Annotated in this window: 106 protein-coding genes and 6 pseudogenes (2 of these 112 cut by a window edge); 34 read left to right on the top strand and 78 right to left on the bottom strand. The window is 40.3% G+C overall.

Features of this window, described 5'->3' with window-relative positions; translation table 11 throughout:
• The 3 genes and pseudogenes from NST85_RS12995 to NST85_RS12985 form a co-directional block, all read left to right on the top strand.
• A protein-coding gene (locus tag NST85_RS12995; protein ID WP_341189492.1) for a DMT family transporter crosses the window boundary here: on the top strand, positions 1 to 672 show its 3' portion. Its footprint begins 282 nt before the window's first position; the window shows 672 of its 954 coding nt (coding positions 283-954); its start codon lies off the left edge, out of view; the stop codon is at positions 670 to 672.
• A 112-nt stretch (positions 673 to 784) separates the two neighbouring features.
• A pseudogene (locus tag NST85_RS12990) lies at positions 785 to 1,204 on the top strand (IS1595 family transposase); the annotation flags it as partial.
• Positions 1,205 to 1,321: 117 nt separating this feature from the next.
• Complete coding sequence (locus tag NST85_RS12985; RefSeq protein ID WP_341189491.1) at positions 1,322 to 1,966, top strand: hypothetical protein; 645 nt, start codon at positions 1,322 to 1,324, stop codon at positions 1,964 to 1,966.
• A 166-nt stretch (positions 1,967 to 2,132) separates the two neighbouring features.
• Here the strand turns inward: NST85_RS12985 and NST85_RS12980 are convergent, their stop codons facing one another.
• Positions 2,133 to 2,351 (bottom strand): XRE family transcriptional regulator, encoded by a 219-nt coding sequence (locus NST85_RS12980; protein ID WP_211350058.1) that lies wholly within the window; start codon positions 2,349 to 2,351, stop codon positions 2,133 to 2,135.
• 383 nt (positions 2,352 to 2,734) lie between these two features.
• Between NST85_RS12980 and NST85_RS12975 the strand changes: the two genes are divergently transcribed.
• Positions 2,735 to 3,061, top strand: a complete 327-nt coding sequence (locus tag NST85_RS12975; RefSeq protein ID WP_127194528.1) for a hypothetical protein — start codon at positions 2,735 to 2,737, stop codon at positions 3,059 to 3,061.
• A gap of 182 nt (positions 3,062 to 3,243) precedes the next feature.
• Here NST85_RS12975 and NST85_RS12970 read toward each other — a convergent pair whose 3' ends face one another.
• From NST85_RS12970 to NST85_RS12930, 9 genes are all read right to left on the bottom strand, one after another.
• On the bottom strand, positions 3,244 to 4,107 hold the full coding sequence (locus tag NST85_RS12970; protein WP_341189490.1) for a carbohydrate ABC transporter permease: 864 nt from the start codon (positions 4,105 to 4,107) through the stop codon (positions 3,244 to 3,246).
• Between the two features lie 14 nt (positions 4,108 to 4,121).
• Positions 4,122 to 5,006, bottom strand: a complete 885-nt coding sequence (locus NST85_RS12965; protein ID WP_127193304.1) for a carbohydrate ABC transporter permease — start codon at positions 5,004 to 5,006, stop codon at positions 4,122 to 4,124.
• A gap of 33 nt (positions 5,007 to 5,039) precedes the next feature.
• Positions 5,040 to 6,362 (bottom strand): ABC transporter substrate-binding protein, encoded by a 1,323-nt coding sequence (locus tag NST85_RS12960; RefSeq protein WP_127193303.1) that lies wholly within the window; start codon positions 6,360 to 6,362, stop codon positions 5,040 to 5,042.
• Between the two features lie 169 nt (positions 6,363 to 6,531).
• The gene (locus tag NST85_RS12955) at positions 6,532 to 7,734 is read right to left on the bottom strand and encodes a response regulator transcription factor (protein WP_341189489.1); all 1,203 of its coding nucleotides are present in this window, start codon (positions 7,732 to 7,734) and stop codon (positions 6,532 to 6,534) included.
• Positions 7,692 to 9,401, bottom strand: coding sequence for a sensor histidine kinase (locus NST85_RS12950; RefSeq protein ID WP_341189488.1), 1,710 nt, complete (start codon positions 9,399 to 9,401; stop codon positions 7,692 to 7,694). The genes NST85_RS12955 and NST85_RS12950 overlap by 43 nt, the downstream gene beginning before the upstream one ends.
• A gap of 131 nt (positions 9,402 to 9,532) precedes the next feature.
• Positions 9,533 to 12,568: a glycoside hydrolase family 2 TIM barrel-domain containing protein gene (locus tag NST85_RS12945; protein WP_341189487.1), complete on the bottom strand. Its 3,036-nt coding sequence runs from the start codon at positions 12,566 to 12,568 to the stop codon at positions 9,533 to 9,535.
• 99 nt (positions 12,569 to 12,667) lie between these two features.
• Positions 12,668 to 13,819: a galactonate dehydratase gene (gene dgoD / locus NST85_RS12940; RefSeq protein WP_307399509.1), complete on the bottom strand. Its 1,152-nt coding sequence runs from the start codon at positions 13,817 to 13,819 to the stop codon at positions 12,668 to 12,670.
• A 13-nt stretch (positions 13,820 to 13,832) separates the two neighbouring features.
• Positions 13,833 to 14,477, bottom strand: coding sequence for a bifunctional 4-hydroxy-2-oxoglutarate aldolase/2-dehydro-3-deoxy-phosphogluconate aldolase (locus tag NST85_RS12935; RefSeq protein WP_341189486.1), 645 nt, complete (start codon positions 14,475 to 14,477; stop codon positions 13,833 to 13,835).
• Positions 14,478 to 14,489: 12 nt separating this feature from the next.
• Entirely contained in the window at positions 14,490 to 15,443 is a 954-nt protein-coding gene (locus NST85_RS12930) for a sugar kinase (protein WP_341189485.1), read from the bottom strand.
• Positions 15,444 to 15,731: 288 nt separating this feature from the next.
• On the opposite strand from NST85_RS12930, the gene NST85_RS12925 reads away from it, so the two are divergent.
• Positions 15,732 to 16,397, top strand: coding sequence for a FadR/GntR family transcriptional regulator (locus NST85_RS12925; RefSeq protein WP_170220218.1), 666 nt, complete (start codon positions 15,732 to 15,734; stop codon positions 16,395 to 16,397).
• Between the two features lie 141 nt (positions 16,398 to 16,538).
• Here NST85_RS12925 and NST85_RS12920 read toward each other — a convergent pair whose 3' ends face one another.
• The 6 genes from NST85_RS12920 to NST85_RS12895 form a co-directional block, all read right to left on the bottom strand.
• Positions 16,539 to 17,096, bottom strand: a complete 558-nt coding sequence (locus tag NST85_RS12920; protein ID WP_341189484.1) for a peroxiredoxin family protein — start codon at positions 17,094 to 17,096, stop codon at positions 16,539 to 16,541.
• 17 nt (positions 17,097 to 17,113) lie between these two features.
• Entirely contained in the window at positions 17,114 to 17,836 is a 723-nt protein-coding gene (locus NST85_RS12915; RefSeq protein WP_341189483.1) for a cytochrome c biogenesis CcdA family protein, read from the bottom strand.
• A gap of 4 nt (positions 17,837 to 17,840) precedes the next feature.
• Positions 17,841 to 18,509, bottom strand: a complete 669-nt coding sequence (locus tag NST85_RS12910) for a hypothetical protein (protein ID WP_341189482.1) — start codon at positions 18,507 to 18,509, stop codon at positions 17,841 to 17,843.
• A 91-nt stretch (positions 18,510 to 18,600) separates the two neighbouring features.
• Positions 18,601 to 19,692: a sensor histidine kinase gene (locus NST85_RS12905; RefSeq protein WP_341189481.1), complete on the bottom strand. Its 1,092-nt coding sequence runs from the start codon at positions 19,690 to 19,692 to the stop codon at positions 18,601 to 18,603.
• The gene (locus NST85_RS12900; RefSeq protein ID WP_341189480.1) at positions 19,682 to 20,365 is read right to left on the bottom strand and encodes a response regulator transcription factor; all 684 of its coding nucleotides are present in this window, start codon (positions 20,363 to 20,365) and stop codon (positions 19,682 to 19,684) included. The genes NST85_RS12905 and NST85_RS12900 overlap by 11 nt, the downstream gene beginning before the upstream one ends.
• Positions 20,366 to 20,550: 185 nt before the next feature.
• Positions 20,551 to 22,353 carry a flavocytochrome c gene (locus NST85_RS12895; protein ID WP_341189479.1) on the bottom strand — a complete coding sequence of 601 codons (1,803 nt, stop codon included), beginning with the start codon at positions 22,351 to 22,353 and terminating at the stop codon, positions 20,551 to 20,553.
• 164 nt (positions 22,354 to 22,517) lie between these two features.
• Here NST85_RS12895 and NST85_RS12890 point away from each other — a divergent pair, with 164 nt between their 5' ends.
• Positions 22,518 to 23,276 (top strand): Crp/Fnr family transcriptional regulator, encoded by a 759-nt coding sequence (locus NST85_RS12890; RefSeq protein WP_341189478.1) that lies wholly within the window; start codon positions 22,518 to 22,520, stop codon positions 23,274 to 23,276.
• 632 nt (positions 23,277 to 23,908) lie between these two features.
• On the opposite strand, the gene NST85_RS29310 is transcribed toward NST85_RS12890, so the two are convergent.
• From NST85_RS29310 to NST85_RS12820, 15 genes and pseudogenes are all read right to left on the bottom strand, one after another.
• Entirely contained in the window at positions 23,909 to 24,088 is a 180-nt protein-coding gene (locus NST85_RS29310) for an AAA family ATPase (protein ID WP_445671181.1), read from the bottom strand.
• Positions 24,089 to 24,375: 287 nt separating this feature from the next.
• Complete coding sequence (locus NST85_RS12885; RefSeq protein WP_341189477.1) at positions 24,376 to 25,563, bottom strand: abortive infection system toxin AbiGii family protein; 1,188 nt, start codon at positions 25,561 to 25,563, stop codon at positions 24,376 to 24,378.
• A 1-nt stretch (position 25,564) separates the two neighbouring features.
• Positions 25,565 to 26,404, bottom strand: a complete 840-nt coding sequence (locus tag NST85_RS12880; RefSeq protein WP_341189476.1) for an abortive infection system antitoxin AbiGi family protein — start codon at positions 26,402 to 26,404, stop codon at positions 25,565 to 25,567.
• Positions 26,405 to 26,680: 276 nt separating this feature from the next.
• Complete coding sequence (locus NST85_RS12875) at positions 26,681 to 26,836, bottom strand: hypothetical protein (protein ID WP_341189475.1); 156 nt, start codon at positions 26,834 to 26,836, stop codon at positions 26,681 to 26,683.
• A gap of 92 nt (positions 26,837 to 26,928) precedes the next feature.
• Entirely contained in the window at positions 26,929 to 27,087 is a 159-nt protein-coding gene (locus NST85_RS12870) for a hypothetical protein (protein ID WP_341189474.1), read from the bottom strand.
• A gap of 1,496 nt (positions 27,088 to 28,583) precedes the next feature.
• Positions 28,584 to 28,691, bottom strand: a pseudogene (locus NST85_RS12865) (DUF255 domain-containing protein); the annotation flags it as partial.
• A gap of 145 nt (positions 28,692 to 28,836) precedes the next feature.
• A complete protein-coding gene (locus NST85_RS12860) occupies positions 28,837 to 30,618 on the bottom strand; it encodes a hypothetical protein (RefSeq protein WP_341189473.1) in 1,782 nt (593 codons plus the stop codon).
• Between the two features lie 447 nt (positions 30,619 to 31,065).
• Complete coding sequence (locus NST85_RS12855; RefSeq protein WP_341189472.1) at positions 31,066 to 32,448, bottom strand: hypothetical protein; 1,383 nt, start codon at positions 32,446 to 32,448, stop codon at positions 31,066 to 31,068.
• Between the two features lie 273 nt (positions 32,449 to 32,721).
• Positions 32,722 to 34,062 (bottom strand): AAA family ATPase, encoded by a 1,341-nt coding sequence (locus NST85_RS12850; RefSeq protein ID WP_341189471.1) that lies wholly within the window; start codon positions 34,060 to 34,062, stop codon positions 32,722 to 32,724.
• A 434-nt stretch (positions 34,063 to 34,496) separates the two neighbouring features.
• Positions 34,497 to 34,629, bottom strand: a pseudogene (locus NST85_RS12845) (DUF255 domain-containing protein); the annotation flags it as partial.
• Between the two features lie 355 nt (positions 34,630 to 34,984).
• Complete coding sequence (locus NST85_RS12840; RefSeq protein WP_341189470.1) at positions 34,985 to 35,260, bottom strand: hypothetical protein; 276 nt, start codon at positions 35,258 to 35,260, stop codon at positions 34,985 to 34,987.
• Between the two features lie 249 nt (positions 35,261 to 35,509).
• Positions 35,510 to 36,121 carry a DUF6273 domain-containing protein gene (locus NST85_RS12835; protein ID WP_341189469.1) on the bottom strand — a complete coding sequence of 204 codons (612 nt, stop codon included), beginning with the start codon at positions 36,119 to 36,121 and terminating at the stop codon, positions 35,510 to 35,512.
• Positions 36,122 to 37,093 carry a MerR family transcriptional regulator gene (locus NST85_RS12830; protein WP_341189468.1) on the bottom strand — a complete coding sequence of 324 codons (972 nt, stop codon included), beginning with the start codon at positions 37,091 to 37,093 and terminating at the stop codon, positions 36,122 to 36,124.
• A 175-nt stretch (positions 37,094 to 37,268) separates the two neighbouring features.
• Positions 37,269 to 37,619: a DUF2178 domain-containing protein gene (locus NST85_RS12825; RefSeq protein WP_341189467.1), complete on the bottom strand. Its 351-nt coding sequence runs from the start codon at positions 37,617 to 37,619 to the stop codon at positions 37,269 to 37,271.
• Positions 37,609 to 37,848, bottom strand: a complete 240-nt coding sequence (locus tag NST85_RS12820; RefSeq protein WP_341189466.1) for a helix-turn-helix transcriptional regulator — start codon at positions 37,846 to 37,848, stop codon at positions 37,609 to 37,611. Before NST85_RS12820 ends, NST85_RS12825 begins: the two co-directional genes overlap by 11 nt.
• A gap of 368 nt (positions 37,849 to 38,216) precedes the next feature.
• Between NST85_RS12820 and NST85_RS12815 the strand changes: the two genes are divergently transcribed.
• Positions 38,217 to 39,056 carry a YitT family protein gene (locus tag NST85_RS12815; RefSeq protein ID WP_127193286.1) on the top strand — a complete coding sequence of 280 codons (840 nt, stop codon included), beginning with the start codon at positions 38,217 to 38,219 and terminating at the stop codon, positions 39,054 to 39,056.
• Positions 39,057 to 39,244: 188 nt separating this feature from the next.
• On the opposite strand, the gene NST85_RS12810 is transcribed toward NST85_RS12815, so the two are convergent.
• Both NST85_RS12810 and NST85_RS12805 read right to left on the bottom strand, forming a co-directional pair.
• Positions 39,245 to 39,688, bottom strand: a complete 444-nt coding sequence (locus NST85_RS12810; RefSeq protein ID WP_341191105.1) for an OsmC family protein — start codon at positions 39,686 to 39,688, stop codon at positions 39,245 to 39,247.
• 85 nt (positions 39,689 to 39,773) lie between these two features.
• Positions 39,774 to 40,088, bottom strand: coding sequence for a MazG-like family protein (locus tag NST85_RS12805; RefSeq protein WP_341189465.1), 315 nt, complete (start codon positions 40,086 to 40,088; stop codon positions 39,774 to 39,776).
• A gap of 669 nt (positions 40,089 to 40,757) precedes the next feature.
• On the opposite strand from NST85_RS12805, the gene NST85_RS12800 reads away from it, so the two are divergent.
• The 3 genes from NST85_RS12800 (at position 40,758) to NST85_RS12790 (ending at position 44,620) form a co-directional block, all read left to right on the top strand.
• Positions 40,758 to 41,501: a hypothetical protein gene (locus NST85_RS12800; RefSeq protein ID WP_341189464.1), complete on the top strand. Its 744-nt coding sequence runs from the start codon at positions 40,758 to 40,760 to the stop codon at positions 41,499 to 41,501.
• Positions 41,502 to 41,514: 13 nt separating this feature from the next.
• Positions 41,515 to 43,203, top strand: coding sequence for a vWA domain-containing protein (locus NST85_RS12795; protein WP_341189463.1), 1,689 nt, complete (start codon positions 41,515 to 41,517; stop codon positions 43,201 to 43,203).
• 277 nt (positions 43,204 to 43,480) lie between these two features.
• Positions 43,481 to 44,620, top strand: coding sequence for a toxic anion resistance protein (locus NST85_RS12790; RefSeq protein ID WP_127193276.1), 1,140 nt, complete (start codon positions 43,481 to 43,483; stop codon positions 44,618 to 44,620).
• A gap of 86 nt (positions 44,621 to 44,706) precedes the next feature.
• Here the strand turns inward: NST85_RS12790 and NST85_RS12785 are convergent, their stop codons facing one another.
• The 7 genes and pseudogenes from NST85_RS12785 to NST85_RS12755 form a co-directional block, all read right to left on the bottom strand.
• On the bottom strand, positions 44,707 to 45,423 hold the full coding sequence (locus tag NST85_RS12785) for a DUF3994 domain-containing protein (RefSeq protein WP_127193275.1): 717 nt from the start codon (positions 45,421 to 45,423) through the stop codon (positions 44,707 to 44,709).
• Complete coding sequence (locus NST85_RS12780) at positions 45,423 to 45,689, bottom strand: hypothetical protein (RefSeq protein ID WP_341189462.1); 267 nt, start codon at positions 45,687 to 45,689, stop codon at positions 45,423 to 45,425. Before NST85_RS12780 ends, NST85_RS12785 begins: the two co-directional genes overlap by 1 nt.
• Positions 45,690 to 45,974: 285 nt before the next feature.
• Entirely contained in the window at positions 45,975 to 47,861 is a 1,887-nt protein-coding gene (locus tag NST85_RS12775) for a M56 family metallopeptidase (protein ID WP_341189461.1), read from the bottom strand.
• Positions 47,858 to 48,232: a BlaI/MecI/CopY family transcriptional regulator gene (locus NST85_RS12770; RefSeq protein WP_127193271.1), complete on the bottom strand. Its 375-nt coding sequence runs from the start codon at positions 48,230 to 48,232 to the stop codon at positions 47,858 to 47,860. Before NST85_RS12770 ends, NST85_RS12775 begins: the two co-directional genes overlap by 4 nt.
• A 369-nt stretch (positions 48,233 to 48,601) precedes the next feature.
• Positions 48,602 to 49,042, bottom strand: a complete 441-nt coding sequence (locus tag NST85_RS12765; RefSeq protein WP_341189460.1) for a hypothetical protein — start codon at positions 49,040 to 49,042, stop codon at positions 48,602 to 48,604.
• On the bottom strand, positions 49,026 to 49,499 hold the full coding sequence (locus tag NST85_RS12760) for a MerR family transcriptional regulator (RefSeq protein WP_341189459.1): 474 nt from the start codon (positions 49,497 to 49,499) through the stop codon (positions 49,026 to 49,028). The genes NST85_RS12765 and NST85_RS12760 overlap by 17 nt, the downstream gene beginning before the upstream one ends.
• A gap of 191 nt (positions 49,500 to 49,690) precedes the next feature.
• A pseudogene (locus NST85_RS12755) lies at positions 49,691 to 49,873 on the bottom strand (hypothetical protein); the annotation flags it as partial.
• A gap of 163 nt (positions 49,874 to 50,036) precedes the next feature.
• On the opposite strand from NST85_RS12755, the gene NST85_RS12750 reads away from it, so the two are divergent.
• From NST85_RS12750 to NST85_RS12725, 6 genes are all read left to right on the top strand, one after another.
• Positions 50,037 to 50,717: a response regulator transcription factor gene (locus NST85_RS12750; RefSeq protein WP_341191104.1), complete on the top strand. Its 681-nt coding sequence runs from the start codon at positions 50,037 to 50,039 to the stop codon at positions 50,715 to 50,717.
• On the top strand, positions 50,714 to 52,123 hold the full coding sequence (locus NST85_RS12745; protein ID WP_341189458.1) for a sensor histidine kinase: 1,410 nt from the start codon (positions 50,714 to 50,716) through the stop codon (positions 52,121 to 52,123). The genes NST85_RS12750 and NST85_RS12745 overlap by 4 nt, the downstream gene beginning before the upstream one ends.
• Positions 52,124 to 52,297: 174 nt before the next feature.
• Positions 52,298 to 53,029 (top strand): AzlC family ABC transporter permease, encoded by a 732-nt coding sequence (locus tag NST85_RS12740; protein ID WP_341189457.1) that lies wholly within the window; start codon positions 52,298 to 52,300, stop codon positions 53,027 to 53,029.
• On the top strand, positions 53,020 to 53,346 hold the full coding sequence (locus tag NST85_RS12735) for an AzlD domain-containing protein (protein WP_127193267.1): 327 nt from the start codon (positions 53,020 to 53,022) through the stop codon (positions 53,344 to 53,346). Before NST85_RS12740 ends, NST85_RS12735 begins: the two co-directional genes overlap by 10 nt.
• A 265-nt stretch (positions 53,347 to 53,611) precedes the next feature.
• Entirely contained in the window at positions 53,612 to 54,145 is a 534-nt protein-coding gene (locus NST85_RS12730; RefSeq protein ID WP_341189456.1) for an RNA polymerase sigma factor, read from the top strand.
• On the top strand, positions 54,132 to 55,307 hold the full coding sequence (locus NST85_RS12725) for a DUF4179 domain-containing protein (RefSeq protein WP_341189455.1): 1,176 nt from the start codon (positions 54,132 to 54,134) through the stop codon (positions 55,305 to 55,307). The genes NST85_RS12730 and NST85_RS12725 overlap by 14 nt, the downstream gene beginning before the upstream one ends.
• Positions 55,308 to 55,729: 422 nt before the next feature.
• Here the strand turns inward: NST85_RS12725 and NST85_RS12720 are convergent, their stop codons facing one another.
• On the bottom strand, positions 55,730 to 56,080 hold the full coding sequence (locus NST85_RS12720) for a winged helix-turn-helix transcriptional regulator (protein ID WP_341189454.1): 351 nt from the start codon (positions 56,078 to 56,080) through the stop codon (positions 55,730 to 55,732).
• 226 nt (positions 56,081 to 56,306) lie between these two features.
• Between NST85_RS12720 and NST85_RS12715 the strand changes: the two genes are divergently transcribed.
• Positions 56,307 to 56,873, top strand: a complete 567-nt coding sequence (locus tag NST85_RS12715) for an NAD(P)H-dependent oxidoreductase (RefSeq protein WP_341189453.1) — start codon at positions 56,307 to 56,309, stop codon at positions 56,871 to 56,873.
• A gap of 239 nt (positions 56,874 to 57,112) precedes the next feature.
• Here the strand turns inward: NST85_RS12715 and NST85_RS12710 are convergent, their stop codons facing one another.
• Positions 57,113 to 57,997, bottom strand: coding sequence for an SDR family NAD(P)-dependent oxidoreductase (locus NST85_RS12710; RefSeq protein WP_341191103.1), 885 nt, complete (start codon positions 57,995 to 57,997; stop codon positions 57,113 to 57,115).
• Positions 57,998 to 58,190: 193 nt separating this feature from the next.
• Between NST85_RS12710 and NST85_RS12705 the strand changes: the two genes are divergently transcribed.
• Positions 58,191 to 58,655: a MarR family winged helix-turn-helix transcriptional regulator gene (locus NST85_RS12705; protein WP_341189452.1), complete on the top strand. Its 465-nt coding sequence runs from the start codon at positions 58,191 to 58,193 to the stop codon at positions 58,653 to 58,655.
• Between the two features lie 471 nt (positions 58,656 to 59,126).
• Here the strand turns inward: NST85_RS12705 and NST85_RS12700 are convergent, their stop codons facing one another.
• The 3 genes from NST85_RS12700 to NST85_RS12690 all read right to left on the bottom strand — a co-directional run bounded on the left by NST85_RS12700 (position 59,127) and on the right by NST85_RS12690 (position 61,646).
• Entirely contained in the window at positions 59,127 to 60,311 is a 1,185-nt protein-coding gene (locus tag NST85_RS12700; protein WP_341189008.1) for an IS256 family transposase, read from the bottom strand.
• Positions 60,312 to 60,402: 91 nt separating this feature from the next.
• Positions 60,403 to 60,768: a hypothetical protein gene (locus NST85_RS12695; protein WP_341189451.1), complete on the bottom strand. Its 366-nt coding sequence runs from the start codon at positions 60,766 to 60,768 to the stop codon at positions 60,403 to 60,405.
• Positions 60,765 to 61,646 (bottom strand): LysR family transcriptional regulator, encoded by an 882-nt coding sequence (locus NST85_RS12690; protein WP_341189450.1) that lies wholly within the window; start codon positions 61,644 to 61,646, stop codon positions 60,765 to 60,767. Before NST85_RS12690 ends, NST85_RS12695 begins: the two co-directional genes overlap by 4 nt.
• Positions 61,647 to 61,758: 112 nt before the next feature.
• On the opposite strand from NST85_RS12690, the gene NST85_RS12685 reads away from it, so the two are divergent.
• The gene (locus NST85_RS12685; protein ID WP_127193261.1) at positions 61,759 to 63,144 is read left to right on the top strand and encodes an MFS transporter; all 1,386 of its coding nucleotides are present in this window, start codon (positions 61,759 to 61,761) and stop codon (positions 63,142 to 63,144) included.
• A gap of 205 nt (positions 63,145 to 63,349) precedes the next feature.
• Here the strand turns inward: NST85_RS12685 and NST85_RS12680 are convergent, their stop codons facing one another.
• Together NST85_RS12680 and NST85_RS12675 are read right to left on the bottom strand one after the other, a co-directional pair.
• The gene (locus tag NST85_RS12680) at positions 63,350 to 67,081 is read right to left on the bottom strand and encodes an Ig-like domain-containing protein (protein ID WP_341189449.1); all 3,732 of its coding nucleotides are present in this window, start codon (positions 67,079 to 67,081) and stop codon (positions 63,350 to 63,352) included.
• A gap of 673 nt (positions 67,082 to 67,754) precedes the next feature.
• Positions 67,755 to 68,956, bottom strand: a pseudogene (locus tag NST85_RS12675) (macrolide family glycosyltransferase).
• Between the two features lie 243 nt (positions 68,957 to 69,199).
• On the opposite strand from NST85_RS12675, the gene NST85_RS12670 reads away from it, so the two are divergent.
• Positions 69,200 to 70,393, top strand: coding sequence for a hypothetical protein (locus NST85_RS12670; RefSeq protein WP_341189448.1), 1,194 nt, complete (start codon positions 69,200 to 69,202; stop codon positions 70,391 to 70,393).
• Between the two features lie 108 nt (positions 70,394 to 70,501).
• On the opposite strand, the gene NST85_RS12665 is transcribed toward NST85_RS12670, so the two are convergent.
• From NST85_RS12665 to NST85_RS12655, 3 genes are all read right to left on the bottom strand, one after another.
• The gene (locus NST85_RS12665; protein ID WP_341189447.1) at positions 70,502 to 70,930 is read right to left on the bottom strand and encodes a hypothetical protein; all 429 of its coding nucleotides are present in this window, start codon (positions 70,928 to 70,930) and stop codon (positions 70,502 to 70,504) included.
• Positions 70,927 to 71,130, bottom strand: coding sequence for a helix-turn-helix transcriptional regulator (locus NST85_RS12660; RefSeq protein WP_127193258.1), 204 nt, complete (start codon positions 71,128 to 71,130; stop codon positions 70,927 to 70,929). Before NST85_RS12660 ends, NST85_RS12665 begins: the two co-directional genes overlap by 4 nt.
• Before the next feature lie 166 nt (positions 71,131 to 71,296).
• On the bottom strand, positions 71,297 to 72,226 hold the full coding sequence (locus NST85_RS12655) for an alpha/beta hydrolase (protein WP_341189446.1): 930 nt from the start codon (positions 72,224 to 72,226) through the stop codon (positions 71,297 to 71,299).
• A gap of 260 nt (positions 72,227 to 72,486) precedes the next feature.
• Here NST85_RS12655 and NST85_RS12650 point away from each other — a divergent pair, with 260 nt between their 5' ends.
• A complete protein-coding gene (locus tag NST85_RS12650; RefSeq protein WP_127193256.1) occupies positions 72,487 to 73,281 on the top strand; it encodes a helix-turn-helix domain-containing protein in 795 nt (264 codons plus the stop codon).
• Positions 73,282 to 73,547: 266 nt separating this feature from the next.
• Here the strand turns inward: NST85_RS12650 and NST85_RS12645 are convergent, their stop codons facing one another.
• Positions 73,548 to 77,510 (bottom strand): carbohydrate-binding domain-containing protein, encoded by a 3,963-nt coding sequence (locus tag NST85_RS12645; RefSeq protein ID WP_127193255.1) that lies wholly within the window; start codon positions 77,508 to 77,510, stop codon positions 73,548 to 73,550.
• 409 nt (positions 77,511 to 77,919) lie between these two features.
• Between NST85_RS12645 and NST85_RS12640 the strand changes: the two genes are divergently transcribed.
• Entirely contained in the window at positions 77,920 to 78,693 is a 774-nt protein-coding gene (locus tag NST85_RS12640; protein WP_246054222.1) for a spermidine synthase, read from the top strand.
• Positions 78,694 to 79,012: 319 nt separating this feature from the next.
• On the opposite strand, the gene NST85_RS12635 is transcribed toward NST85_RS12640, so the two are convergent.
• Both NST85_RS12635 and NST85_RS12630 read right to left on the bottom strand, forming a co-directional pair.
• A complete protein-coding gene (locus tag NST85_RS12635) occupies positions 79,013 to 81,400 on the bottom strand; it encodes an ABC transporter ATP-binding protein/permease (RefSeq protein ID WP_127193254.1) in 2,388 nt (795 codons plus the stop codon).
• A gap of 302 nt (positions 81,401 to 81,702) precedes the next feature.
• Complete coding sequence (locus NST85_RS12630; RefSeq protein ID WP_341189445.1) at positions 81,703 to 81,861, bottom strand: hypothetical protein; 159 nt, start codon at positions 81,859 to 81,861, stop codon at positions 81,703 to 81,705.
• A gap of 38 nt (positions 81,862 to 81,899) precedes the next feature.
• Between NST85_RS12630 and NST85_RS12625 the strand changes: the two genes are divergently transcribed.
• Both NST85_RS12625 and NST85_RS12620 read left to right on the top strand, forming a co-directional pair.
• A complete protein-coding gene (locus NST85_RS12625; RefSeq protein ID WP_127193253.1) occupies positions 81,900 to 82,574 on the top strand; it encodes a response regulator transcription factor in 675 nt (224 codons plus the stop codon).
• A 35-nt stretch (positions 82,575 to 82,609) separates the two neighbouring features.
• Positions 82,610 to 83,608: a sensor histidine kinase gene (locus NST85_RS12620; RefSeq protein WP_341189444.1), complete on the top strand. Its 999-nt coding sequence runs from the start codon at positions 82,610 to 82,612 to the stop codon at positions 83,606 to 83,608.
• A 72-nt stretch (positions 83,609 to 83,680) separates the two neighbouring features.
• On the opposite strand, the pseudogene NST85_RS12615 reads toward NST85_RS12620, so the two are convergent.
• Positions 83,681 to 86,005 (bottom strand): annotated as a pseudogene (locus NST85_RS12615) (glycoside hydrolase).
• A gap of 146 nt (positions 86,006 to 86,151) precedes the next feature.
• Between NST85_RS12615 and tlp the strand changes: the two are divergent.
• Positions 86,152 to 86,373, top strand: a complete 222-nt coding sequence (gene tlp / locus NST85_RS12610) for a small acid-soluble spore protein Tlp (protein WP_127193251.1) — start codon at positions 86,152 to 86,154, stop codon at positions 86,371 to 86,373.
• Between the two features lie 82 nt (positions 86,374 to 86,455).
• Here tlp and NST85_RS12605 read toward each other — a convergent pair whose 3' ends face one another.
• From NST85_RS12605 to NST85_RS12580, 6 genes are all read right to left on the bottom strand, one after another.
• Entirely contained in the window at positions 86,456 to 87,109 is a 654-nt protein-coding gene (locus NST85_RS12605; RefSeq protein ID WP_127193250.1) for a Vat family streptogramin A O-acetyltransferase, read from the bottom strand.
• Between the two features lie 90 nt (positions 87,110 to 87,199).
• Entirely contained in the window at positions 87,200 to 88,141 is a 942-nt protein-coding gene (locus NST85_RS12600; protein WP_246054206.1) for a DegV family protein, read from the bottom strand.
• Positions 88,142 to 88,434: 293 nt separating this feature from the next.
• A complete protein-coding gene (locus tag NST85_RS12595) occupies positions 88,435 to 89,160 on the bottom strand; it encodes a DsbA family oxidoreductase (RefSeq protein WP_127193248.1) in 726 nt (241 codons plus the stop codon).
• A gap of 110 nt (positions 89,161 to 89,270) precedes the next feature.
• The gene (locus NST85_RS12590; protein ID WP_127193247.1) at positions 89,271 to 90,617 is read right to left on the bottom strand and encodes a hypothetical protein; all 1,347 of its coding nucleotides are present in this window, start codon (positions 90,615 to 90,617) and stop codon (positions 89,271 to 89,273) included.
• Positions 90,607 to 91,140: a sigma-70 family RNA polymerase sigma factor gene (locus tag NST85_RS12585; RefSeq protein ID WP_127193246.1), complete on the bottom strand. Its 534-nt coding sequence runs from the start codon at positions 91,138 to 91,140 to the stop codon at positions 90,607 to 90,609. The genes NST85_RS12590 and NST85_RS12585 overlap by 11 nt, the downstream gene beginning before the upstream one ends.
• Before the next feature lie 98 nt (positions 91,141 to 91,238).
• On the bottom strand, positions 91,239 to 91,709 hold the full coding sequence (locus NST85_RS12580) for a DUF523 domain-containing protein (protein WP_127193245.1): 471 nt from the start codon (positions 91,707 to 91,709) through the stop codon (positions 91,239 to 91,241).
• Between the two features lie 174 nt (positions 91,710 to 91,883).
• On the opposite strand from NST85_RS12580, the gene NST85_RS12575 reads away from it, so the two are divergent.
• Together NST85_RS12575 and NST85_RS12570 are read left to right on the top strand one after the other, a co-directional pair.
• Positions 91,884 to 92,558: an SOS response-associated peptidase gene (locus NST85_RS12575; protein WP_127193244.1), complete on the top strand. Its 675-nt coding sequence runs from the start codon at positions 91,884 to 91,886 to the stop codon at positions 92,556 to 92,558.
• The gene (locus NST85_RS12570; RefSeq protein ID WP_127193243.1) at positions 92,555 to 92,923 is read left to right on the top strand and encodes a hypothetical protein; all 369 of its coding nucleotides are present in this window, start codon (positions 92,555 to 92,557) and stop codon (positions 92,921 to 92,923) included. The genes NST85_RS12575 and NST85_RS12570 overlap by 4 nt, the downstream gene beginning before the upstream one ends.
• A 139-nt stretch (positions 92,924 to 93,062) precedes the next feature.
• On the opposite strand, the gene NST85_RS12565 is transcribed toward NST85_RS12570, so the two are convergent.
• The 9 genes from NST85_RS12565 to NST85_RS12525 form a co-directional block, all read right to left on the bottom strand.
• The gene (locus NST85_RS12565; protein WP_246054219.1) at positions 93,063 to 93,635 is read right to left on the bottom strand and encodes a DUF4825 domain-containing protein; all 573 of its coding nucleotides are present in this window, start codon (positions 93,633 to 93,635) and stop codon (positions 93,063 to 93,065) included.
• Positions 93,625 to 94,311: a permease prefix domain 1-containing protein gene (locus tag NST85_RS12560; RefSeq protein WP_127193241.1), complete on the bottom strand. Its 687-nt coding sequence runs from the start codon at positions 94,309 to 94,311 to the stop codon at positions 93,625 to 93,627. The genes NST85_RS12565 and NST85_RS12560 overlap by 11 nt, the downstream gene beginning before the upstream one ends.
• Positions 94,312 to 94,382: 71 nt before the next feature.
• Positions 94,383 to 94,718, bottom strand: a complete 336-nt coding sequence (locus NST85_RS12555; protein ID WP_127193240.1) for a PadR family transcriptional regulator — start codon at positions 94,716 to 94,718, stop codon at positions 94,383 to 94,385.
• Between the two features lie 159 nt (positions 94,719 to 94,877).
• Positions 94,878 to 95,684 (bottom strand): SDR family oxidoreductase, encoded by an 807-nt coding sequence (locus NST85_RS12550; RefSeq protein WP_127193239.1) that lies wholly within the window; start codon positions 95,682 to 95,684, stop codon positions 94,878 to 94,880.
• Between the two features lie 112 nt (positions 95,685 to 95,796).
• Positions 95,797 to 96,432, bottom strand: coding sequence for an ABC-2 transporter permease (locus NST85_RS12545; RefSeq protein ID WP_341189443.1), 636 nt, complete (start codon positions 96,430 to 96,432; stop codon positions 95,797 to 95,799).
• Positions 96,425 to 97,294: an ABC transporter ATP-binding protein gene (locus tag NST85_RS12540; RefSeq protein ID WP_341189442.1), complete on the bottom strand. Its 870-nt coding sequence runs from the start codon at positions 97,292 to 97,294 to the stop codon at positions 96,425 to 96,427. Before NST85_RS12540 ends, NST85_RS12545 begins: the two co-directional genes overlap by 8 nt.
• On the bottom strand, positions 97,291 to 97,674 hold the full coding sequence (locus tag NST85_RS12535) for a GntR family transcriptional regulator (protein WP_127193236.1): 384 nt from the start codon (positions 97,672 to 97,674) through the stop codon (positions 97,291 to 97,293). Before NST85_RS12535 ends, NST85_RS12540 begins: the two co-directional genes overlap by 4 nt.
• A gap of 155 nt (positions 97,675 to 97,829) precedes the next feature.
• On the bottom strand, positions 97,830 to 98,498 hold the full coding sequence (locus tag NST85_RS12530; protein WP_127194872.1) for a hypothetical protein: 669 nt from the start codon (positions 98,496 to 98,498) through the stop codon (positions 97,830 to 97,832).
• Between the two features lie 192 nt (positions 98,499 to 98,690).
• Entirely contained in the window at positions 98,691 to 99,497 is an 807-nt protein-coding gene (locus tag NST85_RS12525) for a class I SAM-dependent methyltransferase (protein WP_341189441.1), read from the bottom strand.
• A 276-nt stretch (positions 99,498 to 99,773) separates the two neighbouring features.
• Between NST85_RS12525 and NST85_RS12520 the strand changes: the two genes are divergently transcribed.
• Positions 99,774 to 100,013: a hypothetical protein gene (locus tag NST85_RS12520; RefSeq protein WP_127194874.1), complete on the top strand. Its 240-nt coding sequence runs from the start codon at positions 99,774 to 99,776 to the stop codon at positions 100,011 to 100,013.
• A 124-nt stretch (positions 100,014 to 100,137) separates the two neighbouring features.
• On the opposite strand, the gene NST85_RS12515 is transcribed toward NST85_RS12520, so the two are convergent.
• On the bottom strand, positions 100,138 to 101,361 hold the full coding sequence (locus NST85_RS12515; protein ID WP_341189440.1) for an MFS transporter: 1,224 nt from the start codon (positions 101,359 to 101,361) through the stop codon (positions 100,138 to 100,140).
• Between the two features lie 198 nt (positions 101,362 to 101,559).
• On the opposite strand from NST85_RS12515, the gene NST85_RS12510 reads away from it, so the two are divergent.
• Entirely contained in the window at positions 101,560 to 102,354 is a 795-nt protein-coding gene (locus NST85_RS12510; RefSeq protein ID WP_341189439.1) for an alpha/beta hydrolase, read from the top strand.
• A gap of 19 nt (positions 102,355 to 102,373) precedes the next feature.
• On the opposite strand, the gene rsgA is transcribed toward NST85_RS12510, so the two are convergent.
• Together rsgA and NST85_RS12500 are read right to left on the bottom strand one after the other, a co-directional pair.
• A complete protein-coding gene (gene rsgA, locus NST85_RS12505) occupies positions 102,374 to 103,471 on the bottom strand; it encodes a ribosome small subunit-dependent GTPase A (protein ID WP_341189438.1) in 1,098 nt (365 codons plus the stop codon).
• Between the two features lie 459 nt (positions 103,472 to 103,930).
• Positions 103,931 to 104,401 carry a DUF3939 domain-containing protein gene (locus NST85_RS12500; protein ID WP_307399643.1) on the bottom strand — a complete coding sequence of 157 codons (471 nt, stop codon included), beginning with the start codon at positions 104,399 to 104,401 and terminating at the stop codon, positions 103,931 to 103,933.
• A 224-nt stretch (positions 104,402 to 104,625) separates the two neighbouring features.
• On the opposite strand from NST85_RS12500, the gene NST85_RS12495 reads away from it, so the two are divergent.
• Together NST85_RS12495 and NST85_RS12490 are read left to right on the top strand one after the other, a co-directional pair.
• On the top strand, positions 104,626 to 105,615 hold the full coding sequence (locus NST85_RS12495; protein WP_127194879.1) for a YpdA family putative bacillithiol disulfide reductase: 990 nt from the start codon (positions 104,626 to 104,628) through the stop codon (positions 105,613 to 105,615).
• Between the two features lie 39 nt (positions 105,616 to 105,654).
• The gene (locus tag NST85_RS12490; protein ID WP_127194880.1) at positions 105,655 to 106,107 is read left to right on the top strand and encodes a DUF441 domain-containing protein; all 453 of its coding nucleotides are present in this window, start codon (positions 105,655 to 105,657) and stop codon (positions 106,105 to 106,107) included.
• 78 nt (positions 106,108 to 106,185) lie between these two features.
• On the opposite strand, the gene NST85_RS12485 is transcribed toward NST85_RS12490, so the two are convergent.
• Positions 106,186 to 107,934, bottom strand: coding sequence for an ABC transporter ATP-binding protein (locus tag NST85_RS12485; protein ID WP_127194881.1), 1,749 nt, complete (start codon positions 107,932 to 107,934; stop codon positions 106,186 to 106,188).
• Positions 107,935 to 108,098: 164 nt separating this feature from the next.
• On the opposite strand from NST85_RS12485, the gene NST85_RS12480 reads away from it, so the two are divergent.
• On the top strand, positions 108,099 to 108,605 hold the full coding sequence (locus NST85_RS12480; RefSeq protein ID WP_127194882.1) for an ADP-heptose synthase: 507 nt from the start codon (positions 108,099 to 108,101) through the stop codon (positions 108,603 to 108,605).
• Positions 108,606 to 108,679: 74 nt separating this feature from the next.
• On the opposite strand, the gene NST85_RS12475 is transcribed toward NST85_RS12480, so the two are convergent.
• A complete protein-coding gene (locus NST85_RS12475) occupies positions 108,680 to 108,973 on the bottom strand; it encodes a HesB/YadR/YfhF family protein (RefSeq protein ID WP_127194883.1) in 294 nt (97 codons plus the stop codon).
• A 471-nt stretch (positions 108,974 to 109,444) separates the two neighbouring features.
• Here NST85_RS12475 and NST85_RS12470 point away from each other — a divergent pair, with 471 nt between their 5' ends.
• Both NST85_RS12470 and NST85_RS12465 read left to right on the top strand, forming a co-directional pair.
• On the top strand, positions 109,445 to 111,202 hold the full coding sequence (locus tag NST85_RS12470; RefSeq protein WP_127194884.1) for an ABC transporter ATP-binding protein: 1,758 nt from the start codon (positions 109,445 to 109,447) through the stop codon (positions 111,200 to 111,202).
• Between the two features lies 1 nt (position 111,203).
• Positions 111,204 to 113,252: an ABC transporter ATP-binding protein gene (locus tag NST85_RS12465; RefSeq protein ID WP_127194885.1), complete on the top strand. Its 2,049-nt coding sequence runs from the start codon at positions 111,204 to 111,206 to the stop codon at positions 113,250 to 113,252.
• Positions 113,253 to 113,371: 119 nt separating this feature from the next.
• Here the strand turns inward: NST85_RS12465 and NST85_RS12460 are convergent, their stop codons facing one another.
• The 4 genes from NST85_RS12460 to NST85_RS12445 form a co-directional block, all read right to left on the bottom strand.
• Positions 113,372 to 114,259: an S-layer homology domain-containing protein gene (locus tag NST85_RS12460; protein WP_246054436.1), complete on the bottom strand. Its 888-nt coding sequence runs from the start codon at positions 114,257 to 114,259 to the stop codon at positions 113,372 to 113,374.
• A gap of 60 nt (positions 114,260 to 114,319) precedes the next feature.
• The gene (locus NST85_RS12455; protein WP_127194886.1) at positions 114,320 to 114,769 is read right to left on the bottom strand and encodes a hypothetical protein; all 450 of its coding nucleotides are present in this window, start codon (positions 114,767 to 114,769) and stop codon (positions 114,320 to 114,322) included.
• Between the two features lie 82 nt (positions 114,770 to 114,851).
• Positions 114,852 to 115,184 (bottom strand): four-helix bundle copper-binding protein, encoded by a 333-nt coding sequence (locus NST85_RS12450; RefSeq protein WP_341191102.1) that lies wholly within the window; start codon positions 115,182 to 115,184, stop codon positions 114,852 to 114,854.
• Between the two features lie 105 nt (positions 115,185 to 115,289).
• Positions 115,290 to 115,343 carry the 3' end of a CobW family GTP-binding protein gene (locus NST85_RS12445; RefSeq protein WP_341189437.1) on the bottom strand. The gene runs 1,011 nt beyond the window's last position, so 54 of the gene's 1,065 nt are visible here — the last part of the coding sequence; the start codon falls outside the window, past its right edge; the stop codon is at positions 115,290 to 115,292.

Genomic DNA, 115,343 nt, shown 5'->3' with positions numbered 1-115,343 from the left:
CTATCAGCTACAGCTCCCATCATCATTTTACTTCTACAAACGACTGTACTTCGTTTAAAAGCATCCGTACACTCGATACTCGGTTGTATTATCGGTTTCATTGGAGTGTTACTTCTCGTTCTGCCTAATTTGTCGATGACAGTCTCTCCACTTTGGTTGATCGGTTGCATCGCTATAATCATCGGGCAATTCTTCTATGCAACAGGAACACTCTATTCTAAAAAAGCAATCAACAGTATGTCCGAAGTGTCACCTATCGCAATGAATGCATCACAAATGATGTATGGTGGAGCGTTGATGTTCATTCTATCCATGGTCACTGAGGATGTGCATCCCGAATTCCTTCTATCCTTCAAGACCGCTGGTTCGCTACTCTACCTGATCGTGATCGGTTCCATGGTCGGACATACTTTGTTCTACTGGCTCGTAGCCAAGACGAACCCGGTCTTTCCTGCCACTTGGCTCTATGTATCACCTCCGATTGCGGTCGGGGTAGGCGTACTCTTTTATCAGGAGACCGTCTCTTGGATCACACTTCTTGGTGTATTCACGATCATTGTTGGGACCGTCCTAGTGAACTTCGGCGCATTGAAACAAATGGTATTAAAGAGAAGAACTAAACCTGATTCATTCTTAAAAGAGAATATCCCAAATGCCATTGAAAATGGCTAGATATCTCCTTTAAATTAGGCTTTGTTAAACCTTAATGTTGATATTTGATAATTACGAACGAATGTTCTATGATAAAGGTAACAATTCGGTTCGGAGATGATTTGTCTATGATGGTCGCATTCGGACAACGAAATTAGATGAGGCGATTGGCGGTCATCTATCGGATTCAAACGTGTTTTGCACGGATTCCTGGAGGTATTCAGCTCCTATGCGAATGCAAAGGGCGGCTTGGCTCATTACTGATTCAAGTCCGACGGAAAACAACGTGTCAAAGGCGTGTACCATATCCAAAACGTAAACAGCTATCACAGCCGCTTGAAGAAATGGATGGACCGCTTCAATGGTGTTGTAACCAAATATTCGCAAAATTATTTGGCTTGGTTCCGTTATATAGACAACAAGGAATATGAGAATACCTCATCGAATAAGAAAAATATGTTGGTCAAATCGTGCCTGTTTACTGTCACCGACACGAACACAAAGCTTCGGCTTTCTGCTTATTCTTGTTAAGCTAACGGGCAGTTTACGATAATAAGAACGTGCAGCCTATACTTTACAGGAGAACGAACATTCGGTAGTCTATGTATAAGTAAATACCATATAGTGGTCGCAATGATTCGTGCTACCGACTGAGAAGGAGTGCGTCACATTGGAGTTTAATAATCCAATTCTTTGGATTGGTGGTTCCCCCGACTCGGGGAAAAGCACGATAGCAAGGTACATCGTTCAAAAATACAACTTATCATACTATGATTATGATGGTAATGAAGATAGGCATCATGAAGAGATCTCCGCTCATTCAGTTGGTGTAGAAGAAATCCTTTCTTCGACCATGGAAGACAATTGGGTGTATATCACGCCAGACGAATTACTTCATAGGGCAAATGCGTCATTTCGTGGTCGATTTCCTATGGTGGTCCGTGATTTATCTGCAATGAATGCCGATAATCCAATTTTAGCAGAAGGCTTCGGACTTACGCCGCAACTGGTAGCCCCCTTTTTAGGCAATTCAAACCAAGCGATTTGGCTTGTGTCGGATGGACACTTTAAGATGACCTCTGCAAAGAAACGCAGGAAATTGTCAGGAGAATTTAAGACAAGTGATATGGAAAACGCAGCACTGGAGAACCTGCATAAACGCGATATGCTAATTGACGCCCAAATAAGAGAAGAAGCAAACCAGCTCGGTCTAGAAGTTATCGAAGTAAAATCCTCAGTACCTTTTGAAGTTGCTGTTAAATTGGTTGAGAAGCATTTTGATGAATATCTAACATGTTGGAGACGTCATTCTTGACCTGTAATTGTAACGGTGATATTGAACTAACGGGTAACGATAGCTCCATAATACACAATGTAGGCGACCGGAAAAGATTCGGTCGCCTTCGTTATGTTAACGGGCAGGACTTAGGTTTTGTTATCCTTGATTGTTCGTTATTGGCCAAAAGAAAAACCGCCAATAATTAGACATCTGAAGGCGTTAATTCGTACAGGCTGCGCACCTCGCACTGAAGCGTATCGGCGATCGAAATCGCGAGCTTAAGAGACATCACTCTTTTATTGTCGATAAAGTCATCCAGCCGCTCCCGTCTCACCCGCAGTTCAAGCGCCAGCCGTTCCAGCGGCATTCCTGCTTCCTGAAGCCTTTCCTCTAGCAGGCAACGGCCAAGTTCGTACTTCAATATGCATATGCCCCTCTCAGAAAAAATCGTCCAACGAATCTTATGATTTCCTTTCCGCTTTAGCTTCATCCCCGGGTTGGATCTCGGGAATCGTGAGCGTAAACAGCGAGCCCGTCCCGGGCACTCTTGATGGAACCTCTCCGTCCAGCGCCCGGAATTACTAAACTTTAATGATAATCGGCCTCGGCAGCCCATTAAGCTAACATGCAATATAACGCAACTATCCAGCTACTGGAATCGTAATAATAATTGGATAGTTTTAGAGTGTATGACAATACATTTACAATTAGTGATTTTTGGGAGTGAAGAAAATGCGGGTGTATTCGATAGGTATAAGAATAGTAATTGGTGTTGTTTTATTAATTTGTGTAGTGGGAGGTGCGATGGCGTTCCAAAGCACAGATGTTGAAACCACGATGAATCAAAACCCTACGAAAGCCCCTAACTATCCTAAAAACGAAAACGGACAGACATATGGTTCTGCGGCAGATGCCACCTCCCCTGAAACGGAACCTGATTTAATTCGTGCAGTAGGTGTGGATGGCACTGTCGGATATGTGCTGAAAAAAGATTTAGACGGTGAGCAACCAAAGACGCCCGAAGAAGCTATAGCTATACAGAACAGTAGACCCCCAGATGGCTATGACAGCCCACTATATGATGTTGATGGTAAAACCGTTATTGGTGTCTTTCATATTGGAGGAAATTAACAACACATAACATATTTCAATTGTTAAGCTAACGGGAGACGATAGCTCAATTAACCGCCTTTTCACAAAGGCGGTTTTCTTATGGTCACAAATCAACATTAGAATTTAACATAGCCTAAAATTAAAAAGCCCCCATCTTGTAATCAAGATGAGGGCTAGTCTGGTTTGTATGCTTAGGATCATCAGCCTTTTACAGCGCCTTCAATCATCCCTGCAATTAACTGCTTTTGAAAGACCAACACAATGATTAGAAGCGGAACAACACTGATAACAGAACCTGCCATGATAAGGTGATACGGCGTATTATTGCTATCCTCAAGCGCTTTGAGCGCAACGGATAACGTCATGTTCTCCTGAGATCTCAAGATCACTGAAGGCCATAGGAAGTTATTCCACTGTTTAACGAATAGAATAATTCCAAGTCCAGCAAATCCTGATCTTAGATTAGGGAGTACAATGCGACGGAATAGCTTAAATTCCGTACAACCATCAATACGCGCAGCCTCCATCATCTCATCAGGGAGTGACATACAATATTGTCGCATAAAAAATATACCAAAAGCGTTGGCCAAATCCGGCAAAATAACGCCCCAAATGTTATCGATCAAATTCAAGTTTTTATAGATAGAGAACAGGGGAACCATTGTAGCTTCATGTGGGATCATAAGTGAGGCAAGCACTAATACAAATAAAAAGTTTTTCCCTTTAAATTGGTATTTGGCAAATGCAAATCCAGCCAAGCCACAGAATATTAAAGCAATAAGCGTGGAGGTAGAAGCTAACAAGAAACTGTTCCACGTAATGATACCAAATTTTCGTTCAACAAATAATTCTCTAAAGTTCTCCCAATGCAAGGTTGATGGAACCCAGATTGGCGGATTTACAAAAATCTCACTAATATCCTTTAATGAAGAACTGAACAACCAGAATAAAGGAAACATTGTAAGTAGTGAAGCCAAAGCCATCAATATAAAGGCTAAAGATGAGGACCATATGCTCTTGCTGCTAGAAGTGTCAATAGCTTGTATTTTAAGTGTTTTTTCCATAATATCCTCCCGCCCTACTCTTTATCGTCAAATATACGCATTTGCAACAATGAGATTGCCATCATCAAAATAAAGAAGCAGACGGCGATGGAAGATGCGTAACCGAAATTAAAGTTTTGGAAGCTTTCAATATACAACATCAATACAGGGGTCATCGTAGAATTTAACGGTCCACCCTGTGTAAGAATAAAGGGCTCTGTAAAGAGCGAGAATGTTCCAATTGTCGAGAGCACTGTACAGAACAACAACATTTTTTTGACCAACGGAATTGTAATGTAGAAGAAGCTTTTTAATTTTGTTGCTCCATCCACATAAGCGGCTTCGTACAAATCCTTCGAAATGTTCTGCAAGCCTGTCAACAACAGAAGCATATTGTACCCAAGCCAGCGATACAACACCATCATGGCTACGGAAATACGAGCCCACCATGGCGATTCGAGCCAAGGTATCGGACTATCAATCAGACCAATATTTCTGAGGATGCTGTTAACCAGACCATCCTGCGTGTTCAAGAGTAAAATGAACACGAAGGATACGGCCACAACAGATACGAAGTTGGGCACAAATAGTGCCATTCGAAAAAATCCTTTACCTACCATCCAATTGGAATTGAGTATGGAAGCAAATATAAGACCCAAAAACAACATAAGCGGCACATACATCAGGAAGATCAATGAACTGTTCCATAAGGATAACCAGAAGGTTTTATCTCCGAACAACTGAATATAGTTATCAAAACCAATTATTACTTTCTCCCCAGATCCATTCCAATCCGTAAGGCTGATATAAAATGAATACAAAATGGGATATAACGAGAAGACAAAGAACAAAATGAAATAGGGTGATATGTAAAGATAGGGAGCAAACAACATTTGCTTGTTCCATTTGGGTGTTTTCATATCGTTCCCTCCATTCCTATCAGAATAAATTTATTAGTTTCTCTTTGTTTTGCTGCGTAGTTCGTCAGCCATTTCTTGTAATGCTTTCTCTGAACTCACATGATTCAAGAATACCTTTGCCCATACATCCGTCATGAGTTTGTTTGCCATAGGAAAATCGGAAGTATACGCCAACGGATAAGTGTTCGCCAGTGACTGTGAGTATACTTTGCGGATAGCCTGATCATTGAAATAGGCTGACTTTTCATCCAACGAGGCATCATTATTAACTAGCATTGCAGGAAATAGTCCGGCTTCCGCCATCATTTTCACTTGAGAATCCTCACTGCCGAGCATAAATTCGATAAAATTCCATGCCTCTTCAGGATGTTTGGATTTTTTGTTAATCGCTAGATTTGCTCCACCTTGATTCGCACCAGTATATTTATCATCTTTGGACCATTTTGGCATCATCGCTACTGACCATTTGCCTTTATCTGCTGGAGAATACTGATTTTCGATGATCGCATCATGCCATGAACCGCCGACAACGGTGGCAATTTTCCCATCCCGAATGCCGTTCCCCCATTGATCAGAATTAGCTCGTGCATCGAATACAAGTCCTTCATTTTGCATTTTAATCAGGAAATCTGCACTTTCCTTAATCTCCGGTGAATCTATAGCAACATTTCCTTCATCATCGAAGTACCATAAACCACGTTGCCACATCATCGATTCAAACATTCGGTTGCTAGAGTTCGTTTTGGAATCCCCGTACATCATAGCTCCCGTTTTTTCTTTAATTAGTTTGGCCGCCTCGTAATAGTCGTCCCAGGTCTGAATCTTTTGAGCAACTTCATCTGGATCTGTTGGTAGGCCTGCTTGTGCGAATAGGTCGTTGCGGTAGAACATGACTACCGGACCACTATCCCAAGGCATTGCATAGACTTTGTCATCCTTGGTTGCATCTTCCCATTTATAAGCACTCATCTTGTCCTTGTATGGTTCTACACGAGAGGTAATATCAAGTAAAGAATCGATTTTTACGATCTGTGATAGATTTGTAGATTCTACAGTAATAATATCCGGTACCGTATCCCCCGTATTTGAAGTAATTAGATATTTCGAATACAGATCTGTGGACTTCATAGTCTGAAATTCTACTTCGATGTTTGGATATTTAGCATTGAAAGCTTCCATATTCAAATCGAGTCCGTCTTTTGCGGTTTCCCAAATCCAGACTACTAATTTAACCTTCTCGTCACCATTAGCTGGTGCAGTGGATGCATTCTGCTTGTTATCTGAAGAGCAAGCAGTAGCCAGCAAAGAAACCATCAGACAAGTAATGAGTACATATAACAAGCTTTTTCTTTTCACGAACTTCAACCCCCTGTAATTAATAAATTGTAGCTTACATTCATTATGATAAAACTTTTGAAAGGGCTTTCAAACGGACTGTTGTTTGATTAAAGTGTGATCTTTTCCAATAAATAAAAAAAATGCCCAGGCTACCTAGGCACAGTTGTACATTTGTTCAGAGAAAGGGTCATTTTGTTTGAAGACGATATTGACCGGGTGTAATCTCCACATGTTTCTTGAACCATTTCGAGAAATATTTCACATCTTGAATGCCTATCTTCTCGGCAACTTCCTCTATACGAATTGTAGTAACACTTAGTAACTCCTTAGCCCTCTGTAGCTTGCGGTCAGATATAAAGGAAATGATGCTATATCCCGTCGCCTCCTTGAAGATCGTGCTAAAGTAACTTCGACTTACTCCAATGTTTGCAGCCACATCTGCTGCCCTGATATCAGTATCGAGATGTTCATCAATGAAATCAATGGCTAGTATAATATCCTCTTTATGCGTCAGGCTTAACAAGTTGGTATTACATTCTACAAGCCTCATGCGATATAACCTGCTTAAGGAATCCATCCAGTCTTCAGCACTGACAATAGGTTTGCTTTGACGCCACTCTAATATAGTGTTCATTAATTTCATATCTACAAGCTTGGATCTTACAAGATCTTGAAGCGCTGGTGTACATGCAATAAATGCGGAATATTCGTCTAGTTCAAGTAACATTAATTGTTTAGGGTTAGTTATTGACATATCCTTCCATTGATTAAGGTTGATACCCATGCTGTTAGTATTGTCACGAGGAATATACATGTGAATTAAACAAGAATAGGATTGCATCCAGTTCCACTTTGTCCGAACACGTTCCAATAAATACTCTCTAGCTTCATAACTATGCTTACTAAGCCAAGCTTCCACTGCCTCTCTAGTCTGATCCCGATGCTCTTTCACCAAGTCCACCGCAATTTGTTGCTTCGTATGTTGTTCCTCGAATTGTAAGTAAACACGATTTAATGAGTCATTTATATGATCGTCATCCATATCTGTCTTGACGATATAATCATGTACACCCAATTGGATTCCATGCTGGGCATAGTCAAAGTCCCTGTGGCAGCTCAGGAATAGTATCGCCGTCTCCGGGGCTTCTTTTCTTATTTTTTGTGCGAGTTCAATACCCGTCATTTCTGGCATGACAATGTCTGTAATAACTAATTGGGGCTGATGCTCCAAAAATTTTTGCCACCCTATACTTCCGTTGGCTGCATCATCCACTACAACCATCTGATGTTCTTCCCAATTAATGGTCATCCGAAGCCCTTTTCTTACCAGCTGCTCATCATCAACAATTAGAACTTTGATTGGGAATGGATCTCTACTGTCTTTGGCCATGTTAAAGTCACCTTCGTTCCTTTATTTCTGTCTGATTCTATTGATAATCCGTAGACATCACCATAATGCAGTTTAAATCGCTCATCCACATTCCGCAAACCTAATCCACCTTGCTTGTTCGGTACCTTCTGTCCTGAGCCAATAAACTTCATATCCTCTGTTTTGACACCCATTCCATCGTCTTCAAGTACCATATATAATTTATTTTTTTCCTCGAATATTTTCATATCGATGTTCCCATGACCATCTCGAAATCCATGAAAAAAAATGTTTTCGAGCAAAGGCTGAAACACCATTCTCGGAATCAGGCAATGTTCAAGGCCAGGTTGTACCTCAAGGTTAAAGGTAAACACATCGTCATAACGAAAACGCTGAATCTCAATAAAATGGCGTGCTATTTCAATTTCCTTCGTCAAAGGGAGCAGTGTTTGTTTGAAATTAAAGCTTCCATCCAGAACGACAATGAGATGCTGGAGCATCTTTTGAATTTCGGGTTGATGAGCCAGCTTCGCTTTCCATTGAATTGAATTTAACGTATTAAATAAGAGGTGTGGATTAATTTGATAATGTAATATCTTCAACTCAGCATCGCTTTTGAGCTTCTCGGTTTGGCTAATTTCGTTAACAAGCTCCACGATTTGTTCTGTCATCTTGTTGAAGGCTTCACTTAGAAACCCAAGCTCATCCGATGACATGACAGGGGTACGTATAAGCAGATCGCCTTCACCAAACCTGCGCATGGAATGCGCTAATTTCTTAATTGGCATCGTAAAACGTATTGAAAAAAAGCTTGCCATAATCACGCCTAGAAACACTGCTAAACCGGAAATAAAAACAGAATACTTCAATATAACGGTAGACGATTCATAGAACGTTGCATAGGGAACTCTTGCTTCCACGACCCAATCCTCCGTATCCAGAGAACGTGACCATACAATATCATTGTGTTGACTCGTATAATCCGAAGATGGCAACAAAGAGTGTCCAGCTGCATCTTTAATTTGTAAGTGGGATTTGGTATCTCTTTCGAATGATTTAATTAAGCTAAGAATTGTATCCGCTTTCATATCAATCAGTAATTTACTACCCATTGGTAATCCAAACGAATTCTTTAAAGGAACCAGTAAACTAATCATGTAGTCGTTACTAGGCACTGAATAATAATCAGGAATATGAATCATCACATGCCTGTCATTATTAAGAGATTCAATAGACCAGAACTGGGAGTTAGTAAGGCTCTCCTCATTAATTAGATTCTTCCCGATTACCCTTTCTGAAGGAGTAATCACTGCAATATTAAATATATTTGTATTTTCCAGTGAGGAAATAAAGTTTTGAAAATCCCGTTCCTCAACAAATTGTTCAAAGGTAGAAGGAGCTTTATCTTCAACTAATATGGATGAAGCAATAAGATAGGATAGGATATTACCCGTAATTTGATCCATCTGCCTTAGATTGCTATCAACATGCAGCTTAAGTTGATCAACGGCATACATACCATAACTACCAAACTGTTCATTTACAACCTTGGAAGATCGATGATATGAAAAATATCCAAGTGTACATACTGGCAAAATAGCAACTATAAAAATAATTAGTGTTAGCTTTGTTCTGACACTTCCTGCTTTTCTGATACGGGATCTGATTCTATCTAAGTTGCTCATCATAATACCTCTTCTAGTTATTCTTCTAGCAAATGAACTATTGAATCTACACAGTATATCAAAAAAACTATTAAATTTGAATAAATGGTGTCCCCGAATTGCTCACTTTAGGGACACCATTTAAGAGGTACTTACTAGTCTTCTTTAAATAATGGTAATATATTCAATTCGAATGTGAACTGTTTCTCAGCCAAACGGTAAGCCTCCAACAATTCAGGACCGCAGGAGTTGGAACCCACTCCACTCATCTTGTAATCTAGATGTACAATCGTTTCATTCCTGCGAACTAGCTCATATGCATGTTGAGCCACTGTTAAGTCTTCTGGAGTATAGTGTGAAGCATTGAATGAGAATGGCTTGACACCTGTGAACTTCAGCCCCATCCCCTGCTCATTAGATACAATGACCCAATCCGTATGATCATGAGAGCCATTTTCCTGCGGCATGATATAAGGTATAAATAGCTCGTCTACTGTAGTTAAGTATTTATTCTTCAGTGTGCTTTGACTTTTATCAATATAGCTCTCATGAGGTCCATTTCCGAAATACTCTACTTCCTCTGTGCCGGATGGCATCGTAAGCTGTAGACCAAATCTAGGTAGGAACAACAAATCCTCACGGACCGTTATTTCAACTTTCAACTTGATTTCACCATCACTTGTTACTCGCCAATACGCTACTCCGTGTAACAATGGCGGCTTGATATACCCGCCCAAAGAAAATTTGACACGTAGTTCCACAGACGATTCTTTTTGCTGCGTTACGATTGCTTCATATACATGCATATGTGCCCGGTCATAACCTTCTTCAATCCACTGCAATTTGACCTTGCGATCATTATCAATTGGAGCTCGCCATATATTGAAGCTGAGTGGCTTTTGAATCATTTCTACTCCGTGCTTGGATACAGAGATAAATGTTCCGTTATACATATCAAACACATGCCGGAAATCAAAACCTTCAATTATTAATTGTTCATTATGTTCCGTAACCTGCATAGTATGGTTGGCTGTCTTAGCGTTAGACACTTCCAGAACCTCAACCGGCAGTCTGAACTGCTCGAAATTCACTTCATGTCCTGAATCCGCCCAAACCGTATTCTTCTGCAATCGGCAAGACATGGTTAGGAAATAAGTGTCTGCTGAGGGTTCCGGGAAGAGATAATCCAGCTTCACGCTGCTTGAAGTATGTGGTGCAACCTCAGTTAACAAGGTCTGTCCTTGCTGGACAAGTTCTCCATTCTTTTCAACCTTCCAATATAACGTCAAGTGAGAAAGATCAATGAAATCATAGAGATTTGTAATTAGGACAATCCCTTCTAACAAATTATCTACTTCGATCCTGACTGGAGCAATAACCTTCTTTAATTCAAGTAGTCCTGTATGCGGAATTCTATCAGGCGAGACAAGTCCATCGATACAGAAATTTCCATCATTCGGTTTATCCCCGAAATCTCCTCCGTAAGCGTAATATGGTGTACCTTCATGATTCGTCGCCAAGATGCCATGATCCGACCATTCCCATACACACCCACCCATCAGCTTCGGATATTTATAGATAACATCCCAATAATCCTTTAGATCACCAGGTCCATTGCCCATGGCGTGACTGTATTCACACATAAACATAGGTTTGGTGCTATTCTCATCCTTAGCATAGGCTTCGATATAGGCAGGTGAGGAATACATCCGGCTCTCCATATCTAGCACTTCTACATCAGGACTTCCAAAATGCCTAGGGTCAGAGCCTTCGTAATGAATAGGTCTCGAGTTGTCTCTTGATTTTGTCCATCTCGCCATCGCCATATGGTTCGTATCGTACCCTGATTCATTCCCCATTGACCATATAATTACAGAAGGATGATTCTTATCACGCTCCACCATACGAACAGCACGTTCTACAAAAACATGCTCCCATTCCGGGATACGTGTTAACATATTAAAATCACCTATGGCATGAAATACCCCGTGACATTCGAGATCAGCCTCGTCAATTACATAGAAGCCATACTCATTACAGAGTTGCAGGAAACGTGAATCATTGGGATAATGGGAAGCTCGAATCGTATTGATATTGTGCAATTTCATCAGCTTTAAATCCTGAATCATATGATTAATAGGTACCGTCTGTCCTAATACAGGATGTGAATCATGTCGATTCACTCCTTTTAGCTTGACCGCCATACCATTAATTTGGAATATACCGTCAATAATCTCTACCTTTCTGAAACCGATCGCAAAGTGCAATACCTCATCGCCAGCCGTAATAAACATTTGATATAAATTAGGTGTTTCGGCATTCCATAGACTTGGATTGTCGATGTGTAGAGTAACGCTTCCCTTCCCATTGACGCTGACAACTTCATCCGCCTTACTCTGACCGTCTGCATCAACAAGCTGGACCCGGGCTTCTATTTCTCCATTAGTATCCAACTCACAGGTTATGATTCCATCTTGGTAATCATTCTCCAACTCCACCCGATTAAATACATCCACGATATGAACAGGGTTGCGAGCCATTAAATACACATCCCGAAATATACCCGAGAATCTCCACACGTCCTGATCTTCTATATAGGAACCATCACACCATTTCAGCACCATAACGGCAATCTTATTATTACCAGAATGAACATACGGTGAAATATCAAATTCAGCAGGCATCCGACTACCTTGGCTGTACCCGACCCATGTTCCATTTATCCATAAATAAAAGCATGAGTTCACACCTTCAAATACAATATACTTCTGTTTCGCTTCCCAATCGCTAGAGATATTGAAATCTCTTACGTATAAACCAGCGGGATTTGCATTTGGAACATACGGTGGGTCACAAGGAAATGGATAATTTACGTTTGTGTAATGAAGCTGATCATATCCATTGACTTGCCAGCATGATGGTACAAGCAGGTCATCCCAATCACTGACATCGGCATCGGTCTGATAAAAGTCATCCTGTACTTGCTGAACCGACTCCTTATATTTAAACTTCCAATTCCCATTAAGTGTGCGATAGAACAGGGATTTTCCCCGCTTTTGCTTGAGAGCTGATTCCGCATCTCCATAGGGTATATAATAAGCTCGTGGAGCTTCTCTGTTTTTTTGAAGTACGTTCAGATCTTCCCAATATTTCGGTATATTGATCATATCTATTCCCCTCACATCATTCATATTTAGTCAGCTCTATTGTATCGGATATGAAAAGGCTTTCAAACCGACTCTTGTTTGATTACAGGGTCATTTTGTTTGATTTGGCCTGATCAATTCTTCTTACCATTCGGCTACAGATCCGTCCTTATGTCTCCAAAGTGGGTTCCTCCAGCGATGTGGCGCTTCTAATGACATTTTAATCACATATTCCTCATTGACCGTAATTCCTAGTCCCGGACCTTGCGGAATTTTTACATATCCGTCGTCATAAGCGAACACACCGGGATCGGTGATATAATCCAACAAATCATTACCCTGATTATAATGAATCCCCAAGCTTTGCTCCTGTATAACCGCATTGTGTGCTGTTGCATCAACCTGTAAACAAGCTGCCAACGCAATCGGTCCCAATGGACAGTGAGGTGCTACGGCTACGTCATAAGCCTCAGCCATCGCAAAGATTTTCTTACATTCAGTAATGCCACCTGCATGTGATAAATCCGGTTGAATGATATCAACATATCCATCTTCCAAGAGAGATTTAAAGTCCCATCGCGAGAACATTCTCTCCCCAGTTGCGATGGGGGTGCTTGTGTGATTGGCGATATCTCGCAATGCTTCGTTATTCTCCGGGAGCACAGGCTCTTCAATAAACATGAGTCTATAAGGCTCCAGTGCTTTTGCTAGCACTTTGGCCATCGGCTTATGAACACGGCCATGAAAATCTACCCCAATGCCAAAATCCGGACCTGTAGCAGTGCGAATCGCCGCTACACGTTCTACAACTTCGTCCACCTTGTGATAGCTATCAATATACTGCATTTCCTCGGTAGCATTCATTTTGATTGCAGTAAAACCGGCCTGCTGTTTCTCAAGTGCAGCTTGTCCAACATCACTCGGCCGATCTCCACCAATCCAAGAATACACACGCATGGAATCCCGGCATGCCCCACCCAGCAATTGATAGATTGGCGCATTGAAGTACTTCCCTTTTATATCCCACAAAGCCTGATCAATTCCAGCAATAGCACTCATTAAAATGGAACCCCCACGGTAAAATCCACTGCGGTACATGACCTGCCAATGATCTTCAATACAAAGAGGATCTTTACCAATCAACGAATCCATCAGTTCATCTACCGCGGCTCTCACCGTGTGAGCCTTGCCTTCAATTACCGGTTCTCCCCAACCTACAATTCCTTCATCCGTCTCAATTTTTAGAAATAACCAGCGCGGTGGTACGATATAAGTGCTAAACTTTGTAATTTTCACGAATGATCTCTCCCTATTCTCTTGCTTTTTGAATTTCTTTAATAAATTGTTGTGCCCGGGATGTTATTACATCGTACTGCTCTTCCTCTACCGCTTTCTTATCGATCAGCGATCCTCCAAGACCAACAGCTACTGATCCGGCTTTAATGAATTGCCCTACATTTTCCAATGTAACACCACCTGTTGGCATCATTGGAATATGTCCCAAAGGTGCTGACAGTTCCTTAATATAGTTAACGCCCAGAGAAGATCCAGGGAAAATCTTGAGCATATCTGCGCCATATTGATAACCCGTTACAATCTCTGTAGGAGTCATAACTCCTGGAATCGATATACAGTTAGATCTAATGGTCACTTTTACTGTTTCCTCATCCAAAATGGGTGAAAAAATAAAATCAGCCCCGGCTTCTATCGCCGTCATCGCAACCTCCGCATTCAGAACTGTGCCCGCTCCAACCAGTACACGATCTTTGTACCTATCTTTTAGCAAAGTAATAAGCTCAAAAGCCCGGTCTGTATCAACCGTAATCTCCAATGCTTGGACCCCACCGGCAACCAGTGCATCGGTAATGAGTACTGCTTGGTCAAATGGAGGTCTACGTACGACAGCAATGACACCAGAATCCTTTAGCAGTTGTAACTTTTCATATTTCTTCATATCCAACACTCCTTAGCGTTTTACATTCTGATAATTCACTTGCCCGGACATCATCAAAGTGAGCTCCTCATCGCTTGGAAGTCCCTCTGTATCGCCATTAACCCCTACAACAATAGCACCGACCGCATTTGCTCTGGACACAGCCATCGCCAGATCTTCTTGCCGCAATAGTCCGCTAATAAACCCGGCGGCAAATCCATCACCAGCCCCGACAGGATCAATCTCTTGAACGGGATAAGAAGGAATACACCCTTTCTCAGTCAAAGACTGATAGTACGCGCCTTCCTTGCCAAGCTTTACAATTACTGCTTCTGGCCCCAGCTTGAGCAGTTCTTCAGCAATTTTCTCTGGCTCTTTCTGACCTGTGAGGAAATCACCTTCATCCAAACCAGGTAAGATATAATTGGCCCTACTAGCTAGTTCGAGCAATATCTGTTTGGTATCCGGACGATTCCAAAGCTTCCATCTTATATTAGGGTCAAACACAACGCTCAAATGATTCCGTTTGGCCAAATCCATTGCATGTAATACCAGTTCCAGACAGCTCGGGCTTAGTGCAGGAGTAATGCCTGTTACATGTAAAATTTTGGCTTGAGCCAAATAGGACTCATCTAAATCTTCGGGCTTCAGTAAGCTTGCTGCGGATTGATTGCGATAATAATAGACCTGTGTTCTCCCACCTGATTGACGTTCTTTAAAAAATACAGCTGTGGGAGCCTTATCAGTAAATAAACAACGGGAAGTATCCACTCCCTGACCTCTTACACTTTGCAGTATGTAACGTCCAAAGGCATCCTGTCCCAACTTACTGAACCAACCTACAGAATGACCCAATTTGGCCAGTCCAATCGCTACATTAGACTCGGCCCCAGCCATCTGTTTATTGAATTGATGCACATATTCAAGCGGCAAATTTTGATCTCCACTAAACAGGACCATAGATTCACCAAAAGTTACAACCTCCATCCTAATTCCTCCCTTGACTCAGCAACCAGTGTGACGTCTAATTTTTTCATACGAAAGATCATATCTATTTATGTTTTAATCCTAATAAAACAACATACAAACGATCAATGTTCAATTATTAAGCATATTTCAACTGATTTATAGCCATAATGAGTAAATAGATATGATCTTTATGGAGGTATCATAGTATCTTTTTTTAGAGATGTCAATATCCTAATACAATTAGCGACGAACTGAATGACTATGTTAAAATAACTTTATTATGAGAAATTTCAGGAGACTATGATCATGAAAAAGACCGCATTCTTAACTACCGTAGAGCAGCTTAACAAAAAAATTATCGACGGAGAGTGGCCTCCAGGTTCACGCATACCTACTCTTCAACAAATATCCAAAGAATTAGAAGTCAGTGTCACTACAATAAGAGAAGCGTTGAGAACGCTGGAGAGTCAGGGAAACGTAAGTATTGAACATGGGCGTGGTATGTATGTGCGTAATGATCCATTGTTACTTGAGGATCCTACTGCAAATCTTAAAGAGCTCGGGGATATTTCGCTCGTCAAATTGCTCGAGGCAAGATTGTTGATTGAGCCTGTACTTGCTGGATTAAGTGCGGAGCGGGCTACACTCGCCCAAGTCAAGCAACTTCGGGTGCTGGCGGATGCGATGGTCAATCAGATGGAAGAAGGCGGCCCTTTCCTTGATACGGATCTCTCCTTTCATCGGCTCATTGCCGAATCAGCACAGCATCCTGTCCTGTTGCGTATGCTGGAATCGATCTATCCGCTACTGGCAGAAGGACGTAAGCAGACGAATACCTTACCTCATATGCGTACCAAAGCCTCCAATTTCCACATTCTAATTGCGATTGCTATCGAGGAAAGACATAGTGAACAAGCCAAACAACTGATGCATTTTCATATCAATGACATGCTTGAAGCTTTGAAAAAGTAGCATAGTCATACAAATAACCCGTAAAGATGTCACCTTGTTCAAAGTGTCCATCTTTACGGGTCATTGAGTGTTGAAGAATATATCTACTGCTTCAAAAGGGAGCTCGGACATTTCCGAACTCCCTTTTGAATAATTTCTCCCCTATTTCACTTTTGAAAGCAGGTCTTCCATCATCTCATAATTCATGGCGCCTCGTACCTTCTCCCGAATGACTCCATCGGCATCCAATACATAGGTGGTCGGGTAGGCAACGACCTGATAGGTTTGCATAAGGTCCCCTTCCTCATCCAATACAATCGGGAAAGTAAGTTCTTGCTCTTGAACAAATGTGGGGACATCCTCTATCGAATCTTCAGTTATTGTCATATTCACTCCGAGAATGACCACATCTTCCGATTGATAATGATCATAAATGTTCTGCATATGCGGCATCTCTACACGGCAGGGAGGACACCATGTAGCCCAAAAGTTTAGTAATACTCTTTGCCCCTTATAGTCCGATAGCCGTACCTGATTACCATTCAGATCTTGAAGTGAGAAATCAGGAGCTAATTGTCCTTTCTCAATTCCAATATCACGACTTTCCTCTTCCGAGCTTGCACTTTGCAGGGGCTGCTGGGAAGTCTTGCTAAAGTATTCATATCCGCCATATAGTACTAATCCAATTATAAAGATGATTGCGATGATGTTTTTTTTCATTTAATTACCCCTGTCTATCAAAAATTAATATCCCAGAAACTATATTTAGCCAGCCAAGCACTCAGTTTTTGCAGTTGCCCTGTGAACAGGAGAAGTCCCATCCCTATCAGCAGTATCCCATTCACCTTCGATAACAGGGGCATCCATTTATTCATTTTTTGCAGCACGTTCATAGAGTACGTTAACATCCAGGAAATCAGGAGGAATGGAATGCCGAGGCCAAGGGAATAGACTGCTAACATTCCTACACCGCTCCATAACGTTTCTGCTGAACCCGCCATGAGTAGAATCGAGGATAATGCCAGTCCAACACACGGACTCCAACCTGCTCCAAACGCAAATCCCGTAAGCAAAGAACGAACCGCTCCACTACTCCTACCCCCTTTAGTACCCCAGCTTTTTCCTGACATTAGAAAAGACAGATTGAGCCATCCGATCATTTGCAAGCCAAAGATAATAATGAAGAGGCCGCTTATTCTCTGTACCAACTCTCGTTGCTGAGCAAAAAATTGGCCAACGAAACTTGCCGAAGCACCCATGGCGATAAAAATCAAGCTAAATCCTAAAATAAAAAATAGGGATTGGGTGATTAATTTCCCCCTATGTACCACAAGTTTGCCATCTTGCAGTGATGACCCTGTTAAATGTGACAAATAAGCAGGAATCAGCGGAAATATGCAGGGGGATAGAAAGGACAACATCCCTGCAGTAAAAGCTACTATAATCGTAATTTGATTCATATAATTACCCTTTCTCGTTCTTCTCGCGGAATAATGACCATCCCGCTAAACCTGTGGCTATTGCAATACAAATTATTTGCAGCCTGCTAAATGACAGCAGCCACAACGTACGGTCCGGATGCAGAAACTGAAGAAGTACATGTCCAATCAGAAACCAGATGGCATAACCAGTCCGGTCACCAAACCGTGAGGTTCTCCGTGTCAGAAACAGGATCAACAGAAACAGACCCGACCATAATATGCTTAAGCTATCATATAAAGCAGGTTCATTCCCTGTTATAAATTGCAAGATTGGATAGATTAACCAACATCCAGAAGTGAACCACAGCCCGATATCCATCCATACATTCATAGACAAGTGCAATTTTCTCGAACGATACCAAAGGTAACAAATCGCAATTATACTCGCCAGCCACTCTCCACGCTTACCGCCATCAAAATACAGTAAACTAACGGGAGTCTCTATAAATTCAACAGGATATAAAAATATAAAGCTCCCTTTCCATACTAGCATCCATATCAAGAATGCATTGCTAGCATAGGACATGAAGCGGTTTTGTTCTGGATTATGTCGTAGCCGATAATGCAACACAAGCCATCCTATTTCCCCAAAGATCAGGTACATTACGAGTCGTCCATTTAGTAATAGTGATCCCAGTTGGATATTCCCCATATCCTCTGACCTCCTTTCTCTCCTATCAGCTTGTCAGACTTTTATAAAGATATGATAAAGTAACCTTGATTACTTCAATTTAAATGATCCTTTATGTCTTGTTTGGTTTGAGAGGTATCGTTATTGAAAAAGAATACTTGTTCATGTCAGAGCTGAGCTCTACCTGACCTCCAAGCTTCGCCATAATTTCCTTTACTATAGCTAGACCAAGTCCGCTACCCTTTATCCCTTCTGTACGCTGTCTGGACCCATCCGCTTGGAAGAAACGTTCAAAGACCAAATCCTGTAGCTCTTCTGGCAAAGACTCTCCCAAATTGCTTACTGTAAGTCGATAATCATCCCCGTCAGCTACTCCTGAAATCCAAATCATATGTCCAGAATTATAAGTAATTGCGTTCTGCATCAGATTGGTTAAGACCTGCCGCAAGCCGTCCTCAGAGCTAATTATGTCAAGTTGTTCAAGCGAAATATCTAATGTTATCTCTTTGTGCTGGAGTTCTAGTTGAAAAGATTGCAAACTACGTGTAATGAACTCATCAATGGGTATCCGGTTGAAAATCATACTGTCAGCCCCCTTGTCCTCCCAAAGGGATAGTTGATGGAGCTGTTCAACAAGTCGTGTAATATGCTGTGACTCTTCCAACAGGGATAAATACAATTCCCGGTCTCCCTCAATCACACCGTTACTTAACGCCTCCAAATAACCATTCAAATTACTGAGCGGTGTTCTTAAATCATGTGATACATTACTGAGCATTACTTTACGATTTTGTTCCGATCGCTGCAGGGTTAATGTCATCGCATTAAAGCGTTTCGTCAATTCTCCGATCTCATCCTCAGAGTTTACTTCAATAGGTTCAGGATATGATCCTTCTATTAACTGACGTGTCGACTCTGTCAATTTTTTCAAAGGAGACAGAATCTTCTTGATAAAGAAAAAATGAATGAGTGTAGCAACAACGACAGCAAGCAGACTTGCCCTAATCAGATAGAACTGCATGGTGCGTTGAAAAAAATCGGTTTTAGCGTCACCCACAAGCTGATACTTTTCCACCAGCACACATGCAAAATCTTTCACTGACACACCTGCCAACCAGATCACAATGAGCATCACCAACGCATTAACCGCAACCAACTTCCAAGCGACATAATGCTTCCGTATTTGCAGTATCTTAGTAAGCAACAAAGCGATACCCCATTCCACGGACCGTTTGAAAGAAGGTCGGTGCCTGGCAGGATGCCTCGATCTTCTCTCTCAGCTTGCCGACGTGGACGTCAACCGTACGATCAATCACAGATCTCTCATCATTGAGATAGAGCTCATTTAAAATTTGTTCACGGGACAAGATTTGGTTGGGATGCTTCATAAAGAAATGCAGCAATCTAAATTCATGATGTGTTAATGCAATATCGACCCCTTTATACTTAACCTCCCCGGATAGCGTCTTGATCGTTAGACCTCTGTAACTAATCTTGCTGCAGCGATTGGCCATCCGCTTGAGTACCGTATTTACCCGTACAACTACTTCTTGAGGGCTAAATGGCTTGATAATGTAATCATCCGCACCCATTTGCAGACCTGCGATACGTTCGGATTCCGTAATTTTAGCTGTGAGCATAATAATAGGGATATCGCTTTTCAGTTCATGCCGAATCCACTTACATAATTGTTCACCACTGAACTTGGGCATCATCAGGTCAGTGATCACGAAACAGGGTTCATCTTGTTGAAATATCGCTCTGGCTTCTTCCCCATTCTGAGCCTCCAATACGCCATAACCTTCTTTCTCCAAATATATCCTTAAGAGCTTTCTTATTTTCATATCGTCCTCGACGATTAAGATATCTTTCTGCAAACTATTTCACCCTTTCTTGAACTAAAGGTTCATTATACAAGACTAATTTAAAGAAATGTTAAAGACGGAAAATTGAAAAACTTAACAAAATAAAAACAAGCCAGAGCGCATGATCCATCCACGCTTCGGCTTGTTCTATTTCAGATATTTCAATCCGAATGATTCTTCTAGACTCAGACTGAGTATTATGGTGCTGGTGTATATTTCGCTGCTTGCGCTCCTGCTGTTCTACCGAACACAATCGTGTCAGCAATTGCATTACCACCTAGACGGTTAGTTCCATGGATTCCACCTGTTACTTCGCCTGCTGCATATAGACCAGGAATCACATTACCAGCGGTATTAATCACTTCGGTATTCGTGTTGATTTCCAATCCACCCATCGTATGATGCGCTGTTGGTACACGTGGACTTGCAAAGTAAGGTGCTTTGTCCATTTTCTTCGCGAGAATTTCGCGTCCATATTTCTCATCTTTTTGGCTATCTACTGTTTGGTTATAGTACTCAATGGTTGCTGTGAAAGTCTTAGGATCAACTTTAATTTTCTTCGCTAGTTCCTCAAGACTATCGGCTTGTACTACTTTTCCTGATTCAACAAGTTGTTCAATCGTTTCATCGAAATTGTTTTTTGTTCCTGGTGTAAATGTGTTGCTGTCCGCAATTACATACATTAAGGAATCTTCTTGTTGCATTAATGCTTGCGTCATTTCATCACGACGTGCATCTTCACGAATAAAACGTTCCCCCGCTTTATTCACGAACATATACGATTCAACCCCCTTTGCCAACCATCCTGTCAAGCTTCCTGTCTCTGGATCGCCGAGCGGCAAGGATTGAAGATACTCCATACCTACCAAGTTAGCTTCTGCTTGCTCCCCAAGTACTAGACCATCCCCCGTTGCACCCGGATGATTCGTTGTTTGCACACTATCCGGAATTTCAGGATTATATTTATGCCGCATATCTAAACTTGCAGCGTAACCGCCCGTTGCTAAGATAACGGCCTTATTTGCGCGAATTGTAATAGCTGCGCCATCAGAGGTTCCTTTCAAACCGACAACCGTACCATTTTCAATAATTAATTCTTTCGCTTCCGTCTTCGTCAACACTTCAACATCATTCTTTTCTAGTGAGGCTTGAAGAGCTGTAACAAAACCACCATGTTCGTTCACCGGACGATGACTACGAGGCCATAATGCACCAGCAACCGTAAATACTTCATCGGAGAACTCCAGTCCAAGCCCTTCAAGCCAGTGAATACCATCAAGTGCATTATCTACAAGATAATGTACCAATTCAGGATTCGCCTTCTCATCGCCACCTTTGAATGTTTGCGTGAAATGCTTATCCAAGGAATCTTCGATATCTTGCTTGGATTGACGCTCTGGATCTACCGCATTGTACGCGCCACCAGCTAATGCTGTGTTACCACCAATACGATCCATTTTATCAATAACGATGACGGAAGCCCCGTTTTCCTTCGCCGTTTGTGCAGCTGCTAAACCAGCCCCACCCGCTCCAATAACAATGACGTCAGCGGACATCTCGATAGCATCTTTTGCCGCTTTAACAACTTCTCTCTTTTTCCATTCATCTACATTTGCTCCTGCATCTTTAAGTGCATTCGCAATGGCTTCTTTAACTCCGTTACTACTAAATGTTGCGCCAGATATACTGTCAACGTTCAGGCTTTGATATTCAACAACATCGCTGGGAATTTGTTTGATCGCAACATCACCGACACCCGCTGTCTCGCCATGCTCAAGGACGTTAATGGCCCCAACTTTACCAGCATCGTCAACCGTTAGTTCAATTTTAATTTTGCCATGAAAACCATCTGCTTCTGCAGCGTACAGCCCTGCTTTTAACGAACCATCAACACTTGCAGCATCGGGCGAATTAGAATTTCCACTTGAACACCCCACAATGGATGTTAACATCAATGCTGCGACTACAACCCCAGATAAACTCTTCTTAAAATAGTTCATTTCTTCCCCCTGTTTCATCTCGCTGTATTTTGTGATACAATTCACAATCAATGGCGTTCGAGCTCAATTCCTAACCTAACGCCTACACTTATTATCCATGATCAGGAAATTTTTTTCTGTATCGGTGTATACCAAAGTGAATACATATCATAAGAGGTACAGCCATGAATAAAAGCAAAGTCGACAACTCGTATGAAAATAAAGAACTACCACACTACATAAATGAACTTTTAGCGTTAATCCACAAACACAACCTGGGCAGCATGCGACGTTATCGTAAAAATGAACATATCTTTCATAATAACGATCCAGCGGACTCTATCTATATTATCCAAAAAGGTGTAGTGATTACTTATCTGGCCGATCAAGAAGGGCGTGAACGAATTCGGCGTTTCTTCTCCGTAGGTGACATTCTTGGTCATAACACACTGTTCCATGGTGGTTACATTGCCGATGCACAAGCCATACAACCTAGCAAAGTAATTGTCATCGATAAAACTCAATTTCTCCAACAGGTCGAATCTGAACCTAAGCTCCTTATTCATCTATATCGCGTTCTCGAAATGACACACCGTAATCTAGCTATACATATGGGAGATTCCTATTATAGTGCAGAGACACGTGTGCTGAAATATCTTCTCCGATTGCTTAGCCAATTCGGTAAATCGACAACAGAAGGTATTGTAATCACAATCCCTGTCACCCACGAACTGTTAGCAAAATATGCTGGGACAACAAGAGTTACAGTCACTCGTGTACTGAGTCGACTTTCTGCAGTGAATATCTTAAGCACGAGTCCAAGGCCCTGGATTGTAAAAGATTACGACGCACTTGTTGAATTATGTGAGCAAGCGTGCTTAGATCACACGTGCATTGTAGGTTCAGGATATGGCTATGAACAGCAAAAGACTTGCTCGAAGTAATGGTGGCTTCGAGCAAGTCTTTTGCTATAATTTGATATTGATTGCTATGCTATTCATAGGCTCAAGTGTAGAGAGTACATTATGTTTAACCATCACCATGGTCGTCTAATCTCACTATCAAACATCTAATATGGCCTCTTGCATTTGCTGTTTCGTGAAAGCGTTAATCACTCTAAACGGCTCATCGAGGGGCGATATTTCTGGAGCTCCAAATAAGAGCCTTTGCAATCTCAACGCGTTGTGACATCTTATCAATGACAGGTACGTGTGAATCAACAACTAGCTATACCCAATAGATAAGAAGACAGGTTTGTATTCCTGCTTAGCTTTGTCAAAAGCTTCTTCGAATAAGAAAACCAATTCAAAGGGTTAGTGCGTATTACAGTAAATACCAGACTTTTCATTGGATAATCTATTGGGTACTTTTTGAGTTGTCATGGGGCATCACCTCGTTTAGTGTTTGATTTGGGTAAAGTATTGCTTAGGGGTAGTTTACCCAAATTAGTCGAGGAAATCTCTTCCTGTGTCTTGCAGGCTTTCTCCATCATCTATTTTTACAAGCAGTGTAGCCAATGAAACAGGAATACTGTCCTGTTCAGCTCCCTAATAGCCTAGGAATTAGTCAAATCCCCTTACAAATTTACCAGTATAACCCTCTGGTCCTCCTTAACCAAGCCAACTTTTAAACTCATTGCCGTTGTTGTCTTGCCGACGCCGCCCTTTTGATTAGCCAAGATAATTATTATCTTAGCATTGCATTTTCTCCCTTCAACGCAAAAAAAGCCCAAGCGGGGTGAGCGCTTGAGCTTCATTAGAAACATTATTCGCTACCTCTTGTAGGTTGTGTAGGAATTCGCTCTTCTGACTTGTATAGAAACGTTCTGCTTACATGATGAACATTTCATAGTGCTTGTGGTTGTACTTCCACTATCAGCATTGCTGGTGACCGTTATTAATAATTTTCCGCAGGACACACAACATCGACCTTAACATAATTAGCCATTTGTAACCCTTCTTTATATCTTTATTTACTCTATGTTAAGGATTCTTCCATTCACTACATCAGTAAATACTGGAAACGTGAATTATTTCACATATTTCACATTTCCGTTAGAAGCTCAGCGTTCTGTAATTCTTTACTGTTTCTCAAAAATAAATCTGCATCAGCCTTATCAAGAAAATGTTTAACGGAAATATACATTTTCTTATTCTCAATTGATTCTATAATAAGTTCGTATTCATTTTTTTGTTTGTCCACGGAAATAAGATCAGTTACTTTGAAATCAAACATGGCTACAACATTAAATAAGTCTAAAGTAACTCCCCATATAGTTAATTCTGACCGTTGAATTACTCCAAACATTAATCCTCCGTGTTTAATAAAACTGTCTTTATCAATTTCATCAGGGAGGGCAGTCGTTACCTTTTCGACGTTCCCATACTCTTTATATGCTCTATCCTCAATAAACGACTTATAAAGCTTCTCGATCCAGAGTGCATCTTCATTAGTAATTGGAAATTCCAGAATAAAGTTTGTCTCTATTTTCCGTTCTAAACTCTCTATTTTTTCCCAAAAATTTATAGTCTTTAATATCTGTAAGTCTTTATTTTCACTAATAAACGCAGAAAAATTTATTCCCGCAAATATAACCTGTCCCGAAACACAAGCCTGATACAACTTTAATCCTTCAATTATGTCAATGACTCTATTTGACTTCTCAATATTTATATTAAAGTTAAATTTTATTGTTTCTTTAACCTCATCAAGAATATATGAGACTTCCAGTACACTTTCTTCAACTGATTTAAATAGGCTTTTATCAAAGTGGGGATAAGGTTGCCTTTGAATTAAGATATCTTTCCTAATCCCACCTCCTTCGATATGCACCTTAAAAGGTGGACGAAATGGTTCGGGTATCATATGAAATGTGCCTATTGTTTTATTCCCTTCAAAAGGGAATGTCACTAGATCACTTAACAATATTTTAGAATCGTTAATTGTAATATAACCATCTTTGTCAGGAACAATTCTTAACTCTTTTTGGCTTCGATACATAAATTCTAATAACTCATCTGATGATTTTGGATTAAAATCATCAGGTAATTCAACCTCCATACTTAACTGCATTTTTGAAGGATCTGTTCTAATTGTACACGCACCTTCACCAATATCTACATACTTAAAATCTTTTGGGAGATTTTCATTTAATGAAGCAATAATCTCAGAAGGTATACGTAATCCTTGATTATTACGTTTAAATGCCTTATCAAAATCCGCAAACATCATCCTACCAATCCTCCCTCAACTCATCAAACACCAAAATTTTTGATACTAGCAGAGCCTTGTCCATTTCGGTCGTATCAATCTCACTATTGATAAAATTGATAAGTTCGATTCTGTCATTCTCACTCTCTACTACTAAATATTTTATTACACTGTATTCAAATGACAACCAAAGTTCTCGGCAGTGACGTATCCCATCTGAATATGAAATATATGCCTTTGGATTCATCTGTTCTTGGGGAACTAATAAAGGTAATTCCGTTGCTGTTAGGTTAAAATCGGGTATATATCTCCATTCTCTCTCATCGTGAAAATTTTTGTTTACATATTCTCCGTATCTAAACATTTGCCCATCTAAAGGCTTCATAAACAAAAGATTTGTAAGCAAATAATTGTTGTATTGCTTTAAGTATGCTCTATCTTCATCAGTTGCACTTAGCGAGTTTGAGAATATTGTAGAAAAATCATGTCTTAAACTAGAGAATTTGTTAGAATAGTTTATTGGCTGGATACCTTTCTCAATTCCCCAATCCTTATTTAATCCAATTCCAAATGATCCATAAAAACTCATATGTGGAACTAGTTTATTGAGGTGTATGTCACAAAAACAAGTCATTGGAAAAGCAATACGCTTTAAATCATTAATGTTGAGATATTCGATTGTCTCTTCATAATACCTAGGAATAATTGCTCTATTGTATAAAATTAATTTTAAATATTCGAGTTTTCCCATGAAGTTAAATAAAACGTTCGCACTTTGTTCAGGCCTTACAGACAACTGTTTAATTGTCAACTGACTATCGTCCTTGAGTTTGAACATTTCAGTATCTCTATTAGGCTTCACTGTGACCTCCATAAAATTGAAACTTTTAACACTTGAAATAGCATACCACACTCAATAATAAAATAAATAGTATTTGATTTAACAACTCAGTTCTCATTAGTTACACATTTCATCACAAAGCTATCGAGGTAGCAGATAAATTTAATAGGGGTTCAAGTATATCTTCACTTGAACCCCTGAAATAGGTAAATGTGGCTCCAAAACACTATTCCCTCACCAACAACACACAGCACTCCACATGTGAGGAGACAGTAATAAGAAAGAATATATCAATCTTCATTTATAACAAATCGTCAACTCCACCCGATTCCCTTCCCGATTATACACAATCCGCTCCACCAGCTTCTTCAACACCCGATTCTTCTCTTCACTCGTCACCGCGGCGCTCCACAACCCTCTAAACTCACCTACCCGCTCATATATCTGCTCCACAGTCGGGTAATTCCCTTCATCTACTACAACCTTCGTAAATCCTTCAACTCTTCCTCCAGCTTCTGTATCTGCCTTGACCGGATATCTTTACGCTAAAAAAATACTTGCTTCGTTATCATGTCCTCTTCATACGATTCATGCAGCCTATCCAATGCCCGCTTCTGTTTCTTCAATTCCTGCTCTTTAACCTCGATGATTGCCTGTGTATCATTGTAGCGACTTCCATGCAGATTTACTTCTAATGTTATCAATCCTTTGAATGTAGTAAATCGTGGAGTTAATTAAATCCTTTTTAGTAAATTCGTATTTCAATACTTCATCAATTGATAAATCAGATTTACATTGTAGAATATACTCAACAAAATAATCTCAAATTTTAGGGATAAATTGATTATTTTCAAACATTGTTAATCCAGAACTGAAGATGGCAACCAAATTCAAAAGTTCTTCTCTCACTGTTTTCACTATCCTTTGTTTTTTGTTGGGTTTTAGATTCAAGTCTTGCCCCATTTCTTATAACGTAATATTCACGAAGTTCGAATATAAGGAATACAATTGATTAAACGAAATCACCGTGTTTAAATAGCCTTTTTGAAGCATGTTTTTATTAAACTATTAAATGGAAGAATATGACAATCACTAATCTTATACTTTCAAACAAAAAGCCTCCACCAGTTCCTTTGGCAGAAGCTTCTTAACAATTGATTCACGCAAACATCTCAGTTATGTGGCTGTGTACACAGTTAATGAAATCAAAATTTAAAACTTCGCCAATTAACTTGATTAATCGCAATAGCAGTAATAAAGCAATTATTAAGTACATTGTAAAAATTGTAATCTCCCTGCTTATAAATTAATCCAGTAGAATTTATTAATATGAAAATTACTATATAGATTAAGTTGATATGTGATACTAAAACCTCAGAAGTGTATTCGTATTTAATTTTTTTCTGACTCATAACAACAGAAATAAAAAACTGATTAACCCTTACTCCTACTAAGCGATATAAAATTAGAAATAATGTAATCAGAGTATAAAGTATACTATTAAGATTAATTGTGAAATTGGGGACAATTAAAAACAGCAATGCACTACTACCCAGAATAAGTAACAAGTATATGAAAGAGGTAACAATCATAGTGGTAATTGTCGAGTATACTTTAAACAATATAACTACTATAAAAAATATAATTGCATCTACAATTAATGTAATAAGTAAAATTCTTGTAAGGCTGTTATACACACTAACGCCTATTAAGATACCCATTAACAAGAACAATATAAACTGATTGATTTTATTTTTGTAATTTAAATGACTCAAAATCATTATTGCTCCTAATAAAGAACCCATAGCCGAAATAAGAGTGACAAGGATCGCATAGTAAAGTATTCTGGGTTCCTCATGAAGGTTCAGATCAGGCGTGTACTTTTTTAGTGCAAAAATAGAGCCCCACAATATTATCATGCCAGCAATAGAAAAACTTATTTTAAATTTAGTTGAAGTATTGGATATAAAAAATGAATTGCTCATTTTTAGTAATGGTCACCCCAAATAACAGCATTCTTTTCTAAACATAAGCCACAAGATTAACTGTCTTATCATACCACAAAATGGATGAATATGACGAACGTAGTTCCTATACTTTCAAAACAAAAAACTCCCGCCAAAATAACAGCAGAAGCATCTTTAAATAATTGATTTACGCGAACATCCCATCAATGACAGGTAGTGTGAATCAACAACTAGCTATAACCAATAGATAGGAATATCGGTTTGTTTAGGCATTTAGCGATCTCAAAAGCTTCTTCGCTCCAATGTAACCAGTTCACCAGGTTATATGCGTGTGGCAGCAGATACGGCGACTATTCTTTGGCTAATCTATTGGCTTTTGAGTTGTTATGGGGCATTACCTCTTTTTGCTTGAATTTGGTAAATAAAACTTAGGTTATTTTACCGATACGAGAGGGAAAATCGTAGGGTGAATGACAAAAGGCAACTCTAATTGTCATCTTTACTAATTCGCTTTATGTATTCAATAAAATAATACTTTTTCCAAATTGGTTCGAGTAGTTTAATTACTTCTTTAATGACTATTTTATTTAAATTATGTATAGCATTCTTGCATTTAAGTGCTTCAATATAGCACTTAAATAACTCACCGATTTGTCCCAAAGTAATATTTTCTTCAACGATAGTCTCTAATTTATGGTTAATTAAAGCAATTGCATCCATATGATCATTTTTTTTGAGCATTGAAAAATCAAGTTGCTTTTTTATGTAGTTGTAAGAGTAGTTTGGTAACTCTATATTCATCAGAATATACTTTATTCCCAAAAAAATGGATTTGATCTCTTCCAGAGATAAAGAAATCCTTGGGTTAGTACTAAAAAACATCTGTAATGAATACATCTCAGATAACAAATCATCAGCACTTTCAATAAGTTCAAAGTCTCTTGTTGTCTGAAAACTAGAACTTATTATGTAGTTGTCAATTTTGAAATCGTTACTGAATTCAAGAAAAGCTATACTTTTTCCCAACCAGTTTTTCTTTGTATTGACTAGTTCATAATAATAGATTACATATGGAATAAACTTTTCTGTCAGCCAATAAAATGTCTGTTCCGCCGTCCAAGGTTCTTCATCCGTTATAAATTGATTATCATACCTCTTCCATTTAATCCATAAAGTTTCATCGGGATTCATATAAGATGTATAATGATAAGATTCTGTGTTATCAGGTTCTAGTCTTGTTAAGATTATACGATTTGGATAAAGCATTATAGTGCCATTTGTGCGATTAAATATATGCCATTCTGAATTTCCATTCGAATAATCAAATTCCCACGAAAACTCAATCATCTTCCTCCATAAACTTCTTTTAATTTCAATAAGTTTTACTGAACATTCATAAGGATCAAAATCACAAAAATTGGTTACTCCCCATTTGTTTTCAATTGCTTGAAATTGCTTAACAAAAACTTCTCCAAAATCATCAACTATCTTACATAGTTCTTCAACTTCTTCTTCCTTTAATGTAAAGCGATTATTACCAAGTTGTATATAATACATATTTGGAAGATTAAAATGCTGACCTACTATAAAACCTCTTGTCTCTAATTTGTAATCAGTATTCAAACCTAAAAACAGTTGTTGGGTAATTTGTTTGTGAGAAAGTGTGATCATACAGTCACTAACAAAGACACTCCTGAATTCAAAACAACAACTACCACACTGTTCATACGGCCTAGGTAAGAATGCCATAAGACTTACCGAATGCAAACTTCTTGAAAAATGCTCAGATGTAACTTCTCTTTTTTTCTCAAAAGGGCCAAATTGTTCAGGTAATAATTCTACTATCTTTGAAAACTCTTTCCTTGGGTTATTTGAACTACTAATATATGCGCTTATCGCCACAAGATATCTTTCGAAATCTTTAAAATCCCTCAACTCTTGGATTCTTTTAATTATTTCCGGGGCTTTTTCTTTTGCCCGATTTATTAAAAAAATTGCGTGTGGTAAATCGTATAACTTGTTGCTTTTTAATAAATTTATTTTCCAGGTTGCAGGAACCAAATTATACAAATGATTTATGTCTACATCATGGCCAAGTATTTTCTTATATTCATTTAGTTCGTCCAATTTAGCTTCATAAGATTGCGGAACTATATGATCTATTGTTGCATTAAACATATTCAATGATTTTTCAGTATAATAACATTGAAAACCATGTGCTTCCAAAATTGCATAACGAACAATAGGATCTTTAGGATTAACCTCCATTCATAAAACCCTCGTTTCACTAGTAATTTTTTGTTTACTGCAAGCGAATTTTATTTGCGGCTGATTCTGACCTCTTCTAAAATAGATATAGAATTAGTAGAAGGTCTCTACATTATGTAATTTTATTACAAACAAAACCACATATTGAAAAATAAGCAGATACGTATATTTGTAAATTTTTCTGTTATTTATAATTTTTTTCGCACTAAAGCTATCCTGGCTTGGTCAAAAGCTTCTTCCGACCAAGCGAACCAGTCAGCAAGAATTTAAGTAGGTCATTTAGTAACCATTAATTATTGAATATCAGTTGCTCTGTGCTTACGATAACCACTGTCATAAGGAATGGTCTAAACGGGTAGTTTTTTTAGTTTGTTCGATAAACGACAAAACACCTTCGCGATATCTTTTTTATAGCGCCTGTACTGCTGTAACCCATTAAGTTAATTTTTATATGCTTAAAGGATTTAAATCAGTTGTAGAAACAGTGTAGATTTTACTTCTATAATCATCCCAGCATAGATCTAAAAATGACGATATTTTCATATAGCTTTGTGTAATGATTGCGGCCTCATCGCAATAAATTCTACTACGTAATGCTCCTCCGTGATGAGCATTATGTATATCCTTTGGAAGCTTCTTCAACTCTGTAAAAAGCTCACGATAGTAAGCAGATTTATAAAAATCAACTCTACTGATTGCGTCATTCAATTTTTTCAATAAACCATCTAAATTATCATCCACTTTAGGTGAGGTTGGAGCATAAACAAGAATATCCTTGAGCTCATCTTCAATCCATACTCTTACTGATTCGACAAACCTTTTTGCTAATTGCTCATCTTTCTTGTCTTCGTTCCATGATTTCAAATCTTTATCAACTTCTGCTTTCCACTCCTTGATATCTATAACATCTCTTACTATGCTCAAAGACTTGATACGCTGAATTTGAGGATTAACTCCATACTGTTTCATGTGTCTTGGCCAATCTGGGTCATGGGAGGTTATAATAAATTGATTTTTTCTTTGGGTATCGAATACTCTTTTAGCAAATCTAGTCCTATGCCCTTCATCAAATGAAGTTAATGGATCATCTAATAAAGTAAAGTTTAACCAAGCACTTTGTGTGCTTTCACTTCTTATCTCTGACATAGCAAATATATACGCCCATAATAGTGCTCTTATACGAGAAGCATTAATTAGTGGTGCAGCCTCTACTAATATCCCTCTGTGCTCTACCAAAAATTTCATGTCAATTTGACGACCTGATCTTACAGGTTCGATTATCTTTAAAGGGAATTCATCTGTCCCATACAACTCTCCATAGATCATTTGAATTCTAGTAATAACCATCTCTAAATCGTCAACTAACAAATTATCAGCCAACTCTTTTTGTGACTCTAATTCTATTAGCGCTTGCTTAATTCGTTCCATAATTTGTTGCTCACTAGATATTTTTTCCTTCAGTATGAGATTACTTTTATACTCTTCCATCTCCAAACAAGCATCTTGTAGTGGCTTAATAGATAAAACAATTTCTTTACAAACTGTCAAAATATGAATCAATGAATCGGATTCAGGAGTATCACAGAATCCCAAGGTAGTACCAATGTTCATCTTAAAAGAAACGAAGTTAGTATTAATCCAATTTAATACAGTAATTTTATCGAGGTATTCATTAGCTAGGGTTGTGTAATCATCTAGAATACTAGAATTATTATTATTCCCCAATTTATTAATGGTTCTTTCTATATCTTTATCTAAATAATTTTTAAAATCAACTGAGCTGACTAGCGCATTGATTTTAGGTTCTAGATTTGTTCTAAGTTCATCCAATCCATTGTTTAAAAAACGATATATGAATGCAGTAACATCTTTTGTGACAGTTTGTACAAAATCGGACGTCTTTACCACATGTAATGAGTGTGGCACTTTACTTTTTAAACGATTACAACAACGCTTGATAATTTCAACTATATTAAGGCTAGCCTCGTCTTCTAAATTTTTTAATGCAATTAATTCTTCTTTTACAGAATTAGTATCTTCTAAAATACTTTCGCAAAGAGGACAGTTTGAAATATCAGAATCAATAGGAATTAGTTTAACAGCTTATAACATTAACTCTAATTTTTTTATTTCTTGCTTTTTCTCGTACCAAATGAGAGCTAGCAGTAATTGTTCGGTTGTTTCAGTTATTACTGTACTGAATTCAATTATTTCAGTTGCACTATAACTCTGTAATGATTTTGAGAAATCTTTTATTATACTCCATTCTTCAATAGAGCTTTGAGTGATTGCTTCATGGGCAGCAATGATTTTTGTTAGTAAACCTTGAGTAAGTGCATCATTTACATTAAACTCTTCAATCTCTTTAAGATTTAATACCTCCTTAAGTTTAACCAACCTTTCATTGGCCTGTTTTGTTAACCATACTTTTTTCTGATTAATTCTATCTTTTAACTCTCCTGTAGTACCTATTGAAGCGTATTCATCTTTAATATCGTTAGGAATTCTGGATGATATTTTTTCACCTAGCACTCGATTTTTTTGATCAATATGACTAATTTCTTGTGATTTTTGGGTAATATACCTTGTACAAGCTTTCTGCATTTCTTTTGCATAGATGCCAATGTAATTCAATGAATCTAGCCCGCTTATATTTAAAAAAATTTGGGCAATATCAGAATCAGCTGTAAATTGAATATGATTTACTTTTGCTGGCATTATAAGGGACAAATCAATTGATAAATCGTCCAAAATTGGCATGTTAGACAATTTTGACTTCTTGGCTCCTGTTAAATCTCTCCTAATTATTACTGCATCTCCCCCTGAACTTGGAATCAGTTCAACTTCAACCCAGCAATTATAACTCTGAATATTCTTGATTGCGTGTTCAACTGATGGTAATGCGCATTCAGAGGGCCACTCTCTTCCTATGGTATTAATTTCAAAGTCAGTCTCTTTTTTTTCATACAAAGATATTACTGGGGCAATGCTCGGCTCTGTCCGATCCCATAATAATTTACCAGTAAATAGCCAGACGATGGCATTCATGATTGACGACTTGCCTGTACCATTGCTTCCAGATATGAGTTGAGTTTTACCATCAAAATTATATTCAAACACCGGACCATTAAATATTTGAAGACCTCTAAAGTTGGAAGCTCTTAATTTCCCTAACTTGTAGGAACATACTTCATTAAGTTGAACATCTTCTGACGCCTCTGAGATAACGACTTCTGTGAGCGCCTGATTAAATACTCTTATCAAGGTTGTAAGTTTATCTTGACCAAACGGAGCAATGAACTCACGTTCAGAAAAATTCCTCAAACATTTTAAGACTAGTATCCCATTTTTAGAGTATGGGCCTATTTTCTTATCTCTAACGTTAATCTCCTTACCTCTTAGTAAGTCATCTAATACATTTTTAACTCGAGAAGATTCCAACATACTGCCACCACCATCCTAAGGATAAATAATCTGTCAAACCTCAATAATGACTAAAGAACTAGATTCGACGTTTTCCAGCAATTTCCTTTTTTTGATCAATAATTTACATCATTGGTTTGAGTCCGTGTAATAACAAACCGAGTAGTTCCATTTCTATATTATATCGTTGATACCTTCGCATGATAGGTAGTACTTGCAAGAGGCTAATCATGCAAGAGTCGGGCACGATCAAAGCATGTTCGGCTCTTTATTATTCCAAACTAAAAATCTGGAGGAGCGTTTAATGAACAATTACAGCAACGAGGAATTGAGATCCCGAGTAAAGTAAGGTCATTCTTATCAAAAACTCCCGCCAAAACATCCGCAGAAGCTTCTTAAGTAATTGACTCACGCGAACATCCCATCAATGACAGGTACGTGTGGGTCAACAACTAGCTATACCCAATAGAAAGGAAGACAGGCTTGTTGTCGCGCTTGGCGATTTCAAAAGCTTCTTCTGGCCAAGGGAACCAGTTTACCGGGTTATGTACGTGTTTACAGCAAATACGGCGACTTTTCCTCGGTTATCTATTGGGTACTTTTTGAGTTGTCATGGGGCATCAACTCGATTAGTGTTGGATTTGGGGAAAGTACTGCTTAGGGGTAGTTTACCCAAATGGTGGGGGAACGCTCAGGTTCTTATCTTTGCTGGTTTATTTGTCTGAGAGCTACTTCCACGACTATATATCTGACACCAAAAGATGATCGCAATGCAGCTTGACTACAGCGCGATCCTTTTCCATCTATACTATGATTTTAATTTATATTAATTAATTCCCAGTTTTTTTCATTTTAAGTGATCGTAAATTTTCTAATTCTTCTTCAGTTGAATATTTGCTCCTAATAAATGCCAGTACATATCTAGCAATAATAGATTGCAGTCTTAATAATATTTTTTTATATCTCTGAGTGATTTTCCGTTATGAACTATTTCTGTTCTTATACCTTCAGAATAACCTCGTAGTTCCTCAGACATTGTATGATATTCTTTTTTTGTATTAACAATAAGAGGTAGTAGTTTGGGTTTCACTTTCTTAAAATTTAAAAACTCTCGTGATGTTAAAGTTTCAATAGTCGTCATTAAGTATATAAATTTACTGTCAATATGAGGTGTGTACATTGCTTCGCTTAATCTTCTTATTGCTAATTTTGAAAGCATTATCAATGGATTATCTTCATTCCTCTTAATAAGACTGGAAAACTCACTCTGCAATAATTTTTACCCTTTGCCGCTCTGAAAACGCGTACAAGGGCGGTACAAGCGGTGGAAACAGCACCATTCGAGCATAGAAAAAAGGACAAAGCCATAAAAGCCTTGTCCTATGGGGGAGCGTTCTAATCCAATTAATCACGCGTTGTGCCGTATTTTAGTCCTGCTTTGTGGTTTGCTTATTAGACATGATTCAAATTATAGCTTCAACCACAAAGCAGGACGGACACCGCCTGTACATTTGCCATCGCTGAGGTTGCCTTTCAATATGTTGTTGCCTTGGATACCTATATTACCGTCAGTCCCAAAGATGTACACGGCTTTTACATTAACGCGGCCGGGCGACCGAAGCCACCACCACCAACCCCACTCTTTACCCAGAAGTTTTGCTAATCGCTTACTGTTGTTTTCATCTTTTCTTTCAAACCAATATCTTTGATTTTTCCCTCGGTTTTGCAGGTTTGAACGGCTATCACCGAAATATTTGCACACTTCCTCAATGCTTAATAAAAATACACTGTCTTGCGTATCTGCTCCGCCATTTGAACCATACCACTGATTGTCAGGATTTTTATTAATGACCGGAATGATTCTGGATTTATCCGTTACGCTAAATTTCTCATAAAATTCACCATTAAGATAGTTTCTTAACGCGCAGTCAGCCCATGTAATATCCTTATAAGCACTATGGTAAGGGCGTTGTTCGATAATATCCTCGGTGATAATTAAAGCCTTATCGTTATGTAAGTCAAGCACACGCCAATTATAACCGCCGAATGATAAGGCTGAGCCGATTTTTATCTCTTCCATTTAAGCCTTCTCCTTAATTGGAAATAATAAATCAAGCTGCAAATCTTCCATTTTACTGCCTTTTTGGATAAAATGATAAAAATTCAACGTTTCTTCAAAGCCTTGCCCCGCAACCGTTTCCATCGATGTCCAGCGTGGGGAATTCCAGTCGTTCTCATATTTATCGCTTGCGTTCACCCATTCTCTTAACAAACGCCAGTCCTCGAAGTCCCATGCCCTGAGCACATGGGCGGCATATACCCCTCCGTCAAAAGTCCGTTTGACTAAAGGCGCGGGTACCTCCATGTCGGCCGGAATGGATACCCAAACCTCATAGACATGCGAAGGTTCTCCGAGTACCACCGCCTCCTTAGAGCAGTCAAAGCCAAAACTCCGGGCGTCGGGTTTGATGCTAAGCAATCCGCTGTCATTAACAAATTGCGATACCATGTCACCCGCTTTCCCTTCGCAGCCTTCTCCCGTTGCGTAAGCAGCAGCCACAGTCATGGGCGGCAAATAAACAATCCGCACATCCTTGTCCGCCAGTTTGTTTAGATTTTCATTGGCCTTGTTTAAGTCTTCCATTGACTTTTCCTCCTTGAAGTTGATTTTCGAGACAGTCAAGGAATCCACAACCTCCAGTAAACTTGCATCGTCAGGCAGCGCGAATTTCGCACCTCCGAGATTCAGATATTCGACAAAGGTTTTGATCACGCTGCGAATGGTGGAGAGCGCAGTGATTTCGTCCTCAATATCCGCAAGATTACGCTCAAAGGCTTCGATGGCAACGCGCGCTTCCTCGCTTTGTAGAACCTCCGCAATCTGTTTGAGCGGGATCCGCAGCTTACGCAGCACGATAATCTGACGCAGACGTGTGATGGCTTCGGCATCGTATGCGCGGTATGTGGAATCTTCCTTTTTCGTAGGAGTAATCAACCCGATTTGCTCGTAATACCTAAGTGTACGGGTTGAGATTGAAAAGTGCTTTGACACTTGACTGATGGTTTGCAGTTCGATGACTATCCCTCCTTCAGAGTATAAATATACAGGTTAACGCGACGTTAAAGTCAAGAGAGAAACTAAAAAAATTCGTTTAAGAAAACGCACGGAAAAGCTTCTATAGAAATTGATTCACGCGAACATCTCATCAATGGGAGGTACGTCTGGGTTATGAAAAATCCTTTTTATACTGGACGGCCAGGTAAATTCCACCAGCTAAAAATGCCAGCGAATATTTGTACAAGAAAAAAATGTTCCACATATATTCTTTGGGAAAAATCATGTCACATAAAATAATTGCCAACAACATATAGTAACTGCTTTTCAAATTGATTTTATATGTCCGTTCGTCGTCTTGCCCAATCATCTTATAAAATACATAGACCAAAATCATACTACCAATAAGCAATAGAAAACCAACTCCAAGGAGAATATTCCAATTTCCTGGAGATTGTTCAGCCCAGGATTTTAAAGGGGGAAAAATTGCGTCGTGGATAACTGAGAAATACTTACTTATCATTTTGATCATTCCCTTTCTTATAAGTAAAAATATCGTTTACATCAACTTTAAAAAAATCGGCAATTCGAAAAGCTAACAGCAGAGTCGGAACATAATTTCCTTTTTCCATTACGAAGATAGTTTGTTTGGAAACCCCGACTTCCTCTGCTAATTCTTGCTGAGACATTCTGGCAAGTACTCGATATTCATAAACCTTATTGGATATCGAGTCACCAAAATCTTTCTTCATGACCATCACCTCTGAACCGAATATAAACTAATTTTTTATAAAAGTAAAGTTTACTTATACAAAAACTAAAAATACCTTTATTTTTACTCAAATTACTTTAATCTTAATAATTGTACTTTCAAGAATTCGAATTCCTTTTCTATAACAAAATAGACCTCCAATCAGAGGTCTTTAGAACCAACACCCGATTCTGCTTTTTCAATTCCTGCTCTTTGACCTTGACTTTTATACAGAACTTTGCATATTCATAACCTACTACAGATCTCTAAGTTTCTATGACTTCATAGTCTTCGAAAAAAAGGGATTGCCTAAGCTCACCAATATGAGATATAGTATTTTGATTATTGCAAAATGTAAGGATGGTAACGATGGTAAAGAAACTAACTCACGATTTATTTTACTTAGTACTTGGTTCATTTCTGTTTGCCTTAGCAGTCAACGTATTTGTCATTCCCAATGAACTGGGAGAGGGCGGAGTTACAGGGGTTTCCATTATCTTTTATTATTTATTTCAATGGTCTCCCAGTCTAGTCAACTTAATATTGAATGCTTTATTGCTAATTTTCGGATATCGATTTCTGGATAAAAAGATGATTATTTATACAATTATTGCCGTGTTGTTGAATTCCATGTTTCTGCACCTTACTCACGATTGGAATATTCAATCCAATGAATTGATAGTGAATGCGATATTTGGAGGCATACTTGTCGGAACAGGCATTGGGATGATCATTCGGGTTGGGGGCAGTACCGCAGGTACCACCATTCTCGCAAAAATAGCAAATAAATATCTCAATTGGAATATTAGTTACGCCCTCCTATTTTTTGATTTAATCGTTGTATTTTGCTCTTTCTTCATTATCGGGACAGAGAAACTTATGTTAACCATCATTATGCTCTATGTCGGCACAAAAGTGATGGACTTTATTATTGAAGGACTGAACCCTAAAAAAGCAGTCACAATTATCTCCGTGCAGCAAGACAAAATCGCCGAACAGGTCAACTTGATCATGGACAGAGGCGTGACCGTTCTGCAAGGAAAAGGTTACTATACCCAGGAGCCCAAAGAAGTGCTCTACATTGTCATTAGCAAACAGGAAGTGTCCACACTCAAGAAAATCGTTGAAAATGCGGATAGAGAAGCCTTCCTCACCATTCATGATGTAAGAGATGTATTTGGAGAAGGTTTTGTAGAGTTATCAAAATAAGAAAAAAATCCAGGTATGTGTGGGTCCTATTTGAACGCAGGTCACCAAGTTTTTCGTAGAAGGTCTGAGAAAGCTAGGCCAGAAAAAGAAAATACCCAAACGACTTCAATTCGAAGGAATTAGAGCCGTTTGGGTTTTGTTCATTACAACAGTTGCTTAAGAAAGAGGCATTAGGAATGCAGCGAGCCTCATACTGTTTCAATAATAGGCTGTGTCTCTATGGAGACATTACCTGCTACCGCTCGGGAGATCATACAGGACTCTTCTGCCTTATGTGCCAGTAGTTCTGCCTTGCTCAGTTCAGCCTCTGTTGCACCCGCTTTGAGCACAATCCGTGGTTTATGCACGATCCGTTCGTACGTAAACACGTTATTCGTTACATCTACAATCGCTTCAGACTCCAGTGTTAGATCCTGTGGGGTAATATCCGAACGCTCAAGCATCGCTGCCAAAGTAATCAGATAACAGGTCGACGATGCCCCCAGTAGCATTTCGTCAGGGTTAGTACCTGTTCCCGGACCACCCATCTCCTTCGGAATCGAAATAATCGTTTTTAACCCGACTGCATCAATATGTCCTTCACTATTACGTCCACCATTCCATACCGCTGTCAGATGAAAAGGATGTTTCATCGCACTCATTCCTTTCAATAATCTCCGGTTCATTCCCGGATACATTCTATAACTTGTTCATATAAAGTATTGACCTGCTGCTCATTTACTTATAACGGTCATGTAATTTCTCTTGATGAGACTTGAAAATCTCCTCAAGACTAACGTCATACTTGTTGGCGATCACTATCACGTTTCCTAGTACATCACCAAGTTCTTCTATCAACTCTTGTTTATTTTCAGCGTATGTACCAACAGATTCATCTGGACGATCTCTACCTATTTCTAACGCTCTAATAGCACGCGCTACTTCTCCCGTCTCCTCAGCCAAAAAACCTATGCGTATGAAAATATCGAGTTCTGACCAGCCACGTTCTTCATAATAATCCTTCACCCATTTTTGAAATGCATTTACGTCCATTTTCTGATCCCCCTAAACAAGAATGAAATATCATTATACTAAATAAAAAAACATACGACATAGCAAAAAAGTAAGAGATGTGAGATTGAGATATACGTTAAGTCGAATCTGTAAGCTGAGATTCAAGGTGAGAGGACATAGGATCCGCTATAATGCCTATTCAGGCCTTTTTTTGAGTTTTGCGGACATGAGATCCGTTATTCGTCCCCAATACATCTTAATTAGAGATACTTGAGCGAATAGCGGAACCAGTGTCCGCATAGATCACAAAACAGGGGTATTTTCAGCAAATAACGGACTCAGTGTCCGCTCACACAAGTTCTCGACTAACATTTAGGTGCACCTTTCATGAAATGAAGCAGGTGATCGACGGCTTTAGTTACGAATTCTGGAGCAAGTCGATGCCAAAGCAAAAGCGGTATTTGAAGAAGGGAGCGCACCTACTAAGAACGCCATCCAAATTCATCGTCTCCGAAGCCACCGTCATGGCTTATTTATCCACTCCCCTAATCATCACTTCTTGTCTAGTTCCATTAATTTGGACTTGCTCTAATGCCACACATTGCCTGTACCTCATTCACCTTGTTCGCATAAATAAATTGATAAATCTATATATTGGAAGTGGACTATATTATCCGTTAGCGCAATAAGTGTTGGAGGTGTGTATTTTTGAATATTGCGAGATCCATCAAACTGCTCGGGCTTATTGTTGGCGTTGTATTCCTGAACATTGTAGTCCTGTCACCTGGGTTATTAGGGGTGGAAATTGGCGGAGCAAATGTCCTTGAGACAGCTTTTGGCGTAACTTTATTGTTTATTAGTCTCCTGGTTGTACTTTATGGGAGTTATTCTTCACTCTTCAAACCTCCGGTAGTGACGCCTGTCAAAGACATCAAAACGCATGAAGATTATATAGAAGCACTTAGCCATTTCCGAAATGAAAAAGTGTTTAAGAAGGATGTTTCCCTTGCCCTAGATCAGTTAGAGCGAATAGCTAAGAAAAAAGAAACCTTGTTAGATGTCCTTCTTCAAAGATTTGATCCCGCGGAATTAAGCTATAAGAAATTCATCTCTGTCATTTATGAGGTCGAAAAACTTTTTTACCTGAACATCCGTGGAATCCTTAACAAACTCAGTGTGTTCGATGCATCAGAGTTCTCTACTTTTGCCAGTGTGCAAAGACCTACTCAATTTTCTAAAAAACTGATCCAAGAAAAAACGGATCTTTACAATGAGTACTTAGCCTACGTAGCAGGGTATCTTGGGGCGAATGAAGAGATTTTGCTCAAGTTAGACAAATTGCTGTTGGAGATCTCTCTATTAGGGAGTACAGATTATAAAGATGTTGAAGAGATGCCGTGCATGCAGGAAATTGATGCATTGATCAAACAGACGAAATTCTATAAGCAATGAGAGGAAGATGAATATGGCTAGCAAAGGTAAAGCGTTTGTCGTGTTAGGGTTGATTGCGGTCATCGTTTTTGCACTTGTCTATTTTGGGATTAACTTAACCTCTAATTTTGGCAAATCCAAGACGGAGATCACTTCAGAAGACGCAAGCAAACAACTGGATAAACTCTATAGAAATATTTCCGTAACTACTGCTGAACAAATAAAGGGGCAAATCGACCTTGATCCTGTAGCTGTCGGTGACTCATTACCCGATATCTCGAAGTTCCCTATTTCTGTAACAAATACTACGGACAATTTCGTAGAGATTTTCTCCTCCACAGAGAAATCAGGAACTGGAAATGATGGTTGGTTGAACGAGGTCGCAACAGATTTTAATGCATCCAACTTTGAGATCGATGGGAGACCCGTTTCTGTTAAAATTCGCAATATTCCTTCAGGCACAGCCACAGATTACATAAGGTCCGGGAAGTATGTGCCAGATGCTTTTACGCCGTCCAATGAGTTATGGGGTGAGATGGTGAAGTCACAAGGCATCCAAACTGAACTAGTATCTAAGCGTCTCGTCGGGAATATTGCTGGTGTTGTTACCAATAAGACCAAGTACGATCAGTTAGTAGAAAAATACGGTTCTTTAAACGTCAAGACGATTACAGATGCTATTTCGGATAACGAGTTGGCTATGGGGTACACAGATCCATTCGCTAGTTCCACTGGTTTGAACTTTCTGGTGGCAGCTCTAGGAACTTTTGATAGCTCTGATTTACTCGGAGAAAAAGCGGTTCAAGGGTTTGAGAAATTCCAAGCCAATGTCCCCTTTATTGCCTCTACTACTTTACAAATGCGTGATGCAGCGAAGACCGGAATGCTGGATGCTTTTGTCTTAGAGTATCAAATGTATATCAATGCGCCAGATCTCAAGAGTGGCTATGTCTTTACTCCGTTTGGCGTAAGGCATGACAGCCCCCTTTATGCTATTGGTGATGTACCTCAAGAAAAGTTAGATATTATTAAGAAGTTTGCAGAGTTTGTTGAACAAGGCAAATATCAAAGTTTGGCTAAGGAAAAAGGGTTTAATGGTCTTGATGATTATAATTCTGAGCTTGCAGAAGTCGATGGATCCCTCTTATCCTCTGCACAAAAGTTATGGAAGGAAAAGAAAAACGGAAATAAACCGATCGCAGCGGTATTTGTAGCCGACGTATCCGGGAGTATGAATGGTGAACCCATCAATCAATTGAAAAAGTCATTATTAACGGGTCAAAAATACTTGGGTAGGGAAAATAGCATCGGTTTTGTTTCCTATTCGAATAATGTAACGATCAATCTTCCAATTGGGAAGTACGATACAAATCAGCAATCCATGTTTGTTGGATCGATCAACAGCCTTCAAGCTGACGGGGGTACTGCCACATTTGATGGTATCGTCGTAGCCATGAAAATGCTTCAAGATGAAATAGCTCTACACCCTGATGTCAGACCAATGATCTTCGTGCTAAGTGATGGGGAAACGAATGAAGGCCATTCACTTAACGATATCCGAGGATTAATTGAGACCTACAAAATCCCAATATATACGATTGGTTATAACGCAAATATCAAGGCACTCGAAAGCATTTCAAGTATTAATGAGGCAGCGAATATCAATGCGGATACAGATGATGTTGTATATAAAATTAGTAATTTACTCAATGTGCAAATGTAAATTAGGCTCAAAACCAAAATCAGAGCTTGACAAAATAAATCGGGAAGTAACGTTACGTTTTGAAGGATGTTACCATCGCTGTTAAATGAGAATTTCCTAAATTTACGATTTTAGTGGTTGAAATTCTCATTTAAAGGCGAACGCTTTGCTTGTTCACATTCCTCCAAAACTCCACTGATACGCTGTTCTTGTCAAACACTGATTTCAGGTATGCGCCGTATATTCTCTATCTGAAACTTATGCTGTACCTTCACAAAAACTTAAAAGGGGGATTTTGATGTCTTTTTCAATGGAAGTGGTTAGCCCAGAAAAGCTTAAGTCGGTTATTGAAGAGCAGGTTAAACCTGAACCTGAGGAAGTCAAACAACTCAAAGCGTTGGCAGCAAACAATGTCGGGGCGATCCTAGAGTTAGATATCGAGTCATTAGAGAAACGACAATCGGTATTGCAGTCCATCGATAGCTTCGGGATGAGTTCAATGAAGTCGTCCTCAGATAAAAATTCGCTCTTACAAGTATCTGTAGGCAATTTATCCAAAACAGGTGATGAAGGCGGGCAAGTAGCCAAGGGTTTGACGGAATTGCAGCTACAGTTGAAAGATCTAGACCCGAGTGTAGTAGATTTTGCGAAGAATGGACTTCTAGGTAAGTTCTTTAACCCACTTCGTACTTACTTTGCCAAGTACCAAAAAGCTGATGCTGTCATTTCGGACATTATCATATCCTTGGATAAGGGTAAGTCTGTACTAAAAAATGATAATACAACTTTGGAGTTTGAACAGCAGTCTCTCAGAGATTTGACCAAAAAACTACAAAAAGAAATCCAGCTTGGTATGTTGATGGACGAAGAGATTGAGACACAAATTGAAGCGGCAAAATTACGTAATGAGTCTGAGGATAAAATCCGGTTCATTACAGAAGAAGTGTTGTTCCCTTTGCGTCAACGTGTCATGGACTTACAACAAATGTTAGTCGTTAATCAACAGGGAATCATGGCCATCGAAGTTGTCATCAGAAATAACAAAGAGCTGATCCGTGGCGTAGACCGAGCTAGAAACGTTACCGTTTCCGCCCTCAAAATCTCAGTTACCGTCGCCAGTGCCCTCTACAATCAAAGGATTGTCCTGAAAAAGATCGAACTTCTCAATCAAACCACTGACAGCCTAATCAGCGGCACCTCCAAAATGTTAAAAGATCAAGGCGCAGCGATCCACAAACAATCTCTTGAGACGAGTATCTCAGTTGATACTTTAAAACAAGCTTTCACCGACGTCCTCTCGGCTTTAGATTCTATTAGCACATATAAGCAAGAAGCCCTCCCCAAAATGCGTGAGACCATTAATCAGTTTAGGGAGCTGGCTGAAACCGGGGAACAGCATATCGTGCGGCTGGAGAAGGGGCATCGGTTGGGTTTGTAGTGTATCCCTTAAGTTATCAAACAGAACCCCTCGATCTGACCATCTGACCAAGGGGTTCTATCTGTACAAAATGAATCAAAGCTGTGCTAATTATTTTTCTCGTATTTAAACGTATTTAACGAATCCACATCCATCATTTGGATCTCAGACCCATTAAAGGACTGTATCTCCATTGTCATGCTAGGTCTGACAACATCAACCTCTACTCCACTCGAATATACAGTATCATTTACAATATTCAAGCTGCGTGTAATGTAATCATAAGACCACGTACCTATCATCGCATCGTCTTTGTTGGGGTATTCGTTACTCCCGTACCCCTCATAGGCGCCATCCTCGCGAAAAACGACTATAACGTCGATTGAACCATCTGCTTTCCTCTTACCCCACTCGCCAGCTAACTCTCTACCATCCTTAGAAATATTGTTCAACACTGAATCTCTATCAATCCCTGCTTTTTTATCAAGGGATTTGAGATCATCACTGGTGATTGTCCCATCTCCACCATTCAGTGGTACGTCAGCAACGGATTGGAGCAGAGCATACGCATAATTCCAATAGTCTTGGGCTCTTAATAAATCTGTGTAACTATTTTGCAATGCAGCATTATCTCCTGATGTTAAGGCATCAGCCATAGACGTCAAAGAAGTAGAAAACATATTCGCAGATTCTATGTAGGCTGCATGAATTTGATCCATTTCTTCTGGTGCATTCAACAATGCATACTTTGAAGTTACAGACTTGATTCTATCGATATGCTTAATATTCAAATCAATCCATGCTTTATCGACCTTCTCAGGCATTACAGAAACCTCTCCAAAAGATTAAACTCCTGCTCCATTTCTTTGCTGTAATCATTGAGTTTTTCTATGTACTCGATCTTAGTTAACTGTGGTGTTTCCTTCTCTTCAGCCAAATTCAACGACACCTCCGAATCTTTTGACTTCTGGTTCACTCCTGAATCTTTTGCTATACCAGCACAACCCGCCAACAACACCATTGTCAAAACTACTAAAATCATAACTTTGAATAATATCTTCAATAAACATCCCTCGCTTTTCAGTGACATGTCTTCTATCAATATAAGAGTAGATTACCCCATTATACTTAATATTTAACATATATGCTAAATAAGTCATATTTATATCAATATGTAACTAGAATGCCCCTCTAACCCTCCAAAACTAAATATATAGACTCGACTTTATTAAACGATCATTGAAACGGCGATTGGACTGCCGCTTTGACATATTTTAATTCTTCCATGATGTCATCAAAGCCGTCACAATCCAATAGCACTTGCCATATGAATAAACCTCCCGTTTTACGGGGAGGTTTCAAAGTTGATGATTTCTTAATTATATCGATTCAATATCTCTTCCGCTTCCTGCTGCGTCATATTCCCTTGTTTCACTTGTTGCTCGCAGTAAGGCTCTATCTTAGCAAGAAGCTCTTCCTTCGTGTCATATGGACCAAAGGTAGCAGTCTCACCGTTGTCCAATGTGATATCTAGGCTATAGCTAGTAGCTCTTGATATTTCACCTGGATTATAGATCATCATAAAATCATTATGACCATCCACGGTTTTTGACACCTTCATCCCCTCTTTAATATTCGAAAGAATTTCCTCATACCCAGTAATCGCATCATCTACTCGTTTCTGTGACCATGTGAACCAGCCATCCCCAGAGGTCCATGATTTCTCTCCAATTAATTTCTGAAGTTCTATTGTTTCATTATCCAGCCATGCTTTGTATTCATCATAAGTCCACCATTCTACCTTAGGTACTGGATACATTGCATCTAATTCAGCTTGTGTCATCCACGTTTTCCCTTCGTCGGTCGAGTATTGTGTTGCACCGTTGTCTACTCGGGACATGAGCGAGAGCGTTGAAATCTCAAATGACTGAGACACCTCAGTTGCATTAGCATCGATTGGCATGCTTTGAATTTCCTTCGTCCTCGAATCGAATTCAGTTTGGCTTGCAGGAATTAACCCACTTAACTCACCTTTTGTATATTCCGCATCCAAATCTACTTCACCAGTGAGCTCTGAGAAACCAAGATGTGCAATTTCATCAAAAAACTGACGGACCGTTTTCCCGTTATAGGTGCTTCTCCCCGACTCTTCATCATAGATTAAACCGAATTTTTCATACGGAGCTAATACCTTTTTCATCTCTGACCTTTGCTCTTGTTCACTAAGTGGAGGTTTATTAGTAACGGTTCCTTCAATTGCATAAGCTGTGTCTATATCTTGTTTCAAGCCAGATGACCCCGTTGCGAAGACTGTCGTTGCACCAACAATCAATGCAAGGGCCAGAACAGTAGCTGCCGCAGTCGTTTTTCTCATTTTCATAATAGCAACAATCCTTTCTTCAATCGCATTTTTTGAAAAATGGTTACTCAAAGGGGTGATCCTATTCTTTCGTTCTTCCATCGTGATTAGCGACATGGCATAGCCTCTCTTCGTTGTTTCACCAAATGATCGCACGACCGTTTCATCACAAGAAAGTTCAATATCACGATTCGCAAGCATGTACATGACCCATACTAACGGATTAAACCAATGGATGCAGAGAACTGCCGTTAACAGTAGCTTCGACACCTGGTCGAATCGTCGAATATGTATAAACTCATGCTCAAGGATGTATTGTAACTGTTCGACATTACTCCAATCCATGTTCTTAGGCAAAAGTATGACTGGATGCTTAATCCCGTAGGTTAGGGGTGACCGAATGCGATGCGATTGTCGAATCTGTATTGAACGAGTCAACTTGTGTTCGTCGAGCCATTTCAAAGCTAATGGGTGATGAACAGGCAAAGAGGTTTGAAATTCTCTTCGGCATTTTACATAAGTAATCGTAAAGAACAAGGTACAGATAGCCGCACCAACAATCCAAATGACTACGATAGGTGAAACAAACGCTATTATTTGGTCACTGATCGGTGGTAGCTCTGATGTCGAATCTGGGAGGCTCATTGGTATAGTTAGTTGTGAGGTTATTGGTGGAGATGATTGATTAACGGTAGTTAATTCTTCAGGACGTAAACGATCGATCCAAGTATAGATACTTAGTGGTGACGAGATTGTGAAGGGAAGCAGCAGTCTGCATACGACAATTCCCCATAACATCATGAAGGTCTTCTTGGGAAGCTTGTGGATGAATAGTGCCCTGATGACTACGACGGCCAAGATCATCAACGCTGCCGAAGAACTCATACTAAGAAAGGTGTTCATAAGTCATCATTAAATTCTTCGTTGTTTACAATCTGTTTGAGTTTCTCAATCTGCCCAGTAGACAATTTCTTTCGTCCAAGTAGCGAGGCAAACAGTTTATCAACAGAACCATCGAACACCTTGTCGACTAACTCATCTGTCTCCATTTCTTGTACCTGCACCTTTGCGATTAATGCATGACACATAAAGTTAGGCTCACGGCGCTCTATAGCGCCTTTCGCTATGCATTTTTTGATAACAGTATAGGTCGTGTTCATATTCCAACCAATCTCGTCCTTCAAAATATCGGAAATCTCTTTAGCAGTGATATCTCCTGTCTTCCATAACACTTCCATAACTTTAAGTTCAGAATCAAAAAGCTTAATGGTCATTTAGATTAGCTCCTTACACTATTGCAATAGTTTGTGTTCTGATTTCATACTACTACGGTAGTTTGATGATGTCAACACTACTGCAGTAGTTTGAAGTCTCCCTCCGATTACATAGCGAATAACGATTCAATAGCATAAAAAAAGGAAACTTCTCACTTTCGAGAGAAGTTTCCTTTTTTTAGAACTAGACCAGTATACAAATCTAATATTCTTTTATTACTTAACCTCCTAAGCTTCATTATATAGAGCGGTAGATTCAGACGCCGTGCTCCTGCGTAAGGCAGATTAAGGAAGCTATTCATCCACTCCGTCCGCGCGGATCGAACACCGTATCGCTGCAACGATGCATAATCCCCGCCGTAGCCAGTTTCACTGCCCGATACTGGATTGTGGTGGCTGACCTCCGTACTGATTTTTCCTCGTACCCATTATGATGATGGCGATATAGATTACGATGGTAATTGAATCGATTAACGTATCCGTAAGTGCAGAAGCCTCATGAAATGCCGTTACACAAAGAATGACCATCAGTCGGAAGATTAGAATCGACACGATCATCCATACGGCAATAAGAATTTTTGATCGCTCACTTTGCAATGACATAAGAATGAATACGATGCCGAAGACCAGATTCTCTACCGTGATGATGTGCCATACATACGTGAATACCGTCCGGGTCTCCAGAGATATCAACCCTACCTCGAGCGTTGGCAGCACAGCGGATTGCCCATTCCATGCGTGCGTGATAGCAAACAACATCGCAAGAATGCCTGCAATCAGATAATAATAATTCCTAACTTTGATGTTCATTACATTCCTCCCCGCAAATTCCCGATTCATTCTTTCGGATATTCTGGTAAATTTCACGAACGATCCCTGCCAACTGTTGGTCGCTTTCAGAATCAAAGTTCCTTAACGTTTCGGCTGCTACATTGAGCAGCCAACTAACCTTTTCCAGATGGGCAATCTTCTTGCGCGTTTCTGCATTCTTGGCATCGAGGAACGAGGCAACCTCTTCGCAATAAGCGGGGGCTATATTTTCCATCCTGTGGAAACCAAACTTCCCCCTTATTTCGTCAAGTGAAAAGTCCGCATACTGCATGATTTGAATATTCATCAAGTCGACGAGGTCATCCTTCGAATACCTGCGGTACCGATTATCCTCCCGAGACGGCGATACGATTCCAATCCGGTCATAGTACCGTAGCGTATCCTTTGGAATTCCAAGTATCTGCGAAACCTCTTGTATTGAATAAAGTTTTTTCATAAACTCACAATAACATTAGAGTTAACTTCAATGTCAAGACAATTTTATTTGCTATTTTCCTCCGGATATCTTGGAAGGAAAGTCCACATAAAATGAAAAACGCAACCCTTATCAGGTTGCGAAAACTCATATCGAAAAGTTGCAATGAAACCGATGGAACCTACCTGCCAACAAGTATTGTTGTTAGCTTAATCGTCATCATCCGAGTGCCATTGTGACTTACCGAACATCGCTTCTTGTCGTTCCTCATAATGCGTATCAATATCTTCAGCTAGTCGTTTCACTCGTGATTCAGCACCAGTTATTGCTTCTAGACGAGACCATTTCGACTTCAAACGTTCTTTAACGGTAATTTCCTGATCTTCGGTAATCTCTCATATTCATCATCTATGCTCTTCAATTAACTCAAAAATCATTCCATTATTATAGTTATTATTACTTTATTAAAAATACAGATATATTTTTAAATCTATTATTGATATGATCGATTGATCAAGATGAATTTAATTCCATATGAGGTAGGAGGAATGATTCCCTATCAATCAGATATTAATTGTAGATGATGAACTCGAAATTCGTCAGTTAATTCGGATGCATTTAGAACAAGCGGAATTCAAAGTCTTAGAAGCTAGCTCAGGGCGGCAAGCTATTCAATGCTTGCAAGAAAATACTATAGAATTATTGATCCTAGACCTCATGATGGATGATGGCAACGGGTTTGAAGTGCTGCAATATTTACGAGAGACAAATGCTAGATCGTTAGTTATTGCGCTTAGTGCTAGACGAGAAGTTCAAGACAAAACCTTAACGCTCGGATTAGGGGCCGATGATTACGTCACTAAACCTTTTAGCCCAGTGGAATTAGTTGCTCGCGTGCAAGCACAGATAAGAAGACATCGCCCCCTTCCTGTTAAGGTTCTACGTTTAAATAAATTAGAGCTGGATATCGACAATTATGTTCTACGAAATGACGGTAAGTCATTTCCTGTAACCATGGTAGAATGTAGGCTTTTAGAAATGTTCATGCAAAATCCTGACCGCGTTTTAACCAAAGGAGAAATTTACAAGCAGGTGTGGAATCATGAATACTTTGATGATAACAATTTAAGCGTCTTTATAAGTAGACTGCGAAGTATTCTTGAACCCACAGAAGGCTCACCTCCTTACATTAACACCATACGTGGAATCGGTTATCGGTTCTCTGGAGATGGACAATGAGAAATCAAACTAAGCTTTGGCTACTTATGCTCATTAGTGCAATCATCAGTATTTTGCTGTTTATTTCACTTAGCCTCGTTATGGTAGGAAGTAAGGGTTATAATTTGAATGCCTTGAACACCCTCTCGCAAGAAGTCCTTGATACGGTAGCAAAGCAACAAGCTTATGACGCCGCAGACATAACTCCCATCTTGGAAGATGCTCATAGTAAGCATCCTGATATTCGCTATGAATGGATTGCAGCAGATGGATCAACAATATATGATACCTTAGAGGAAAAGAATTACTATGATTTTGGGCAGCTTGCAAATCGCATGCTTAGTATGCCCCAGAACCTTTGGGGGGGCGATGAGCCGATTACGCTCACTTTTTCTATTAACCAAGATGAACAACCCTATTATTTATTGATAAGTTTGTCCAGTGACGCTATGAAACAGGGGCAAGTTTATTTTTTCATCCGCTCCTTTAAAATCTTATTAACTTTTATGTTGCCGTTAATTGTTGCTTTCTTAATTCCATATCTGCTATCTCTGTGGTTTTTCTCTTCCATGAACAAACGCATTAATAAGCTCAATCATGCTATGGGGCAACTTAACTTCCAAAGTGAAATCACCGTACTAGAAGATACGAACAAGGATGAAATTGGCCAACTCACTACGCATTATAATGAGATGGCTCTCCGCCTTCACAATCAGGCTAACCAAATCAAACAGTTTGACAAGAGGCGTACGCTGCTACTGTCTAATCTTTCCCATGATCTACGCACCCCACTAACGATGATTTTAGGATATGCAGAAACGATTCGCGCTGGCTTGTATAAGGATGAGCAAGAACTGCAAACAAGTGCTAAGATTCTGCTGCAGCGCTCTCGTTATATGGACAAGCTGTTAGATCAATTGTTAGATATCACTCAGCAGGATGAGGGGAATTTTGAGCTTCATGTTGAAATGCATAGTATATCTGAATTGATGCGCAAAATTGCTGCGGAATACCTGATGTTTCTTGAGGGGCAGAACTTCACTTTTGTAGCAAATATCCCTGATGAGGATATCCAAGCTTGGATTGATGCTCCCCTAATCGAACGGGCGCTGCGAAACCTGCTCGACAACGCGATCCGTTACGGATCAGAGGGCAATTATCTTGAGATTGGCCTTACGAAAAAGGATGATACCCTATTCATGATGGTTATTGATAAAGGGCGCGGCATTCCCTTACAGGATCAAGAACAAGTTTTTGAACGGTTCTACCGTGTCGATACCAGCAGAAAAGGCGAAGGGCTTGGCATTGGACTGTCCATTGTCAAAGAAATCATAGCCTTCCATGGCGGATCAATTACCTTGACGAGTGTCCCTTTTGAAAAAACGGTGTTCGAGATCCAACTTCCAAACCGTCAGCTTGAACAATAACGCTAAGTCTTTCCTATTTACAACAAAACGAGGGTTACTCCTAGGCAGTTTCCTACCGCCTTCAGAGTAACCCTCTAATATCGTATGTTATAATAAACAAACCTTTGGAAAATAGCGAATGGACTACGCAGCTAATGTTAAGACGACAACAAGTGAAAGGAAGATCAACCTAAAGTGCAAGAGAATATTCAACTACATAAACAGGATGTTAATATACGTGAGGATAGCTTTTTGCAAGGTGTAAAAGATTGCATTCCAACATTGTTGGGTTACTTAAGTATTGGATTTGCTGCTGGTGTTGTAGGAAATACTTCTGGCTTAAGCATTGTTGAAATCACACTCATGTCATTACTTATCTATGCTGGTTCTGCCCAATTTATCGTTTCTGGAATGATCGCATCTCATGGATCACCGGCTTCAATTATTCTCACTGTTTTTATCGTAAATCTTCGACATCTTTTACTTAGTGCAGCCTTATCACCGTATTTCAGTCGTCTTACTCCGGTTAAAACTTTGCTAATAGGTTCTTTACTTACAGACGAGACATTTGGTGTTGCGATTAATAAGACAACGAACAAAAATCATCTTAGTGAAAAATGGATGCACGGTCTAAATATAACAGCTTATCTAAATTGGATTGTAGCCACATTAGCCGGAGCATTTCTGGGTCAGTGGATTTCAAATCCCGAAAAGTTTGGTTTGGATTTTGCATTGCCTGCTATGTTTATCGGGCTTCTTGTTATCCAGATCGTAAGTCGTGGGAAATTGGCTAAAGATATAGTTGTAGCTATAAGTGCCGTAGTCATTTTTTTGGGGACAAGTTTTTTCTTATCTGGAAGTATGGCTATTATCGCTGCTACCGTTATTGCTGCTACATTAGGAATGGTGGTGGAAAAATGGAAATAAGATGGCATATTCTTTTAATAATTATTGGTGCATCAATTGTGACTCTGATCCCAAGAGTGCTTCCACTCATGGTACTCAGTCGCATAAATATACCTGATTGGGCAATGCGATGGTTAAGTTATGTTCCAGTCGCAGTAATGGCAGCCTTGGTGGGAGAAGAGTTATTGTTGGTAGATGGGAAATTTTCCTCTTTTCAAAATCATATCGAGTTAATCGCAGCAGCACCCACCTTTTTGACCGCAATTCTAACTCGAAGCTTATTAGGAACAGTACTGGTAGGCATTGTATCGGTGATGCTGTTGCGTATGTTTTTATAATTGAGACTCTAACAAATGCAACAATGGCAGCATATTAATTCTGTATATATTAGAATAACACGAGGGTTACTCCTAGGCCGTTTATTCCAACTGCCTTAAGAGTAACCCTCCATTTATTATGGCAGAGTAAACTCGAGCTACGGGGCGCAGTCCTTGAATGAATTGGTATTTTTTTTCCCATGTAACCTTCTAGCTACCTACTCGATCTAATATACGTAACGTTACAAACATTCTAATACTTCTAATCAAGAAAGCAGGTGAACCCTTGCATACAGATCCTATTGTCGTCAAAGCCAAAGCTGGGGACCCTGAAGCATTCATGCAGTTGATGCAAGAGATAGAGTTACCGTTATATAGAACTGCAAGGTCCATCGTCAACAAAGACGAAGATTGTGCAGATGCCCTGCAGGAGACGATGCTTAAAGCCTTTAAATCCATTCATACACTCAGAGAGCCCGCTTTTTTCAAAACGTGGATCTTCCGGATTCTGATTAATGAATGCAACAAAATGGTCAAAAGCAGCTCAAGAACCCTCCCTTACGGAGAGCTTCCCGACGTCCCTTCCACTTCCAAGGATTATGAGAAAATCGAATTATGGGATGCCGTTCAACATCTTGAGGAGAACCTACGGATTGTCATTCTCCTTCATTACCTACAGGACATGCCGATCAGTCAAATTTCCGACATTCTCGAAATTTCTACGGTAGCCGTGAAGACCCGGCTGCATCGCGCCCGCAAAAAGCTAAAGCATTCATCTCAAATCAATCATGAAATGGAGTTGCGACATGATGAACACTAAGTTAGAAGAACAATTAAAGAACTGCCAAAGCCTACTTCCCGATCAATTATCTGATATTGCCCGCTCCAAGCTGAATGAGACATACCAAATCATCAGGGAAACCGATAATTCCATTTCCCCCTTTCAGAGAAAGATAAATGTATCAAGAACTTTTAATAAATGGTGGGTATCCACTGCAGCCGCTGCAATCCTTGGACTTACCCTCATTGCTTCAGGATTTGTATCGCCCGCAATGGCAGATGCACTTAAGCAAATTCCGGTTCTGGGACAAATCTATTCATTATGGGGCGAAAAAAACTTAGATCCCGGTGTTCAACAAGCTGAGGATTTCATCACAAACGTAAACCAAAGCGTGACCCATGGCAATGTGACTATGAATATTCCAACGTTGTTATTTGATGGGACCCGAATCCTTATGAACGTAACCACTCCTGGAAACCGTCTGGCTTCGGAGCCCAATTCGCCGCCTTCCGATGCCAATAAAGGGGCGGTGGATAAGTTTGAGGTTCTTTATAAAGGCCAACCTCTGCTCTGGAATTACGAACACATGGACGGTGAGACTGCTTCCAGCATAATGGTTGAGGTTTTTAGCACTTATTATGAGCCGCGCACAACAACACAGAATGTCCAGTTCCCTGATCAGTTTGACTTGACTGTAAATGTAACGTTAAAGGGTTACGTTGTCCCGTTCCAATTCGTTCTGCCTATTACAAAATCAACGCCCGTTACCGTTCTAACTTCAGAGGAGACCAAGCATCACGATAACATTAACTTGCAGAACAGTAAGCTGGAAATCACCCCAATCACAACGCAGTTATCCGTTGAGTACAAAACCAAACCTGGCCAGAGCATAGAAGAAATGCTCGATTCTATCCCTTCGAAATATAAGAAATCTAACAGGGAGGGAAGCATCATCGCTCTTCAGTATGACATTGTGGATGAACATGGCGTTCAACTGAAGCCCATCGGTGGTCACCCCATTAGCGAATCTTATAAGATTCGTTTTGAACCCTTCAAGACTCTACCGAGTACAGTAACCATCAAACCGTACTTAGTCGTATCCGAAGGTCAAGCCCCAGATGGGGTCAAAGGACTGTGGGAAGACAAAAATATAGTCAAGGAATACATCCCTGAGCTAGAGACTGTATTTTCGTTGCAATAGTTCATCTGTAAAAAGGACCTTATTCTCTAGGATTAAAAGGGTATGCAAACCTAAAAAAGACGGAGCCATAATCGGCTTCGTCTTTTTATTTAAATGACTTTAACCCTTGTCTGGCCTAACTCAAGTCATCTTGTCCCTCTAGTGTATTGATTTTGGAGCGCTCTAACGAAGGCGCCGTGCTCGTCTATGAAGCAGATTCAAGGAAATATCCACATGCAAAACGTCCGCGCTGACTGAACCACTGAGCGCACAAGCGATGCGCTCTCCCAACAAACCTATTAATAATATTCTTGTGAGATACTGTCACATCTCATTTATTCACTTAGAACCATCAATATTCAGCAAGCACTCCCCATGTGTGGGTTACGTAAAATGGACAAACCTGATGTGGCAGTATTCGCTTTCTAATCAAAGTTCTCCGGCTACTTGTCCTCCAACAAGACGATCTCTTCTCCTCGTTCTTGTCTTATCTTAATATTTTCTTTCCCCCAAGAACACATAACGTCCACGATCTTATTGGCTGTAACTCCATATTCCGTGAGGCTATATTCGACCTTTGGCGGCATCTGCTGGTACACGAATCTTTTGACAAGTCCATCCCTCTCAAGTTCACGAAGCTGCTGGATCAGAACCTTTTGTGAAATGCCATGTATACTGCGCTGTAATTCACTTGTTCTTTTGGTACCGGACATCAATAAGCAAATGATCAAAGATTTCCACTTTCCGCCGATGATTTCTAGTGTTGCCTCTATACCTAGATTATATTGTTTCATAGAATTACACCTCGTTCATGCTGATCAAATTCAGCTTACTCAAAATTTCATTGTTTCATATATTTTTTTCTGCGTCCAGTACACACTTTGAAGTAACCATCTTACTTTATTGTGTGTATTTTCTTTTTTTAGAACTTGCAAGATAATGATGATATTCATAAAAAATAAGGCAAAGCATTTTATAGAAACACGCTTAATATATGCAGCCTGAGAATGGAGATTCATAATGAAAACACTAGTGATTTTGGCACATCCGGACCTTGAGAATTCTAGGGTGAACCAGCGCTGGAAAGAAGAACTACTGCAATATCCAAACGATATTACAATTCATGAGATTTATAAAGAGTATCCTGACTGGAATATTGATGTTCCTAGAGAGCAAAATCTAATGGAAGCATATAACCATGTTATCTTTCAATTCCCGTTGTATTGGTACAGTTATCCGCCTTTATTGAAAAAGTGGTTTGATGATGTTTTTACTTACGGATGGGCTTATGGATCAAAAGGTGACAAGCTTAAAGGGAAAAAGTTAGGGCTTGCCATGTCCATCGGCGACAAAAAAGAAAATTATCTGCCAGAGGGCTCTGTTTCTTTTACCGTGGATCAAGTGACTACGCCTTTCAAAGCCAGTACAGTACATGTGGGCGCAGTGGCACTACCCTATTTTGCTGTCTTCGGAGCTTCATTTCAAGCTAGCGATGATGAAATCAATCAAAGTGCAATAAAATATATCAACTATATCTTTAAGTATAACAGTGACCCAAGCTCTTCCGTGTTAGCTGTCCCATCCTAACTTTATGTACATTTTGTATAAAAATGCAACAATAGGGGCTGTCCCAAATCTTTAAGGACAGCCCCATATCTATTCCACCAATACAGCTAACTATTAGTCTTTCCTGACCAACAGTGAACAAGCACTCGACATGTGTGGATGCTGCATAACTATTAAATATATTTAAAAACCGGCATATCTACCGTTTAAGTTAATTTCTTAACACTATCTTTAAATTTTCCTCCTAATCCCCAACAAAATTAAACCACGTTTTCAAGTAAACCTCTTTGTTGTAATAACTCTTTTGTAACATGCCAAAGTTTATTTTGCATTATGATATCTCCACCAGGATATACAGGCACTATAGAATTGCCGGTTCCAACATTAAAATACCCACCGGTCACTCCCTGATACTTCTGATCCACTATTAGACGAGTAATAATGTCCGCTCCTTTACGTGGATCTCCGATATGACAAAAATTCAAGATGCGTTCAAGCATAGAAGCAAACCAAAGTTCACGTCCGAGACCTGTAACATTAAATCCCGGATTTAAAGCATTAACAGTGATTCCTGTATCTGACCATTGACGCGCCAGTTCACCCGTAAACATAATATTAAACAGCTTAGTTTTCCCATATATTGCAGACGAACCTCTGGAAGTAAAAGAAGTAGTATCAGTCAAATCCTCAGGAAGTTTAACTTCACCATGATTGCGTGATGCCTCAGAAGCCACATTTACAATCCTAGCATTCCCCGCGTTTATTAAGGACTGTTGTAATAAATGCGTCAATAACAACGGTGCTAAGTAGTTCACAGCTATCATTTCAGCGAATCCCTCTGACGTTATCCGCTGTTTAAATGCATGCAGTCCTGCATTATTCACTAGCACATCTATTTTGGGATATGCAACTGAAATCTCATTACCGATACGCTTGACATCTTCCAATAATGACAAGTCTCCATAGAAAAAGTCTACATCTATCGTGGGCATAATATCCAATAAAGTCCTCTTAGTCATATTAGCTCGTTCTCTGCTCCTGGCTGTCAGTACAAGATGAGCACCACGCTTTGCCAGTTCAATTGCAACAAGTTGCCCAAGACCACTTGTTGCGCCAGTAATTACAACAATCGGGTTATTCGTCATCATGTCTCTCCTTTGTGCTGGAACCTAAATTTTCAGTTCATATGATAGTTCTGCGCTTTACATAGATAGCCGTCAATAGTTTTGACTTACAACTGACAAGACCATATAATTGATATATATCAACTATATGGTCTTATTTGATATATGTCAAATACTTTTGAGTGAGCATAAATATCATGAATCGAGGTGAAATATGGAGGACTATGATCAACACATAAATACGCCAAGAGGGCAATTGGAGCTGAAACTCGGTGAACAGATCAATGCACTCATTAGTGCCTCGCATGCACTAAATGTCAGAACTGCAGCACGTTTCGATTCATCCATACAGCCTGCTGCTTTTCTTATTATCCGTTGGCTCTACTCATTTGGCCCTACAAGTGCCACCGTTTTAGCGGAATCAACAGCTATGGACCGCAGTTCAGTTAGCCGCCTCATCAAACAACTCGAGCTCTTGGGTTTTGTAAAAAGAGAAACTTCTCCTGATGATCGTCGAGGAATCCTTTTATCTCTGACTGAACTAGGACGACAAAGGACGAATGAAGCACTGAAAGAGAAAGAAACGGTATTTTATGAACGAATCTCTAAATTGGACGATGAACAACTTGAAGATTTTATCGGAATGCTCAGGCTCTTTAACGGATATGATCGCAAGTAAACTCATTTAAAAAAAGGCTATATTTATAAGGGCTCAACCTTAAAATCAGTGCTGGACAAGGACCAGCGTACTAGTGGAGTTTTGGAGGAATGTGGACAAGAACCTTTAAATGAGAATTTCTACCACTACATTCGTAATTCAGGAAATTCTCATTTAACAGCGATGGTAACATCCTCCAAAACGTAACGTTACTTCCCGTTTTTTTTCAAGCACTGCAACAATGGCATTATTTACTTAACACTTGAATCATCTAACCGAATTTCAGCAACTTCACCAACGTTAGTACACCAAAATTCTAAGGTTATATCCTGTTCGTGATCAATATAACCGATAATGTCTACTCCTTGCTCATTACTCTTGTAATAGTTGTTTCCATACAAAGAAATAACTTTTTCTTTTGCATCACCTAATTCGATGGGAGCGTCAAGAATTTTGTGTAAATGAAAATATACCTCTCTTGTAGAAGTTCGTTTAGTTTTTGTTAGAGAACATTGCTAGCAGTTCTGATCGAGCTTGATCGAAGCCAATATGACAACGGGTAGCAAAGCGTTGGTTATAGCTTTCAAACTGTGAAACCAAGAATTTTTCTAGTGCCTCTTCATGGGGAAATTGTTCTTTACGATTAGTGTATTTCTTAATCTGTTTGTTAAAGGATTCTATTAAATTCGTTGAATAAATGCTTCTCCAGATCGGCTTAGGAAAGCTGTAAAACGTGAAGATATAGGGATTTTCTCGCAGGGATTTAGTGACCTTAGGATATGCTGTTTTCCATTTATCACAGAAGGTTGCCAGCGCCGCTTTACCAGCTGCTTCATCGTCAGATCGATAGACGGATTTGAAGTCTTCACAGATCTCTGCTCGATCTGAGACACGAACTTTATGGGCAATATTACGTGCTAAATGAACACAGCATGTTTGGTACTTCGCCTGCGGGTAGATCTCCTGAATCGCATTCACAATACCTGTGAGTCCATCGGAGATAAACAGAAGGATTTGTTCCGTGCCACGCTGTTTCACGTCCTGAAGGAGTTCTTTCCAAATGTAAGCTGATTCGGTCGGTGCAACGGCGTACGTAAGAACTTCCTTGGAGCCATCCTCACGAATTCCCACGGCAATGTAGACCGCTTCCTTAGATACCGTTTCACGTTTAACGGCGATATAGGTCGCATCAATATAGACGCACACATAGCGCTCCTCAAGAGGTCGTTTCATAAACGCATCGACATGCTCTACCATCACTTTTGTCATGTTCGATATGGTTTGTGGTGTGTAGTGGTGACCGTACATTCTCTCGATTAGGTCGGCAATCTCCGTCATCGTGACACCCTTTTGAAACATGTGGATGACAAAGGATTCTAGCGTATCATTCGAGCGTTTGTACGGTGCTACAGTCTGTTGCTTAAACTCTCCGTTACGATCTCGAGGAATGTTGAGTTGCAGGTCCCCATACTCGGTATGAAGCGTTCGGCAGTAGCCACCGTTTCGAGAATTCCCTGAATTCATACCTATACGGTCATATTTTTCATAGTCTAGGAATGCAGTAAGCTCCGTCTCTAACAGGTGATTCATAGCACACTCTAAGTGACTGCGAAATACTTCCGTTACATCTTGTTTTGTGACTAGAGCTTGGACTAAATCTGTTGTAAAATGATTCATAGGGAAGACCTCTCTTTGAATTGTTGTGTGGTAACTCAATTCTACAAGAAAAGGTCTTCCTTTTTCTATTTATCTATTTACACAAAATATTTTACGCTCTCAATTCGATTCCTTTTGCAGTGTGGAGAGGTTTATCTAATATTTGATTATCCGTACTAGTTATTATTAACCGCATTATAGAACCTTTATCTTTACCAGAATGAATAGAAGCAGTTAATAATCCGCCTTTCCAATAGTAATAATCATATAAGTCATTATCTTCTTTGCTTAAAGGATTGCCATACTGTGTTATAAAACTACTTTTATTTATACTTTCGTGTATTTTCACACCGCCAATAGACTCATTAGAAAGGTTTGTAGATTTCGTCAATTTCTCTGAATATGGAGAAAAATAATTAAAAGCTAAACCTGCAATTAGTAAGATTATGAGAATTAAAGTAATTAGTTTTTTGCTCATTTTCCCTCCATCGCTCCAAAGTATTCTATGACAACCTCACGGAATTCCAGAGCAGCCTGCGAAATGTACCGGCTCCTGTGCCATAATAATGCTATCTCCCTTACCAATTCGTGATTCTCTACTTGGAGATATTTGATATCTTCCCGTGCATTCCTTGCCGTGCTTGGTATGAAGGCTATGCCAATTTCTGCTTCAACCAGAGCGCTTAGCCTTGCAGGTTCATCTCCCTCATACACATATTTAGGAGCAAAACCAGCCGATTTGCAAATACTGTCCACTAAATCACGAGTACCGTAGCCTCGCTTTACACCGACAAACCATTCATCCCTTAATTCTGCCAAGGATATACTGCTTCGGTCTGCCAGCCGATGCCCCTTTGGAACAGCTACAAGGATCGGGTCCACGAACACGATTTCACATTCAATATCATCCCCTTGTAACGGTGGTGAGGACAAGCAGTAATCGACCTCTCCCCTATGTAACAGCGTACCCATTTCCTTCATGGTGAGCATCTGCACGTGAAATTGGATATCTGGCCGCTTTTTCCGAAACTCCCGAAGGATATTGGGTAACGTGCTAGCAGTAGTCACCGCCAATTCGAGTGTGCCATGCTCCGGGTTAGACAAATCACTAATCTCCTGCTTCCCCTGTTCCAATTCAAACAAAGCTCTTTCTGCACGGCGAAGGAATCTGCTACCGAACTCATTCAATCGTAGCTTCCTGCCTGTTCGATCGAATAAAGGGACCCCTAGATCCTCTTCCAAGCGCTGAATCGTTTTGCTTAGTGACGATTGAGTAACGTGTAGACTTCGTGCAGCTTCGGTCACATGTTCCAAACGAGCTACCGCGAGAAAATATTGCAGTTGAAGAAGTTCCATTTTGCACCCTCCATTCATTCCCTCAAATCAATGAAATCATAACATAAAATGCGTTGGAATCAATAAACGATTTCAAGTACGATGACATTAATACACTATAGGGGGACCAAAGATGAATGTTCGCAGCAGGTGGCTAATGATTTCCATTGGCCTTGGAATACTATTGAACCCTTTAAATTCTTCAATGGTTTCAGTTGCTATTCCAAGGCTGCAAAATGTGTTTCACCTTGACTATACAGGTGTTTCCTGGATTATTTTTTCTTTCTACATTGCAAGTAGCATCGCTCAGCCTATCATGGGAAAAGCCAGTGATCTATTCGGTCGTAGGAAGATATTTCTTACGGGTCTTGTTGTTGCTTTCATTGCATCATTATTAGCTCCACTATCACCAAACTTTACATGGCTCATTGTGTTCCGCATTATGCAAGCCATCGGAACAAGTATGATGGTAGCGGTTGGAATGGCACTTGTGCGAATTCATATTACGGAGAAACAGGCGACTGCGCTGTCCATTTTGTCCATATTCCTATCCGGGGCAGCAGCCATTGGTCCCTTTATTGGTGGAGTCATCATTCACTGGTGGGGCTGGTCAGCTATATTTTTCATCAATATTCCATTCGTGCTAGTTAGCTTTCTATTATCTTGGAGGAATATTCCTAAAGACAAACCATCATCATCCGTTTCACGTGGCTTGTCCTTGCGTAAATGGTTTGATTTGATTGATGCGTCAGGGATTTTGCTCTTCACAGTAGGTCTGGTTGCCCTGCTCGCTTCATTACTCTCAGCAAAATCATCTGGGCATATCTCATTAGGGAATGTTATTGCCTTGTTGATTGGTCTCGCTCTACTGGGAGCATTCATACGACATGAATTAAGAGCGACGTCACCCTTCATTCCTTTACGCACATTCGCCAAATATCCTGCAATGACTTGGGTTAATGTCGAATTCATGCTCGTTAACGTACTTTATTACTCGCTCTTTTTCGGGCTCCCGTCTTACTTACAAATGGTACGTCATGTCAGCGAATTCCAAACAGGGATTCTCATGCTAAGCTTAGGCCTCAGCTCACTAGTTACTTCTCCAATAGCAGGTCGATGGATCGATAAATCAGGACCAGGGCCGGCATTGCTAGTGTCCGCTATTTTGATGACATTTGGATCGGTGTGGCTCGTGACATTGAATCAAACTTCACCGGTTATCAGCGTGTGTTTCGCTTTAGCTGCATTTGGTATTAGCAACGGATTGAACAATGTAGGTATGCAAGCGGCCTTGTTCCAAAGTTCTCCACAAGAAATAATCGGGGTAGCATCCGGATTATTTAATACATCAAGATATCTGGGAACTATTCTCTCTTCCTTGTTGATAGGTATTGTAATGGGAGGTAAGTTCAACTTTGAGGGTTTTCAAGTGCTGGGGATTATCCTCACGGTAATTGCATTGTCTCTGGTATTCATGAGTCGGAGACACCAGAAGTCAGGGCAATCGCATGAGTCGTAGGTTCCACCAAATTCAAATTAGATGGAGTATCGATCATTTCCTACAAGATTTCTTTCTTGAGTCCAATCACGGAAATTGTATTCTCACGGTATTCTTTATCTCCGTAGATTCCTATTATTTTGTCAAACCCGTTTTTATTCCAGAATCGAAGTCAAAGGCTCCCCAAGATCACGTATGATCGCGGGCAGCCTATGTTTCTTATCTATTACATTTCGAGAAGATTAACCGATTCTAGCAAACGTTGGATCATAACAACCGCTTCAGCGCGAGTAGCATGGGTCAATGGACTTAAAGTGGTGGTTGTTTGGCCTGAAATAACACCAGTATACACCGCTTTGGCTACATCATTCTTAGCCCAACTACTGATCTTACTGTGGTCATTGTACTTCTCCAAATATGATGAGGCAGAAGACGGCAATGATACTGTCACCTCTGCTGTAGCTGCCGCACGAGTCATCATGACCGCCATCTCTTGACGTGTAATCAGACTATCAGGCTTGAAGGTTCCGTCTGTGTTCCCCATTACAATACCTGCTTCCGATACAGCACCGATGTAAGCAGCCATTGTAGCACCTGTATTCACGTCCTTAAACTTGGAAGCCGCAGACTTATTACCGGACAGACCTAGGCCCTTCGAGATATAAGTCGCAAACTCGCCTCGGGTCATTGATTGCTCAGGCTCAAACTTTGTCGTGGTTCGGCCTTCAACAATAAACTTACGGGCCAATGCCTGGATAGTAGTCCCTGCCCAATGCTTGCCAATATCAGTATAATTTGCAGAACCTCGTACCAGAGCATAAGCACTATTGCCTTTACTTTTAAAGGTAGCAACCGTCTTGCCCCCTGAAGTGGTGAATAGAGTAGGCACGTACGACAATGCATCAGCTTCCGGATCATACCATACTACAGCAGCAGACTTTGCTTCTATCGACGTTACAGTATCCATAGAGCGAGACACATTACCACTGAAACTTGGTATCTTCTTCTCTGTCGCTTCAAAGGCTGCTACTACCTCAAAGTGAACAGGACCTGCTAGAATAGATGCATTTAAACGATTGATCGCGGACGTCAGTGAGTTTATCAGACCAGTTTCCCCTTGGTCGATCTTGATAAGAAGATCACCCACTACTTCGCTTGATCCAAGTATTCTGGATATTTCGGAATAATTCAAAGACTGGACCGGAATCTCATACGTAATATCGTTATACTGCACTGCAAAGCTTGCTCCTTTGCCAAAGTTGGCGGCGTTCTGAAGGGTGCTAAGAGGTACAGCTACGATTGCAGCCCGCTCGGTATCGGGAACCTTAAATACTACACGCAGTTTATTCATCCCCGCACTTTTTGCCGCTTCATAGGCATTATTGATTGGCAGTGCTGAGATGGAATATTTGTTTGTAGAAGTGCCTGCAGGCGATACAGCTGAAGTCGTTGTAGCTGCGGAAATCTTTAAATCAATTCCACCTCCGACGGCTTCAGTGTATTCCCCCAATAAGGAGTTTAAAGTCGTCTGATTAGCAACTGAAGTGGATGCGAACCCTTCAATTGTCTGCCCGCTTGTCGTGTGAATTCCATTAGCGCTTGGGTAATAGGAAATGTACACGGCTTCACCAATCTTTGGCGAAGAATTTAGTGTCAATGTAACTACAGAACCACTTATGGTGACTTTCTCAACGGAAAGCATTACATTCTGACTCATAATCGAGAAAGAAATAACGGAAGGAATATAGTTCGTATTCAACGTTTCATTAAATGTTAGCGTAAGCGTCTTGCCTATTACAATTGCGCTATTCAAAGAGCTTGTACCTGTGCTGACTGGCGTGTATACCGAATTTGAATTAGACGATGAAGTCGCATTCGCCAAGCTATAACTGCTAAATGCTGCGACATTAACGCCATCTGTATCGGTAATTGGATGCGTGCTTGGCAAATAAGTAATATATGCCGATTGTCTGTCCGTTATTGTACCGTTAAAAGTTAACGTCAGAACTCTGCCGCTTGTATTGAGTGAACTCGCACTATAATAATTTCCAGCTATGTAGACACTGAACTGTTGATACGCGTTACTGCTTGCAGTAGCTAGTTCTTTATTGAACGTCAATGTAATCGTATTTCCAGAGACTGAACCACTTACTAGTGTGGGAGCTATTGGACCCACTAATGGTGTAACATCACGATTAGAAATATCCAGTGCTTGATTTTGCAATAAATCCTGAATACCACCACTCGACGGTTTCGAATAAGAGAGCTTAACTACTTGTCCATTCATTATGGCACTAGACAACGTTACCTTCACTGTCGCGCCCGAGATTGATATCGCTGTTGCGGGACGACTCACGCCATCCACCGTAATATAAAAGCTGCTTACCGCGGGAATAGAGTTTCCATTTAAATCTTCATTAAGTGTCATCGTAATCGTGCTTCCGCTATATTCCAGCTTGGTTACAGTTGGCGGTATAGTATCAACGGCTATCGTTTTAAAAGTCCATTCGTTTTGGTTCTGAATCCCGCTAAATGTATTTCCAGCCAAATTTACAATAGCATCAGAAGCTATCTCTATATAATAATTGGTACTACCTTCTAATCTCACTCCAGTTGGGAGAGTAATATGGACTATAGTTGTATTCGTACCATCGACATAAAAGTTTGTCTTTATATCTTGTGCAGTCTTACTGCCAATAGGTTTTATCCAGATGGAGCCTGCACCTTTTACAACCGTTTCACTAAATTCAGCAGTAAAATCACTATCTGTCAGAACATTAGAAGTATTATTAATTGGATACGTCGATACTATAACTAATGTGGGAGCTATTGGATCCACTAATGGCGTAACATCACGATTAGCAATCTCAAGCGCTTGATTTTGCAATAAATCCTGAATACCACCACTCGACGGTTTCGAATAAGATAGCTTAACGACTTGTCCATTCATTATGACATTAGACAACGTTACCTTCACTGTCACGCCCGAGATTGATATCGCTGTTGCGGGACGATTCACGCCATTCACCGTAATATAAAATCTGCTTACCGCCGGAATAGAGTTTTCATTTAAAGCTTCATTATATGTCATCGTAATCGTGCTTCCGCTATATTCCAGCTTGGTTACAGTTGGTGGCGCTTTCAAAGGAGCGGCAGCTGTCTTGAAACTCCAGCTATAACCAGGATATTTATTGCCTGAACTATCTTGAATAACTCCATTTGGAATCGAAAATGTATAAGTCGTATTTGGATACAATGCTACTGATGGTGTAATCGTAATGGTCTTGGAGCCACTGCCTGTCACCTGATTAGATGTTACCGGGATTTGTCTATTATCTAAGGTAGTAGAGCTTAAGTCCGATACTAAACTAAATTCTCCGCTAGCTACATATACCTCTTCATCAAAAGTCATCGAGACTGATGATGTAATAGGTACATCCAGTGCCCCTAGTGCGGGAGAATGGGCTTGAAGTACCGGTGGAATGCGGTTTACTTGCACTCCCGTCTTAAAGTTCCACTCATAAGTTGATGCAATTCCATTGAAATTCGCGCCGTTAGAAACGTTAGCGAATGCGCCCGGCTCAATATTGACGTAATACTCCGTATTCTCTTGAAAAGGTTTACTTGGTTGGATCGTTACAACTTTTCCTGTCGAATCGATTGTAACTGCTCCGCTGGAGGCAACCACGAAGCTTTCGAACACGGTATTCGTATCATATTCATAGATAGTAATGGTCGCGGATCCATTCACTTTAGTAATGCTCTCATCAAACGTGAAGGTTAGTTTAGCACTTGGTACTACGCTTAGAAAGTCATCTGCCGGACTAGTGCTTACAATGATAGGGCCCTGAGCTGCCGCTTTAATTGGTTGGGATAACGTTAACCACTCTGGCAATGAGATTTGAAGTAATACTACAACAGCCAGAACAAGACTTATCTTTTTAAAATATCGGTTCAATTTATTCACTCCTAAAAATTAGTCATGTGTCCCTTCTGTTGATTGTTCAACAAGCTGACCTTTCAAATTCATGTTAATACTCTTTCCGAGTACAACTTTGTTCAGGACCAGCTCTTACCTCAACATTTCCCACTAATATTTTTCGACATTTTTGCTATAAAAAAACTCTACTAATAGACTACTATACGCAAAAAGACACCCTCGTCATAGTGACCGTTGTCATTAATTTTGTCACATGACAAAATGTATTTTTTTGTGATAATATTTATCTTTCATAAAACTCTTCAGAATGCATGCCCTAAAACATAACTCCTTTACCTCTGCAAAAATAAATTAAAAACTCAAGTAACAACCTCACTTGAGTTTCCAAGAGAAAATATAGGAATGACATTTGCTCTCAATTTGAACCATCTTAAATAAGCCATCTATTTAAGCTCTTCGAATTTCACATTCTGTGCTAAATAAGAGATATCTTTATGATGACCTTTAATAGCTTCGCAAATCTCTCATGCTACTAGGGGCACATGTTGTGCGGATTGCGGCTTTATCATCCAAAAATAGTCGATCTAAGCTTAGAAGCTTATACCGACTATTTTTTAGTGTGTAGCAGTATTAAATTATCCCCCCACAATCTCATACCGCAAACGATGCTCCTACGTTGAGGGCGATTCGATTAATCCGTCATACCTAGACTTCGTTTATACGCAAAGATCTCCTCGACGGCTTGATGATACCCACCTGCAGCTCGGAACGAATCACCCATTTCAACGCTTAACTTTCGAATTGCCGCATCTTGTAGTACTCTTTCCGCAGCCTCTCTAAGATCTCGAGCGGTTAAGCTTTCTTGATTGAGGTGGATACCTGCACCGATTTCAGCCACACGCCGCGCCACAATAGGTTGGTCAGCGCTTTGGGGAAGTACAATCAGCGGAACACCATAATACATGCCTTCACTGGTGCTGTTCATACCGCCATGTGTGATAAATAATTGGGAATGTTGCAGTACTTCGATTTGCGGTACGTAATTGCGAACGATAAAATTTGCAGGAATAACTCCCAATTCTGCAATCTGAGTTTGACTGCCGATGGATAGAATTACGTTGTATTCCGTTTCGGCGAATGCAGCAAAACAAAGCTTATAAAAATCCATCGCTTGATTAAAAACGGTACCGAGTGATATATAAATCAAACGATCCGTGTCCACTTGAGCGAGATCAATTTGAACGAGTGCGCGTGGCATGAAAGACGGTCCAACAAACTTGAACGTTTCATCGAAGCTTTCCCCTTCTGGCTGGAAACGTTTCGATGTGTAGACGATGGTCAACGGCGCGGGATTACAAAAAAACTCGTAGGCGGAGCCAATTTGCACATTGTATTTCGTTTGCACGTTACTGATCAGCTGCCCGAACTCCTGTTGTTCTCGCTCATTCACTTCTGCTGGGAGATGACGCGAGAGATGGTCTTGCAGACTGTCAAAGCTGTTTTCTTGAATTGCAAAAGTTGTGCATGAGTTGATTGCAGGCAGGCCGAGTATTTGTGCAAACAAACGCCCACATCCGAACATCGAGTCGTGAATTATGTAATCGAAATGTTCTCCTTTCGTTTGCTCCAGAACACTGGGAATGAGGATGTCAGCGGTGCGCAATAGCCCTCCTACTCGAGCCCAGGGATTTCTTCCTCCGGCAACGAACGCCTCCACAAATTTTCCACCATCGAACGTAATCACCTTTGCACCCGTTGGCTCGACGTAATCACGAAATTGTTCAGCTATAAAGTAAACCAAATCTTCCCCACGACGGATAAGTTCTTGAACCACCCGAGGGTTGGATTGATATGTCCTTCGGAACCTCCATTGATCACCAAAACGCGAGCCATAATTATCACCTTTCATACTGTGTCATTCTCTATTTAAACGAAACGATGGAGTAAACTTTAGAATACATATTGTAATTGTAGCATGTAACTCAATAAAATCGGTTCTTTGTTAACTTACCAAGTCTTTCAAAAAAACATCCTATCGATTAGTATTAAGACAGAATATTTCCAGTTATGAGATTTTTATGATTTCAGGTAATTCTGTTATTCACCACTACTCAAATCAATACGAGAGGTGCTGTCATGAGAAAACGATCCATATACATTTTGTTGTTATTTCTCATTCTATCTCAGTTCATGGTAGGATGCTCGGAACATTACAAGACGGATTTTCTTAAGAAGTTTGATTCCTATCTTTCATATTCTTTAGGCGACTTTGAAGTCGTCGATGCAGAAACAATCAAATGGAGAGCGGATCCTCTACCTGTAAGAGGATCGGGCCTACGGTGGGTTCTAGCTTTTACGGACGATCGCGGGTTCGATAGAGAATTTACATTTAAAAATTACGGGTACACGCAAGGCGGGGATCAATCTAATTTCGGATATGCTGTGATGGAATATGCTATGAATTTATGCGAAGAGCAAATTACTACAGATGTGCTACTTAAATACTTTCATACAGACGAAATAGGATTACAAGAATACCGGACGAATGAAACAAAAATATCTGTTGCACTGATCAATGAGTATCCGCCTAAGGGAGACGACTATTATGCTAATTTTGTTGACCCACAAAAAGGACTTCAACTGAAATCGATTCATCCGAAGCAGCTTATTAATGACTGGGGGGCTTCCTATAACTTTTTGTTTCATACTTTAATTGACAACGATGACCAGATGAAAGAGTTCATGGCAAAAATAGAACTGGTATTAAGAGATTATGCAAAGTATGTGAACAACTATGATCTACTTCCCATTGAAGTGAATGGGGAAAACTATGAAGATGGATACCATGGAACATATAATAAGGAAACAGACTCGTTTACTTGGATCACTAAAAAGGACTACTTGGAATCGCTAAAGTATATCGATGGAAATTTAAAAAAAATCGAAAAGGTCATCATAAACGGGAAAGAGTATCTTGTTAATAAAACCTATAAAGATGAAAATGTTTACTTTTTTGCAGATAGCGTGACTTATAGTCAGACTACCAAGCAGTATCATATAAATGATTTCGAAGATCTCCTGACCCTGCTTGGATACAAGGTATCTATGCCTAAAGAACACGTAGGACCTATCATTTGGAGTGTGGGCACAGACACGTACTCAGTCAGAAAATTAAACGATTGGTCCTTAAAAAAGAACGGTGGTACTAATTTGTTGAAATACAGTGGTCATGAGTGTGGTGGAATCTCGCAATCCGACTTTGAAATGTTGAGTAACACTACCGTATATATGGACAAGGAAACATGGACTCTTGTAGTCAACAGTAATTAGTATTTCAATCACATTGTAAATAAAAGGGTTCAACCCCGAATTTCTACGAGGTTGAACCCTTTTTTACTGTAATAAGTAGCCTACTCGCTCTTCATAAACCAAAAACCATTAATTTTCTTTGTTCTTTTTCACTCGAATAAATACTGCATACAGTTGGACGAACAGATAAGCAATAACGAAAGGAATTATTATTTCCATAGAAGCACCCATTAAGGCATATGCCATCAGCAAAGCACCAAAAACGTAGGTCATAATATCATATCCCTTTGCCTTTGCTGTATTGGCAAGCATAATATTACGCTCGTCTTTTTGATCAATCTCCATTTGTTTAGCCATTTCAGGATTTTTTTTAGCAGCCCATTTACTGAAAATATCCCCAATTCCATGCCCAAACGCTCCACACCCAATACCAATTAAGAGATACGGCAATGCTTTCAAAATACCCTGTGGCTCATCGAAAGATTTCATGAAATAAAAACCAACCGCAAATAACAAAACACCTAGAATACTAATAAAAACACTTTTCATTTTCTTCATACGGACTCCTCCTCATAGATAAAAATTTCCTCAATGTTCATCCCAAAATAACGTGCAATTTTGAATGCTAATATAATCGAGGGATTATATCTGCCATTTTCTAATGAACCAATTGTCTGTCTTGATACTTCTAATGCAGTCGCAAGTTCTTCTTGTTTAATCCCACGTTCTTTGCGTATCTCTTCTAAGCGGTTCTTCAAATTTCCACCCCTCACATGTAAAGCTAGCTTTCCTTAATTTCATTATACAACCATTTAATAGTATGTAAAGTTGACTTTCCATTATTCGACTTATCTATATAAGAAAATCGCAAAAAAACACGTCTGAATTGACGTGTTTCAATTAACGTAGCCACAAAGGCTACGATTAAATGTGATCAAACCCCTTTTGTAGCGCTCTAATTCTTCTCGCTTTATTTTCAAGTACGATCTGGCTGGTTTCTACCATATCGTACCCATGGACAGTCCCTTTCGTGATATTGAGTTCAACAGGAACATCACTATTTTGAAGAGCTTCAGTATAGTTTATTCCTTCATCTCGTAAGCAATCGAACTCGGCTACTTCCACATAAGCATTAGGTAAGTTTGTAAATGAGGTTGCTTCCATAGGGGAGGCATATTCCTTTTTGCCATCCACACTATCTTTTAGATATAAATCCCACATCTTTTTATTAAGTTTAGAATTCCACATGGGAGTATCTGTATATTTATTTATGGACTCTGTGTTCTGTCTTGCATCTGTAACAGGATAAATCAGTAATTGGAAGCAAAATTTCAAATCGTCTCGATCACGTGCCATTAAGGTTACACCTGCAGCTAAAGCGCCACCTACACTATCACCACCCACTGCAATTTTATTTCTATTAATTCCTAGCGTATCAGCATGATTATAGACCCACTTACAAGCAGCATAACCATCTTCAAGGCCCACAGGAAAATGGTTCTTTGGCAACAACCTATAATCAACAAATACAACTTTACAAGGCGTTTGAAGAGCATAATCTATACACAAATTGATGTGATAAGGTGCTTCTTTTAACGCAAATGCTCCTCCATGAAAATAAATTAAACAACGATCATTATCTCCAATATCTTTGGGCTCAAATATTCTAATAGAAATCTTATCACCCTTATATCCATCGATCTGCTTTTTCGTTACTTTTACTTGATCTGGTAATGGTAGTTTATTGTTATTTCTCTCCATTAACTTGTTTAAAACCGGTAATACTATTGGATAAAAAGGTAGTTTTGTTTTTTCTAGTTTTTTAAAATCACTGTTTATCTCATATTTACTCAATTTCGACAACTCCTTATATCAAATAACCTCATAGTTATGTTATCCTACGTTCCAGTCAAGCAATAGTTCTAAAAGAAATGTTAAATACAGAAACAAAGACCCACTAAGGGAAACCGATGATGCTTAGAACCGTTTATTCCAATTTACTGAGTACTACGCATTTGCAACCGCAAGTGGCGCAAACGCAACCTCAATCATATAGCATTGATTCCATTGTTTTTCTATAATTAAGGTCATAAATAGCAAAGGAGAGTAAGCCTATGTCTTTTAGCGAAAAATTGTTGCAACTTAGAAAAGAAAAAAGTTATTCACAGGAAGCACTGGCCGAAAAATTGTGCACAACCAGACAGGCAGTCAGTAAGTGGGAAAACGGACAAGGGTTCCCCGAAACCGAAAAGCTGCTTATGATTGGAAACCTGTTTGAGGTATCCATCGATTATTTGCTGAAGGAGGGCGAGGTGAAGGGCGGCGTTGAAGAGCATGGTTTTTATGTCAGCCAAGAGATGGCGGAAGGGTATTTGAGTCATCAGCAGAAGTCATCCAATCGCATTGCGACAGGCGTGTGCCTGCTAATTATGGCTTGTTTGCCGTATTTGATGCTTCGACAGGAGCCGGTCGTTTATTCCTTTCTTATCATTTTGTTGGCGGCAGGGGGCGTCGTTGCTCTCGTGTCCGCCATACTGAAAGATGAGGAACGGTACCATGTGCTGGGGAAAGAAGCTCTTATGCTAGATCAGGTTTGTGTAAAGCAATTGACGGAACGTTTGAATCGATTGAAGAGTAGGTACGCAGCTATGATCATCGTCAGTGCTGGTATGGTGGCGGTAGGCGGAATGGCTTTTTTGCTAGAGAATAAAGGGATCTCCGAAGGCGCATTGGTCCCTTATTATCCAGTGTGTGTTGTTTTGATCGCGATGGGCGCATATGTAATTATTCGAACTTCTACACTGTGGTCCTCCTATAGTCTATTGATCTACAATGAGAAGCATATTAATCGGAGGAATGACGGCTTCTGGAGAAAAATCAGGAAAAAGTTGGCCGATAAAAATGCATAACATTTGGAAGAAGTATAATGTTAACAATATTTAGCGATACCTGATTATCGATAAAGAAAACTAGCTAAATCATTACACTACTGGGTCACGATAGTGGAATCATTGAAGCGTCAGACCAGAATTTTATTCTTGGTCTGACGCTTTGTCATTAAATAGTAAACTGTACCCTATCGAGTAGACACTTTTAAAAAAATCTCGATAGGGTACAGCTTATTCGGGAAGGTTTTTTGTTCATTTCAGATAAACTTCAAGGAAATCCCAAAGACCTACTCAGCAATTAACCTAGAGATCACTTGTGCACTTTCCGCACGTGTTGTTTTATCTTTTGGGGCAAATTGATTGTTTGTGAGTCCATTAATCAAACCAAGCGAATGTGCTGCTGCTACAGCATCTTGTGCCCAAGAACTGATATTAGCTTGATCGGCAAAGACTTTTGCAATTTCTGCAGAAACCTTTCCACCATTGCTGTACTCATAAGCGCGTACCAGAACGACAGCCATTTCTTCACGAGTGATGGTGGCGTTCGGATCGAACTTCGAAGCGTTGCGTCCATTTACTATACCAGCTTCACTTGCTGCTGCGATTGCGCTTGAATACCAGTCCGATGCCCCCACATCGCTGAATTGCTTTTGTCCACTCTCCTCGATACCCAGTGCTCGAACAATCAGCGCTGCGAATTCTGCACGCGTAATGAATCTATCAGGTGCAAACTGATTGTCACTTACACCCTCGATAATTTGTTTTGCTACCAATTGCTTAATGACTTGTGAGGCCCAATGCGTCTTCGTCACATCAATGAACGACTTATCATAGCTTAGAACGCCGTACTTACTGAAGTGACTGATCTCGGCACTCATTTTACCATCCACAAGCCTTCCGCTGACATACTCTAATGTGCCATCATCAGCAATGCTGTACATACCCATCAGTTCTTTGTTTGCAACAGCATTTACTTTTAGAGCTATCGTGATTGGCTGTTCAAATTGAGTCAGCTTTATTTCTTTGCCGTCTTTACTAATGATCGATATTGAAAAATTGAAGATTTCACTTGCTGCCGCCACATCAGCTTTGTTCTTAGCTGTTACTCTGCCAAGTAGAGCAGCACGATCCGCAATGGACAGCGGAACCATTTGGAACGAAATTGTTGCTCCTTTCAGCTCATCCGCAGTGAACAAACTCTGAAGGTGCTTGTAGACTTTTCCAGGAATTTGAACCGTAATATCCTCATTCTCAAGCTCTATGATGACCTTATCATCAATCACTGCTAAATTAGCTGAAAAAATTACTTTTGTCACTCCTTTGGCAATTTTGACAACTATTTTACCGTCTTTATCAGCTGCTGGAAGGGCAATCGCTCCGTTGCTTGGAAGTGCGCTTCCACCGCTATTACTTGTGTTACTATTGTTATTGTTATTATTACTGTTACTATCACTGCCTGCTTTGAATGGCTTAGCTTGCTTTTCAGTAGAATTAGCACTTTCGCCAGCTTCATTTCCAGCAGATACAACATAGTAATATGTCGTCCCATTGGTCAGTCCGCTGTCCGTATAACTTGTTCCGCTTGTTACGGCTGCAACAGTCGTATAGGGTCCACTTGAAGTTGTCGACCGTTTCACGTTGTAGTATTTTACACCTGGTACTGCACTCCAAGTTAGCGTGACCTGGCTATCGCCTGCATTCGTCGAAAGTCCGTTAGGGATTGAAGGGATAGGAAGTATCGCTCCAGGCATAGCGGATCTTTCCCTATAGCTGTAGGTTCCTCCGTCACGATCGACGGCAGTAACAATGTAATAGTACGTTGTGTTATTCACTACTTCGGTATCCACATAATTTGATCCATATACTGCTGAGGTTACTGTAGAGAATGAACTACCAGAGGTCGTCGAACGCTCCACGTTATAATATTCAGCATGCGATACCGGCTCCCATTCCAGATTGACCAGACCATCTCCAGCAGTCGCCACCAAACCTTGTGTAAACCTGACATTATCGATAGACAGTCTCCCCGCAAATTCACTCTCAACATCCGCGAAAATAAGAATCATATTACGCAATTCCGTATCATCTTTAATCCCAGTCAGATCTCTTATATTGAAACTTACATTATAGTGATACACTGCGTCAGTTATAGAAGCTGAATCTAGGTCATCGAATTCAATGTTATAACTTCCCGGAATTTGCTGCCAAAATCCCCCAGCAGGCGGCTGAAATACTAGATTAATTGCCATGGCTCCTGAACTTGCCCGCTGAGGCTCGATATACAAATCAAACATCACATAATCGTTATCTCCACGAACTAATCCTTCCTTATATAACTCTAATCGTGGAGCTGAGGCCCATCCATCAGAAGGCTTGACTTCAGGATATGCAAACTCCCAAGAAAGAGCATTTGTACCCTGTATCTCTTCTATTGTAAGAGCATCCTTAACTGACGACTCCGGATTCCAATCCCAACCTTGCCTCGTCTTGTCTTCAAAGTCAGATGGAAGTATGGCTGTTCCCTTAGGATCATGAATAACCGGAATTTCAACCTTTGTACCCGTTACAGTAACATTGTCCAAGGAAATCACATTCGCATCTTCTGTCCCTACGAACAGAATCAGATTCGTCATGATGTTGTTGTCTGTATGCATAGCAATCGTCTCAAGTGATGGAGAGTCATCTGTAGTGATCGTTAGAGTTGCTATAAATTTATCTCCATAAGGAACAAAATCAGTTTCCGTTACCTGAATTGCCCGAGTCGGATTAGCCCATCCTGCTGAGGGCCCTTGCGGGATCGCGGCAATCGATACCGTTGTCTTCGCATCTACGATAACATCCATAGATAGTTGTTCCACACCCAAGATATTAGCCGATTTCCCCCAAGCATCTGCGGAAAGTCGGATATTGGCCCAATAGTTTCCTTCACTAGTGTCATTGCTAATATTTAAGCCTGTTATTTGTAAAGCATTATCTGCGTTACTTAATGTAATACTCTCTTTATTCGGGCTATCTCCATTTACACCAAAACCTTGTGTTGTTCCATCATTGAAATCCCATAAGACTTGGGAATATTTATTCCGATCTATCGGCTCATAAGGGATTCCTTTAATTCTAGCCCTTACATATTCACCCGAAACCGACAATTCTGGTAAAGACCAAACTTGATCACTACCTGGATCTAGACTCGTTGCATCTTGTTTGCCCAACTCTAAAGGCATAAAAGCCGCTGAATTTTCATTCTTATTCGTTAAAGACCAGTTTATCCAGCTAATATTGTTCTCATTTAAGAAATCGAGCCATATATCAGCTTCATCCAAGTAAGGTCCGCCATCACCGCTAGCTTGACTTGTACCCCACTCCGTTGAAAATATGGCAATCCCGTTGTCGAGTGCATATCTTGCGTTGCTCATCACATTGGTTCTATCTGTACTGTCCGAGGCAGGCATATGTGTACCTGTATAAAAATGTACTGTATACATGATGTTATGGGAATCTATTGGTTCATCAACTACTAGGTCTGGCCGTTGACTCCAATTGGGAGTACCAACAATAATAATGTTGTTCTGAGCATTCCCGTTCACAGGATCACGTAACATACTCACGATGGGATCTGCGTATTCTTTGACCGCTAGCCATCCATCTCTATCATTCGTAATGCCCGGTCCATCGTTGTTGTTGGAGCTTGGTTCATTCGCTAATTCATAGATAATGTGTTCGTTATTCGGATATAATCCGGATATCTCCTCAAAGAACTCCTTAGCGCCACTATATATTTCCGCTCTTGGATCACCCGGTGCATGTACATGCCAATCCACAATCACGTACAGATCATTTGCTATCGCATAATCTATTCCTTGAATAACTCTTTTTTTAATTATCGCTTTGTTAGCTTCTGTTCCATATCCATTCTCCCCCACATACATAGCTAGTCGAATGACATTAGCGTACCAGTCATTGGCTAGTGCCGCAAAAGCATTATCATTGATAATTTCCGGAAACCATTGTAAGCCGTGCGTGCTCATTCCACGTAATTGAATAGGATTTCCATTTTGATCACCTAGTGTTTTTTGTCCATTATGATCTATTAATTGTAAGGCACCGCCAATCGACGGTTTAATTGCGGTTTCAACAATTAAGTTAGAGTCTATAGGTTCTGTCGTCGCGCCTGACATGATTGGCATAAGTGAACTTACTAACGTAATCGTCATCATGATTGCAACCATACGTATTTTCAACTTATTTTTCACCTTCTAACCTCCCAAAACTTAGCCATGTTTTTGGAATTAACCACGTAAGGATTACCAGAGAAACGTTTCTCTTTTTAACAAAAACTCATCATCGAAATATAAATGTCAGTTTTATCTTTTCTCTCTCCTCCTTTTTGTCCGTTTTGGTAGAAGAACGCTTCCAATAAAAGCGATTTCAATTCATAAACGCGCGTTTATTTTTGCGTTCCCAGGGTCCTTTCATGTTTATTTCCGCTATACCTGGTTCATATTAGAACCGGATTACAGCCTCTTGCAACAGTGTATGAATCGTATTGTGGAACGAGTCCATATTTCTATATTTTCAGCGCTATATTCATTTCGAAGAAATAATTCAATTCAGTGGTATACTGACACCATACAGCATGTCTTAAAGGAGATCGATGATTTGGTGCAATACCTATTTAAAGAAGTCACTAATAATCAAGAGTTACAAGTTTACGACACGACAAAATTATACGGGGAAACGGGAAACTTTCGCGTCCTGCAGTTTGCAAATGCGGCGATCCAAGGTGCGATGGATTTAAATGATCCGCAGCGCATTTTGTTTGAATATCCTCGGGCCATCATCCACCTTATGGAGTGTAACAACCCGTCTTTCGAAGACGTTTTTATGATTGGTCACGGGATTGGAAGTATTGCTGGTCATTATTTGGATAAAAGATTCAAGATCGCCGAACTCGACGATCAAGTTGTGGAGTTAAGTAGGAAGTATTTTGGATACAGCGAGGATAATGTAATTATTGGGGATGGTCGCAATACACTTAAGGGGGAGCAACCACAAACTTATGACTACATTATTATCGATGCATTCAACGAAAAAGGAACCCCCCAGCATCTGATATCTAAGGAATTCTTCACTCTCACAAAAGAAAAACTACATCCCCATGGTTCGATCATTTTGAACTTGATGGGTAAAGGAAACAACGACAGACTAATGAACGCCATTCATACGACGCTTTGCGAAGAATATGACTATATTCAATCGTTTCAACTACCTTCTGAAAGTGTCTCGGACGTAAAGAACATCATTATTATGGGCTGCAACTCCCCTATCCTATTTCAAGCACAACATATGGCCGGCTTCATTAGGCTCGAACTGGGTCAAGGGCATATCATTAGGGACAGCAAACACTCTGCACTTGTTCCTGACATTCAGACGTAGTTAATTGACGTAAAAAAGAAGGGTTCAACCCCGTATTGCTACGAGGTTGAACCCTTTTTATTCCTTTTTAGTATGGCTCTATATTAGAAGCAGTGCTTGCTAAAAGTATAAGTAGATCGTAGCGGAGAGGACGGAATTGTCCTGAAGAAGCGCAGCGGTCGCCTTTGCCACTGGATTTCAACCGCTTTATGCGGTTTCAAATCAAGAAATCCGGTGGCAACAGCGATCGTAAGGATAATCCGTCCGCGTAGCGGCCATCAATCTACGGTTATATATTTGAAGCACTGATTTTGATATTGAGCTGCTACTATTTTTCAACCTATTCGCTACGTAAAGCCGTAACCGGATCCTTCTTCGCTGCCATCTTAGCAGGAATGAAACCACCAATCATCGTAAGCACTACACTAATAATACCTAGCGATAATGCATGAATCGGATTAAGTTGGGCAACGTTCGAGAGTTCAGTGAGATTATAAAGTATAGCATTCACTGGGAATGTTAACAGATACGTAACACCAATACCAAGTAATCCTGAGCAAGCACCAATAATAAAGGTCTCTGCATTAAATACTCGTGTGATATCCTTCTTCCTTGCACCCAAGGCGCGAAGAACACCAATCTCCTTCGTTCTTTCCATAACAGAAATATAAGTGATAATACCAATCATGATCAACGATACCACGAGAGAGATTGCCGCAAATGCCACAAGCACCATGGTAATACCATCCATAATCCCACCAGAAATACGTGTAACAATGGCTGCCATATCTGTGTATACCACTTTGTTCTCTGTTTCTAAGTCTTTATTCCACTCATCCAGATAAGTAGTGATCTTTTCTTTTGCTCCAAAATCAACCGGATATAGTGAAATAGAAGCTGGAATCTCTGTTGCACCCAAGGTAGCTAACATCTCATCTTTGGTTGGAGCGACATTGGAGCCTGCAGACATAGCTGATGCCATTCCACCGGCCGGCATTGCACCTGGACGCATCCCTGCCATTGCACTTCCACCCGTTGCATCCTGAGACAATAACTCTCCAGTAATCACATTATAATCTGCTTCCTGTTGTGCCTTAACGATCTCTGAGTTTTTCGCATCCTCAATAAAATAGGTTGCAAGTTCATCAGAGTATGCAACTCCGGCAGGTAGCGTAGACATCTTGGATTCTTCCTGACCGCGAATAACACCGACGATTTTTAAAGTTGTCGCTTTGTCGCTATTATACATATCAATCAAATTCGAAACATTACCGTTAACGGTAAACTGTTCACCGTTTTTGACGTAATAATCATCATTCTTAATCAGTTTCAATTCATAACCAATCAAATCATTAAAATCTACGCGGTCTGTGTCATGCTTAATACCCAGCGCATCAAGTGAGGCATTGTCCAAACGATTATATTCATCCACTATGAGAACAAGATCCGTCATCTCTGTTGGGAAGCTTCCCTCAAGTAGATCATAGTATTGCTCTAAATAGCTGCCTGCGGCATCCCCATGCTTACTGGGATAGGAAGAAAAGCTTAGATTCCCCTTATTCAATGTTGTTGCCTTGTCTCCGTCCAACTTCAACATATTCATATTCACTGTACGAGTATAAGATATTCCATCGATAAGTGCTGGGTCAATCTTCTCAAGATAATCCATATACTCAGTAGATAATACATTATTGTGAAGAATAGAATTCTCTGTTGGATCGTATGGGAATAGTGCCTTCTCTTCCGTATAAGCAGTAAGGTCAGTACCACCAAATGAAGGATTTTGTGTCATATCAACGTTCATGGCAGTCTGACTAATCGTAATTGGAAAAGTAGAGAGTGCTCCCGTCTCATAAGAACTGATTTGCTTATCAAATCCATTCGATAATGAGAGGATTAACGCAATGCCGATAATACCAATACTAGATGCAAAAGCAGTTAATCCGGTTCTCCACTTCTTAGTTGCTATGTTTTTACCCGATAGTTTTAATGCTGTAAGAAAGCTCATGCTTGTTTTCTTGAGTTTATAATTGGATGTTAACTTTTGATTGGCTAGAGGATTGCTATCCGATACCGCCTTACCATCGGAGAACTTGATTACACGATCCGCATATTGTTCTGCCAATTCAGGATTGTGAGTAACCATAATGACAAGCTTGTCTTCCGCAATCGTCTTAATCAAATCCATGATTTGTTCACTAGTCTCTGAATCTAGCGCACCTGTTGGTTCATCCGCCAGAATAATATCAGGATTGTTCGCAAGAGCACGCGCAATAGCAACACGCTGCATCTGACCACCTGACAACTGGTTTGGTTTCTTGTGTACATGGTCTTTCAAGCCGACCTTTTCAAGCACTTCCATTGCCTTCTTATTCTTCTCCGCTGCGGGAACACCACTAAGTGTCATCCCCATTTCAACGTTATCCACGATACTTAGATGTGAAATCAGGTTATAGCTTTGGAATATAAAGCCTACACTATTATTACGATAAGCATCCCATTCTCCATCTTGAAAGTTTTTGGTGGATTGTCCGTTAATAATTAGCTCTCCACTGTCGTACTGATCAAGACCACCGATCACATTTAATAAGGTCGTCTTACCAGACCCACTCTGTCCGAGGATAGCAACAAATTCGCTCTCCCTGAAATTAAGACTTACCTTGTCCAGGGCAACTTGCGTGAATTCCCCAGTCTTATAACTTTTTGTAATATCTTTTAGCTGTAACATACCGATGTTTCTCCCTCCTGATACTCTTTCTCTCTTTGTTTATAGTACTCAGTATATCAACCATATATAAACTAAACCTAAACTAAGTTAATCTTCTTCAAGTTAAACTTCTTCAAGTTAAACTTCTTCCTTCTTACAACTGCCACACATTAGCGGTTGAGATTTACTTTATATTTATGCGTTATACTAATATTCGTACAAGCCTATAAATGAAATGGCTCAATTTAGAAATCAGTGATTGACTGTACAAGCGAACAGAGCGAAGGGTCGGAGGGATTCTGAAGAAACGGTAGTGTTCGCCTTTAAAGCCCTATTTCAACCGATAATCCTTTTTTATTCAAGAAATAGGGCTTTAACAGCGATTGTAAGAACCCTCCGACCCGCAGCGGCGTCCATTCGATCAAAGGTTGTTCACTGATTTTGGTGTCTAGACATTTCTTTTTGGTGTTGAGACGTTTCATTTACTTTTCATATCACAAATACCTTCGGAGGTACCTTTATGTTTAATATCCTAGTCGTTGAGGATGACAAGAAATTACGTCAGTTATTCTGCACGGTTCTTACCAGAAATGGTTATCGCGCACTATCTGCGGAAGATGGGAAAGATGCACTCTCTATTTTAGATAAGGAATATGTAGATTTGATCATTTCAGATATTATGATGCCGCATATGGACGGTTACGAACTTACCAAAACCCTCAGAGAAGCAAACTTTAATCTTCCCATCTTAATGGTAACGGCAAAGGAAAACTTTGCTGACAAGCAACGAGGGTTTCTCGTTGGAATAGACGATTATATGGTAAAGCCAATTGATGTTAATGAAATGATACTACGAGTCGGAGCACTGCTACGCCGGGCCAAGATTGTGAGTGACCGTAAATTAGAATGTGGGAATACTCTATTGGATTATGATTCGTTAACCGTATCTCAGTATGAAGAAAGCATTCTTCTTCCACAGAAAGAGTTTTATTTATTGTACAAACTATTATCGTATCCGAATAAGACCTTCACCAAGCAGCAGTTGATGGACGAAATATGGGGTATGGATTCTGAATCTGATGAACACACGGTAGTCGTGCATATTAACCGCTTGCGAGAGCGGTTTAAGGGTTGTGCCGATTTTGAGATTATCACCGTAAGAGGTCTGGGTTATAAGGCGGTGAAACCGACATGAAAAAGTCTATCTTCAAAAGTCTTTGGTGGTATTTTGTGTCATTAGTATTTTTAATTATCTTGTCATCCTTACTGATTATGGCACCATTAGCGTTTTTGTACATTCATTTCTCAAATACAACTCAACACGGTAGAGTTCCTTTTTCACCCATACTAGTCATTGTATTGCTCAGTCTTGTTATCGGTAGCATCATTACGATCATGGTAGGGAAAAAAATATTATCCCCGATTACTATTTTCAGCAATGCTGCAAAAGAAATCGCCAAGGGAAACTTTGAAATTGAGTTAAATGAATCCCATCGAATTAATGAAATTAGTGAAATGGCGCATCATTTCAATATTATGGCCCAAGAATTACGCAGCATCGAAACGCTACGCAATGACTTTGTAGTAAATGTATCTCATGAATTTAAGACACCTATTGCTTCCATTGAAGGCTATGCCACATTGTTACAAGATAAGACCATCACAGAAGAAGAACATGATGAATATACAGAGATGATTATAGGTAGTGCGCGGCAATTGTCCATGCTTTCCGGCAATATTCTGAAAATTTCCAAACTCGAAAATCAAGAAGTAATATCCGAGAAAAAGGAATATCGATTAGATGAGCAACTAAGGCAAGCCATATTACTATTAGAGACCCTGTGGGAACCTAAACAAATGACGCTTAATATTGAGCTTGAGAAAGTTCATTATTACGGTAACGAAGAACTTATGATGCAGGTGTGGTTGAATCTATTAGGAAATGCGATTAAATTTACGCAAGCGGGCGGAGAAATATCGGTAAATCTTGTACCACAAAATGACTATATTTCAATCACAATATCCGATAATGGTATCGGCATGGAGAAGAATGTAAGGAAGCACATATTTGAAAAGTTCTATCAAGGAGATCATGCCAGGTCTGGCGAAGGAAACGGACTCGGTCTTTCATTAGTCAGTCGTATTATCAACTTATGTGGGGGTACGATTGAGGTGGAAAGCGAATTTGGCGTAGGTTCAACCTTTACGGTCAAGTTACCTATTGATTAGTACGATCATGTCCTCCCATAATACAAATAACCGCCCGACTAACCTAAGAAGGTTAACCCGGGCGGCTGCTATTTAATTCGCTGATTTCACTTCTGGCTTATATATCGAATCACGATCCCCATCCATTATTAATAATGATTTAGCTGGTATTTTTGAGGCTCCAAACATAAATTCAGTTTCCGAAAAATTGGCTACAACTCTTAAGTCCTCACCATATTTCGTCATTTGAACCAGCCTATCGTCTGATAGAACCTTATAGTCAGTCATTTCTCTAGTTATTGCCTTTTTGCTGAATTCCGACCATACCTTAGAGTGATTTATGATGGTTTCTTTATGCTTTTTCCACTCATCTTTATCTATGTGATATAAAGGCGGGACATTATAAAGTACTTCATACAACATTCTATTTGATATTTCATCTTCAATTTTCAGTGTCCCCCATCCCCACCAATAGGCTGTAACCACTGCATCGTTGTAGACCAGCTTGTACAATGGGATGTTATACGTTTCATCCAAAAATAACTTTTTATAGTTATCTTTTAAAGGTATTTGTTTAGCAAATAATTCAGGAACTCCGCCCGTACTAGAGTAATATCTTCCTACGTAATAATCGCTATTTTTGTTGCTACTCATGTCCTTATCCATCCAGGAAAATGACGGCATTTCTATTCCATGTGCAAAGGCGATACTTTTGTTAGCAAAATCATTCCCGCCCTCCGTACCTACAACCATTCCATGCTCTGCTTGAAGATATTCCATTCTCTCCATTCTTGCCTTGATATCTTCTTCTTCCGTGGTAATATGCGCAGGTGAATAATCATCGAATACCTCACCAGTTCCATCTGTGTCTAAAAACTATGAGTTAAATGGTAATCCCGTATCTAAAATAGAGTTAACCCGCTCTTTTACACTGGGCATTGCCAAAGTCGGATTCAATTTTCTACCTACACCTTGGAATCCTTCAATTTTGTTACCGTCCTTATTGGTTACGGTAGCATCCTCAAATAGCGAAGTATCCGTAAACTTAGCTGTTTCCCACTGCTCTTCACCTGGTTTATGGATCGAATGATAAGAATCATAGGTGCCAATTAGATATCCTTGATCATTTGCTTCTTGTACCAACTCTGGTTTGATAAATCCTTCTTGCCAGTCATCCAAACCGATCCACATTTTGTCTATGCCCGAATCCTTCATAGCCTTTATCACATCAACTGTATTTGCATCTGCCCATTTATCTATGGGGTCAACTAGATTTCCAAGGACGCTTTTAAGAAGCATCTTATTTAATTCAATCAATTCTACAGGATTTAAATTCTCCACACCTTTGTTTAATAATCCTTGAGTTTCTTTGTCTGTATCCGTAAATATTTCCGCGTTATAAAACTCCTTCAACTGTATTACGGAGCTCAAGCTTTTTAAAATTCTGCTTTTGGTATACTTGTCTATATAATCTAAGGAAGTCATGTCATCATACGCTGATCCAAGTTCTGCCCCATCTTCCACCTTAGTATTTAATAAATCTTGAATCCATAATTTCAATTGGACAGGAAATTCGCTCCTAAATTGATCCCATTTAATATTTTCCTCAGAAATCACACTTCTATCCCAAAAATAAACATGCGGAGCGCCATATAGCTTTTCAATATTGCTATTTTTTTTAGCCTTCTCCGCGAGAGTTTTGAACTCTCCCTTTTCAATCAGATAGTTCTTATAAGTCTTTGCAACATTCACCGGATTTTTCTCCGTAAGATATATCCTAAACCCATATTCCTTAGTCTCATTTATCGAAGTGTACTCATGATTAAAAGCAAACTCAATTCCTTGTTCTGTATCAAACGAAATCTCATTATTATAAGGATTTTTAATTATATAAACTAATGAGTATTTACTCTTATCCACTGCAAAAAACTGCATAGAGAAAGACTCAATTACTTTCACTGTTTCTTCGTTTAAATACTCTTTCCAAACTTCATCACCACTCGGAATATACTTCCCTTGGTGCAGCGGAAGCATATATCCCTCTCCTTTTACTAATGGCCATGCGAAGGAATTTCCATCTTTTTTATTCGATTTTATTGTTAAATCTATATATTGCTCCTTTTGTTCAATTTCAACATCGATGTCCTTTTCAGGATACGTCCAGGTCACTTTATCACCATTGTTATTTAAGTCGGATACCTTCATTTCTGTTAATGGCTCAGATACGGTCTCCGTAATACCGCCGGATTCCACCTCAAGCTTAAAGGTTGTAGGATCTACATTAAATTTAAAATCTAGACTTTCTTGCTGTGAATTCACCTCTCTCCCTTTGACATTTTGGTCGTCTGTACATCCTGCGAGCAAGCTTACTACAGTTGCAGTAACTACAACGATCGATAATATTCTTTTCGTTTTCATATTGATTCCCCCCTGACACGTATACTAACTTAGGGGTGTTACGTGAATGTTACAACAAATATTCAACGAATAAAACAACCCATCACGCGGGAAAATAACCAAGGTGTTCAACGCACATTACAATTTTATGTTCAGGAGGTGCACCCTTGGCAAAACCCGACGATCGGTCTGATAATGTTCAGAAACTGAATGAAAGCATTCAGAATACGGTTTCAAATTTCCGCGAAGGCCAAAAATATTTAACCGAATTCTCTGAAGAGCTTTCGAGCGAACAGAAGCATCAAATCGAAAAAAAGAATGCAAAACGCCTTAACGCAATTGATGGCTTTCGAGAAGAAGTAAAAGATGAGCAAGCCGATCAACAATAAGTACAAACAACAAAAACAAGATCTCCTTCATTTGAAGAGAGATCTTGTTTTTGTGTTTTATCCGATCAGGGGGCTTCCCCATTTAATTCACCGAATTCAGCAACTTCTTTAGTGTATCCATATCATGAACCGACACTAATTGCTCAAGATGATCAAATATCTGCTGCTCATCCCAATTCCACCATTGAAGCTTAAGTAAAGCTATAATCGTTTCGTCGTTGAAGCGCTTCTTAATTACCTTTGCAGGGTTACCGCCAACAATGGTATAGGGTTCAATGTCCTTTACAACAGTTGAGTTCGAAGCAACAATCGCCCCGTCACCCATCACTGCCCCTGGCATAATTGTGACATTTTGACCCAACCATACATCATTACCAATCACTGTGTCACCTTTAAAAGGTAACTGCTCTAGTGTTGGAGTGACCTTCTCCCAACCTCCAGCAAAAATATTAAAAGGATATGTTGTAATCCCATCCATCCGATGATTAGCACCATTCATAATAAAAGTAACCCCTTCAGCAATGGCACAAAACTTACCGATTATCAGCTTATCTCCTAAAAATTCATAATGATGCTGAATATGGTCATAGAAATTCTCAGGTGAATTCTTATTGTCGCTGTAATAAGTATAATCACCAATCTCAACGTTTGGCCTACTGGGCAAATTCTTAATGTAACAAACGGTTCTTATATTTTCATTAGGATACAGTTTATTTTTATCTGGTGCTATTGTCATACAATCACTCCTCTCAGCGTTCTCTCATCGCCTTGAATTGGTTCATCATTCCTACAAATGTTTCTCTATAATTTATTATTACCTTTTTTTTTATTGTTTTTTCTTTATTTTCTTCATAAATTCATTTTTCTTTTCGGTAATAGCATGAATTTCATTGATCAACAAACCATCTCTCTTATGTCCCTGCTCAATAAAGAACATGGAAACGGCCCCTAAACCTACATGCGTACCTACGGCCACACCCATTTGCATAATAAAAATTTCACCTGTGAATTCTGTTTCTTGTCTGATCTTATCCAATAGAGTTTCAGCAATTGCTCGCTCTGAAGTGTACCCTATAATAATGAAGTCTGTGATATCCCAGTCATTTCTCAGAGTAAACTCTCTCACATAATGGTTCAGGACTCCCTTAAGTCCTCTTTCCTTTGCTACAATTGCGCCTTTGCCATTTCTCATCGACATGATCGGTTTGATTTTCAGAATCCTACCAATTAAGGCACTAGCATTTGTCAGTCTCCCACTTCTAATTAAGTGATTTAAATCATCCACACAGAGAAAGTGCTTCACATTTCTTTTAAAGGTTTCATTAAAATGAACTAATTCGTCAAAACTAAACCCTTTGTCTCTCAACATAGCCGTTTTCAAAATTAACCATCCACTACCCTGGCTCATCGATCTTGAATCTACTACATGAATTTTAATCGAAGAATCCGGATGATCTTCAAAGAAAGATTCTTTCGCCAATTCAGCAGATTGATAAGATCCACTGGTCCCACTCGACATACAGATACATAATATTTCTGTGCATCCATCTGTAATAGCTTGGTCAATAATTTTCAAATATTCTGAAGGGTTTGGCATCGATGTAGTTGGGCTTTCTTCAAGATTATCAAGAATAGCGTAGAAATCATCCGCTTTAATATCGATTTTATCTCTATTTTCTTTACCATTTATACTTATCGTTAATGGCGCGATCCCAATGTTATATTTCTCAATTATCTCGTCAGTTAAGTCACAAGTTGAATCCGCCATTATTTTAATGATCTTAATTCCCCCAAATATATCGATTTAAGTTCTGGTTAGTCTTCTAAGCTAGCATATATGAGAGGGATTTATAGGTAAAGAAATGTTCACCTAGATTGAACGGAATTTGTCGATTTTTGACTACACGGTCACACAATTATTGATTCTCTGGGGAATTCCCCCAAATGATCTATCATATTTATGAAATCATTTCTTCATCTTAATAAAATCGGACAAAAAAAGAAAACGACGTATGTTCAGTCGTTTTCTTTAGTAATGAGAGTAAATCTAGTTCATTTGAATCAAGATGAAGACTTATCTTGCCCCGGAACGATACAACTACCATCCGTACATAAATCAACATCTGGGTCACCAAGTACGGTAAAAGATGGATGTTCTTCATCCCAAGCTTTCTGCAGTGCACCTAGGAATGTATCGCTTGATTGCGCCCCAGATACAGCATATTTGCGGTTAATAACAAAAAACGGAACACCTCTAACGCCAATCTGCATTGCTTCCTGCTCATCCGCACGCACTTCGTTACTGAATTCCCCACTCTTCAATACTTGGAGAGCTTCAGCACGATCAAGTCCCACCTCAGCAGCCAAATCAGCTAGTGTTTCTTGATTACCAACATGTAGCGTATCGGTAAAATGAGCCTTCAGTAAACGTTCCGTCATCTCTTTAAGCTTCCCTTTGGATGCTGCAAAATGGGATAAGCGATGCGCGTCGAATGTGTTCGTCTGAATTGTACGATCGAAATAATAATCCAGACCCAGCTCTTTTGCCTGCTCCGTAATATTGTTCGTATTGGCGATGGCCTGCTCGCGGCTCATGCCATATTTGGATGCAAGCATTTCATATACATTCGGATTACCATCAACAGGCATATCCGGCGCAAGCTCAAAGCTCTTATAAACAATTTCAATTTCTTCTTTATGTGCAAACTGCTGTAATCCAGCTTCAAACTTACGTTTTCCTATATAGCAGAACGGACACACATAATCGGACCATATTTCAACTTTCATTATTCATACCTCCATGATCTCTAGATGTCTTCATTATAACCCGACTATTATAAAAAAGTAAGTTATTTTACAAAAGATATTAAGTAAGTAAAATAACTTAACTATTAAATCTATTTATCTGTTCCAAAGTACTTATTCGTAGGTAACTCAAAATTCCAAGGACCTCTTATCACCACTTCTGGATCATTTATCGTTAACTTCATCACTTTGCTACCCGGCTTAATATCAAATTGAAGATATTCTAGTGCTTTTGTGTGTTCATTAAATTTGCCCATGTAACTTTGAGCATCAATCTTAAAATTAATCAACGATTCCGTAGCTTCCTCATTAAAGTTAAGGTCTACGTACATTCTAAGCTGATCCTTATCTACAACTTCAAGTTTTGTTATTTTAACGGGGAAACCTGCGATTTCGAATGTTTTGTCACTATCCGCAGTCGTATCGCTTGGAATATCTAAAGAGATCTTGACTTTATCATTATAAGTCACGTTAATCTCAGGGATCGTTAGGTTATAGGTTGGAACATCGCTATCAGATAATTCGAAGTAAAACTCGTTTGCTGGACTTGAAAGCAATGGTTTACTCCGATTTAGTTCAGAGATAGGCGAACTAACATAATGTTCGCTTGCAATGCTTGAAGACACCATAAACTGTTTTATTTCATGCCTATTTCCTTTCTCATCTATAACGTCTATCTTCTGATCCCCGTGTATACCTTGTATACCAAAATTAATAATTTTAATTTCCTGAGGAACTTGTGACACTAAAGAAATTCTAGCAGTCCCCCCAATGCGGCTAGCAATTGCAGTGATGGTCACTCCGTTCTTCGTGTCCGTTTCTCCCATATCTTGATAACTATTATATGTCTCTGCCTTTGTGAGTGTAAGTGGAATGATGATTTCTGGATTATCTTCTATAATAATTTGTACCTTCCCTTTGAGGTCCAACTTCCCCTGTTGCCAAAAGGACCCTCCCCATTGGCCCGACGTACTACTTGTTACGCCAGATTCCAAGTTATACTCTATTCCTTCTTCATTGATTATTTTGATACTTTGAAGCCTAGTTGTATTTTCTCCGGACATCGTAATAACGGTCATTTCGTCTTCAACAACCATACCCGTTATCACAACGAATCCCCCCTCCACTTCCGTAGTAATGGGCTCCTTAAGCACATACCTTTCCTGAGGAATCTCTTCTTCCACAACCATCCCTATTCCAGGGAAATACTGTAGAGCTTTTTGGATTGCCGCTATAACTTGAGTATTAAAAATAGCTGTTGTTATCAGAATGAAGGCTACGACCAGCGCAACTATGGTCTTTCGAGGGGTCCATCGCTTCATGCTTTGTCTGGATTCTACTTGTTCAAGCTTTGCTTGCTTAATCCCCATTTGACTTCTCAGATGGAGTTGTGGTGGGATCTCGATTTTATCGATTTCTTGTTTTATATTATTGTTCATACAAATCACCCTCCTCTGTTAGTCGGCGGAGTTTTTTCAAAGCTCGATATAGAATCGTCTTAACTGACCCCAGTGGAATAGATAAGATTTCCGCAGTCTGCTGAATCGTATAATCGTGATAAAATTTTAAAATGATGACACTCTTCTCATCCTCATCTAACAGATCAATTAGGTCTTTCAATGATAAGGATAGTGGGAGGTTATCATCTTCCCCATCCTTTTTCCCCTCGTAGTATTCCGGCTTTAGCTGAACCACCTTTTTCCGCTGCCTAAGTAAATCGATAGAACAACTAATCGCAATTCTGATAAGCCAGGTTTTAAAATATTTCGATTCTTTTAAGCTCGTAATGGATTTGAACGATCGATATGCGGTTTCTTGAACTACATCCAAAGCATCTTCTTGGTTTTTCAAGTACACATAAGCCGTACGATATATGTCTACTTCAAACTGTTGAAATAACTCCAAATAAGCCGTTTCGTCACCCTGCTGAGCTTTTTTGACCAAATGTATGATGTCCTTCACCTACTTCTCTTGAACTCTATACTAATTAGACGTTGCGATTTCAATTTTGGCTCTAACTATAAGAAAAAACCTCCCGTTGGGAGGCAAGTAGTATGTATTTACTCAAAAAGATGCGCAGAGGTTTGGAAGAGCGCCTCTTCCGAAATGACTTCGATCCCATTTTTTCTGAGCAGAGCCGTAGTAACCCCGCTACCAGCCAACTTTACACCTTTAAATTCGCCATTATAAATCATGGAACTTCCACACGAAGGACTGTTTTCCTTCAGGATCACGATTGAAGCTGAAACTTCACGAGCTATAATAAGCGTTTCGATAGCCCCTTTTATATACATATCTGTGACGTCCGCTCCTGTCTTACTAATGACTTTTGCACGCCCATCGAGCACATCTTCACCATTTCCGCCAACAATCTCGGCTGGTTCCCTAGGAATCGAGAAGCCTCCAAGCAACTCTGGGCACACCATGGTCACCTTATTCTCATCTAACAACCTTTGAATGTTCCCATTCAAGCAATCTGTGCCATTATATCTTACCTTTTGTCCCGCCAGACAAGAACTTACCAATATCACGAAGAACGCCTCCTGGTCCAAGCTTCTGAATAACTATACTATATATTTCGGATTCTCAACACTATAGCTGTTGAATTAGACATTCAACCCTACATATTATACTATAATGGTCATCAATGGATATCTAACATAAACTCGAACAATAGATTTCACCTTGTCCTAGGAGTGGTGCTCATGTGCGGACGATATACAATTACAGTTACAATAGAACAATTAATGATCAGATACATGACAGATGATGTGGCCATGGCCCAATATGGTCCGAGATATAACGTTGCTCCTATGCAATACATTCCGGCAGTGATTAACACTAGTTCAGGCAACAGGATCGGACAGCTTCGCTGGGGATTGGTTCCATCTAGGGCCAAAGACGATAAGCACGCAAGTAAGCTAATTAATGCCCGGGCAGAAACACTGCTGGAGAAGCCGTCGTTCAAGAAGTTGATTAGTACACGTCGCTGCATCATTCCAGCCGATGGATTTTATGAGTGGAAGAAACAGGATGACGGTAAACAACCTATGCGGATTGTGATGTCGGATCGAAGTATTTTTTCAATGGCCGGACTATACGATATTTGGGTGGATGCGGAAGGCAAAAAAACTAGCACCTGTACGATTATCACCACTACCCCAAACCGTCTGATGGAAGATATCTATGATCGGATGCCAGTGATCTTACGTCCTGAAGATGAGGCGGATTGGCTTGGAAGAAACAATAACGATGTCCAATCCTTGTTGGCATTATTGAAACCATATGACGCATCCAAAATGAGCGCGTATCCGGTTTCTTCGGCAGTAGGTAATGTGCGGAATGACTCTAAGGAATTAATCGAGCAACTCTCAATGTGATTAAATCCGTAACACTTCTCATCTTAGGCTACGATCTTATCCACTTTGGTTGGAATCATTATAGCATAGTGATAATAACCAATCGGGCAAGTAGCGTACTGCCTTTTGTTTCAAGCAAGAATGTCTCGGTTAATGGAGGCTATACAAAATTAGCTACAGGAAATGATAACATTCAAATTCGAGAGGAGAGATTGATGATGGAACCGGCTTACAAAGACAGAAGTGTTGAAGTGGAACATCGGGAGGTACAAAAGAAATCTGATTCCAGCGTTGTCGCGTCTACCTTTATTAAATACGCAGCTTATATCATCATATTTTTCGGAGCACTTTACTTCTTGGTCAAATATGTATTCCCTCTGTTCTGATCGTTAAAAAAGAACATTCAACAAGAAATCCATCCCCTTCAACTAGCGGGATGGATTTCTGTTTTCCGATGACTAATGACTCTAATCATCTGACTGAGGTACGCCTATTTGCATTTCTAATTATATGTTACAGCCTTGTTTAATCTGAGAAATAAGCATTTATAAGAATCGCTTTTGAGCAATTGAGTACATACTCTTCGTCGTCAAGTTGTTCTTGAACCTTTGTTCGCCATGTATCTTCGTCTAATAAAGTTGAAACTGTGACACCATACCAACTCTCAACATCCTGACGTGTGACTTGATAGTCTAAATCCATGAAATCAAAATTAATCGTATTAAGGTTGTCAATCAGTGCAAAAGCAGCCGTTGCATTATAGATCAGACTTTGTTCTACCATTGTTCTTCCGATGCCCGATACCGTATCTTTATAATTGATTTGAGCTGTTAATTGATCGGAATAAAGTTGATATGTTCTTTCAATATGGTTCAAAGGTAACGAACTGATCAAATGATCGAAATTAGAGAAATCGCCCATGTATTTACTCTTGAATTTCAAGACATTACCGATGTCGTGTGTACGTGGATCTTGCTGCTCGGTTATATATCGCTGCTCATTTTGTTCCTTTTGAGGGATGATCCAGCCTTGTACCACTGCAAATAAGCCAATCCCAAGAACAAGTAGAACCATGATGATCATATTTCTAGTCTTCATCACGCTCACCTACCTCATATTTTACAATTAGTTTCGACGAAGCTTGAAATAGCAAAGGAATGATGACAGAAACAAACGGAAGTGCATACTTGATTGCTAATACAGCAAATTGATAAGGACCCCCCATTTTAATCTGATGCGAAAACCAGATATTGCTACCAAAATCAATGGCTACATTACCTAGTGTCCACACCGTAATAAATAGACTCCAGATCAACCAAATGGATCTCCGGTACCGCTTCACAACTTCCATATCACATATGAATGTCATATTCACAAACCGATTTGCTTTTATAAATCTTAAGATCAAAAATAGCACTCCAATTACAATAACGGCAATTAAAAGAAGCCCATTTAGCAAAGTTCCCTCACCAACGATTCTAAGTGGTATGGTTAAAATCCACGCAATTAGACAATACAACAAAGCGATTTGTAGTAACTCTGTTACGTATCTGGTGAAATAAATTTTTATGTTCCCCTTATCCAATAAAAAATCGACACTATCGATACTTTCGGTAGCAACTCTTATTGCTTGCTTATGCTCCATACCACCCGATGTGAGGTCAGCCACTTTAGCTTCAAGATTACTTAAAATCTCTGCCTTCAAATCATTTGTTTCTTTATTATCCTTATGTCCTTTAAATAACTGGTCCACGTAACTTTGTAATGGATTCATTCTGATCCCTCCAACAAGATTAATGCACGTCAACTTACCTCGTAGGTATTTAGGTATTCATAGGTATGTACCTAATCCTCTAATAACTTGTCGATTAATTCCCTGGCTATCTTCCAATCGGCGAGATTGCGCTGATATGTCTCCATCCCAGCTGCTGTCACCTTATAATACTTGCGCCTACCCCCTTGGCTTTCATCGCCCCAATAAGACTGGATAAGTTGATTAGACTCTAGCCTTTTTAAGCTTGTGTACAGCGAAGGTTCTTTCAACTCGTATTTACCGTTGCTTTTTTTCGCAATAGCTTTAATAATTTCATAGCCGTAATTGTCTCCGTCAAATAACACCCGAAGAATGATGGTATCGATATTGCCCCGAATTAAATCGCTGCTAATACTGTTTTCCTTCATGATTGTTCACCTCACAGGTGTATCATATAAAATATTACTATGTGTGTCAATGTACTTCGCCATGAATAAAACACTCATTTTTTTGAATACAAAAAAAAGCCCAAGCATGATCTGCTTGAGCATGTGGCTATGCCACCTTTGTCTTAATGTATCTTCTCGTTACAGTAACGACTCTGCCCCATCAATGACGATCCTCGCCCCGGTGATATGTATCGCTTCATTTGAGGCTAGGAATGCCACCAAATCCGCAACATTCTCGGCTTCACCTGGTCCGTCCGCGAGGGGTTGAGCTCCTTCCGGATACTCCACAGGGATAATAATCTCTTTCAAATCTTCACTAACTTCCGTACTGGAGTCAATATTCGTGGCTATCGCACCTGGGCAAATCACATTTACCCGGATCTTATACTTGGCTAACTCTAGCGCCGCCATTTTGGCAAAAGCGACTTGTCCGGCTTTCGTCGTACTGTACGCCGACATCCCAAAACCTGAGAAACGATCATTACCGTTAATGGAACTGGTGATAATGATACTCCCCCCGCCCTGCTTTTTCAGGTAGGGCACTGTATGTTTGACAGTTAGAAAGGTACCGTTCAGATTAATGCTCATCGTCTTCTGCCAATCCTCAATACTAATTTCTTCAATAGGTCCCACGGCACCATTAATACCTGCATTAGCGAACACTATATCGATAGCACCAAAATGTTCAGCTACCTCACGAACAGCCTGTTCTACTCGCACCGGGTCAGACACATCCACATCGAAGGCATGGGACATTCCGGGATGGATATTGTTAATCTCTGCTTCCGTACTTTGAGTTCGATCATTCAGAAGATCAAAGAGAGCTACCTTAGCCCCTTCTTTAGCAAGCTTAATCGCTGCCGCCTTACCTATGCCAGACCCGGCTCCCGTCACGATGGCACACTTCCCTTGAAATCGCCCACTGTTCACTTGATTTATCGACATGATGCCACACTCTCCTATTTTTAAAAAATTGAGGTTCTTGAATTCGGGACTCCATAATAAGTTCCTGTCTCAAGATTACCCCAAAAGAGGTGTGATTTAATCATTCGCCTACTTATAGATCTCTTTTCATGAAAATGTTCAGCGAAATCCGGTATGAAATGAATAGACAGAGGAGCAAACTGCAAAGACCGAACCACCATACGGCCGCTTGATGGGACACCATCCAATTCATAAGATCAGCCGAGTCCTTATCATTTATAATGCCAGCAATAGCCGTACTTCCCCCCATCACCATGGCCATCATAACGACATTAAGAATTTGAGCCCCTCTATGCGCTAGCCAGTAGTACAGGGGTACATAAATCAAGACTACCAGAAGCGTACTCAATAACATTCCGGCAACAAATTGTAGATTCCATCCAATCTGCCCATTATTATATAAATCCGACATCCCATTTATAAACATACAAAGCACAAATCCAAGTACGATGAAGATCAAAGAGTTTGTATATTTTGAAATCACCAAAAATCTTCGATTCACCGGAAGGCTGACCAGAAATTGCTGATTAGGCATCCGCATATCCATGCTATTTATTAGAATAAAAATCATACCAGGGAGAAGACCAAACAGCATTTGACTGTCCTTTTGAAAAAGAGAGGAAAACGCAACTGCATAGATCAATATTAACCATAAATAACGCTGAATCAACTGAAAATCCTTGCGCAATAAAGTAGCCATACTATGCATGTTGGTTCCCTCCTTTTGACGTAAAATACATGATCTCTTCTAAAGTAGGCTGTTGGTACAGGACGCGATCCCCAAACAACTCCATAGCTTTTTTACGTTCTCTAGCCAAGCCCTCAAATCCTACAGCCGTCTCTCTTACGCCAACTAGTTCTTTTCTCACATCTGCATCTATCAAACTACTTGCACCCTTCACGAGCAAATAACGCTCCAGTACATCGTCTTTGGTATCTGATAATACGAGATTTCCCTTATTTAAAAATGTTATATAGTCCGCTACCCTGTCCAGATCGGTTGTCAGATGTGTAGAGAATAGAATACTCTTCTCTTCATCCAAGATGTATTCCGAGAGTAAGTCTAGCAGTTCTCGCCGGAAGACCGGATCAAGCCCCGCGGTAGGTTCATCCATAATTAACAGAGAAGGATGATACGATAAGGCCATCGCGATGGAGAACTTCATCTTCATTCCCTTGGAACAATCCTTAATCTTCTTACGCTCCGGCAATTCAAACAAAGTCATGTATTTCGTGTAGGCATCCTCATCCCAACGACTATAAAAAGGAGCAATAATCTGCTTCATCCGCCCCATCGTAATACAATCATAAAATATGTTCTCATCCGAAACGTACCCAATCTCTTCCTTATAGTCACCACTATGAGGACTTAACACATTTCCCAAGACCGAAATACTACCTTTATCAGGTTGAACCATTCCCATAATCATCTTGATGATCGTACTCTTACCGGCCCCATTAGGGCCAATTAGTCCAGTAATGTAACCCTTGGGTACACCAAACGTTACATCCGACAGTTTATAGTTCTTATAAGTTTTGCTAACCCCTGTCACTTCGATCGCATTACTCATTTACTATCGCCTTCTTTCTCCAGTAGCTTGATCCATTCCACTAATTCTTCCGTGCTCAGCGGAATACTTCTACATTCCTCTAGCACTTCTCGAATTTTATCTTCTAACATCTTAAGCCGCTGTTCCCGAATAAATTCCTGACTCCCACCAGACACGAACGAACCTTTACCTACAACAGAATCAATAAGTCCTTCCTGCTCTAACTCGTTATATGCCCTTTTTGTTGTGATGACACTAATCTGTAGATCCTTTGCAAGTTGCCGAATGGAAGGAAGCGGTGTACCTGGGGCTAACTCTCCTTGCAGAATGCTAGCCCTGATCTGCCTGACGATCTGCAAATATATTGATTCTCCAGATGATTGGGAGAGTAAAATGTTCATGGTCACCTTCCTTTGTTAATTTGTTGGATTTTAATTTAATGTATATATACAATATATACACTTATCTAAAAATTATCAACTTTTTTTCAACAAAAAAAACCACCCTATTTAGGGCGGTTTATCAACATAGTATCCTATTCTATTGGATTAACTGACTAACTTACACTTTGACCGCTAGGGAGAGCCTCGGAACGCTGACTCTGACGGAACCACGTCATCATCATATCCTGAAATTTTTCCTTAGGCATGGGGGTTGCAATCAACCAATCCTCGTCATCTTTTGTGCTAGAACGAATCAGCCAGCTCATATAATGATCGTTAATAAATTGAGCACTCTGACCTTCCCATTTATTCTTCTTAGCGTTATAGAACGTAATATTTCCTTGGCACCGCTTCATCTTCAAGCACCTAGCCAGGGCAACAACACCTGCTTTATCATCATTTGATCCCAACAACTCAGCCATAATCTCTTCCATACCCAGATCATCTGAGTGACTCATTACCTGCTCGAACTTACGTTTCGACAGCATGAGCGCAGGAAGTTCTCCCGATCCAGATGAACGACTATTCCATTTCATCCTTTCAGCCAAACTGCTGCATACGCTATTTAATCTGCCCATATCATCAACTTGGCATAGCAAATTCTGCTCCTGTAACCTCTCTACTTTGACAACACGTCCATTCGTAATTTGCAAATATTCCTCGAAGTTTTCTCTTCCGATACTATAATTGACCCAACATGCTAGCTTACTTCGTGATGCATCAGCCAATCGGGACAATATATGCGGTGGTGTGATTAAGGGCGAACACTCAACAATTAACATTTGCTCACCTCCTACTAGAATACGGCTTCATACCATAAATACTATAATGCAAAACTTTTCATTTATTGCATTATAGCATAATTAGATAAAATAGGTAATCTTACATAAATTTTTTTTGTAAAAAAAAGATCACTCACTGACCGTTTTGTGACGGTACATGAGCGATCTTACGGCCTTGCTTCTTATATAATTTTATTTTTTTCTCGCCACAATATGTAAATGTTCTGTAGCATCACGATATTGGGGCAACTCACTGCTCTCACTTGCCACTTGCAATAGATGATCATAAACGACCCGATCCTCTTTGTACAACCTTGTTATTTCAGGTCGCATACCTGCCAAGAAGCTTTCGGTTCCGGCATACGATACAATCTCAAATCCACCTTGCGTGATTTCTTCCAGCGCCTTCACAGGTGTACTGAAATAACACTCTGTAAAGCCCTGATTCTCATCCAGTTTCAATTCTCCTAAATACTTATACAAATGATTCAGGTCTCTGAATTCCTCACTAAATTCAGTTACTCCAGCTTTTAGAGCTCCCCATGAATTAATATATGCAAAGATGGCTACCCCACCCTTTTTAAGAATTCTAGAGGTATCACGAATAATTTTAGTACGATCGCAATCGTCCAGAATATGATAGAGTGGACCCATTACTAGGACAGCGTCGTAAGTTTCATCACTAAGCACATGCATATTCGTAGCGTTGTCACAAATATATGCCTCGGCTTGCAATCCTAATTCTAGAATTCTGGAAGCCGCTATATCGAGTTCTTTTTGCGAGATTTCAAATAAAGTCACTTTATAGCCTTGCTTTAATAGCCAAGTAGAATATCTACCGGGGCCCGAACCTACATCGCAAACATGTCCTGTAACTGGCAAGTACTTTTCAAACAATCGAATTGTACTTAGGAATTCGACTTTACTGTAAGGGTTGTTTAATCTCTCCCATTCATATTCCGCATTATTCTCATAATAATTGCGTACAACCTCACTCATCCGGTATCTCCCCTTTCATTTTTGCTATTATAGTTTCTTATTCGATTCATTGTATGTGATAATTTTCTATAACTATGAAACAATCTTACATATCTACACTTCATTTCCATAACTATCATAAAAAAATCCAGAAACTTGAAACTTTTTAGGATTCTTTTTCGTATTAGGGTCATAAGTCAACAAACATTTATCGAATTATAATCTTTTCTTAATCTATTTTTAAGATTTCTAAATTAGAATGTGTAATATGAAACCACTTTATAGAGGTGATTAGAAATGAGAATACTTATTAATTTCCAAAACAGTCTTGTGCCAGTGTACTTTAACATCGACAACAAGCAACCCATACAGCGGACTTTGAAATTGCTGACAAGCGCACTTGAGAATAAGTTCCGCAATGGTAAGCAAGCTTTACAGAAATGCCTGAACTCTCTTATTAGTATTGAGATCGAAGGTTCCGAAGCGATTCTTCACAGTAAAAGCGAATTCGACTCTCTGGCACTTTCTCTCTACTAATAATTGAGAGTCACTTCGTTGCCCAGACAATTGGAATATAACGATGATATGAAAAGGTCCACACTACGGCTAATTACATTGCCGTTATGTGGACCTTTTCATTGTATTAAGCCTTGTAGAGAACTTAGGACAAGCTTGAGGTAGACTTCTCCCGTTTACTGGAACTTCTACTAGACTGACCAAATTTCAACCGTAGTGTAATCGCTGTAATGACTAGTAGTAATCCATTTAAGATGAAGACGAAAGGAATAGAAATCCATCCGGCTAAAGCTCCCCCAGACATGGGCCCGACCATATTGCCCAACTGACTAGCCGATTGATTAAGACTGAATGCCCTACCACGGAACTCGGGTTCCGTAACTTTTACAATCAATGCATTAAGCGCTGGAAAGACTGCGGCGAAGAACAGACCGTACACAAATCGAAGCACTCCAAAGCCAACCAGGTTATGCACAAAGATCTGCAAGAAATTACCCACACCCCCACCGACCAAACCGATAATTAACGTATTCCGGTAACCTATCTTTTGACCAATTTTTCCCCAGATAGGTGCAGCAATCACTGTTGATATTCCAACTGCTGAGAAAATAATTCCCGAACTGAACGAAGCATCTGATTTGGATGCTCCTAAGTCAAGAACATACAGTGAGAGTAATGGTTCAAGTACCATAACTGAAGAAGTAACAATTAGTGCGATAATCAATTGTCTCATGAAAGGAGAATTCGATGCAGCCTGTTTCAAATCGTCAAGCACATGCGAGCGTTCACGATTCCGATCAAAGTTCTCCTCTTTCACAAAAAACCAAGCAATCAGTGCAGAAAGAAGCACTACTGCTCCTGCAGCTATAAAAGATTCGCGATATCCTATGTACTTGCTCAAAAAACCACCGATCATCGGACCTATAATACCACCCGCAGCACCAGCTGTTGACATGATTCCAAGCGAATAACCCACATGTTTCTCTGGCGTATTCGTTGCCACTAATGCAATTGCCGAAGGCACATACCCTGCTAGCAGACCCGATAAAATACGTACAGCTATTAATTGATAAGGATCCTGAACAAATGAGGTCAGAATATAGACGACGCAGAGTGAGAAGCCTGAGCGAAGAAGCATCGGTTTACGCCCATATTTGTCTGAAAGGGACCCCCAGAACGGTGCGATCAATGCACCCGCAAGGAAGGTAATTCCGAAGGCAAAACCAGACCATACTGTTAAATTATCCTTTACTCCCAGATCATGTGCTATAAACAGCGACATGAATGGAATAACCATAGAGTATGCCATGCTACAGAAAAAAACACCGATCCAGAGCACGTAAAGATTTCTTTTCCAGGGGAAATTCATCACTCCACCCCCATTGTTGTCTCTCATAATCCCTGGATTCTATACTCATTTACTTATTGTACCACTTTAGAGGAAACCCAGATTAGAAATAATTAAGAATCATTTCATCATGCTCTATGAAAGCGTATAATATTAAGTGAATTTCATAAACAATTGTATCTCTCATCCTACCTACTAATCGCAAGGGAGCAACTACTAATGGCTTTCATTCAATGTCGTTTTTTCTCCGAAGTTTTAGGACTCAGTACATCTATGTCGGTTATCCTGCCAGAACCCGCACCTTCTCAAATCGGTATGCCCGGGAGCAGCGTCACCTCGGGACCTTACCCCACTTTATATTTACTACACGGGATGTCCGACGACGATAGCACTTGGATTCGCCGCACATCGATCGAACGTTATGTCTCTAATCTTGGTCTAGCCGTAGTTATGCCACAATGTGATCTGAGCTTCTACACCGATATGGCCGAAGGCAGTCGATATTGGACATTTGTAAGTGAAGAACTACCCCGTATATGCCGTTCCTTCTTTCCCTTATCGGACCGACGTGAAGATAACTTTGTCGCCGGTTTATCGATGGGTGGTTACGGAGCGTTCAAATTGGCATTACGCAAACCAGAACAATTCTCAGCCGCAGCCAGTATGTCTGGAGCGCTTAATATATCTAGAAATCTCGTAGATGAAGTAAGGGGAGATCGCGATATTACCTCACTGTTCAAGCGTGTCTTTGGAACGGAAGGACCTGCAGGTACCAATAACGACTTGTTAACCCTTATTGATGAGGTTGTTCGTCAAGATGGTCCCAAACCTTTGCTATATCAATGCTGCGGGACTGAAGATTTTCTCTATAACGACAATCTTATCTTCCGTGATGCCTGCAGCGCTTCAGGACTTCCTTTAACATATAACGAAAGCCCTGGATCACATGATTGGGCATACTGGGACGCGAAAATTCAAGATGTAATCGCTTGGCTCCCGCTAAACAAGAACTAGAACGTGATGGGAGTGTTTATCACTCCCATTCCACCACTTCAAACCGTCTGCGCTGTTCACCCTTACCCCGAGGAGCGTCCTTTTTATCAGAAGGTGTCTTATTCGGCTTCCCTCTTCTTCGTTCCTTAGCGGTCTGAAACTTCAGTTCACGCTGTGTTCTCCGGTAATTATCCATCCGCTTAGGATCTAACAACCCTTCTTCCAAAGCTGCTCTAACCGCGCAACCTAATTCACGTTCATGGCGACAATCTCCAAACCGACATCCCTGGGCAAGCTCAGAAATATCACTGAAGGCCTCCGCCAAACCACCTTCGTCGTCCCACAGTTGAAGCTCACGCATACCTGGCGTATCGATCATCACAGCACCTTGCGGCAAAATGAACATCTCCCGATGAGTCGTCGTATGCCGACCACGACTATCGCTCTCACGAATATCCTGGGTTCGCTGCATCTCTTGCCCCGACATCCAGTTCACAATGGTTGATTTACCTGAACCTGAAGATCCGGTTAGAGCAACTGTTACCCCGGGCTTTAATAGATGGTGAAGCTCCTCTGCTCCCCAGTCCTCCATCGCACTAATTGCTAGCACCTGCACACCTGGTGACACTTCCTCTACTTCCGAGATATACCGCTGCGGATCATCGCACAGATCAGCCTTACTGAGCAGAATAACCGGTAACGCCCCGCTATTCCAGGCCATGATCAAATATCGCTCCAACCTGCGAAGATTGAAATCCAAATTTAGTGCGACCACTATGAACAAGAGATCTACATTAGCTGCAACAATTTGCTCAACCGGGATACTCCCAGCCGCTCTCCTGGATATTTGACTGCTTCTCGGTAGTACTCCATGAATAACGCCATCCTGACTATCACTAGTAAGTAACCGAATCGCTACCCAATCTCCGACAGCAGGATAAGCACTATGTTCTTCAAGCTCATGTAACAGGCGCCCCGACATTTCGGCCCAACCTTCTCCGCGCTCTGTTATGATCCGATATTTCTGTCCGTGATCCGCCACTATTCTAGCTGGGCACACATCTTCCAATCCTAATTGCTTAAAAGCGGTCTCCCGCTTGCTATTCCAACCTATCGTTACTAAAGTTTCTAAATTCAACTCAATTTCCTCCTTAAGATCGTTCCATAACTTAACTTAATTTTTACTTCCTTTTCTCTCCTCATCGACAAAAGAGTACAACAAAAAGCGCAGAGCATCCGCCCTACGCTTTCCCATTACCGGACTAACAAAGACACCCCTCCTCCAAAGCAAGGTTCCACATGTCTTTATTTTCTGGTCCGATTTCCACCCTCAGGCGCGCACCAGCGCTGAAGGCATGAAAAAGCCGCAGGACAATAACGGTCCCTGCGGCATCATGTAAATTGATCGATCAATACGTTCGTTCCGCAACTTACAAGAACTAACGACAATCTTTCGCCGATAAGGAGACCGTGCATACAAATAGGTTCAAATTCAAAGTCAATTTTATTCCACTCATATTACCCAGCCTCCTTTCAAATATTTGTTAACATCATATTAGACAGCAATAAGATTTGTCAATCATTAACTAAGATAATCTTAAATAATCATTTTGGATCGATGTGTTAGCATAAGCTCCTGTTCCGTCACATAAAGGGGAAACGGGGGTGCCACTTTAATATAATGTTCACGGAGAAGCAATGAAAAGTCGACCTGATGTTGGGGTGAATCCGCAATTATAGGCAGCTTACCCTTATCATCCATATAGTCATCCACGGCAACCTGAACCAAATCAAGATAATATGGAATCTGCCGATCTTCTTCCTCGAAGATCTCATAGGTTTCACGCGACAAGTAGAACTTTCTAGTACTGATTCCACCCAAATATCGGGTCAGACGAGATGTATCTAGACTGCCATCTGATAACATGAGTGATATCCGATTAATGCCTTCCGGCATGTCTGCTTCATATCGTAATACCGCTTGCTTCATCTCTTCCAATGTAACCTGAACGACGGACGGTGAACTTACTTTGCTATGCTTACGGTTATTTTTGAACCATGCTAGCATGACTAGTTCCTCCCTTACTCATGTTTTAACTAGGAAGCGCTTACAATACTATTATATCCAACCTATTGCGGTTTGAACTCTACATTTGCAAATTGTCATAGGTTTGCCATATCTTCTCTCTCAATCTGCGCTAGATGTGAACGGCTGGATATTCTCTGGCATTTGCTGTAGGATGATATTGTTTCAGTAAATTAGATCAAATTTATTATTTAGGAGGACTCACATTGCAAGATGTTATCATCATCGGAGCGGGTCCGTGTGGACTATCCGCTGCCATAGAATGTCAGCGCCGCGGACTTCATGTTCTCGTATTAGAGAAAAACTGTCTAGTTCATTCCATTTATTCATATCCGACCCATATGCAGTTCTTCAGTACAGCAGAAACGCTCTCCATCGGCGATATCCCCTTTACTACATCAAACGATAAGCCATTCCGTCATGAAGCGCTCGCTTATTACCGTGGTGTCAGTAATTTCTACTCGCTCGGAGTTGCTGCCTATGAAGAGGCAACCAACATTGAGCGCCAAGCTGATGGCACGTTTATCGTTTCCTCCATCACTAGAGATGGAGAGACCTGGGAATATAAGACCCGTTATGTTGTCATTTCAACAGGATACTTCGATCATCCTAATCTTCTTGGTATTCCTGGGGAAGATATGAGCAAGGTGTCCCATTATTTCCGTGAAGCCCATCCTTATACAGGAATGAAAGTGGCGGTCATCGGAGGAAGCAATTCTGCAGTAGATGCCGCTCTGGAAATGGTTCGTGTAGGTGCAGAAGTCACGGTTGTATATCGTGGTGAACAACTATCGGAATCCATTAAACCTTGGGTCAAACCCGTCTTTGAAAGTATGGTGAACAAGGGTAAAATTCAGCTCCAACTATCTTCAAGAGTTATCGAAATAGAGCCTGCTCATGTACTCATAGAATCTCTAGAGTATAGAACAACTGAGCGACTTCCTAACGATTTCGTACTCGCATTAACCGGTTTCCGTCCAGACCGTAAGCTACTGGTTCAAGCTGGCGTCGAAATGTCTGGAGACATGGAGAAGCCTGTTTTTAATCCAGACACAATGGAGAGTAACGTGCCAGGTCTTTATGTCGCAGGAGTTATCGCCTCAGGCCGTAATGCCAACGAAGTTTTTATTGAAACAGGCCGTGAACACGGTAAATTTATTGCAGAGCATATCCTCACTTCCCTTAAGGACCAATAACGTTTCACCTATCGTCTGGAAAAGGAGAATTTAACACACATGAATCAAGTCGACATTACTTCCTTGTTGCTACTACTCATGGCCGGACTTGGTATCTTCAGCAACAATATGCCAATTACGGTAGCCATGATCGTATTGCTCCTGCTTAGAGTACTCCATCTGCAGCATTTGTTCCCTTGGCTTGAGAAATATGGCCTTACCATCGGGATTGTTATCCTCACCATTGGAGTGATGGCTCCGGTTGCTAGCGGCAAAATTTCTCCCCAGACTCTGCTGACTTCCTTCTTTCACTGGAAATCCCTATTAGCCATTGGCATCGGAATTCTCGTTGCTTGGTTAGGCGGGCGCGGGGCGACGTTAATGGGCAATCAGCCAACGATGGTTGCGGGACTGCTCATTGGAACAGTTCTTGGTGTTGCTTTCTTCAAAGGGGTCCCTGTAGGTCCACTGATCGCAGCCGGTATTCTTTCTCTGCTCATCGGCAAGGTTTAGCAAATAATGAAAAAGGGGTTATCTCCAAAGGTCGATGATACGGACCTTTGGGGGTAGCCCCTTCTTGCTCTTGAAAACCTATGGATTTAAATTTTGGATGTTATAGAGCTGTGCATAGACACCTTGTTTTCCCATTAGCTCTTCATGCGTCCCGCGTTCTACAACAGAACCGTTCTTCATCACAACGATGAGATCGGCATGAGTGATGGTAGATAACCGATGTGCAACAATAAGGGTGGTGCGACTCTTAGAGAGATCCCGAAGGGATTGTTGAATTAGGCTTTCCGACTCCAAATCAAGAGCCGATGTTGCCTCGTCCAAAATCAGTATAGGCGGATTCTTTAGGAAGACCCGTGCGATAGCAACCCGTTGTTTTTGCCCACCAGACAGTTTCACACCCCGTTCTCCCACTTCCGTATCATAACCTTGTGGTAGTTCCAATATGAAATCATGAGCGTTGGCAGCCCGAGCTGCAGCATAGACGGCCTCATCATCACTTCCTGGATTACCTAATAAAATATTATCCCGAACACTGCCACTAAACAAAAAGTTATCTTGAAGTACCATACCAATCTGACTACGCAAACTCTCCATTGTCCAATGGCTGGATTCCTTGCCTGCGATCAAGATGGAGCCTTTCTGCACATCATAAAATCTTGGAATCAAGCCGACTAGCGATGATTTTCCGCCACCACTCATCCCAACAAAAGCCACCGTTTGACCTGGATTTGCCTGAAACGTAATATTTTTGAGTACCCAATTCCCTTGATCCTGATATTTAAACCAGACATTTCGAAAAGCAACCCCATAACTACCATGCTCAAGTATAGCGGCGTCATTCGCATCTACCATATCATAAGGCTCTTCCAAGAGTTCCTGCACACGTTCCCAAGAAGCGGAGGCTTGCGTTAGAATTGTCGATGAGTTAATCAGCCGCTTCAACGGAGCATAGAGACGATCAAGATAACCGAAGAAGGCGATAAATGTCCCAAGTGTCAGATTACCTTGAATAACCTCATACCCCCCATAACCGATCACCATCAGAGGAGCGATATCAGTCAGTGTATTAATAATCGCGAATGTCCAGGCATTCCAGCGACTGTGTGCCATCGCCTTACTTAAGTATTTGCCGTTGATCCCTTCGAACTTGCTCTGATCATGCCGCTCAAGGGCAAAGCTGCGAATAACTGAAATCCCCTGAATCCGTTCATGCAAATAAGCCTGAATGCCAGCTAAAGCTGCAGAACGATCCTTCGTTAGTTTTTTCAGACGTTTATATAATATTTGAACAGCAATCGCATACAGTGGGAAAATTGCAATCGATACGAATGTCAGCGTAGGATCCAAATAAAACATAAAGCCAAGTACGAATACCAAAGTAAAAGCATCTAGCCAAACATTCATCAATCCGACTTCGACGATATTCTTCGTCTGTTCTGCATCGTTTATGAATCGGGAGATAATCTCCCCCACTTTTGTATTCTGATAATAGCGAAGTGACAAACGTTGAAGATGACTGTACAGTTTATTACGTAGGTCCGACAATATTTTTGCGGTAATTAATTGGGCAAAATATTGTCTGGCATATTCTACAGGTCCCCGCACAATCACAAACAGAAAGAGTGTTATGCCTAGAACGATCCCTAAATTGGATATCTTCTGATCCATACCCATCGTTGTATTTAATAAGATATCGTCAACTACATATTTCTGGACAAGCGGGAGTAATGCCGGAATACCAAATTTCAGAATACCGATGATTAAGGTTAAAATAATCCACTTCGTATAAGGTTTGACAAAAACTAAATAGGACTTCCATTGTTTCAAAACTTGTGCACATCCCTCGTGTTATATTACTCAGTCAACCTGTGACTAAACGTAACAAAATAAACTTCCCCATCGTTATTCCCCGACCCCATGCTGTAATTGTCAGTTTGATATGATATACTCCATAACGATCAATGAGCAACTATAGCTTTGGGAGGATAACCATGTCACGTCGATTTGTTATAGAAGCCGTGATGGTGGCGATTTACGGTGAACTCATGGTGCCATCTGCACCTGTAGAATATATTGTGCCTTATACCACCATCATGGAGTTATACGAATTTCATAACAGCCCAGAAACTCTTATGAGTGATTCTGCTGACGAACTACACGTCAAAAATAAAATAAGCGAATTAATCGCTTATTTGGAAGAGCCACTTAATCGCAAAAAGCTAGAACGGGCTTTAAATGTACCTTGGTCCAAGAGTCCATCGATTCTATTCGGGGATAATATATCCTGGACTGTCGTTAATGCTGTGGATAACGAACAATACGGTGAATTCCTGGATCCGATTGAAACGGAGATCGTGCTCACAGCACAACGTGAAAACGCGCCTGTACTCACGGATCAATTAGAACTTATCCGTCGTATTATTGAATGCGAGGTCCCTGTACAGGTATTCGATATTGGGGACTTTGAGTTTGCTATGGATGACAGTGTCATTTTATAATGCGAAACTATAAGTAAGTAAGAGAAGGCCCGATATCGGGCCTTTTTTACATATCCAGACCGATCATGGTCTAATTAATCTGCCGTTTCATATTTATACTCGATATCGCCTTCTGCCTCATCAAAAGCTACGTTCAGCCGATAACCATCCAAATACCATAAATCCTTATCTTCCATGTAGAACGTAATGCCATCCACAACAGAGGAAACCCCCATGGATACCGGTTCATCCACTTCAATACCGAGTGAAAATCCCGGATGTATAACTCCCCCTGCACTATAGCGGGCGAAGAAACGGATCGATTGTCCCTCCTGTAAACCAAGCTCGTGTTTGAACCATTCTGCTGCCTCATGAGAAACGTTGATCATATTGTTCTCCCTCCTATCTGCTTATATTTTAGACCAATCCGCTAGGAAAGCCAAACACTAACATCCTGTTTTCTCCAAAAAAATAAATTGACACATTCACAAATCTGGTGTTAAGATCGAAAACGTACTAGAAAATTTCAATGAATTACCAAATTCATTAAGAAAGGGTGAGCAATGTGTTTAATCATTTTAATTCCGCATTTCCATATGCGGCACTACAACAACAATTAAATACTGAAGCAACCCCTGCAGGCTTGGATGGAATTTAACGCTGACGCGTCCCGCCATTTTTTGTGGGAATCGGCGATATCATTCGCATAGGTTGCTTGATTATCAAGTAACGTGCGATATATGTATTGTCTTTAAGGCATATCGTTTACGGACGATATGTCTTTTTTGCGATTTCCGGCACCTGTAGAGGTTCATTACTATTCACAATTAGAGCAATTTGGAGAAGGAGGAAAACCCTCAATGTTTTCAGTTCTTAAAAATTTAGGATGGTTTTTTCAGAGAGAGAAAAAGCGTTATTTTATTGGTTTAATCTTATTAATCGTTTGTGGTATCGCAGAATTGGCACCACCCAAGTTGTTAGGAAATGCCATTGATGAAATCGTAACAGGCTCCGTGACTTGGGCATCCCTTACGAATTATATCTTACTAATCATTGGCGTCCTTATCTTTATCTACTTTACGACGTATGTTTGGATGCGCGAAATATTTGGCGGATCCAATCTTGTAGAACGTTTACTTCGTACACGATTCATGAATCATCTACTTGGAATGACACCACCATTCTTCGAGCGAAGCCGCACAGGTGATCTAATGGCCCGCGCGACCAACGATTTGCGTTCGGTTTCTACAACTGTTGGTTTCGGAATGCTAACGTTAACCGATTCCACCTCCTATTTATCGGTGATCTTGATCGCAATGGGAACGATGATCAGTTGGAAGCTAACACTCGCTGCGATTATTCCCCTCCCCTTCATCGCATTAGCAATGAAGATTTACGGAAAGATCATTCACGAGCGTTACACACTCGCTCAGGATGCTTTTGGAGATATGAATGATCAGGTACTTGAATCCGTAGCCGGTATTCGCGTCATTCGTGCCTATGTTCAAGAGCGCCATGATGAGCAAAAATTTGCTGATATCACTAATGATGTATATAAGAAGAATCTTGCGGTGGCTAAGGTCGATGCCTACTTTGAACCTACTATTCGTCTATTCGTAGGACTTAGCTACGCTATCGGACTTACATACGGCATATATCTCGTATTTCATAATGAACTGACCCTTGGCAATCTCGTAACGTTTAACATGTTTCTCGGTATGATGATCTGGCCCATGTTTGCTATTGGAGAATTAATCAACATTATGCAGCGCGGTGGCGCCTCACTTGATCGTGTTAATGAGACACTTAACGTTCCTCCTGACGTGAAAGATCCGGCTAATCCCATTCATGTCGAAAGTCCTGAAGCTATTGAATTCAAAGACCTCACCTTCCGCTACCCTACTTCATCGATTAACAACCTAGAGAAAATTAACCTAACAGTCAAACGTGGTCAAACACTCGGTATCGTCGGTAAAACGGGAAGCGGTAAATCAACACTATTGAAGCAACTATTAAATGAATACCCTGCCGGAACAGGTAAGCTTACGATTTCAGACGTGCTCATTCAAGACATTTCTCTGAATCAGCTCTACAGCTGGATTGGTTATGTTCCACAAGAACAAATTCTGTTCTCCAAGACAGTCCGGCAGAATATCCAATTCGGTTTGAAAGACGCTCCTGATGACATCATTATGGAAGCGATCAAGACAGCTGCCTTTGATCAGGATTTAGGTACATTATCGGATGGCCTTGATACACTAGTAGGTGAAAAAGGCGTGGCCCTTTCTGGTGGACAGAAACAACGCGTTGCTCTTGCTAGGGCGTTCATCGCCGATCCAGATATCTTAATCCTAGATGATGCCTTATCCGCTGTGGATGCGCGGACTGAAGCGCGAATCATTGACAACATTCGCAATCAGCGTTCCGGCAAAACTACGCTAATCTCTACACACAGACTATCTGGTGTGGAACATGCAGACTGGATCGTCGTGCTGGAGAAAGGCAAGATGATCGAACAAGGTACTCATGAAACACTACTGGAACTCGGTGGTTGGTACCGTGAACAATACGAACGTCAACAGGTAGAATCTGGCCTAAGTGACGGGGAGGTGTCCTAAGATGCACAGTAATACAGGTAAATCACTATTCAAATACGCCATGACGGCGAAAAATACATTCATTTTAGCACTCGTTATGCTAGCTATCGGTGTTGCCGCTGAACTAGCGGGACCGTTTATCGCTCGCTCCATGATCGACGACCATATGCTAGCGATCGAACAACCATTCAATGAGACCTCCATTCAGGGAGAGCAGACGGTTTCCTTCGACAATCGCTACTTCAAACGAGGCGACCGCTTAGCTGACGGGGAAGCCAAAGGTAATGAGGTTCGAATCCTTCAGGTAGGATCTTCCTTTGTGTTCATTGACAGTGCAGTATCAGATATAACGGGCAAGCGCAGCTATGCAGACGGTATAATGACCTTGGATAAAAAAGGAGTTATAACTGATTATCCAGCTCAAAAACTGAGTGCTACCGAGCTATTCTCGTTCTACAAACCTGAGATACCTGGAATATTTACGTTGGTCGGCTGGTACCTTTGTTTTCTTGCCATCTCAATCCTAATGGAATTTGGTAAAACGTATTGGCTACAATCATCAGCAAATAAAGTCATTCAGAAGCTACGCATGGATGTATATGCACATATCCAACGTCTGCCCGTTCATTTCTTTGACAATTTACCCGCAGGAAAAGTCGTATCCCGGGTAACAAATGATACGGAAGCAGTCAAAGACTTGTTCATTGCTGTGCTTTCAAACTTCTTCTCCGGCATCATTAATATGATTGGTGTATATATCGCTCTGTTCTTACTTGATGTAAGACTTGGGCTCATCTGTCTCTTCATTGTGCCGATCATTTGGATCTGGGTTGTTCTTTACCGGAAATTCGCTACGAAGTACAACACCATCATTCGTTCGCGCTTAAGTGAGATCAATGCAATTATCAACGAATCCATTCAAGGAATGTCGATCATCCGAATTTTCCGGAGAGAACCACAAACCAAAGAAGAATTCGAGAACTTGAACAATGACTACATGAAACATCAGAATAAAATGCTTAACCTGAACTCATTTACTTCACATAATCTCGTCAACGTAATCCGCAGTTTTTCATTCGCAGTTGTTCTGTGGTACTTTGGCTCAGCACAATTGAATGGAACAGGAATCATCTCACTTGGGGTACTCTACGCTTTCGTTGACGTGCTCGGACGACTGTTCCAACCAATGACAGGTATGGTGAATCAACTTGCTGCGCTGGATTCCTCCATGGTATCCGCTGGCCGAGTATTCGCCCTCATGGACGAACCAGGTGAGGATGTTACCGATGGCTCCATGCCTCGTTACAAAGGAAACGTGGAATTTAAAGACGTATCGTTTGCCTATAAACAAGACTACGTGTTAAAGAATATTACCTTTAAAGCTAAGCAAGGTCAGACGGTAGCACTCGTTGGTCATACGGGATCAGGTAAGAGTTCCATCATCAACTTATTGTTCCGTTTTTACGATCCGCAGAAAGGGACGATCACGATCGACGGTCAGAATGTACGGGACCTACCTAAACAGTGGATTCGTGAGCATATGGGAATTGTACTGCAAGACCCTTATTTGTTCACCGGAACAATTGCCTCAAATGTCAGTCTTGGTGATGATAAAATCTCACGGGCTACAATAGAGAAGGCGTTGGAAGATGTCGGGGCTACCCGGATCCTATCTCACCTTCCGAAAGGACTAGATGAACCCGTTGTTGAGAAAGGGAGTACGCTCTCAGCTGGGGAACGACAACTCATCTCGTTTGCACGGGCACTAGCCTTTGACCCGGCCATCCTCATTCTCGATGAAGCCACAGCTAACATTGATACGGAGACTGAGGCACTGATCCAATCTGCACTGGAAGTTCTGAAACGTGGACGGACAACATTTATCATCGCTCACCGCTTATCGACAATCCGTAGCGCTGACCAGATTCTCGTGCTGCATCGGGGTCAAATCGTGGAGCAAGGTACACACGAAGAACTGCTCGCGCATGGCGGTCGCTACTATCAAATGTACCGTCTGCAGCTCGGTTCCTCTGAGGTCCTGGTATCTGCCGGAAATCCCGCTACAGTGTAGACTACTATTTAACAAACTTAAGCTAATGCAAGATAACAAAGAGGCTATCCTATCGTGAAATTACTTCACACTTAGGATAGCCTTTATCTTTATATCTTCTCTTTCATCCAGCTCAGCCTTTATTTTTGTGGCGCGATTTCTACCGTATATTCACTTGATACATATGTCTCAGTCTTCGTATCACTAATCACTTGAATATAGCCGTAATTAGGTTTCGGCGACAATAATTTGTAGTAAACGATCGCTTTGCCCTGTTCCGTAAATTCAATCTTGGATACAGCGATTCCGTAACCAGGATTCGGTTGATTTAGACGGGTTAGAACAACTTTATTGATCTTATCGTTCACTTTCTCCACACTTAGATAAACTTCCTCTTGGTTATTCACTTCTGACTTCTTAAGCTCCTCTACAAATTCAGCTGCATTATAGACCATTCTGGCTGCCTCAATCCGAGTGACAGATTGCTTAGGATAAAATTTACCTTTGTCATCCAAAGTCGCAATTTTCGAGAGCAGGATCATTTGGATGCTATTCGCATATACCTTATTTACTTGGTCTGAATCATTAAGTATGACTAGCATCGTAACGGTCGCATATCCAGAGGGTGTAGTTGAATCGACAGCCTGCATCAGTAGATATGCAAATGCCTCTCTAGACAACTCTGCTTTTGGATCAAAATTTTTGGGTAGCTTAATTCCATTATCCTCGGCGATTTGTAGTGAAGTTTTGTACCAGTTATTCGGGCCAGAACGCTTGGTGTAAGACTCTTCCTTAGCTTTTAGTCCCAAAGCCTTTACAATCATTTGAACGCTCTGCGCACCAGTAAGCTTGCCTTGAGGAACGAACTTATCTTGTGAATTCCCTTGAATTACTCCCCGCTCCTGCAACGATTCGGTAATCTTAGCATCGTGGCCCTTTACATCCTTAAATGCTGAAGCCGATGTGCCCATCAATAAAGATCCTGCTAACAATATAGCGGCTGTCATTTTCATTTTATTCATTGTCATTGGATATCACCTCTGCCCTACTGACGCAGTAGGCTTCCATTAAGTTGCATATTATTCCATTTATATATTGTCATATAACTCCTTGGTATAACTCTGCAACCTCTCCTCAAGCTTCTGGGCCTGGGAACTAAACTCCTGTAACTCCGTTATCATGATCATCCTACCATCTACGTTGAACGTATCATGGATTCTTTTTTTGAAATAATCATGTACAATATAATTCCGTTGCTTCCATAAAGCTTTAAGCTGTGCTGTCTCCTCGTCTGAAAAAGAGAAATGATGGCCAATCTCATTCACAAGCTGCCCGAGTGAACTGCTTAGTTTCCGCTGAAATTGCTCCGTAAACTGCTGTTCCGAAACCATTTCTCCTTGAGACAACTTCATCAGCATGATCAAATTGGCGAGTTGTTGCTCCAAAGCTTGTGAATAATAAACCGCCAGACCAAAGTACATGAACAACTCCCTGGACTGTTGGTTATCGTTCAAATCTTTCACTACTTCATCACTCATTAACCTCGCCGACCTCCACCTCTGACTCATCCTTCCATTCATACGTATATCTAACCAGCACCTAAATATCTAAGTACAGATTCTAGGCTGCTGCTCTCTGGTCCCGGAGAATAACAGCACAACGACGACATACCTCAGCACACTTCTTGCAATGTTCATGCTCATGTTTCCCACATTCTTCAGCGCAAGCATCACATATTTTAGCACATAATTCGCGAATTTCATCTCCAAACGCCGTATCCCGTGACAAGGCTTCCGCAGTAAAGGTACATATGTCGGCACATTCTCGGTTAAGCCGAATGCATTCTTTTAGCATACCAAGATCGTATTCTTTCAAACTGGACACATAGCAATAATTACATGCATTCATACATTTGAGACAAGCTTCGATATATTCGCGATTCTTTTCATTCATCATAGTTAGTATCCTCCCGAATATTGATTTTCTTTCTAACACGCTCTTATGTACTTACCATGAATGGTCCACGTTGAAACTCCACTAGGTACTTCTAATCCATAGTTATGCTTTACTTTGCTTATTCTCCAGATCGCTCAATCGCTGTGCCAGCAAGGT

Origin of the sequence: Paenibacillus sp. FSL K6-2524 (assembly GCF_038005525.1) — a bacterium.
Classification (GTDB): Bacteria; Bacillota; Bacilli; order Paenibacillales; family Paenibacillaceae; genus Fontibacillus; species Fontibacillus anaericanus.
This window is presented reverse-complemented; position numbering and strand designations above follow the sequence as displayed.

Excerpts from the sequence above, each read along its gene's own strand:
- NST85_RS12695 (WP_341189451.1), bottom strand. The coding sequence starts at position 60,768 with ATGAGCAAAAAACTAATTACTTTAATTCTCATAATCTTACTAATTGCA.
- NST85_RS12775 (WP_341189461.1), bottom strand. The coding sequence starts at position 47,861 with ATGAACACCTTTCTTAGTATGAGTTCTTCGGCAGCGTTGATGATCTTG.
- NST85_RS12720 (WP_341189454.1), bottom strand. The coding sequence starts at position 56,080 with ATGAAACAATATAATCTAGGTATAGAGGCAACACTAGAAATCATCGGC.
- NST85_RS12760 (WP_341189459.1), bottom strand. The coding sequence starts at position 49,499 with ATGAAAAAACTTTATTCAATACAAGAGGTTTCGCAGATACTTGGAATT.
- NST85_RS12455 (WP_127194886.1), bottom strand. The coding sequence starts at position 114,769 with ATGAGTGATGAAGTAGTGAAAGATTTGAACGATAACCAACAGTCCAGG.
- NST85_RS12465 (WP_127194885.1), top strand. The coding sequence starts at position 111,204 with ATGCACAGTAATACAGGTAAATCACTATTCAAATACGCCATGACGGCG.
- NST85_RS12630 (WP_341189445.1), bottom strand. The coding sequence starts at position 81,861 with ATGAAACGTCTCAACACCAAAAAGAAATGTCTAGACACCAAAATCAGT.
- NST85_RS12770 (WP_127193271.1), bottom strand. The coding sequence starts at position 48,232 with ATGACCATTAAGCTTTTTGATTCTGAACTTAAAGTTATGGAAGTGTTA.
- NST85_RS12970 (WP_341189490.1), bottom strand. The coding sequence starts at position 4,107 with ATGGAAAAAACACTTAAAATACAAGCTATTGACACTTCTAGCAGCAAG.
- NST85_RS12450 (WP_341191102.1), bottom strand. The coding sequence starts at position 115,184 with ATGAATGAAAAGAATCGCGAATATATCGAAGCTTGTCTCAAATGTATG.
- NST85_RS12575 (WP_127193244.1), top strand. The coding sequence starts at position 91,884 with ATGTGCGGACGATATACAATTACAGTTACAATAGAACAATTAATGATC.
- NST85_RS12805 (WP_341189465.1), bottom strand. The coding sequence starts at position 40,088 with ATGGACGTAAATGCATTTCAAAAATGGGTGAAGGATTATTATGAAGAA.
- NST85_RS12945 (WP_341189487.1), bottom strand. The coding sequence starts at position 12,568 with ATGAATGATGTGAGGGGAATAGATATGATCAATATACCGAAATATTGG.
- NST85_RS12520 (WP_127194874.1), top strand. The coding sequence starts at position 99,774 with ATGAGAATACTTATTAATTTCCAAAACAGTCTTGTGCCAGTGTACTTT.
- NST85_RS12795 (WP_341189463.1), top strand. The coding sequence starts at position 41,515 with ATGGCTAGCAAAGGTAAAGCGTTTGTCGTGTTAGGGTTGATTGCGGTC.
- NST85_RS12650 (WP_127193256.1), top strand. The coding sequence starts at position 72,487 with ATGTCTTTTAGCGAAAAATTGTTGCAACTTAGAAAAGAAAAAAGTTAT.
- NST85_RS12955 (WP_341189489.1), bottom strand. The coding sequence starts at position 7,734 with ATGGCCAAAGACAGTAGAGATCCATTCCCAATCAAAGTTCTAATTGTT.
- NST85_RS12480 (WP_127194882.1), top strand. The coding sequence starts at position 108,099 with ATGTCACGTCGATTTGTTATAGAAGCCGTGATGGTGGCGATTTACGGT.
- NST85_RS12605 (WP_127193250.1), bottom strand. The coding sequence starts at position 87,109 with ATGACAATAGCACCAGATAAAAATAAACTGTATCCTAATGAAAATATA.
- NST85_RS12555 (WP_127193240.1), bottom strand. The coding sequence starts at position 94,718 with ATGAAGGAAAACAGTATTAGCAGCGATTTAATTCGGGGCAATATCGAT.
- NST85_RS12670 (WP_341189448.1), top strand. The coding sequence starts at position 69,200 with ATGAGAAAACGATCCATATACATTTTGTTGTTATTTCTCATTCTATCT.
- NST85_RS12930 (WP_341189485.1), bottom strand. The coding sequence starts at position 15,443 with ATGGAGGTTGTAACTTTTGGTGAATCTATGGTCCTGTTTAGTGGAGAT.
- NST85_RS12890 (WP_341189478.1), top strand. The coding sequence starts at position 22,518 with ATGAATAAAAGCAAAGTCGACAACTCGTATGAAAATAAAGAACTACCA.
- NST85_RS12515 (WP_341189440.1), bottom strand. The coding sequence starts at position 101,361 with ATGAATTTCCCCTGGAAAAGAAATCTTTACGTGCTCTGGATCGGTGTT.
- NST85_RS12715 (WP_341189453.1), top strand. The coding sequence starts at position 56,307 with ATGAAAACACTAGTGATTTTGGCACATCCGGACCTTGAGAATTCTAGG.
- NST85_RS12780 (WP_341189462.1), bottom strand. The coding sequence starts at position 45,689 with ATGTCACTGAAAAGCGAGGGATGTTTATTGAAGATATTATTCAAAGTT.
- NST85_RS12790 (WP_127193276.1), top strand. The coding sequence starts at position 43,481 with ATGTCTTTTTCAATGGAAGTGGTTAGCCCAGAAAAGCTTAAGTCGGTT.
- NST85_RS12690 (WP_341189450.1), bottom strand. The coding sequence starts at position 61,646 with ATGGAACTTCTTCAACTGCAATATTTTCTCGCGGTAGCTCGTTTGGAA.
- NST85_RS12490 (WP_127194880.1), top strand. The coding sequence starts at position 105,655 with ATGAATCAAGTCGACATTACTTCCTTGTTGCTACTACTCATGGCCGGA.
- NST85_RS12500 (WP_307399643.1), bottom strand. The coding sequence starts at position 104,401 with ATGCTAGCATGGTTCAAAAATAACCGTAAGCATAGCAAAGTAAGTTCA.
- NST85_RS12840 (WP_341189470.1), bottom strand. The coding sequence starts at position 35,260 with ATGCTTTCAAAATTAGCAATAAGAAGATTAAGCGAAGCAATGTACACA.
- NST85_RS12915 (WP_341189483.1), bottom strand. The coding sequence starts at position 17,836 with ATGAATCAAATTACGATTATAGTAGCTTTTACTGCAGGGATGTTGTCC.
- NST85_RS12835 (WP_341189469.1), bottom strand. The coding sequence starts at position 36,121 with ATGGAAGAGATAAAAATCGGCTCAGCCTTATCATTCGGCGGTTATAAT.
- NST85_RS12895 (WP_341189479.1), bottom strand. The coding sequence starts at position 22,353 with ATGAACTATTTTAAGAAGAGTTTATCTGGGGTTGTAGTCGCAGCATTG.
- NST85_RS12510 (WP_341189439.1), top strand. The coding sequence starts at position 101,560 with ATGGCTTTCATTCAATGTCGTTTTTTCTCCGAAGTTTTAGGACTCAGT.
- NST85_RS12825 (WP_341189467.1), bottom strand. The coding sequence starts at position 37,619 with ATGATAAGTAAGTATTTCTCAGTTATCCACGACGCAATTTTTCCCCCT.
- NST85_RS12685 (WP_127193261.1), top strand. The coding sequence starts at position 61,759 with ATGAATGTTCGCAGCAGGTGGCTAATGATTTCCATTGGCCTTGGAATA.
- NST85_RS12975 (WP_127194528.1), top strand. The coding sequence starts at position 2,735 with ATGGCGTTCCAAAGCACAGATGTTGAAACCACGATGAATCAAAACCCT.
- NST85_RS12625 (WP_127193253.1), top strand. The coding sequence starts at position 81,900 with ATGTTTAATATCCTAGTCGTTGAGGATGACAAGAAATTACGTCAGTTA.
- NST85_RS12470 (WP_127194884.1), top strand. The coding sequence starts at position 109,445 with ATGTTTTCAGTTCTTAAAAATTTAGGATGGTTTTTTCAGAGAGAGAAA.
- NST85_RS12665 (WP_341189447.1), bottom strand. The coding sequence starts at position 70,930 with ATGAAGAAAATGAAAAGTGTTTTTATTAGTATTCTAGGTGTTTTGTTA.
- NST85_RS12475 (WP_127194883.1), bottom strand. The coding sequence starts at position 108,973 with ATGATCAACGTTTCTCATGAGGCAGCAGAATGGTTCAAACACGAGCTT.
- NST85_RS29310 (WP_445671181.1), bottom strand. The coding sequence starts at position 24,088 with ATGAAGCTCAAGCGCTCACCCCGCTTGGGCTTTTTTTGCGTTGAAGGG.
- NST85_RS12525 (WP_341189441.1), bottom strand. The coding sequence starts at position 99,497 with ATGAGTGAGGTTGTACGCAATTATTATGAGAATAATGCGGAATATGAA.
- NST85_RS12595 (WP_127193248.1), bottom strand. The coding sequence starts at position 89,160 with ATGAAAGTTGAAATATGGTCCGATTATGTGTGTCCGTTCTGCTATATA.
- NST85_RS12925 (WP_170220218.1), top strand. The coding sequence starts at position 15,732 with ATGAAAAAGACCGCATTCTTAACTACCGTAGAGCAGCTTAACAAAAAA.
- NST85_RS12550 (WP_127193239.1), bottom strand. The coding sequence starts at position 95,684 with ATGTCGATAAATCAAGTGAACAGTGGGCGATTTCAAGGGAAGTGTGCC.
- NST85_RS12600 (WP_246054206.1), bottom strand. The coding sequence starts at position 88,141 with ATGGCGGATTCAACTTGTGACTTAACTGACGAGATAATTGAGAAATAT.
- NST85_RS12765 (WP_341189460.1), bottom strand. The coding sequence starts at position 49,042 with ATGAACATCAAAGTTAGGAATTATTATTATCTGATTGCAGGCATTCTT.
- NST85_RS12885 (WP_341189477.1), bottom strand. The coding sequence starts at position 25,563 with ATGATGTTTGCGGATTTTGATAAGGCATTTAAACGTAATAATCAAGGA.
- NST85_RS12700 (WP_341189008.1), bottom strand. The coding sequence starts at position 60,311 with ATGAATCATTTTACAACAGATTTAGTCCAAGCTCTAGTCACAAAACAA.
- NST85_RS12530 (WP_127194872.1), bottom strand. The coding sequence starts at position 98,498 with ATGTTAATTGTTGAGTGTTCGCCCTTAATCACACCACCGCATATATTG.
- NST85_RS12815 (WP_127193286.1), top strand. The coding sequence starts at position 38,217 with ATGGTAAAGAAACTAACTCACGATTTATTTTACTTAGTACTTGGTTCA.
- NST85_RS12820 (WP_341189466.1), bottom strand. The coding sequence starts at position 37,848 with ATGAAGAAAGATTTTGGTGACTCGATATCCAATAAGGTTTATGAATAT.
- NST85_RS12590 (WP_127193247.1), bottom strand. The coding sequence starts at position 90,617 with ATGAACAATAATATAAAACAAGAAATCGATAAAATCGAGATCCCACCA.
- NST85_RS12965 (WP_127193304.1), bottom strand. The coding sequence starts at position 5,006 with ATGAAAACACCCAAATGGAACAAGCAAATGTTGTTTGCTCCCTATCTT.
- NST85_RS12560 (WP_127193241.1), bottom strand. The coding sequence starts at position 94,311 with ATGAATCCATTACAAAGTTACGTGGACCAGTTATTTAAAGGACATAAG.
- NST85_RS12745 (WP_341189458.1), top strand. The coding sequence starts at position 50,714 with ATGAGAAATCAAACTAAGCTTTGGCTACTTATGCTCATTAGTGCAATC.
- NST85_RS12705 (WP_341189452.1), top strand. The coding sequence starts at position 58,191 with ATGGAGGACTATGATCAACACATAAATACGCCAAGAGGGCAATTGGAG.
- NST85_RS12710 (WP_341191103.1), bottom strand. The coding sequence starts at position 57,997 with ATGACGAATAACCCGATTGTTGTAATTACTGGCGCAACAAGTGGTCTT.
- NST85_RS12850 (WP_341189471.1), bottom strand. The coding sequence starts at position 34,062 with ATGTTGGAATCTTCTCGAGTTAAAAATGTATTAGATGACTTACTAAGA.
- NST85_RS12950 (WP_341189488.1), bottom strand. The coding sequence starts at position 9,401 with ATGATGAGCAACTTAGATAGAATCAGATCCCGTATCAGAAAAGCAGGA.
- NST85_RS12540 (WP_341189442.1), bottom strand. The coding sequence starts at position 97,294 with ATGAGTAATGCGATCGAAGTGACAGGGGTTAGCAAAACTTATAAGAAC.
- NST85_RS12735 (WP_127193267.1), top strand. The coding sequence starts at position 53,020 with ATGGAAATAAGATGGCATATTCTTTTAATAATTATTGGTGCATCAATT.
- NST85_RS12910 (WP_341189482.1), bottom strand. The coding sequence starts at position 18,509 with ATGGGGAATATCCAACTGGGATCACTATTACTAAATGGACGACTCGTA.
- NST85_RS12860 (WP_341189473.1), bottom strand. The coding sequence starts at position 30,618 with ATGGAGGTTAATCCTAAAGATCCTATTGTTCGTTATGCAATTTTGGAA.
- NST85_RS12785 (WP_127193275.1), bottom strand. The coding sequence starts at position 45,423 with ATGCCTGAGAAGGTCGATAAAGCATGGATTGATTTGAATATTAAGCAT.
- NST85_RS12460 (WP_246054436.1), bottom strand. The coding sequence starts at position 114,259 with ATGACAATGAATAAAATGAAAATGACAGCCGCTATATTGTTAGCAGGA.
- NST85_RS12935 (WP_341189486.1), bottom strand. The coding sequence starts at position 14,477 with ATGAAGAAATATGAAAAGTTACAACTGCTAAAGGATTCTGGTGTCATT.
- NST85_RS12565 (WP_246054219.1), bottom strand. The coding sequence starts at position 93,635 with ATGAAGACTAGAAATATGATCATCATGGTTCTACTTGTTCTTGGGATT.
- NST85_RS12545 (WP_341189443.1), bottom strand. The coding sequence starts at position 96,432 with ATGCATAGTATGGCTACTTTATTGCGCAAGGATTTTCAGTTGATTCAG.
- NST85_RS12725 (WP_341189455.1), top strand. The coding sequence starts at position 54,132 with ATGATGAACACTAAGTTAGAAGAACAATTAAAGAACTGCCAAAGCCTA.
- NST85_RS12920 (WP_341189484.1), bottom strand. The coding sequence starts at position 17,096 with ATGAAAAAAAACATCATCGCAATCATCTTTATAATTGGATTAGTACTA.
- NST85_RS12810 (WP_341191105.1), bottom strand. The coding sequence starts at position 39,688 with ATGAAACATCCTTTTCATCTGACAGCGGTATGGAATGGTGGACGTAAT.
- NST85_RS12635 (WP_127193254.1), bottom strand. The coding sequence starts at position 81,400 with ATGTTACAGCTAAAAGATATTACAAAAAGTTATAAGACTGGGGAATTC.
- NST85_RS12535 (WP_127193236.1), bottom strand. The coding sequence starts at position 97,674 with ATGAACATTTTACTCTCCCAATCATCTGGAGAATCAATATATTTGCAG.